Raw genomic sequence first — 111,969 nt, 5'->3', positions numbered from 1 at the left:
CCGCACGCCGGCCAGGGGTAGGCGGCGCAGCCCGCGCAGGACCGCCCGGCCGCCGGCGCGGCCGTGCCGATGGCACCACGAATCCGGTCATCCACGGAGAAATCGTGGTGGGCGCGGCAAGGATTGAACTTGCGACCCCACCCGTGTGAAGGGTGTGCTCTACCACTGAGCTACGCGCCCGCCCGACGGCCTTGCAAAAGGCTGCCTCTGCGGCAGGGGCGCGCCTTTGCCATGGGGACGGGCGAATGGCAAGCGGTCTCTGCCTGCAGGCGAACCGCTTGCCCGTCGGTCAGTCGAGCAGGGCCGCCAGCCGCGCCAGCCAGCCGCCCCGGCCGGCATCTTCCGCCCGGGCGGCCGCCGGCGGCGGGCATTCGAGGCAGTAGGCCTGCATCCCCCGCGCGCCGAGAAGCCGCTCGAACGTCCGGACAGCCTGGCCGATCCGGGCCTGTTCGCCGCGCGCGACAACGGCGAAGAGATCCCCGCCCCCGCCATCCAGCCCCCGGCCGGCCTCGCCGGTCACCATCTGGCGGACCAGCGATTCGTAGGGCTGCGCGTCGTCGCCGAGGTATTCGACGTGCCAGTCGTCTTCTTCCAGCTCGGCCTGGGCGGCGACCCATGCGATCGCATCCTGGAGGCCGCCGTACTGGTCGACCAGGCCCAGCTGGCGCGCGGTGCCGCCGTCCCACACGCGCCCCTGGCCGATCTCGTCCACCCGCTCGGGCGTGAGGTTGCGCGATTCGGCGACGCGGACGAGGAAATCGCGGTAACCGTCCTCGATCGAGCTTTGCAGGATCGCATCGACCTCGGGCGTGAAGCCGCCGATCAGGTCGGGCTGGCCGGAAAGCGGCGTCGTGCGGACGCCGTCGGCATGGATGCCCCATTGCGCCGCCGCATCCTCGAACGTCGGGATCACGGCAAAGATGCCGATCGACCCGGTGATCGATTCGGGCTCGGCAAAGATCCGGTCGGCCGGGGTCGAGACCCAGTATCCCCCGCTGGCCGCGACATTGGCCATCGACACGGCGACCGGGATGTCGTTCGCCTTGTGTCGCAGGATCGCGCGCCGGATTTCCTCCGATGCGGTGACGGATCCGCCCGGCGAATCGACCCGCACGACAAGCGCGGCGAGGTCTTCGTCGAGCGCGTCGAGAAGCAGGTCGCGGATGCGATCGCCGCCGGCGGTGCCGGGGCCGGCATCGCCGTCCACGATTTGTCCGGCGATCGTGACGACCCCGATCTTGCTGCCCGTTTCGTCGGGCTCGATCTCGGCCAGCCAGGGTTCCAGCTCGCTATGCGCGAAGGTGCCCGGCGTGTCGTCCCAGGTGTCGGCCCCGGCAATCTCGGCCACGCGTTCGCCGAACTCGGTCTTGCTGCCCAGCTCGTCCACCAGCCCGGCCGCCACCGCGGCGGTCGCCAGGTCGCCGTCGCTCTCGGCAATCCATTCGGCCGGCTGCGCGGTGATGCGGTCGAGCTGGATCTGCGGGCGGGCCTTCTTCACGTTGGCCTGCCACTCCTCCCACAGCGCGCCGTAGAGCGCCTGGTAGTTCTCGCGCGCCTCGGGCGACATGTCGTTGCGCGAATAGGGTTCGACCGCCGACTTGTACTCGCCCACCTTGTACACCCGGGCGCGGACGTTCAGGTTTTCCAGCAGTTCGCCGAAATAGAGGTTCGACCCGCCCGGCCCGGCGACGAGCGCGCCGCCCATCGGATCGACCCAGACCTCGCTCGCGTGGGAGGCCAGCATCATCGCGTCGTCGCCATAGACAACGGCATAGCTGAGCACCGGCTTTTCCGCCGCGCGCACGCGGTCGAGCGCGGCGCCGATTTCCTGCAGGTGGACTTGCCCGCCGCCGAGGAACGAGGTGAGGTCGAGCACGACAGCCTTCACCCGCTCGTCCGTCGCGGCCTCGTCGATCGCGCGCACCAGGTCGCGTGCCTGGAACTCGCCGATCGGCGGTTCGCCCGAAAGCAGGACGCCGATCGGGTCGATCGGGCTGCTTTCTTCCACCACCACGCCGTCAAGTTCGAGCAGGAGGGCCCCTTCGCGGACCTGGGCCGGGCTGGGGCGGGCCGTCAGTATGGCGTAGAGCGCCATGAAGAACAGGAGGAGGAAGACGAGGCTCAGCCCGTCCTTGATCCCCACCAGCAGCCGCCAGACCTTGCCTGCAAAACTCATCTTCGGAAAAACCCCTGAAATCGCGCGATTGCCGGCAACCTAGTGCGGTCGGGGCACGGGTTCCAGCCGAAAGGGTGCGAGCGACCGATGCCGCTCGACAAGGGGCTTTGCGCATAGCCCGGGCGGCGGGGGTGGATCGCCGTTCGGTCGTATCGCCGGGCGGGTAGGGGCTTGGGCGGCAGGGCATTGCCAGCGCCACCGGTGCCCCCTAAGGGGCTGGCTTCGATGGCATCGACGGGCACCCCCAATCCTCCCGGCCGCTTCCCAGCGGGGGCGCGGGCATTTCCACATCGCGACCTGACCGGTATCGCGCAGCTGGAACGGCACGAGATCCTGTTCCTCCTGGCCGAGGCCGAACAGTGGGTGGAATTCAACCGGCGCGCGGACAAGCATTGCGACGCGCTGTCGGGCCAGACGATCATCAACGCCTTTTTCGAGAACTCGACCCGCACGCTGCTCAGCTTCGAGATTGCCGGCAAGCGGCTGGGCGCGGACGTGGTGAACATGCACGCGGCGCAGTCGAGCGTGAAGAAGGGCGAGACGCTGATCGACACCGCGGTCACGCTCAACGCCATGCGGGCCGACGCGATCGTCATCCGGCACGGTTCCAGCGGCGCGGTGGACCTGATCGCGAGCAAGGTCGATTGCCCGGTCCTCAATGCCGGGGACGGTCAGCACGAACATCCGACGCAGGCCCTGCTCGATGCGCTGGCGCTGCGCCACGCACTGGAAGCCCGCGGCGAGGGGAGCGAGGATTTCACCGGCCTGACGGTCACGATCTGCGGCGACATCCTGCACAGCCGGGTCGCGCGCTCGAACATTCTCTGCCTCCAGGCGCTCGGCGCGTCGGTTCGGCTCTGCGCGCCCCCGGCGCTGATGCCGGTGGGCGTGGAGGCGATGGGGGCCGCGACTTTCGCCGATTTCGACGCCGCGCTGGACGGGGCGGACGTGGCGATGATGCTGCGGCTGCAGACCGAGCGGATGAGCGGGCAATTCATTCCCTCCGCGCGCGAATACCACCATCTCTACGGGCTGACGCGCGCGCGGCTGGATCGGTGCGCGCCCGACGCACTGGTCATGCATCCGGGGCCGATGAACCGCGGGGTGGAGATCGACAGCGACGTGGCCGACATGCTCGACCGGTCGATCATCACCCGCCAGGTCGAAATGGGGGTCGCCGTGCGCATGGCCTGCCTCGACGTGCTGACGCGCCGGGGCAGGGCCGTTCCCGGCTGGAACGACGGGCAATGGACATGAAGCAGGAACGCGCGATCACCGTCACGGGGGGGCGGCTGGTCCTGCCCGAAGGCGTGAAGGCGGGGAGCCTGCGGATCGTCGATGGCAGGATCGCCGCCCTCGGCGACGTCGCGCCGCAGGACGGCGACGAGACGATCGATGCCCGTGGCGGCCTGGTGGCGCCGGCGCTGGTGGACCTGGGGGTCTTCGCGGTCGACAAGCCCGCGTTCCATTTCGGCGGGATCGTGCGCGCGGCGCTGATGCCCGACCAGGCGCCGCCGCTCGACCTGCCCAGCCGCGTCTCGCACCTGGCCAAGAGCGGGAAGCCCGATGTCTGGGTCCACCCGCTGGCGGCGGCCACGCGCGCGCTCGAAGGGCGCGAGCTGGCAGAGATCGCGCTGATGAAGGCGGCCGGCGCGCGGGGCATCGCCACCGGCCGGCAATGGATCGGCGATTCGGGGGTCATGCTGCGCCTGCTGCAATACGCGGCGATGCTCGACCTCGTGGTCGTGACCCATGCCGAAGATGCCGCGCTCGCCGGTTCGGCCGCGGCGACGGCGGGGGAAATCGCCACGCGGCTGGGCCTGCCCGCCGCCCCGGCCGAGGCCGAGGCCCTGGCGGTCGCGCGCGATGTCGCGCTGGCGGAAATGAGCGGCGCGCGCGTCCATTTCCGGCAGCTGACGACCCGCGCGGCGATCGACATCGTGCGCGAGGCGAAGGCGCGCGGGGTGCGCGTTACCGCCGGCGTCACCCCGGCGCATTTCATGCTCTCGGACCTGGCGACGGCCGATTTCCGGACCTTTGCCCGCCTGTCCCCGCCGCTGCGCTGCGAATCCGACCGGCAAGCAGTGATCGAGGCGATCGGTGACGGGACGATCGACGTCGTCTGCTCGGGCCACGATCCGCGCGGGCCGGAGGACAAGCGCCTGCCGTTCGCCGACGCCGCGCCGGGCATGGCAGGGGCCGAAACCCTGCTGGCGATGACGCTGACGCTGGTGCGCGACGAGGTGATCGATTTCGCCCGCGCGTTCGACCTGCTGGCGGGCGCGCCGGCGCGCCTGCTCGGCGCTGAGGCGGGCGCCCTGCGCGAAGGGTTCGAAGGCGACGTGGCGCTGATCGATCCCGAGAGGCCGTGGGTCGTCGATCGGCGGAAAATGGAGGCGACGGCCGGCAACACGCCGTTCGACGGTCAGCCCGCGCAGGGGCGCGTACTCGCGCTGTTCAAGGGCGGGGTGCGGCTCTAGGCCGCGCAGCCCGGCCGGCGCACGCGATCAGCGGCGCGCCATGCGCACGCCGCTGTCCACCGCGCCGGGCAGCGGGCGTCCCTCGGCCCACTGGATGCAGCCTTCGCCGCGCGCCTTGACCGTCGAGCAGACGGAGCGCGCCTCGGCCGATTGCAGGCCGCCGGCCGACACGCGGTAATACGTCTTCCCGCGCACGCGCGCTTCGGTGATGACCATGCGATAACGGTCGAGATCGGGATATGTCCGGGCATAGATGCCCCAGGCGCGGCGAGCGCCCTCGCGGCTGGAGAACGATCCCAGCTGCACCAGGTGCTTGCCGTCGGCGCGTTCGAAACGCGGCGCGTCCGTGCCGGCCGCGGCCGCGCGGGTCCTGGCCGGCCTGGGCGCTTCCGCGCCGTAGCGGGCGGGCATCTTCTGCACGACCGGCTCGGAAATGAACGCGACGACGCTCTTGGTGATCTGGGCCGGTGTCGCGCCCGAAGGGGCCGGCGCCGCGAAGGCGCTTTCGACGTCGGTCGGCTTCTCCACTCGCGGGTTGGCGACCGCAAGCTGCGGCGCCGGTTCGACCGGCGGCAGTTCGGCGCCCCGGCGGGCATCGGCGAGCGCCGGAGCCGGGGTGGCGGCGGGCGCCGCGGCCGGCGGGCTCGCCGGCTGGGCCAGCGCCGCGGCCTCGGCCGCGAGTTGTTCCGAACCGGGATTGTTGGCGAGGGCGAGGGCCACCGGCTGGCCCGGATCGCGCACCACCGGCGCGCCGAGCAGGCGGGCGACGCGGGCCTGGTACATTTCCGGCCGCACGGCCTGGGCCCATTCGCCGATGCGTTCGTCGAGCTGGTCCGAAGGCACGTCCTCGGCCGCCATCAGGCGGGCGGCGCGCCAGTTGCCCTGCAGGGCATAGGCATAGGCGAGGTTCTGGCGGACCTTGGGCGTGTTCTGGCCGCCGCGCAGGGCATTGGCCAGGACCTGCGCCCCGCGATCGGGCTGGCCGGCCAGCGCCAGGGCCAGGCCGAGGTCGGCCGGATCGAGATCGTCGCGCCAGTCGTCGAGCACGGCCAGCGCCTTGGGGTAATTGCCCACGGCTGTCTGGGCCAGCGAATAGCTGAGCGCGGTGCGCGGCGAGTTGTCGCCCAGCGCCATCGCGTCCTGGAAACTGGTGGCGGCCGACTGGAACCGGCCTGCCTTCAGGTAGGCTGCGCCGAGCATCGCGCGATAGCCGGCATTGCGCGGTTCGGCGTGAACGGCGGCCTCGGCATGGGCGACGGCCGCGTCCTCGTTGCCTTTCGCCAGCGCCGTCTGGGCCTTGTTCGCCGAGAGATCGGCGCGCGGCGCGGCCTGGGTCGTGCAGCCGGTAAGGGCGGTCGTCGCAAGGGCGCTGGTCAGGGCCACTGCCACGAGGCGGTTGGTCGTGGTGGTCCGGGTCATCGGTTCTTCCCCATGTTCTCCGCCGGCCGTTCGATCTGGGCCGCGAGATTGTCGAGCTCGGGCATTGTCCCGAGCAGCGCGTCGAGCGCTTCGGTTACGATCTGTTGCGCGCTGCGATTGCGGACGGTGCAGGCGAGCCGCAGCTTCAGGTGGCGGTCGCCGTCGAGCCGCAGGGTGAAGGCCGCACGCTTGCCGCGTGCCAGGGCCGAGCGGCGGACGGGCGGGGCCGCGCGCTCGATCTCGGCGCCCATCCGCTGTGCGATTTCGGCCTGCTGGCGGCGGACGGCCGGTTCGGCCGGCGTTTCGTCAGCCGTGTCTTCACCCGGTTGCGATTCTTCGCTGCGCGACTGCGGGGCGGGCGCTTCGGCCTGCCGGACGGCCGCTTCGGGTTCGTCGGAGCCGACGCCGAGCTGGTCCTTCGCCTCGTGATCGATCTCGCGCGCCTCGGCCGCGGTGGCCGGGTTCGCGGGCGACGGGGTCAGTTGCAGGACATCGGCCTCGCGCGGGGGCTCGGGCTCCTCGCCCATGTCGTTCCAGCCAAGGTCCTCGATCCCCTCGGCCGGCATCTGCCCGCCGACCAGGGCCGACTGCGGGCGCATGGCCGGGCGCGCGCCGCCCTTGCGTGCGAGCAGCGAGGAATTGAGGGAGGCGAAGTTGGCGTCGCTCATGGCCGGTTCGCGGTCCTACTGCGCCACGCGGCGGCCGAAGCCGCCTGCCGGGCGATAGACCCCTGGGGCCGGAGAGACCGCGTTGGGCGCGGCAAAGACGGTGCGGCGGAAATTCTTCTCCAGCCGATCGGCGACATAGTTCCACAGCGCCGTGACCTCGGCCGCGCTGCGGCTGTCGGGATCGACCTCCATCACCGTCCGGCCGTCGATCATCGAGGCGGCATAATCGGTTCGCTGGTGCAGGGTGATCGGGGCCACGGTGCCGTGCTGGCTCAGCGCGACGGCGGCCTCCGACGTGATCTTGGCCTTGGGCGTCGCCGCGTTGACGACGAAGACGAGAGGCTTGCCCGCCCGTTCGCACAAGTCGACGGTCGCGCCCACGGCGCGCAGGTCGTGCGGGCTGGGGCGGGTGGGGACGACGATCAGTTCCGCCACGCCGATCACCGACTGGATCGCCATGGTGATGGCCGGCGGGGTGTCGATCACCGCCAGCTTGAAGCCTTGCTGGCGCAGGATCTGCAGGTCGCTGGCCAGGCGGGCCACTGTGGTCTGGGCGAAGGCGGGATATTCCGCCTCGCGCTCGTTCCACCAGTCGGCAAGCGAGCCTTGCGGGTCGATGTCGATAAGCACGACCGGCCCCGCGCCGGCGCGCTGGGCCTGCACGGCCAGGTGGCCCGAAAGCGTGGTCTTGCCCGAACCCCCTTTTTGTGACGCCAATGCCAATACTCGCACAGGCTGGTCCCCCTGCTGTTCCTGTCCTGTCCACCGCATGAAAGCGGGCCGGGTATGCAGATCGCAGGATACCCCTAATTTTGGGTTAACGAGCGGCCTGCAGAGGGCGGCGCGCCGGGGGCCGATCGTTAGAAACCCTTTGCTAACGGAGTGTTCACTATGTCAGGCTTCCGCCGAGGAAACCGAGGACGCGCCCGATCATGAGGTTCGCACGAAGATTGCCGCTGTTCACCGCGCTGGCCGCGCTTGTCGCCAGCCCCGCGCTCGCCGACGTCAAGGCGGGGGTCGATGCGTGGAGCCGCGGGGACTATGCCGCCGCCGTACGCGAATGGCGCGCCCCGGCCGAAGAGGGCGACCCCGACGCGCAGTTCAACATGGCCCAGGCCTATCGCCTCGGCCGCGGGGTCGAGCGCGATCCGGCCCGGGCGGAGGTGTTCTATGCCCGCGCCGCGGCGCAGGGGCACATCAAGGCGGCGGACAATTATGGCCTGATGCTGTTCCAGGCCGGGCGCCGCGAAGAGGCGCTGCCCTACGTCACCGCGGCCGCCGAACGCGGCGATCCGCGCGCGCAGTACCTGCTGGGCATTGCTCATTTCAACGGCGACCTGGTGGCGAAGGACTGGGTCCGCGCCTATGCGCTGCTGACGCTGGCCAATGTCGCCGGCCTGCCGCAGGCCGCGCCCGCGATCCGGCAGATGGACGATTACGTCCCGCTGGCCCAGAGGCAGGAGGCGCAAGTCATGGCGCAGTCGCTGAAGCGCGAGAGCGACGCGACGCGCGCGCAGCAACTCGCCGCGGCCGACCTCGCGCTGGGCGGGGGCACGGGGGCAGCCACCGCCCCGCCGCCCGCGGCCAGCGCGCCGCCGGCCGTTCCGGCGACTTCGGGCCGCGTGCCCGGCCCGATCGCCAGCGCCGGTATCTCACCCTCGGTCGCCGCGGCGCGTGCCGCGATCGCGGAGGCAAGCCGCGTGACGGGCACGGGCAGCCCGGCCGAGGCAGGGGCCGACTATGCCCGCCCCGCCACGGCGAGCGCGCCGGCCGAGCCGCCGGCAGCTTCCACGCCGGCCGCCGCACGGCCTGCAGGCGCCGGGCCGGCCGCTGCGCCCGAACCGCCGCGCGAGGCCGGGGGCCCGTGGCGGGTGCAGTTGGGCGCGTTCTCGGTCCGCGGCAATGCCGACCGTCTCTGGCGCCGCTTGGGCGGGCTGCCGGCCCTGGCCGGGGCGTCGAAGATGCTCGTCCCCGCCGGCCGCCTGACAAAGCTCCAGGCGGGCGGATTTGCCACCCGGGCGGCGGCGCAGGAAGCCTGCAACCGGCTGAAGGCGGCCGGCCATGCCTGTCTCGTGACCCGCTAGCCCGCGCCACCGCTGGCGTTGCCGCGCGGGCTAGTCGCGCACCTGCGGGCTTTCCACCGCCCGCCGCGGTGCTATGACCGGGGCGGACGAAGGGGAATGGACATGACGGCGGCGAACGACGGGGCAGGCGCAGGGCACACTCCGGACCAGCCGGCGAGCGCGCCGGTGGGCCGGCAGGAGCGGATCGGCAGCCTCGATTTCATTCGCGGGATCGCCGTCCTGGGCATCCTGGCCGCGAACATCGTCGCCTTCGGCCAGCCCCTTGCCGCCTACATGTATCCGGGCGCCTTCACCGTGCCCCACGGGCCGGTGTCGGACTGGTCGTGGGTGGCCCAGTTCATCCTGGTCGACGGCAAGATGCGCGGGCTGTTCACGCTGCTTTTCGGCGCCGGGCTGGTCCTTTTCATGGACAGGGCCTGGGCCCGGGGGGCGAGCCGGTGGCTCCAGGTGCGGCGGCTGCTGTGGCTGGGCCTGTTCGGCCTCGCCCACTTCTTCCTCGTCTGGCGGGGGGATATCCTCTTTTCCTACGCCGTGTGCGGCCTGGTCGCGGTGCTGTGCCTGCGCTGGTCGGCCAAGGCGCAGCTCGTGACCGGCCTGCTCGGCTATGTCGCCGGGGCCCTGCTCTATGCCGCGATGATCGGGCCCAGCTATTTCGTCGTCGATACGCCGATGGGCGAACAGGCTCCCTATACCGAGATGCGCGAGGCGCTGAACGGCGAGATGGCCCGCGAACTGGCCGACGCCGAGGCCGAAACCGCGATCATCGCAGAGGGTTCCTACGGCGACTTCGTGGCCCACAACGTCGCCAGCCATGCCGGGGACCTGGGATTCTACGTCATGCTCTGGCTGCTGGAGACGCTTCCGCTGATGCTGGTGGGCATGGGGCTGTTCCGCCTCGGCCTGTTCAGCGGCGGCTTCGACCCGGCGCGGCAACGCAGGTGGGGCTGGATCGGCCTTCTCGGCGGCGGGCTGCTGACGGCGCTGATCGCGCTCTGGGTGAAGGGGGCCGGGTTCACGTATTACGCCACGCTCACGGCTTTCCTCGGCCTTTCGCCCCTGCCGCGCCTCGCGATGACGCTCGGCCTCGCGGCGCTGCTCGCGCTCTGGGGCGCGCGGGCGAACGGATGGCTGGCGGCGCGCCTGTCCGCCGCCGGGCGGGCGGCCTTCACCAATTACCTCGGCACCTCGATCGTCATGCTGTTCGTGTTCCATGGCTGGGCGGGGGGATTGTTCGGCGAGCTGGGCCGTCCCGCGCTCTACGGGATCGTGCTTCTTGCCTGGATCGCCATGCTCGCCTGGTCGCAGCCCTGGCTCCGGCGGTATCGCTACGGCCCGCTCGAATGGCTGTGGCGCTGCCTGACCTACTGGCGGCTGTTTCCGATCGCCCGCTGACAGGACTTGCTATTGCGAAGACTTTGCATAAATTGGCGACTGCGAATCACTCGCAGGAGCTGAAATGTACGTCTGCATCTGCAATGCCATCAGGGAAAGCGACCTGCGCCGCACGGCGCGGCGGTGCCCCGGGGACGCGGAGGCGGTCTATGCCGCGCTGGGCAAGCGGCCCAACTGCGGCCAGTGCCTGGACGATGCCGAGGATATCCTGGCCGAAGAACGTGAAATGGCGTTCCTCCCGGCCTGTGCGGCCTGACTTTCGCGGCTAACGCTAATCGCTCGCAAATGGCGGAATTCCGCCATTTTTTAGCCCTCGCGCCCTTGCCAGCGCGGGTCTCGGGGCGCATATTCGCGCCCCTGTTCCCGACCCATGGAGGCGCCCGGTGAAAGGCGATGCGAAAGTCATAGAGTTCCTGAACAAGGCGCTCACCAACGAACTTACCGCCATCAACCAGTACTGGCTGCACTATCGCGTCCTCAAGGACTGGGGGGTCGAGCGGCTTGCCGAGTACGAGCGGCACGAATCGATCGACGAGATGAAGCACGCCGACATTCTGGCGGAGCGTATCCTGTTCCTGAACGGGCTTCCCAACTTCCAGGCGATCCACAAGCTCAAGGTCGGCGAGACGGTCGAGGAAATCCTCAAGGCCGACTTGGCGATGGAGCAGGAGGCGATTCCCCTGCTGCGCGACGCGATCGAACATTGCGAAAGCGTGCGCGACTATGTCAGCCGCGAGATCTTCGAACGCATCCTCGAAAGCGAGGAAGAGCACGTGGATTTCCTCGAAACCCAGTTCGACATGATCGAACGGATGGGCCTGCAGAACTACGTCCAATTGCAGAGCAAGCCCGCCGGCGAAGAGGACTGACTGCGGCCGGCTTCAAGTCGTTGGCCTCAGGTGCGTTGGTCGCGGGGGCCGCGCTTGGTGCCGCGCGCCGGGCGCACCCCCCTTGCCGCGAGGCGGGTTTCCAGCAGGAAGAAGCCCAGCCCGATAATCAGCAGCACCATCGTGAGGACCCAGGCGATCGCCGTGATCGTGCCGATCTGCGGTTCGATATAGGCGCTGATGAACAGCAGCGCGATGACCACGCTGATCACCGCCGCCGACGCGGTCGAGAACACGACCGCCTTCTGCGCGTGGCGGCGGCGCTGGCCGAGCCACGGCAGCTCGCGCACTTCGCCATCGCCGGCCTTGCCATCTTCGATTCGCCGTTCGATCCGCTCGATCCGTTCGGCGATCCAGATCATCCGCGCCATCATCACGTTCATGATCGCGCCGATGCCGCCCAGCAGGAAGGCGGGGGCGAGCGAAAGCTGCACCATCTGCTGCACGCGCGGGGTGCTGGCTGTGCGTTCCAGCATCTCGATGGCGAGGCTGCCGCCGGAAGAGAGCAAGTCGAACATCAGCCGGCCTTGTAAGGGTTCTTGGGGCTCTTGAGCACCACCCGCACGGGAACCGCCTCGAACCCCAGTTCGCGGCGGATGCCGTTGACGAGGTAGCGTTCATAGCTCTTGGGCAGCATGTCGAGCCGCGTCCCGAAGACGACGAACCGCGGCGGGCGGGTGCTCGACTGGGTGATGTAGCGCAGCTTGATCCGCTTGCCGCCGGGGGCGGGCGGCGGATTGGCCGCCAGGGCATCGTCGAACCAGCGGTTGAGCGCGGCGGTGGGGACTCGCTTCGACCAGGATTGGCGGATTTCAAAGGCGGCCCCCAGCATCGTGTCGAGGCCCTTGCCGGTGCGCGCGCTGACCGCGAACAGGGGCAGGCCCTTGACCTGCGAGAGCCCTTCGTCGAGCGCGGCGCGAATGCCGTTGAACAGCGAAGACGCGTTCTCGGCCACGTCCCACTTGTTGATTGCCACCATCAGCGCGCGGCCTTCCTGCAGCGCCATGTCGGCGATCTTCAGGTCCTGGTGTTCGAGCCCCTTCGTCGCATCGAGCAGCAGGACGACGACTTCGGCGAAATCGACCGCCCGGCGGGCGTCGGCGACGCTCAGCTTTTCCAGCTTCTCGGTCACGCGGGCCTTCTTGCGCATCCCGGCCGTGTCGATCAGGCGAATGTCGCGCACGGTGCCGCTGGACGGATCGGTCCACTGCCAGTCCACCGCGATCGAATCGCGCGTAATCCCGGCTTCGGGCCCGGTCAGCAGGCGGTCTTCGCCCAGGAGGCGGTTGATCAGGGTGGACTTGCCGGCGTTCGGCCGCCCGACGATCGCCAGCTTCAACGGGCCGAGGTCGCCGTCCCCGTCTTCCTCGCCGTCCTTGCTATCCTCGGCATCGGGCACGGCAACGCCATCGCCCTCGCCCTCGCCTACGCCCACGCCTTCGGCCTTCTCGCCGATGATCGGCCAGAGCGCGCCGAACAGGTCGGCGATACCTTCGCCGTGTTCGGCCGACAGGGGCACGGGCTCGCCGAAGCCCAGCGACCAGGCTTCCAGCACGCCGGCTTCGCCGGCCTTGCCTTCCGCCTTGTTGGCCACCGGCACGACCGGCACCGTCTGGCTCCGCAGCCAGCGGGCGATTTCCTCGTCCAGCGGGGTCAGGCCGGCGCGGGCATCGACGACGAACAGCGTCGCGTCGGCCCCTTCCAGGCTCACCTCGGTCTGGCGCCGCATGCGGCCGGGCAGGGTCTCGGGATCGTCGTCCTCCCACCCCGCGGTATCCACCACCGTGAATTCCAGCCCCGCGATCGTGGCATCGCCGAACCGCCGGTCGCGCGTGACGCCGGGCTGGTCGTCCACCAGCGCCAGCTTCTTGCCGACGAGGCGGTTAAACAGCGTCGACTTGCCGACGTTGGGCCGGCCGATGATGATGACGTTGGGCTTGCGGGTCATGGTCATGGCAGGTGGCCGCTATCGCCCCGCTTGGCAAGCGGCGCGCGCGATCCTTAACACGCGTTAACCATGACGGGCAGGGCCCCTTTAAGGACAAGGCGGCAAATCCTTGCCGCATGAGGACAATTGCCCTGATCGCCGCGGCTGCCGGCATTTGCGCGCTCCAGGCGCCGGCGCTCGCGGATGCAAGCGCCTCTTTCGATCCCGGTCGTGGGGCGCAGGCCGGCAACGAATTGCCGCCCTACCTGCAATGCGTTCCCTATGCGCGGCAGCTTTCGGGGGTGCAGATCTACGGCGATGCCCATACCTGGTGGGACCAGGCGGCCGGGCGGTACGAACGCGGGAACGAGCCGCGCGTGGGCGCGGTCATGGCCTTCATGCCCCACCGCTCCATGCGGCTGGGCCATGTGGCGACCGTGAGCCGCGTGATCGACAGCCGCACCGTCCTGCTCGATCATGCCAACTGGTCGCCGATCAACGGCCGGCGCGGCCAGATCGAACGCAACGTGAAGGCGGTGGACGTCTCCCCGGCCAACGACTGGAGCCAGGTGCGGGTCTGGTATCACCCGATCGGCGATCTCGGCACGACGCCGTGGCCGGTGCACGGTTTCATCTATTCCGAAAAGCCCAACCTGCCGCAGGTGCGCCTGGCCGATGCGCGCAGCGAGAGCCCGGCCAGCCGGCCGAGCGTGCCGCAGCGCCGTGCGAGCGGCCCCGATCGCCGCGTCGCCGACAGCGGCCCGTCGCGCGCCTTCCTCTCGGCATTCTCCGACATCGCGCCGGCACGGGGCGGCATGGCCGCCGGCCGGGGCGCGGTCCAGGCCGCGCCGCAGCGCAAGGCCCTGCCGCGCCGCAAACAGGCCGCGGTTCGCGCGGGGAGCCCGGGCGATCCGATCGCTGCCGCGCTCGCCCGTTACGGAAGCTGATCGCCCTCAGGCGCGGGCGACGGGGGGATCTTCGCCCAGGTCTTCGTACCAGGCTTCGACCGGGCCGCTCAGCTTCAGCGTCAGCGGCTGGCCCTTGCGGTCCACCGTCTTGCCGGCCTGGACCCGCACCCAGCCGCCGGAGATCGAGTACTCCTCGATGTCGGTGCGCACTCGCCCCTTGAAGCGGATACCGACGCCGCGCTGCAGCTTCTCGGCATCGAAGAACTCGCTGCGCGGGTTGACCGAGAGCCGGTCGGGCGGGGTGTCGGTGCTGGTCTCGTCGCTCATGCTGCGCGCCCTAGTGCGCGGCGCGGGGCCCTGCAATATCGAAATGCCGGCCCGGGGCGTCAGGCGGGCGGGTTTACGGTGACGGGCCGCGGGGCCGCCGGTGCAGCGGCAAACTCAGTCGGGCGGGGGCGGCGTTTCCAGCGGGCTGCGGTCGGGCACGTCGGTATCCGGGCCGGGCGGATCGATCTCCCCCGGTTCGCGGATCGGCTGTTCGGGCACCGGCGTCTCGGGCGGGGCCTCGGGGGGCGCACCGGGCTCGATCGTGTCGGGTGCCGGATCGGGTTGTGTCGCCATGGGGTCGTTCCTTTCTGCTCGCCATGGAAACGCGGGCCGCCCCGCCGCCGTTCCGTCGCGGGGCTTCGGATGATCGCGGCGCTTGCCCTTTTCGGCCCGCCCTTCTAAGGGCGCTCCCCTGTTCGTGTGGGTTTCCACGCGCGGCTTCGTTCGGGTTGCGGGCGTGGCGGAACTGGTAGACGCGCTGGTTTTAGGTACCAGTATCGAAAGATGTGGGGGTTCGAGTCCCTTCGCCCGCACCAGTTCTCCGGCCCGGTGTCCCTTCGACAAAACGCGATTTCGAAAAGGCTTAAGTTCGCATCATGCAGATCAAAGAGACCACCAGCAAAGGCCTCAAGCGCGGTTACCAGGTGACCATTCCGGCCAAGGATATCGAGGCGCGGGTCGATGCCGAGGTGAAGAAGATCGCCCCACAGGTGCGCATGCCCGGGTTCCGCCCCGGCAAGGTGCCGGCCAACCTGATCCGCAAGATGCACGGCGAAAGCGTCCATGCCCAGGTCGTCAACGACGCGATCCGCGAATCGGTCGACGGGCTGATTCGCGACAAGAACCTGCGCCCGGCGATGCAGCCGAAGGTTGAACTGGGCGAAGGGTACGAGGAAGGCAAGGACGCCGTGCTCGACGTCGAGCTGGAAGTCCTGCCCGAGATCGAGGCGCCCGAGACCGACAACCTCGCGCTCGAACGCCTGACCGTGCCGGTCAGCGACGAGGCGGTGGACGAGGCGATGGAACGGATCGCCGGCCAGCAGAAGAGCTACAAGGACGCGGCCAAGACGAAGAAGGCGGCCGAGGGCGACCAGTTGATCATCGACTTCACCGGCTCGATCGACGGGGTCGAGTTCGAGGGCGGCAAGGCCGAAGACGCGCCGCTGGTGATCGGTTCGGGCCAGTTCATCCCCGGCTTCGAGGAACAGCTGACCGGTGCCAAGGCGGGCGACGAGAAGACCGTCACCGTCACGTTCCCCGAAGACTATCCGGCCGAGCACCTGGCGGGCAAGGAAGCGCAGTTCGCCGTCACCGTGAAGCAGGTGAAGGTCGAGGACGAGACGAAGATCGACGACGAGTTCGCCAAGAACCTCGGCCTCGAGAGCCTCGACAAGCTGAAGGAACTTCTGCGCGGCCAGCTCGAGCAGGAAACCGCCGGCCTGACGCGCACCCAGATGAAGCGCCAGCTGCTCGACCAGCTGGCCGCGGGCCACGATTTCGAGGTGCCCGAGGGCATGGTCGATGCCGAGTTCGAACAGATCTGGGCCCAGCTCCAGCAGGAAGCCTCGCGCGACGAGGATCCGGCCAAGGCGCTGAAGGAAATCGAGGGCGAGAAGGACGATTACCGCCGCATTGCCGAGCGCCGCGTGCGCCTGGGCCTGCTGCTGAGCGAAATCGGCCAGAAAAACGGCGTCGAGGTGAGCCAGCAGGAAATGAGCATGCTGATCCAGCAGGCCGCCCAGCAGTACCGCACCGAGGACCGCGAGCGGTTCATGCAGTATATCCAGTCCGAGCCGATGGCCGCCGCCCAGCTGCGCGCGCCGCTCTACGAGGACAAGGTGGTCGATTTCCTGTTCGAGAAGGCGGAGATCACCGATCGCGAAGTGACTCGCGAGGAGCTGGAGGCCGCGATCGAGGCCGAGGAAGACGAAGCGGCGGCGAAGCCCGCGGCGAAGAAGAAGACCCCGGCCAAGAAGGGCGCGACGAAGAAGGCGCCTGCCAAGAAGGCCGACGATGCCGAGGGCGAGGCGAAGAAGCCCGCCGCCAGGAAGGCGCCTGCGAAGAAAGTCCCGGCCAAGAAAGCCCCCGCGAAGAAGGCTGCCGCGGACAAGGCCGCCGACGAGAAGCCGGCGGCGAAGAAGAAGGCTCCTGCCAAGAAGGCGCCGGCGAAGAAGGCACCGGCCAAGAAGGCGGCGACCAAGTCCTGACCGCGCCCCGGCGACGGTATCGAGAGGGCGGCGAACGACCGGGTTCGCCGCCCTTTTTCATGCCCGCTCGCCGGCCTGTGCGGTCAGGGGGCGCGGATCAGTCGTCCGGGTCCTTCGTCGGCTCCTCGTCGTCGCGCGGGGGCGGCGAGAGGGCGAGCATCTCCGCCGCGCTGCCGACATGGATGTGGTCGCCGCGCCGCTCTATCAGGGTGATGATCGGGCCCGACACGACGCCGTGGACGAGGATCGAGACCAGGATCACGAAGCTGGCCGTGGCCCACAGCGTGCTGAGGCCGGTGAACGACGCGTGCGACTGGCCATAGGCCATGTAGTAGATCGAACCGATCCCCCGCACGCCGAGGAAGGCCACCGCGAGCTTGCCCGCCAGCGGCAGGCTGGACAGGCTTTCCGCGCAGAGCCCGGCCAGCGGGCGGATGACGAAGATCAGGGCCAGCCCGACGAGCGCCGCCGGCCAGGTCAGCGCGTCGAGCACGCCGCTGGCCAGCATGGCGCCGAAACCGAACAGGACGACGACCAGCACGATCTGTTCGATCTGGTCGATGAAATGGTGGCTGATCTTGTGATAGCGGCTGGCGTTTTCCCGCTGGCGCGCGGTCACCGCGCCGACGAACACGGCCAGGAACCCGTATCCGCCCACCAGTTCCGCGGCGCCATAGGCGAGCAGCAGCGTGCCGAGCACGATCAGCCCTTCGCTGGTCGAATAATAGGGCCGGTCGCTGTCGATATCGGCGAGCGGCGCGTCGGCTTCGCGTTCGAACACGTACCAGGCGCCGCCGCGCCCGACCGCCCAGCCGACCGCGACCCCCGCCGCGATCCGCCAGACGAGATCGAGCGCGGCCCATTCCAGCGTCCAGCTGCCCAGCGCGGTCATCCCGACCGCGGCGATGGCGAGGTAGGTGAAGGGGAAGGCCAGCCCGTCGTTCAGCCCCGCCTCTGCCGTCAGGCTGAAGCGCAAGTCGTGCCGCTGGTTCTCGCCCGGCGGGCCGACCTGGACGCTGCGCGCCAGCACCGGGTCGGTCGGCGCCAGGGCCGCGCCGAGCAGGATCGCGCTGGCGGGGGCCAGGCCGAGGGCCCACCAGCCGAGGAAGGCGACCGCGGCGATCGTCAGCGGCATGGCTATGCCCAGCAGCGGCCAGATCTGGCGCCAGTTGATCCAGCTCACCGGCCTGTCGATCGCGATCCCCGCGGCCATCAGCGAGGCGATCACGATGAACTCGGTCACGTATTCCAGCGTCAGCGCGTCGAACCCGTCGCGCGCCGGATTGATCGCGGGCAGGCCGAGCGGGAGCGACCACAGGAGATAGCCGGCCGCGACGTAGACGATCGGCACCGAAAGCCAGTATCGGCCCAGCTTGCGTTCGAGCGGGACCGCCGCGATCAGCGCCAGGCCGAACACCGCGAACAGGAAGATCCGCGGATCGAGCTCGATCATGCCGGGCGCGCTCCCGCCGCCGGGCGGGGGACTCGGCCCGCGCGGTGGCGGTGCGTAGGGGGGGCGTGGCTCATCCGCCCACCCTGCCACTGCGCCCGGGCAAAGCAAGCGGTAGCATGCATCGGCGGACAAATCGCGCCGCGAAGGTTAATCCCCTTGAACATCGCGCCCGCTATCGCGACATAGCCCGTCGCACTTCTGACGAGAGGAACTTTTGCATGATCGACCTGTTCGGCACTGATGCCCACGCTTCGCAGGGACAGTTCACCCGCGATCCGGTGACGGGCGCGCTGGTGCCGGTGGTGGTCGAGCAGACCAGCCGCGGCGAACGCAGCTTCGACATTTTCAGCCGCCTCCTGCGCGAGCGGATCGTTTTCGTGACCGGCCAGGTGGAAGACAACATGGCCAGCCTGATCGTGGCCCAGCTGCTCTTCCTCGAAAGCGAGAACCCGTCCAAGCCGATCAGCATGTACATCAACTCGCCCGGCGGCGTGGTGACGGCGGGCATGGCGATCCACGACACCATGCAGTACATCAAGCCGCGCGTTTCGACCGTCTGCGTGGGGCAGGCGGCCTCGATGGGCAGCTTCCTCCTGGCCGCGGGCGAACCGGGCATGCGGATTGCGCTGCCGAACGCGCGGATCATGGTTCACCAGCCTTCGGGCGGCGCGCGCGGCATGGCGAGCGACATCGAGATCCAGGCGCGCGAGATCCTGCGCATCCGGCAGCGGATGAACGATCTCTACGTCAAGTATACCGGCCAGAGCCTTTCCGACATCGAGAAGGCAATGGACCGCGACACCTTCCTCGAGGCCGACGAGGCGATGAAGTTCGGCATCGTGGACAAGGTGTTCGAAACCCGGCCCGAGAACGAGGAGCCGGCCGAGGATTCGGGCTCCGGCGGCGCGCCGGAGTAACGCCCCGCGGGCAAGCCGCCCCGCCATGGGACGTTAACCGTAGCATTTGGGCAACCCTGCCGCTTCAGGCTGTGGCAACGTGCAAATGCTAGGACCCGATGTGTTGATTAATGACCAACCGGCTTTAGAGTCGGCCGAATCCGGCGCGGATTGCGCGCGGGGTTCGGGAACTACGGGAAATGACCAAGTTGAGCGGAACCGATAGCAAGTCCACGCTGTACTGCAGCTTCTGCGGCAAGTCGCAGCACGAGGTGAGGAAACTCATCGCCGGACCCACCGTGTTCATCTGCGACGAATGCGTCGAGCTGTGCAACGACATCATTCGCGAAGAGACGAAGGCCGGGCTGACCGGCCGCAAGGAAGGGGAAGTTCCGACCCCGAACGACATCTTCGAAACGCTGAACGATTACGTCATCGGACAGGACCGCGCCAAGCGCGTGCTCTCCGTCGCGGTGCACAACCACTACAAGCGGCTCAAGCATTCGGGCAAGGCCGGCGATGTCGAGCTGGCGAAATCGAACATCCTGCTGGTCGGCCCGACCGGTTCGGGCAAGACGCTGCTGGCCCAGACGCTGGCGCGCACGTTCGACGTGCCGTTCACGATGGCCGACGCGACCACCCTGACCGAGGCCGGCTATGTCGGCGAGGATGTCGAGAACATCATCCTCAAGCTGTTGCAGTCGAGCGATTACAACGTCGACAAGGCCCAGCACGGCATCGTCTACATCGACGAGATCGACAAGATCACGCGCAAGGCCGAAAACCCCTCGATCACCCGCGACGTTTCGGGCGAGGGGGTGCAGCAGGCGCTGCTGAAGCTGATGGAAGGCACGACCGCCAGCGTTCCCCCGCAGGGCGGGCGCAAGCATCCGCAGCAGGAATTCCTGCAGGTCGATACGACGAACATCCTGTTCATCTGCGGCGGGGCCTTCGCCGGGCTGGAAAAGGTCATCGCCGACCGCCTTCAGAAGCGCTCGATCGGCTTCGGCGCCCACGTCGCCGACCCGGACAAGCGCCGTGTCGGCGAACTGCTGGAAAAGTGCGAGCCGGAAGACCTGCTGAAATTCGGGCTGATCCCCGAATTCGTCGGCCGCCTGCCCGTGATCGCGACGCTGCGCGATCTCGACATCGACGCGCTGGTGCAGATCCTCAGCGAGCCGAAGAACGCGCTGGTCAAGCAGTATCGCAAGCTGTTCGAGCTGGAAGAGGTCGAACTGACCTTCACCGAGGACGCGCTGCGCACGATCGCCGAGAAGGCGATCCAGCGCAAGACCGGCGCCCGTGGGCTGCGCTCGATCGTGGAAGGCATCCTGCTCGACACGATGTTCGACCTGCCCGACATGGAAGGCGTCAGCGAGATCGTGATCGACCGCGAAGTGGTCGAAGGCCGCAAGGACCCGATCCGCGTCCTGGGCGGCGAGGAAAAGGAAGAAGCAGCCTGACGAACGGGCTGCCGGGCGCAGGCCAGGGGGCCTGGCGCCTGCATGGATCGGCCCACTGGCGGCCGACATAGCCTTTAGCAGAGGCGTTCGATGCGCGGCACACGGTCGCGCGACGGGCCGGGGGCATCATCCGCCGGCCCGCCTGTTGATGCGAATACGAGGAATTTCCACCCATGGCCACCAACGCACATCTCGCCGCGAAGCTTCTGCGCGACGCGAGCGGTTTCTTCCGCAACGTCGGCGAGCAGAATCCCCCGCTGCAGCAGCAGATGGAAGACAACGCCCAGGTCTATGACCAGGTCGCCGAACTGGTCGAGAGCGACCCGAACGGCGAACTGCCGACCCAGGACGAAGCAACCGCGGGCGACGCCCAGCCGCAGTAACCGGCGCACCTGCCGCCACCCGGCCAGCGGGCAGCAAGCGCTGCCCGCGCGCATGGGTGGCGGTAAGGGGCGGCGCGGGCCGTCCCCGAAGCCGACGGAAGCGGACTCAGGTGCAGGCGGCGCAATGCGCGTCGGCGGCCTGCTCGATCTGCACCGTCGCGTGATCGATGCCGAACCGTTCGCGCAGGTCGCGCCCGATCTGCCGCAGCAGGGCATCGCCCGCGTGGCCGCCGGGCATGACGAGGTGAGCCGTCAGCGCGGTCTCGGTCGTGCTCATCGGCCAGATGTGCAGGTCGTGGACGGCCTCCACACCCGGCAGTCCGGCCAGGTAGGCCCGCACTTCCCCCTCGTCGATCCCCTCGGGGACGGCCAGCAGGCTCATTTTCACGCTGTCCTTCAGCAGGCCCCAGGTCCCCCACGCGATGACGGCCACGATCACCAGGCTGGTCAGGGGATCGATCCAGGTTGCCCCGGTCAGCAGGATCGCCGCGCCGGCGATAACCACCCCCAGCGAAACCAGCGCATCCGCCGCCATGTGCAGGTAGGCGCCGCGGATGTTCAGATCGTGGTGGCGGCCGCGCATGAACATCAGCGCGGTCGCGCTGTTGATGACGATGCCGATGCCGGCGATGACGATCATCGTCGTGCCTTCCACCACGACCGGATCGGCCAGGCGGCGGATCGTTTCGAACAGGATGGCCCCGATCGCGACCAGCAGCAGCCCGGCATTGCCGAGCGCGGCGAGGATCGTCGAGCTCTTGAAACCGTAAGTGAACCGCTCGGTCGCCGGGCGCCGGGCGGCGGTGGCCGCGGCCCAGGCGAGCAGCAGACTCAGCACGTCTGACAGGTTGTGCCCGGCGTCGGCGACGAGCGCCATCGACCCCGACAGGAAACCATACGCGGCCTCCACCACGACGAAAGCGGTATTGAGCGCGACCCCGATGGCAAAGGCGCGGCCGAAATCCGCCGGCGCATGGTGGTGGCCCCCGTGATCGTGGCTCCCGTGATGGTGGACCCCGTGGTTACCGCTCACGATCCGCCTCCGCGCTCGCGGTGCCTCGCGGTGCCGGGCAGGGGCGTCGAGGCGCGGCCGCCCGTCATGGATAGACGCAGGCGTCGAGCCCTTCGCGCCGCACGACCGCCATGCGCGCGGCGATCGTGTTGCCGTAGCGGCGGGTGAAACCCGTCGGGTTCACCACCGCGCGCTGCTTGGGCTGGGGGAGGGCGGCGGCCATGCGCGCGGCCTCGACGCGGGTGAGGCGCGCGGCCGAATGCTGGAAATAGCGCTGGGCACCGGCCTCGGCGCCATAAGTGCCGATCCCCGTTTCCGCCACGTTCAGATAGACTTCCATGATCCGGCGCTTGCCCCAGACCTGCTCGATCAGGAAAGTGAACCAGGCCTCGAACCCCTTGCGAACATATCCGCCGCCCTGCCACAGGAACACGTTCTTGGCCGTCTGCTGGCTGATCGTCGAGCCGCCCCGAATGCGCCCCCCCTTGGCATTGTGGGCCAAGGCGTCCTCGATCGCTTCGCGGTCGAACCCGTCGTGGCTGCAGAACTTGCCGTCCTCCGCCGCGATCACCGCGGTTACCAGGTTGCGGTCGATACCCGCCAGCGGCTGCCAGTCCTTCGTATAGCCGTTCTCGTCCATCAGCATCGTCGCCGTGACCGGCGGCGGGACGAACTTGAACAGGAGGACGAGCGCGAGGCTGAGGGCCGCGAAACCCACGACGATCTTGGCCAGGAGCGTGAGAAGCCAGCGCATCGACCGTGCGGATAGGCGTCTGCGCGCCGCGGCGCAACGCCATGTCGCCAGGGCCGGCCCTGGCGCAGCGGGCAGGGGTGGCCAGGCGGAAACGACACGGGGCCGCCCGGTCCGTGACCGCGCGGCCCCGCATTCGGGTATCAGGCCTTCGCCGGGATCAGGCGACCCCGGGCAGCAGCCTTTCGCCGGCGATGCGCTGCATCGCCTTCTGCAGTTTCTCGAACGCGCGCACCTCGATCTGGCGGATACGCTCGCGGCTGACGTTGTAGACCTGGCTCAGCTCTTCCAGCGTCTGCGGGTTCTCGGTCAGCCGCCGTTCGGTGAGAATGTGCTTCTCACGCTCGTTCAGGCTGTCCATCGCCTCGACCAGCATTTCATGCCGGACGTCGGCTTCTTCCGCCTCGGCGACGGTTTCGTCCTGCAGCGGCCGCTCGTCGGTCAGCCAGTCCTGCCATTCGCCCGAACCTTCCTCGCCGCCGCGCATCGGGGAGTTGAGCGACCCGTCGCCGCCCATCATCATCCGGCGGTTCATGTTGATCACTTCCTGCTCGGGCACGCCGAGATCGGTCGCGATCTTCGCCACGTCGTCGGGATGAAGGTCCGAATCCTCGTAGGCGTCGAGGTTGCGCTTCATCCGCCGCAGGTTGAAGAACAGTTTCTTCTGGGCCGCGGTCGTGCCCATCTTCACCAGCGACCAAGAGCGCAGGATGAATTCCTGGATCGAGGCCTTGATCCACCACATGGCGTAAGTCGCCAGGCGGAACCCGCGATCGGCCTCGAACTTCTTGACGCCCTGCATCAGCCCGACGTTGCCTTCGGAGATGAGGTCGCTGACCGGCAGGCCGTAGCCGCGGTATCCCATGGCGATCTTGGCCACCAGGCGCAGGTGGCTGGTCACCAGTTGCGCGGCTGCCTCGGGATCGTCGTGTTCCTCGTAACGCTTGGCGAGCATGTATTCCTGCTCGGCCGTCAGCACGGGGAATTTCTTGATTTCGGAAAGATAGCGGTTGAGGCTCTGCTCACCGCCGAGCGTCGGAACGCTCAATGCCTTGTTGTTGCTCACTTTACCCTGACCTTTCTCATGTCGACCGCGCGTGCCGGGACCCCTGCTGGGCACCCCGTGGTGCGGGCCACACGTTCACATATAGGACGCAAGGTGCGCGGGTTGAACCGCATTTCATCGATTTCAACGAGTGGTTTGGTCGATGAGTTCCCGCATGTCGGCGGGCAGTTCGGCCCGGAATTCCACCCGCTCGCCGGTGACCGGATGGTCGAAACCGAGCGACGCGGCATGGAGCGCCTGCCGTGCAAAGCCGATCTGCCTGAGAAGCGGGCGCAGGGCCGCGGGTGTGCGTCCATAGACAGGATCACCCAATAGCGGATGGCCGATTGACGAACAATGAACGCGCACCTGGTGGGTCCGCCCCGTTTCGAGCCTGCATTCGATCAGCGCGCAGCCGTCCAGCAGCTTGACGGTGCGGTAATGGGTGACGGCGTGCTTGCCGCGCTGCGAATCGGGGGGGAGGACGGCCATCTTCTTGCGGTTCGCGTCCGACCGCCCGATGCGGCCCGACACGGTGCCGGCCGCCGGGTTCGGGTGCCCGGCGCAGACGGCGAGATAGCTGCGATCGATCGAATGGTCGGCGAACTGCCGGGCCAGCCCCTCGTGCGCGGTATCGGTCTTCGCCACGACCAGCAGGCCCGACGTGTCCTTGTCGATCCGGTGGACGATCCCGGGCCGCACGACCCCGTTGATGCCCGACAGGCGCCCGCGGCAATGATGCAGCAGGGCGTTGACGAGCGTGCCGTCGCGATTTCCCGCCGCCGGGTGCACGACCATGCCCGCCGGCTTGTCGACGATCGCGAGGTGTTCGTCCTCGAACACGATGTCGAGCGGGATCGCCTGGGGTTCGGCGGCGAGCGGCTCGGGCGGCGGGACCTCGATCGCGAATGCGGCCCCCGCACCAACCCGCGCGGAGGCGCTGCGTACGACCGCGCCCGCCACGGCCACCTTTCCCTGCGCGATCAGGGTCTTGATCCGCTCGCGCGAGAGGCCGGAGGCCTTTGCCAGCGCCCGATCGGCCCGGTCGCCCTCGTCGAGCGTGCCCGTGAGCGTCCCGGGAACGCTTGTGCCGGTGAATTCGCTGCCAGCCATGCTAAGGGCCATGCGTGATGACGATCGAAGTCACAAGGGGCGTGCTCGCCCGGATACTGGACGAAGCCGCGCGGGCGCATCCGCGCGAATGCTGCGGCATCCTTCTGGGCGGGGGCGACGCGATCCGCGCGCTCGCGCCCGCCGCCAATGTCCATCCCGCGCCCGAACGCCATTTCGAGATCGACCCGCAGGCGCTGATCGACGCGCACCGCGCGGCGCGGGCCGGCGGGCCGGGGGTGACCGGTTATTACCACTCGCACCCAGCCGGACCCGCTTCGCCATCCGCGGTCGATCGCGCCCTGGCGGCCCACGACGGCCGCATCTGGGCGATCGCTGCCGATGGCGAGGTGCGCTTCTGGCGCGACCGGGAAGCCGGCTTCGAACCGCTTTCCCTGCGAGTCATAGAACGGTAAGGCTGCCCGCGACGGGAATTAACCACGCGAAACCGGCAGGGCCATTCAACCGATGAACAATTCCGACGCCATCGATCTTGCCAGCATGCTCTGTTCGCGGCTGTGCCACGACATGCTCAGCCCCGTCGGGGCGCTGTCCAACGGGCTCGAGCTGCTGGCGGAAGAGAAGGACCCGGAAATGCGCCAGCGGTGCTTCGAACTGCTGGAACAGAGCGCCCGGATCAGTGCCGACAAGCTGAAGTTCTTCCGCCTCGCCTATGGCGCGGCCGGCGGCTTCGGCGACGCGGTGGACGTGTCGGAGGCGAAGGCGGTGGTCGATGCACTGGCCGGCGATGCCAAGCGGGTCGAGGTCAACTGGGCGCTTTCCGAAAGCCACCTGCCGAAGCCCGCGGTCAAGGTCCTGCTGAACTTCGCGCACATCGGCATCGATTCGCTGGTGCGCGGCGGGACGCTGGATATCGGGGCCGAGATCCGCGACGGGGCGAGCGAGATCGTGGTCCGCGCGGCGGGCGCGAAAGTCGCTTTCGACGAATCGATCGGCGCCGCGCTGGAAGGGAACCTGCCGCGGGAAAACCTGTCCAGCCGCACTGCGGCCGCGCACCTGCTCTATCTCCTGGCCGACCATGCCGGGGGCGGGCTGCAGTACAAGCTGACCGGTGACGCCCTCGTGCTCGGCGCCGTCCTGCCCAACGGCTGACATGGACGAACTCGTCCACCACGAGCGGCCTTCGCCCAACTGGAACGAGCGCACGCTGCCCGTGTCCATGGTGGTCATCCACTACACCGAGATGGAAAACGCGCAGGCCGCGCTCGATCGCCTGTGCGACCCCGAGGCGGGTGTCAGCGCGCATTACCTCGTTTCCGACGCGGGCGAGGTCACCCGCCTCGTGCCCGAAGAAAAGCGCGCCTGGCACGCCGGCGTTTCTTACTGGCGCGGGCACAAGGACGTGAATTCCGCCAGCATCGGGATAGAGCTCGATCACCCGGGCCACGCGCTCGGCTATCGCGCCTTTCCCGAGGCGCAGATCGCCGCTCTCGTGCCGCTGGTCGCGCGGATCGTGAAGCAGTACGACATTCCCCGCGCCAACGTCGTCGGCCATTCCGACGTGGCGCCTGCGCGCAAGATCGACCCCGGCGAACTGTTTCCGTGGGAACGGCTGGCCGGATACGGCCTGTGCCTGCCGCGCCCGGCCAGCCTGGAACGCGGCGACCCGTTCGACAACGATGCCGCCTTCTACCTCGCGCTCGAACGCTTCGGCTACGACGTCACCGACGGGCGCAAGGCGGTGGAGGCCTTCCAGCGCCGCTGGCGCCCGGAGCGGATCGACGGCCGGATCGACGGACAGGTCCGGGCGATCCTGTTCCAGTTGCTCTTGGATCGCGACCGCGGAATCGCTAGATAGGCGGGGCCAGGGGGCCGGGCAGCCGCGGACGCGCAAGCGTGCGAGGAAAGTCCGGGCTCCACGAAACGAGGGTGGCGGGTAACGCCCGCCGGGCCGGCTTCGCGCCGGTTCAGGGAAAGTGCCACAGAGAGAATACCGCCGACGGCCCGGCAACGGGCCGGGCAAGGGTGAAAGGGTGCGGTAAGAGCGCACCGGGGTTCCGGCAACGGCGCCCGCACGGCAAACCCCACCCGGAGCAAGGCCGAATAGGGGCGGCGCGCCCTCGCAAGAGGGCAGGGGTGTTTCGCCCCCGACCGCCCGGGTTGGCTGCTCGAGCGCACGGAGCAATCCGTCGCCAAGATGAATGGCTGCCCTCGCGGGGGCCGGTCTCTCCCGAGGAAACGAGGGCGGGATACCGCCCGCGAGACAGAACCCGGCTTACAGGCCCCCTGGCATTATCAGCAACGACCGACGCTGACGTACTCGAACCCCGCGGCCCGCATGTCGTCGGGCTTGTAGATGTTCCTCAGGTCCACCATCACCGGCGCATTGGCGAGCGACTTGACCCGTGCCAGGTCGAGCGCGCGGAAGGCGTCCCACTCGGTGACGATGGCCACCGCGTCGGCACCTTCGATCGCCTCGTAGGGGCTGTCGCACATCCGCACTTCGGGCATCAGCGGCGCGGCCTGTTCCATCCCTTCGGGATCGTAGCCGGAGACATCGACCCCTGCGTCCGCCAGCGCCTGGGCGATCGCGATGGCCGGGCTGTCGCGCATGTCGTCGGTGTTCGGCTTGAAGGTCAGGCCCAGCAGCGCGACTTTCCTGCCGCGCGCGGCCTCCAGCCCGCCGAGCGCCTCGATCACCTTGCGGCCCATGGCCCGCTTGCGGCTGTCGTTGGTCTTGACCACGGCCTCGACGATCCGCACCGGGCTGTCGTAATCCTCCGCCGTCTTCAGCAGGGCCAGCGTGTCCTTGGGGAAGCACGACCCGCCATAACCGGGGCCGGCGTGGAGGAACTTGGGCCCGATCCGGTTGTCCATCCCGATGCCGCGGCTGACGTCCTGGACATTGGCGCCGACCTTCTCGCACAGGTCCGCCATCTCGTTGATGAAGGTGATCTTGGTCGCGAGGAAAGCGTTCGCGGCATACTTGATCAGCTCGGCGCTGCGCCGGCTGACGAAGAGGATCGGCGATTCGTTGAGGAACAGCGGCCGATAGACCTCGCGCATGACCTCGCGGCCGAAATCGTCCTCCGCGCCGATGACGATCCGGTCGGGGCGCTTGAAATCGCCGATGGCGGCGCCTTCGCGCAGGAACTCGGGGTTGGAGACGACCGAGACCCGGTGGGTGCAGCCGGTTTCGGCGATGATCCGCTCGACCTCGTCTCCGGTCCCGACCGGGACGGTGGACTTGGTGACGACGACCGCCTCGCCGGCCAGGTTCTCGCCCACTTCGCGCGCCACGGCGTGGACGAAGGAAAGGTCGGCGTGGCCGTCGCCGCGGCGGCTGGGCGTGCCGACCGCGATGAAGATCGCCTGGGCCCCTGCAATGCCTTCGGCAAGGTCGGTGGTGAAGGAGAGACGGCCTGCCTTCACGTTGTTTTCCACCAGCGCGTCGAGCCCGGGTTCGTAGATCGGCATTTCGCCTTCGCGCAGCCGGTCGATCTTGGACTGGTCCTTGTCGATGCAGGCGACCTCGTGGCCGAAGTCCGCAAAACATGCGCCGGACACCAGGCCGACATAGCCCGAGCCGACCATCGCGATTTTCATTGTGCAGTCTCCAGATGGCTTACCGACAGGCTGCCGGCGTCTTCACTCGCCTGAATATAGCGGCGCGACTGGCCTTCAAGGACCAGCGCCGTCAAGCGCCCGGTGCGATAGGCACCGGTGTCGATGCCGATGCGGTTCCCGCGCTCTTCCACCGACGGGCAGATCGTATGCCCGTGGACGACGACATGCGGATGACGGCCGGGGTACTTGAGGAAACGGTCGCGGATCCACAGCATGTCGTGGCGCGACTGTTCCTCCAGCGGAACCTCGGGCTGGATCCCGGCGTGCACGAACAGGTAGTCGCCGATGACGACGAATTCCTCGGCAGCGCGCAGGAAGGCGCGGTCTTCCTCGGGCACGACTTCGTTCATCAGCGCCTGCAGTTCGTCGAGCGTGCTGTCGTTGTAGCGCTTGCGCGGGACGCCATAGCTCAACAGTGTTTCACGCCCGCCGTGTTTCAGGAAATGACGCAGGAGACGCCGGTCGCCGAACGAATCGAGGAACATTTCCTCGTGGTTGCCGGCCAGGACGCGGGTCGGGCGCCTCTGTTGCAGCTCGCGGGCGCGGCGGACGACGCCGGCACTGTCGGGGCCGCGATCGACCAGGTCGCCCAGCAGCACGATCGTGGTTTCCGCGGGGCCCGCCGCGCCATCGTCGCGCTCGATCGCCGCGATCAGCTCGTCGAACAGGTCGAGCCGGCCGTGGATGTCGCCGATCACGTAGACGCGCTGCCCCTCCGGCACCGCGGGGGCCGGGTGGTGCGCGCGTTTGCGGAAGATCTTGCGTAGTGGTTCGAGCATTGTCGTGTTCCGGCACCGGACGGCACGCCCGATAGGCCAGCGGCCGAAGCGCGGCAACCGGTGTCTGCATGCGCCCCGGCCACAGGGGTGGTGCATGAAATCAACAGTAAGATGACTGATTCATGATTGAGGAAATATTTCTTGTGCGCTGCAACACGATGCTGCACGATTGTTTCGTGCCTGCAAGAGCGTGCTCGACAAAACGAAGCACCCGGCGGGCCGGCAGGTGGGACGAAGCACAACTGCAAACGCAAGGAAGTTTGTCATGCTCACGTCCATCCGCGGCCTTGCGGCCGCAACTTTCCTATCATCCGCTGTCCTCCTGGCCGCGCCGGCACAGGCGCAGGACGAGACCGATCCGCCCGCCGCGGTGGAAGTTTCGGGCAATGTCGCGATCACCAGCGACTATCGCTTTCGCGGGGTATCGCTTTCGGGCGGCGACCTGGCGATCCAGGGGGGCATCGACCTTGCCCACGAAAGCGGCTTCTACGTCGGCACCTGGGGCAGCTCGATCGACGACGGCGGCACCGATCTGCTCGGCGACGTCGAACTCGATCTCTACGGCGGCTGGAGCGGCGAGGTGGCCGAGGGCGTAACGCTCGACGTCGGCCTGCTCTACTACATGTACCCGACCGAGGACCTGGGCGCCGACACCGATTATTTCGAGCCTTACGCCTCGCTCGGCTTCACGCTGGGGCCGGCAGAGGCGACCGTCGGTGCCGCCTATGCCTTCGACCAGAGCGCGCTGGGCGACAGCGACAATCTCTATCTCTACACCGATTTCGGGGTCGGCATTCCGAATTCGCCGATCAGCCTCAGCGCGCACCTCGGCTATACCGACGGCGTCCTGGCGCCGCCCGCGCTGGCGGGTTCGACCGACGACAGCGGGCTGGACTGGGCCCTGGGCGCCAGCGCGACCGTGCTGGGCGGGCTGGAGTTCAGCGTCGCCTATGTCGGGACCGAGGGGCCTTCGGTCGACGGGCTGACCGACGACGCCGTCGTTGCGACCCTGGGGATGAGCTTCTGACGGGGGGGACCGGGTCGTCCGCTGGGGGGTGGACGACCCGCTTTCGCAGCCGCGTCGCTCCCTGCCCGCGCGCGGGTTAAGCGCGCGCTGCCGGGTCAGTCGAGCGAGAAATCGATCGTCGTGACCACGCGGACTTTCTTGTAGGGGGTATCGGAAACGCCCCAGCCGCCCGCTTCGCCGTCGCGCGCCTCGATCGAGAAGTAGCCTTGCGTCGCGCGGCGGATCGCGCCGACATCGGCGCCGCTGTCCTTCGCGAACTGTTCTGCCGCCGCGCGCGCATCGCGCGTCGCATCGGCGACCATTTCCGGCTTGATCGCGTCGAGCCCGGTGAAGGTATAGGCCATGTCCGAGCCGTCCTCCAGCACGACGCCGCGGCGCACCAGTTCGACCTGGCGCCGGGCCGCCGCCTGCGCGCGCTCGACGTCATCGGTGCGCAGCGACAGGCGCTGGCGCACGGTATAGCGGCCGACACCTTCGCTATCGGTATAGTGGTTCACGTTGACGCCGGTGGGCTGGAGCGCCTCCGCCGCGAAGCCGAGATCGTCGAAGAAGGCCTCGATCGAGGCAGTGTCCCGGTCCACCGCGGCCTGGGCGCTGGCAAGGTCCGTCGCCGTGGCGGAGTAGGAAATCGTCCAGGTGGCGAGGTTGGCGACCACTTCGCGCTCGGCCAGCCCGCGAACGGTCACCGAGCGGTCGGCATGTTTGGCGCGCACCAGCCCGTCGCCGAGGAGAAATCCGCCGAGGACCAGGCCCGCCGCGACGATCGTCGACCCCGCGAGCCAGGATCGCGCGCGCCGGTCGGGCAGAACGGGGGTGGATGGGGAAACGGCAGGGGCGCTATTGTCGGCCATGGCAATCCTTCCCAAATGCGCGCGGGCCCAAATGCGCGCGGGCCCAAATGCGCGCGGGCCCAAATGCGCGCGGGCCCAAATGCGCGCGGGCCCAAATGCGCGCGGGCAATGGCGCCATCGATAATGTGCGCACGATGAACCGTGCTTTAATAGCGATAAATGGAGCTTCCCTTCCGATGACCAAGTATCTTCACACGATGATCCGCGTTTCCGACATCGATGAAACCGTCGCCTTCTTCCGCCTGATCGGGCTGGAGGAAGTGCGCCGGTTCGATCACGAGAAGGGGCGTTTCACGCTGGTCTTCCTCGCCGCCCCGGGAGAAGAAGGCGTGGCGGAGGTCGAGCTGACCTACAACTGGCCGGCGGAAGACGGCAGCGCGCCGGAAGAATACACCGGCGGGCGCAACTTCGGCCATCTCGCCTACCGGGTCGAGAACATCTACGAAACCTGCCAGCGGCTGATGGACGCGGGCGTGACGATCAACCGGCCCCCGCGCGACGGGCACATGGCCTTCGTCCGCTCGCCCGACGGGATCTCGGTCGAGCTGCTGCAGGACGGCCACCTGCCGCCGCAGGAACCGTGGGCGAGCATGGAGAACACCGGGACCTGGTGATCCCGGCGGCGCAACGGCGCCTCAGCCTTCGTTGGCCAGGCCCCTGGTATCGCCAGGGTGCCTGGTCGTCATCCGCAGGATCGTATAGCCGAGGATCGCCGAGCAGGCCGATCCCAGCAGGATGCCGATCTTGGCCTCGTCGATCAGCAGGCGATAGCCCGGGAACGCCAGTTCGCCGATGAACAGCGACATGGTGAAGCCGATGCCGCAGAGGATCGACACGCCCCAGATCTCCGCCCAGCTGGCGCCGTGGGGCCGCGGGGCGAACCCGACCTTGTCGGCGGCGAAGATCGCGGCGACGATGCCCACCTGCTTGCCCAGGAACAGGCCGGCGGCAATCGCCAGCGGCAGCGGCGCAAAGATGCCGGCCAGGCCCAGGTCCGACAGGTCCACCCCGGCATTGGCAAAGCCGAAGACCGGCACGATCAGGTAGGCGCTCCACGGCGCCAGGCCGTGTTCGAGCTTCTCCAGCATTGTGTTGTCGTCCTTGCCGACCATCGGGATCATCAGCGCGGCGACGACGCCCGCGATCGTCGCGTGGACGCCCGAATTGAGCACGAAGAACCACAGGGCCACGGCCAGCAGCAGGAAGGGCACGACGGTCTTCACCTTCATGCGGTTGAGCGCGAGCATGATCCCGGCGACGACGATCGCGCCGATCAGCCATCCCAGCTTGATCCCGGCGGTGTAGGCGATCGCGATGATCAGCACCGCGCCGATGTCGTCCACGATCGCGACCGTCAGCAGGAACAGGCGCAGCGAGCCCGGCACGCGGTTGCCCAGCAGCCCGAGCACGCCCATCGCAAAGGCGATGTCGGTCGCGGCCGGGATCGCCCAACCCTGGGCCAGCTGGGGCGCTTCGCCCTGCACGAAGAAGAGATAGACGACGGCCGGAATCACCATGCCGGCGACCGCGGCGAGCACGGGCAGGCGGCGCTGGTCGGCGGAGCTCAGCTGCCCCTCGATCCATTCGCGCTTCACCTCCAGCCCGACGACGAAGAAGAAGATCGCCATCAGCCCGTCGTTGACCCACAGGTGCAGCGTATCGAGCTTGGGCACCGGCGTGAACGGCAGCGTGCCGTGGAACAGCTCGTGATATTCGTGCGCCAGTGTCGAATTGGCGAGCAGCATGGCCGCCGCGGCGACGAGGATGAGCAGGATGCCTGCGGATGCGTCGCCGACGAACAGGGCACGAACGGGGGCGAACAGGGCTCGGATCGGTTGCGGTGCTTTTGCCATCGGAAGGCTCCATTTCGGATTTCGTCGCGCGTTGCAAGGGCGCCGGTGGTTAGTTAGGTAAGTTGACCAGGGGGAAAGGGGATGGGACCGGCGGATTTCGCGCTGTTCGACTGGCTCGTGCTGCTTGAGCGCGAACTGCTGCTGTTCGCCGGGGTGTTCTTCCTCATCGGCGCGCTCGACGAGTTCGCGGTCGATCTCGCGTGGATCTGGCTGCGGCTGAGCGGGCGTGCGCGGACGCGGGTGTTCGATCCGGGTGCCAACGGTGCCGGCGGCGGTGCCGTTGATGGCGACGGCATCGGCACGAGCATGGGCACTGGCACTGGCGATATCCGGGGCGGTGTCGGGGGTGGCGTAGCGGTAGCGCGGCAGGCTGGCGGTAACGCCGCGGGCCCGGGGACCGCCGCGGTCTTCGTGCCCGTCTGGCGCGAAGAGGCCGTGATCGGCGCCACGATCGGCCACATGCTGCGCGCCTGGCCCGACCGGGCGCTGCGGATCTACGTCGGCTGTTACGCCAACGATCCGGCGACGATCGCCGCCGCTGCCCGGGCGGCCGGCAACGACGGGCGCGTGCGAATCGTCGTGCACGAGGCGCTGGGCCCGACGACCAAGGCCGATTGCCTGAACCGCCTCTATCGCGCGCTCGAAGACGATGAGCGGCGCAGCGGCGCGCGCGCCGCCATGGTCGTCCTTCACGATGCGGAGGACATGGCCGATCCCGACGCGCTGCAGCTGATACGCCGGGCGATGGCCAGTGCCGACCTGGTGCAGTTGCCGGTCCTGCCGCTGCCGCAGCCGCGCTCGCGCTGGGTCGGCAGCCATTATTGCGAGGAATTCGCCGAAGCCCACGGCAAGGCGCTGGTCGTGCGCGACGCGTTGAAGGCGGCCATCCCGCTGGCGGGGGTCGGCTGCGCGATCGGGCGCGAGGCGCTGGCCAGCCTGGCCGCGCTGCGCGGCGGCAATGCGCCCTTCGCGGCCGAATCGCTGACCGAGGATTACGAGATCGGTCTCGGCATCGCGGCAATGGGCGGGCGAACGCGGTTCGTGCGGCGGCGCGCGCGCGACGGGCGCCTGATCGCCACGCGCGCCTATTTCCCTTCGCACCTCGGCCCCGCGGTCCGGCAGAAGACGCGCTGGGTCTTCGGAATCGCCTTCCAGGGCTGGGAACGGCTCGGCTGGAAAGGCTCCGCGGCCGAAGTCTGGATGCGCCTGCGCGACCGGCGCGGGCCGTTCAACGCGCTGATCCTCGCGATCGCCTATCTCGTGCTGCTGCTCTTCGCGGTCGGGCTGGCCGCCGAACTGGCCGGGCTGGCCCGGCGGCCCGCGCTTTCGCCGCCGCTCGTCGCGATCGTCTGGGCCAACTTCGCCTTCCTCTTCTGGCGCTGCGCCTTTCGCTTCGCCTTCACCGCGCGCGAATACGGGCTGCGCGAAGGGGGCCGCGCGGTCCTGCGGCTGCCGCTGGCGAACATCGTCGCGATCATGGCCGCGCGCCGCGCGCTCTTCGCCTATGTCCGCAGCCTTGGCGGGGAGACGCCCCGGTGGGACAAGACCGAACATCGCCTCCATCCCGCGATGACGCGGACGGAAACGGCGTGATCGCCGCGGGCGGACAGCGCCGGGGGCAGCCGCTCGTCGTCCTGGCCGTGCTGCTCGCCTGCTGGGTGGGCGGTCGCGCGGTGACCTGGCAATCGCCGTTCGCCGTGCCGGTGGCGGCGCTGGGCAGCCTCGGCCAGGCCGCGGCCGGGGTCGCGGCGGCCGGGTCCCTGCCGCTTGCCGCGGGCGGTGGAGCGTCCGAGGGCGCGCGCGCCGCACTCTCGCCGGCCCCCGCGGCCTGGCACCGGGCAATCCTGCCGAAAGCGCGTTCACGCCCGGGCATCGGCGCACGGCCGGCGCAGGGCGGGGGCGCCGAGGGGGCGGCACCCGGAGCGCCCGGAATGCCGGGTTCGGTCATGGCCAGCCACCAGCTCCTCTGGCTGGCGGCGATGGGCAGCCTGCCCGTTCCCGACGACGTGGCCGGCATGTTTGGCCAGAACGCCGCCGCCCGCCCGCCCTGGGCCGGGCTGGAGCGCGCGGAAGCGGGCGGGCCGTGGGTGCAGGAAGCGGGGCCCGACCGCCCGGATCGCTGGTCGTTCGATTCGTGGCTTCTCCTCCGGCCCGGGGCCGGGGGCGCGCAGGGAACGGGCGCCGCGCCGGGCAGCACTTACGGGGGGAGCCAGGCGGGGGCAGTGGTCCGCTACCGCCTCGATCCCGGCGCACCGCGCGGGCCCGCCGTCTACTTGCGCGCGAGCCGGGCGCTCGCCGCGGGCCGCGAAGGCGAACTGGCCGCCGGGCTGGCCGCCCGGCCGCTGCCGGCAGTGCCCCTGGCAATCCAGCCCGAACTGCGCCTGGCGCGTCAGGCCGATGGGCGGACCGAAGTGCGGCCCGCCGTCGTGGCGGTGACCGCGCTGCCGCCGGCCGATCTGCCGGCGGGGCTGCGCGGCGAAGCCTATGCCCAGGCCGGTTATGTCGGCGGCACGTTCGCGACCCCCTTCGTCGATGGCCAGGCGCGGATCGACCGCGAGCTTGCGCGGTTCGATCTCGGCACGGTCAGCGCCGGCGCCGCGGCCTGGGGCGGGGCGCAGGAAGGCGCGGCGCGGCTGGACCTGGGGCCGAGCGCGCGCTTCGATCTCGCGGTGGGGCCGGTGCCTGCGCGCCTCGCGGTCGATTACCGCCTGCGCGTGGCCGGCGACAGCGCGCCGGGTTCGGGCGTGGCGATCACGCTTTCGGCGGGGTTCTGAACCGCCCGCTCCGCCGCCGCGGCAGCGCCCCTGCGGGCCGGCGCGACGGCTATGGCATTGCAGGTTCCTTGCCCGGGGCTTAGTGCGTCAGCATGGACGTCTACCTCCCCATTGCGAACCTCTCGGTCAACGGGCTGGTCATCATCGCACTGGGGGCGCTGACGGGCGTGCTGTCGGGCCTGTTCGGGGTGGGCGGGGGCTTTCTCACCACGCCGCTGCTGATCTTCTACGGCGTTCCGCCGACCGTGGCGGCCGCCTCCGCCTCCACCCAGGTCACAGGCGCGAGCGTCTCGGGCGTGCTCGCCCACGGGCGGCGCGGCGGGGTGGACTACCGCATGGGCGCGGTCACCGTCGGCGGGGGCGTGATCGGGGCGGGCATCGGCGCGCTCCTGTTCCGCTTCTTCCAGGCGATCGGCCAGATCGATACGGTCATCAGCATCCTCTACGTCGTGATGCTGGGAACGATCGGCTCGCTGATGGCGCGCGAGGCGTGGGAAGCCGTCCGCCCGGGCGAGGCGAGCGAGAAGCCGCCAGCGCGCAAGCGGCGGCATCACCGGCTGATCGCCGTCCTGCCGCTGCGCTGGCGCTTCTACGGCTCGGGCCTCTACATTTCGCCGATCGCGCCCCTGCTGCTGGGCGTGGCGGTCGGCGCGCTGACGATGTTGATGGGCGTGGGCGGCGGGTTCATCCTCGTCCCCGCCATGCTCTATATCCTCGGCATGAGCGCGAACGTCGTCGTCGGCACTTCGCTGTTCAACATCCTGTTCGTGACGATGGCGACGACGATGATGCACGCGCTGACCACCCACGCGGTCGATATCGTGCTGGTCGCGCTGCTCCTGATCGGGTCGGTCACCGGGGCCCAGTTCGGCACGCAGATCGCGCAGAAGTTCAAGCCCGAGTACCTGCGCCTCGTGCTCGCCGCGATCGTGCTGCTGGTGGCGCTGCGCATGTTCTTCGGCCTCTTCGTCCGGCCGGACGAGATCTACACGGTGGTGCCGCTGTGAAGCGGGTGTTCCTCCTCTTCGCCCTGCTGATGCTGTCGGCCCAGCGCGACCCGATCCTCGTGCCCGAGGTCTCGCAGGACGATATCCAGGTCCAGCAGGGTTTCACCGGGACCGAGCTGCTGCTGTTCGGCGCGATCCTGGACCCGACCGGGGCGCGGGCGGGGCAGGACTACGATATCGTCGTGGTCCTGAAGGGCCCGACCGAGCCGATCACCGTGCGCGAGAAGGCGCGCGTCGGCGGGATCTGGGTCAATGCCGACAGCTCGGCGTTCCAGTCCGCGCCCTCGTTCTTCGCGATCGCCTCTTCGCGCCCGATCGACGACCTCGTCGACGAGCGCACGGCCGTGATCTACGAACTGGGCCTCGATCATCTCCAGCTCTCCCCCAGCGGCACGATCGATCCCGAAGAACAGGCGCGCTTCACCGCCGGGCTGGTCGACCTGCGCCGCCGCCAGGGGCTCTACAAGGAAGTGACCGACGGGGTGCAGATCAGCGAACAGGTGCTCTACCAGGCGCGGATCAGCCTGCCGTCCAACGTGCAGACGGGCACCTACACGGCGGAGACGTTTGCCATCACCCGCGGGCGCGTGATCGCCTCGGCCATTGCCGAGGTGGAAGTGCGCAAGGTCGGCTTCGAACGCTTCGTCGAAGTCTTCGCGGAGCGCCAGTCGCTGCTCTACGGCCTGCTCGCCGTGCTGATGTCGGTCGGCACGGGCTGGATCGCGGGCCGCCTCTTCGCGATGATCTGACGCGCCCTTTCGCCGCCCGTTCGCCACCCTCCTCACGCCCCGGCGTTGACCCGATCTTAACCCAGCGCGGGCTAGCCACGCGGGCGGGGAAGAGCGAAGGAAACGACCATTCCATGACCGATCTTGGCCACGGCAGTCCCGCCCGGCGCCGGCCGTCCACCCACGCGGACGCCGGCAGTCCCACCGCCGCGCCGCTGCGCGCGGTCGGCCAGGCGCAGCCGGCGGAACCGCAAAGGCCCGCTTCCCCTCCGCCCAACTCGCCCCGGCCCGCCCAGCGCGTCGACGACAACGCGGCGCTGCCCATCGGGGTGGTGACCGAGGTCGCCGGTGCAGGAGCGCAGGTCGCGCTCGATATCGGGCGCCTCAACCAGTGCATGTCGGACGAGGACCCCTCGGTCGCGCTGGCCGGCCAGGTCGGCAGCCAGATCAAGATCCGCATCGGCAACGCCTGGCTGCTCGCCAGCGTGCGCAACCAGCGGCAGGATCGCCGTTCGGGCGGGGGCATCCTGGCCGATGTCGATTTCCTGGGCGAAGGGACCGAGGAGAAGCTGACCGGCCGCGTCCGGGGCTTCCGCCGCGGCGTCACCCGCTTTCCCGTCCCGGGGGCGAAGATCTACCCGGCCAGCACCGCCGACTTGCGCCAGATCTACTCCAGCGACGGCCGCGCCAGCATCGAGATCGGCACCGTCTATCCCACGCGCGACATCCGCGCCGGGCTCTATGTCGATGCCCTGCTGGGCAAGCACTTCGCGCTGCTCGGCTCGACCGGGACCGGCAAGTCCACCGCCGCCGCGCTGATCCTCCACCGGATCTGCGAATCGGCGCCCGACGGGCATGTCGTGATGATCGATCCCCACGGCGAATATGCCGCGGCGTTCGGGCAGGGCGGCCTGATCCTCGACGTCTCGAACCTCCAGCTGCCCTACTGGCTGATGAACTTCGAGGAACACTGCGAGGCGTTGCTGACGTCGAGCGGGAACGAGCGCCAGGTGGACATGGACATCCTGGCCAAGTGCCTGCTGGCCGCGCGGTCGAAGAACCGCATGGCCGAAGCGATGGGCAAGATCACCGTCGATTCGCCGATCCCCTATCTCTTGTCCGACCTCGCCGCCGAGCTGCAGAACGAGATGGGCCGGCTCGACAAGGCGACGTCTTCCGCGCCCTACATGCGGATCAAGACCAAGCTGGAGGAACTGCGCGGCGATCCGCGGTACCAGTTCATGTTCTCCGGGATGCTGGTGGGCGACACGATGGCGGAATTCATCGGCAAGATCTTCCGCATGCCGGGGGAGGGGAAGCCGATCTCGATCATCGACGTGTCCGGCGTCCCGTCCGACATCACCGCGACGGTGGTGGCGGTGCTCAGCCGGCTGGTGTTCGATTTCGCGATCTGGGCCCGCGACGAGGAAACCCGGCCGATCCTGCTGGTGTGCGAGGAAGCGCACCGATACGTGCCGAGCGAGGCCAATGCCGAAGGGTCGTCGGTGGGCAACATCCTGGGGCGGATCGCGAAGGAAGGGCGCAAGTACGGCATCAGCCTGGGCCTGATCACGCAGCGCCCGTCGGACCTTGCCGAAGGGGTCCTGTCGCAATGCGGCACGATCCTGTCGATGCGCCTCAACAACGAGCGCGACCAGGCCTTCGTCAAGGCCGCCATGCCCGAGGGCGCGCGCGGGTTCCTCGATTCGATCCCGGCGCTGCGCAACCGCGAATGCATCATCTGCGGCGAAGGCGTGGCGATCCCGATGCGGGTCAACTTCGACGCGCTGGAAGACGCCAAGCGCCCCGCTTCCGAAGACCCGAGCTTCGTCGAGCTGTGGCGCAGGGGCGGCGGCGAGGACGAAGTGGTCGAGCGGGTCGTGCGCCGCTGGCGTTCGCAGGGGCGCTAGCCCGCTCACGTCCCCCGCGTATCGCCGTAGAGGTGGATATGCAGGCGGTCGCTCATCCGGAAACCGTGTTCGAGGCATAGCGGCGCGAGCCATTCGGCGCGCGCGCGCAAGGTCGCACTGTCGGTCCCCTCGGGCATCAGGAACACGCGGTCCGGGCGGAAGCGATAGCGCGCCTGGAGGGCGAGCACCTCGTCCACGTCGCCCGGCGCGGCGATCACGAACTTGAACCAGGCCCGCGGATCGGTGGCATAGGCATCCAGCCGTTCGGGCAGCAGGGCGAGGTCCGCCGGGTTGCCGCTATGCGCCAGCTTGGGGCTGACGTTGTACTGATCGATCCTGACGTCGAGCCGGGGCGGCGCGGTGACCGTGCCGTTGGTTTCCACTTCCACCGCGATATCGGGCAGGTGTTCGAGCATCCGCGCCAGCGCGCCGCCCTGGAGCAGCGGCTCGCCCCCGGTGATCACCAGGCGCCCCTGGCCCAGCGCGGCGATCCGGCTCGCGACGTCCGCTTCCCCCAGCACGAGCTGGTTCGCCTTGCGGTCGAACGTCTCGCCCGAGCGATGCGGGCGCTCGTCGCCGGCGAAGTGCCAGGTATAGGCGGTGTCGCACCACTGGCAGGCAAGGTTGCAGCGCGACAGCCGCAGGAACGCCACCGGCATCCCCGCGCTCGGCCCTTCGCCCTGCAGCGAGGCGAAGATCTCCGGCTCCCCCGGCGATTGCGTCGCCAGCGTCAGCGGCATCGCCCGCGCCGATGATATGTTGAGACATGGACCGCATGGACCACTGTCCTGGGGCAAAAAAATCCACCCTGCGCGCGCCCGGCAGAACCGGCGGCGGGGAAGGGGATGGGGCGAGTCATGCCCACCCCATCGCACAATCCGCCGATGTAGGAAAATCCTCGCTGTCCGGCAGGGAGGAAGCCGCTGGGGTGCGGTCGGCGCCACGAGCGCCGTCACCCTGAACTTGTTTGGCCTTGGGCCAGCTTCGCCCCAGGGTCCATCCTTCCTCCGGCACCGACGGTACACGGAGGCGCGATGGATGCTGAAACGAGTTCAGCATGACGGCAGGTTGGGCGGTGCGTTCTGACCGGTGCGCCGCCTAGCCCAGCCGTTCGAGTGCCGCCTTCAGCCGCGCGGCCTCGGCGGTGTGGTGGGCGTGGTCGGCGCGGGCCTTTTCGACCGCTTCGGGCTTGGCCCGTTCGACGAAATTGGCGTTGTTCAGCCGCCCTTCGAGCGACTTCGCCTCTTTCTCCGCCGCGGCGAGCGCCTTGGCGAGGCGCGCCTTTTCGGCCTCAAAATCGATCAAACCTTCTAGCGGAACAGAATACGTGACATCGGACGAAACGACTTGGATCGCTCGTTTGCCTTTGAAGCTGTAATCAGTGCGATCAATGTCTTCTCCTGTTTCGGTGTAGAACGCCGTGCCACTCATAGCGAAATGTACGGATCCAATCCTGCCAAGCCTATAAAGCGACTTTGCATTCCTTCGCATTTTCTTTTCGAGATCGATTCGCGGGTTAGCTGCAATCTTCAGCCCATCAGTCGCGGTATCGTTGTGAACCAGCAGCTCGGTGCGAGCTGATGGAGGCACGTTCATTTCCGTTCGGACCGATCGAAGATCTTTGATCAATGAAATAAGCCATTCGACTTCCGCCTTGGCCGCGGCATCGCACTGCGCTTCGGGCGCGGGCCACCTGGCGAGGATCAGTTCGTAGGGGCGCGGCTGGCCCGCGGGGGCCAGTTCGTGCCACAGCTCCTCGGTAATGAAGGGCATGAACGGGTGCAGCATGACGAGGATCTGGTCGAGCGCCCAGCCGGCCACGGCGCGCGTTTCCTCGTCCACCTGGCCCTTGATCAGTTCCAGGTACCAGTCGCAGAACGTGTCCCACACGAAGTGATAGATCGCATTGGCCGCCGCGTCGAAGCGCAGATCGGCCATCGCCTTGTCGAGCAGGGCCAGCGTTTCGACCACTTCGCCGACGATCCAGCGGTTGACCGCTAGCTTCGCTTCTGGCGCGGCGATCGTGGCGCTGCCGCCGATGCCGTTGGCCTGGCAGAAGCGGGCCGCGTTCCACAGCTTGGTGGCGAAGTTGCGATAGCCCTCCACCCGGCTTTCATCCATCTTGATGTCGCGGCCCTGGCTTTCCATCGCCGCCATGAAGAAGCGCAGGGCATCGGCGCCGTACTTGTCGATCAGGCCGAGGGGATCGACCGTGTTCCCCTTGGATTTCGACATCTTCGAACCGTCCGCCGCGCGCACGAGGCCGTGGAGATAGAGCCGCTTCCACGGCGCTTCGCCCAGGAAATGCATCCCCTGCATGGCCATCCGCGCATCCCAGAAGAACAGGATGTCGAAGCCGGAAATCAGCAGATCGTTCGGATAGTGCTTGGCGAGCAGGTCGGTCTCTTCCGGCCAGCCGAGCGTGGCGAAAGGCCACAGCGCGGAGGAGAACCAGGTGTCGAGCACGTCGGGGTCGCGCGTCAGGCCGACGCCCTCGCCGGCCTGGGCCTGGGCTTCCTCTTCGCTGGTGGCGACGTAGGCCCGGCCTTCGGCATCGTACCAAGCCGGGATCCGGTGGCCCCACCAGAGCTGGCGGCTGACGCACCAGGGCTGGATGTTCTCCATCCAGTTGAAAAATGTCTTTTCCCAGCTTTTCGGGACGATCTCGATCGCGCCCGAACGCACCGCCTCGATCGGGGCCTGGGCCAGCTTTTCCGCATCGACATACCACTGGTCGGTCAGCCAGGGTTCGATCACCACGCCGCCGCGGTCGCCGAAGGGGGTGGCGATCACGCGCGGTTCGGCATCGTGTTCGACCGCGTTGCCGTCCTTGTCCTTCGCGACGTGCGGGATCAGGCAGCCCAGTTCCTTCAGCCGGCGGACCACCAGTTCGCGCGCGCCGTCCTCGCCATCCTTGCGGAATCGGTGGAGGCCGAGGAATTCGTCGGGCACGCGGCCGTCTGCCGTCTGGCACACGTTGCCTTCGGCATCGAGCATGTTGAGCATGTCGGCAGGCGCGATCCCGGCGCGCTTGCCGACTTCGAAATCGTTGAAGTCGTGCCCCGGCGTGATCTTCACCGCGCCGCTGCCCAGTTCGGGGTCGGCGTGTTCGTCCGCCACCACCGGCACGCGGCGGCCGGTGATCGGCAGGATCACGTGCTTGCCGACCACGCCCTTGTAGCGTTCATCGTCGGGGTGGACGGCCACGGCCATGTCGGCCAGCATGGTTTCGGGGCGCGTGGTCGCGACCTCGATGAAATCCCGCCCGTCGTCGAGCGTGACCCCGTCGGCCAGCGGATACCTGAAATGCCAGAAATGGCCCTTCACGTCGCGCGTTTCGACTTCCAGGTCGCTGATCGCGGTCTTCAGCTTCGGGTCCCAGTTCACCAGCCGCTTGTCGCGGTAGATCAGGCCCTTCCGGTGCAGGTCCACGAAGACTTTCGTCACCGCGCGGCTGAACTCGGGGTTCATGGTGAACTGTTCACGGCTCCAGTCCATCGAACAGCCCAGGCGGCGCAGCTGGCGCGTGATCGTGCCGCCGCTTTCCTCCTTCCATTCCCAGACTTTCTTCACGAAGTCTTCGCGCGAATAGTTGCTCCGCTTGTCCTGCTGCGCCTCCAGCTGGCGTTCGACCACCATCTGGGTGGCGATGCCGGCATGGTCGGTGCCCACGACCCACAGCGCGTCCTTGCCGCGCAGCCGCTCGTACCGCACGACGATGTCCTGCAGCGTGTTGTCGAGCGCGTGGCCGATATGCAGGCTGCCGGTGACGTTCGGCGGCGGGTTGACGATCGTGAACGGCTCCGCATCCGGGCGCTCTGGCCGGAACAGGCCGCCCTTTTCCCAGTGCGCGTACCAGCGCGCCTCGATGTCGGCCGGGTCGAATGTCTTGGGAAGCTCGGTGCTCATAGGCCCGGGCCTTTGCCAGCGGGTGCGCGGCGGCGCAACATGTCACGAATGGCGGCTTGTAGTGGCCCGCGTTTGCCCGCATAGGTCGCTGACGATGCACGAAGGGGCGCTCTACGAGGTCGAAGACAGGGGCGGCGAGGGCGCGCGCCTCGTCCTTTCGGGGCCTTACCTGGTGTCCACGATCGGCGCGGTGGACCAGGACTTGCGCGGGATAGAGCGCGAGCTTGCCGTGATCGACCTTTCCGGGGTGAGCGAGATCGACACCGTCGGGGCCTGGATCGCCAGCAGCCTCGCCGCGCGCCACGGCGCGCAGATCGCCGGCGCCAGCGAACGCGCGCAGCGCCTGCTCAAGGCCGTCGGCCAACTGGGCGAAGGGGCCGAGATCCGGCCCGAGCGGGTGCCGGCGTACCTGCGCGTCCCGTCCGAAGTGGGCGCGATCGTGCGCGAACTGGGCAGCGGTTTTGTCGGCATCGTCGGCTTCCTGGGCCAGATCCTGGTCGCGGCGCTGGGCATCGTGCGGCACCCGTCGCGCTTTCGCGGGCGCGCGCTGGTGCGCCAGATGGAGCTGGTCGGCGTGTCGTCGCTGCCGATCATCGGGCTGATGAGCTTCCTGATCGGGATCGTCATCGCGCAGCAGGGCGCGGTCCAGCTGGCGCAGTTCGGGGCCGAGACGCTGACCATCAACCTCGTCGGCCGGATCACCTTGCGCGAACTGGGCGTGCTGATGACGGCGATCATGGTCGCCGGCCGTTCGGGCAGCGCCTTCGCCGCGCAGCTGGGCACGATGAAACTGACCGAGGAAGTCGATGCCATGCGCACGATCGGCATTTCGCCGATAGAGGCGCTGGTGATCCCGCGCATCCTCGCCGCCGTGCTGATGATGCCGCTGCTCGGCTTCTTCGCTTCGTGCATCGCGATCGTCGGCGGGGCGGTGATCGGCGACCTGATGCTGGGCATCCCGTTCTTCACCTTCCTCAGCCGGATCCAGGAAGTCGTGCCGCTCTACGATCTCTACGTCGGGCTGGCCAAGGCGCCGGTCTTCGGCCTGATCGTCGCGCTGACCGGCTGTTACCAGGGCCTGCAGGTCCAGGGGAATTCGGAACAGGTCGGGCTGAAGACGACCAAGGCCGTCGTCCAGGCGATCTTCATGGTCATCGTGCTCGATGCCTTCTTCGCGGTGTTCTTCACCGAGATCGGATGGGGATGAGCGAGGACGAAAGCGAACGGGAGGCCCGGGGCCTCGGCCGGTACGAGCGGTTTCGCGGCGATCACCCGATCGTGGTGGAAGGGCTGGTGAACCGGTTCGGCGAGCAGACGATCCACGAGGATCTCTCGCTCACCGTCAACCGGGGGGAAATCCTCGGCGTGGTCGGCGGATCGGGCACCGGCAAGTCGGTCCTCATGCGGTCGATCATCGGGCTGCAGACGCCCGATGCGGGCGATATCGAGGTCTTCGGACGATCGATCACCGATGCCGAGCCGGACGAGAACCTGGGCCTGCGCAACCGCTGGGGCGTCCTGTTCCAGGGCGGCGCGCTGTTCTCCACCCTCACCGTGGGGGAGAACGTCGAGGTCCCGCTCAAGCAGTTCTATCCCGAGATAGAGCCCGACCTGCTGCACGAGATCGCGCGGTACAAGGTCGTGCTCTCCGGCCTGCCGGAAGACGCGGTGAGCAAGTACCCGTCGGAGCTTTCGGGCGGGATGCGCAAGCGCGCCGGGCTCGCGCGCGCGCTGGCGCTGGACCCGGAGCTGCTGTTCCTCGACGAGCCGACCGCCGGGCTGGACCCGATCGGCGCGGCCAAGTTCGACCGCCTGACCCGCGAACTGCAGCAGACGCTGGGGCTGACGGTGTTCCTGATCACGCACGATCTCGATACGCTTTACGAGATCTGCGACCGGGTGGCGGTGCTCGCCGATCGCCGGGTGATCGCGGTCGGCACGATTCCCGAGCTGCTCGAAACCGACCACCCGTGGATCGACGAATACTTCAACGGCCCGCGCGGCCGCGCCGCGCGCGACAGCAAGCAGCGCCAGTCGGACGCCGAAACGATGGACAATCCCCCGCGAGGCGGGGCATAGGGGCGCGAGGTAGCTTGCTTACATGGAAACACGCGCAAATCATGTCTGGGTAGGGGCCGTGACGCTGGCGTTGCTGGCCGGTGCCGCGCTGTTCTTCGTCTGGCTCGCCCGCCTGGGGCAGGGCGCGCAGGACGAATACGACATCTTCTTCAAGCAATCGGTGGCCGGGCTGGCAAACGGCTCGCAAGTCTCCTTCGCCGGCGTCCCGGTGGGGCAGGTGAGCCAGATCGCGCTGTGGGAAACCGATCCCCAGTTCGTGCGCGTGCGCGTCAAGGTGAAGGACGAGGTGCCGATCCGCGTCGGCACGACCGCGACGATCCAGGGCTCGTTCACCGGGGTTTCGACGATCCTGCTCGACGGCGCGCGGCGCGATGCCCCGGCGCTGACCTGTGCCGACGGGGCGGGCCATACCGCCTGCCCCGAAGGCGTGCCGGTGATCCCGACCAAGCCGGGCGGCCTGGGCGAACTGCTCGCCAATGCGCCCCTGCTGCTCGAACGGCTCGCCACGCTGACCGAGCGGCTGACAATGCTCCTCTCGGACGAGAACCAGGGCGAGATCGCGGGCATCCTGCGCAACACCAACCGGATGACGGCCGACCTCGCGCAGACCGCGCCGCAGATCGAACGCACGATGGCCGAACTGCAGGTGACTTTGCGCGAATCGAGCGAGGCGCTGGACGCGTTCGAGAAAGTCATGGGATCGACCGACCGCCTGCTGAACCAGGAAGGGCAATCGCTGGCGACGCAGCTGCGCTCCACCCTCACTTCGGCGGAGACGGCGGCCAATGCCCTGACCCAGACGATGGAACAGGCGCAGCCCGCCACGCGCCAGCTGAGCGAAAGCACGCTGCCCGCGGCGGAGGCCGCGCTGCAGGACTTGCGGGCGACCAGCAAGGCGCTGCGCAAGGTGACCGAGAAGATCGAAACCCAGGGCGCCGGCTCGCTGATCGAGGGGCAGAAGCTGCCCGATTACGAACCATGACCGGCGCCGGACGACAGGGGAAGGCCATGCGCGCGACAACCAGGACCTTTCCGGCGCTCGCGGCGCTCGCCGCGCTGGCCGGGTGCGTCAGCTTCGGCAGCGAACCGCCCGAAAGCCTGCTGACGCTGACGCCGACGGCGCAGGCCCCGGCGGGATCGGGCGCGGCGGGCACGGCCGCGGGCTCGCTCGCGATCATCGTGCCCGATGCGCCCGCGCGGCTGGACGTCGTGCGCGTGCCGGTGCGGGTGGACGATGCCAGCCTCGCCTATCTGAAAGACGCGGTCTGGGTGGACAAGCCGGCCCGGCTGTTCCGCACGCTCCTGGCCGAAACGATCCGCACCCGCACCGCGCGCGTGGTGATCGATTCGGACGATCCGGCGCTGACGCCGAGCACCCAGCTGCGCGGCGTGCTGCGCGATTTCGGCTACGATGCGGCCACGTCCTCGGTCGTCGTGCGCTTCGACGCGATCCGCGACACCGCCGACCGGGGAATAGAGACGCGCCGGTTCGAAAGCGTGATCCCCGCCGTCGCGCCCGAGGCGGCCGAGGTCGGCCCCGCGCTCAACCGCGCGGCCAACGACGTCGCCGGCCAGGTCGCCGACTGGCTGGGCTGATGTCCTTCGGGCCGCCGCTGCCTCGGCCCCGTCGATATAGCGATTCCATAGGCCCCACCGCCTCGGGCTAGGCCGCTCCCTCCTGGCGCCGCGCCAGCGCGGCGAACTCGCTGGCGGCCAGGAAGCGGGTGCGGCGCTGGTCGCGGCGGGCGGCGGCTTCCTCGTCGCGGCCCCACAGCTCGGCCTGCCAGTCTTCTTCCAGATTGGCCGCGTTCCACAGCGCCTCGGCATCGGCATCGTCGTGCAGCGCGGCCAGCGCGACGCAGAGCGAGGCGGCGAGCGATGCCATCGCGTGGACGCCTGACAGGGCGAAGTCGTCCGCCCCCTCCAGCCGGGCGCGCAGGGCGGCCAGCGTCGGGGCCGGCTGCGGACGGTGGATCACCCCGCTGACCCGTTCGAGGCGCACCCCCTCGCGCGCCTCCAGCGCGGTCACCAGCGGTTCCCAGACCTCGTGCTGGCGGCGATAGAGCGCGTCCTCGGGATCGGCGCGGTAGCACAGCGTATCGGTTTGCGCGAAAGCGAGCAGGCCGTCGATCGCGGCCGCGCGATCGCCCCGGACGACGTCGATCGCGTAATCGGCCAGGTCGCGCAGGACGAAGCCGGCGGTATCGATCGTTTCCCCCTGCCGGCGCCATTCGTCCGCCATCGCCTCCGCCAGGGCCCGCGTGGGCACGACCTGCGGGGCGCCGAGCGGGGTCCTGATCGCCCGCCCGTCGAGCGCGACGCGCCAGCCGTCCGCCTGCGGCGCGACCGAGACTTCGCGGTAGAAACGCTTCATTGCCGCGGCGTCCTCCACCGGCGGACGAGGATCATCGGCACGAGGAAGACCTCGAGCAGGCCGACCGCGATCAGGACGTAGCCGACCCCGTCGGCAAGATCAATCGCCCCGCGCAGCGCGAGAATGCCGAGGAGGATGAAGGCAATGCCGGTGAAACGGACCGCGACGATCGCGAAATGGCGCCCCATGGCGGGATCGTTCATGGCAGCAGGTCCTCCAGTTCGGCGGGGTGGGAGGCGACGAGCGCGGCCCCCGCCTCGCGCAGTTCGTCTTCGCTGTGGTATCCCCAGGCGACCCCGACCGCGCGCACGCCCGCGGCGCGGGCCATTTCCATGTCGAAGGTCGTGTCGCCGATCATCACCGCGTCGTCTGCCAGCGCGCCGGCTTCGGCCAGGGCGGCTTCCAGCATGGCGGGGTGGGGCTTGGACGGGTGCCGGTCGGCGGTCTGGAGAGTCACGAAACGTTCGGCCAGGCCATGGGTGGCAAGGCAGCTCGTCAGCCCCCGGTCGGACTTGCCGGTCGCGACCCCCAGCGTCCACCCGCGCCCGGCCAGGCCGGCGATCGCTTCGGCAATGCCGTCGAACAGCGGCTCTTCCAGCGTGCCGTCGAGCCGGCAGGCGCGAAACGCCTCCTTGTAGGCCTCGACCGCGTGGCGACGGCGCTCCTCCTCCGCCTCGGGCGCGAGCAGGCGCACCGCCTGCGGCAGGCTGAGGCCGACGATCCGCCGGATCGCGTGCCGTTCGGGCGCGGGCAGGCCGGCGCTGGCGAAGGCGGTTTCCATCGAGTTGCAGATCGGTGCCTGCCCGTCGACCAGCGTGCCGTCGCAATCGAATACCGCGAGCCGCACCGTCACTTGCGCCGCCCCTTTCCGCCGCCGGGCCGCTTCGGCCTGCCGCCCGCGTCGCCGCGCTGGCGCCGCTCGCCGCGCCGGGCCTTGCGATATTGCTTGGCGTGCTGGCGGGCGGCCTGCTTCTTCTCGGCGCGCGAGCGTTCGGGCGGTGCCTCGCGCAGCGGCTCGGCCGGGCTCGCCGCGGGATCGAAGCCGAGCTGTTCCATCGAGGCGGCGAAGTGTTCGGGCAGTTCGGCGGTCACGTCCAGCTTGCCGCCGGGTTTCCCGCCGCTGGCGGGCTGATCGATGATCAGGCGGCGCGCATGCAGGTGCATCTTGCGGCTGACGCTGCCGGTCAGGAAGGCTTCCTGACCGCCGTACTTGCCGTCGCCGACGATCGGGTGGCCGATCGCGGCCATGTGCACGCGCAACTGGTGGGTGCGCCCGGTCAGCGGCTCCAACTCCACCCAGGCTGCCTTCTTGCCCGCCCGGTCCACCACGCGATAGCGGGTGACCGCGCGCTGGCCGCCTTCCTCGTCGACATGCATCTTCTCGCCCCCGGTGCCCGGCTGCTTGGCCAGGGGGGCGTCGATCGTTCCTTCGGCCACGTCGGGCACGCCGACGACGAGCGCCCAGTAGACTTTCTTCGCGCTGCGCCCCGCGAACCGCTTGGAGTAAGATGCCGCGCTGCCCGGGGTGCGCGCGACCAGCAGGACGCCGCTGGTATCCTTGTCCAGCCGGTGGACGAGGCGCGGGCGCGGATCGTCCTCCCCCGGGGCGAAGGCGTCGAGCAGGCCGTCGACGTGGCGGTGGGTCTTGCTGCCGCCCTGGGTGGCGAGGCCGGGCGGCTTGTTGAGCACGATCGCCGATTTCGTCTCGGCGATGAGCATGGCCTGCGCCTCGGCAATCTCGGCCTCGGTCAGCGGGCGCCGGGCGCGCGGCTTGCGATGTGGCGCCTCGCCTCCCGGGGGCACGCGCACCGTCTGCCCGGCGGCCAGGCGATCTTCGGGCCGGGCGCGGCCGCCATCGACCCGGACCTGCCCGGTGCGCGCCCACTTCGAAATCGTCGCGAAGCCGACTTGCGGCAGGTGCCGCTTGAACCACCGGTCCAGCCGGATGCCGTCGTCGTCGGGATCGACGGTGAACTGGCGGACCTTGTGCGATTCGGCGCGCGCGCCCGAACGCGGGGGAGAGCGCCGATCGGGGGCGTCGCGCTCGCTCATGCCGCGATCCGCATCGCGATCAGGCCGACGTAGAGCGCGGTCAGCCCGGCGAGGACCGAGACCAGCGCGTAAGTCGCCGCCAGCCAGGGCTGGCCCCGCTCGATCAGCAGCATCAGCTCCAGGCTGAAGGCGGAAAAGGTGGTGAAGCCGCCCAGCAGGCCGACCCCGGCGAGCAGGCGCCACTGTTCGCCCGCCGATCCGCCGCCGTGGCGCGCCAGCCATCCGGCGAGCAGGCCCATCGCGCAGCCGCCGATGACGTTGACCGCCAGCGTGGCCCAGGGGAAGGCGGTCACGGCCTGGGGGCCGAGCAGGTGGGTCAGCAAGCGGCCGGCCTGGTAACGCAGGATCGCCCCGGCGCCGCCGCCGACGAAGACGTAGAGGCTGGCCGCGATCGGTGAAACGCTTGTCATGCGCCGCCCTTAGGGTCAAAACGGGGCGAGGTCGAGGATCGAGATGGCCGCGGGCGCGCCTTTCGCCGCACCGGCCGGGGCCCTTCGCCGCCGCGTGCGCGCACCACATGCCATGGGGCCTGTCATGGGGCCTGCCATGGACGTTGCCGCGCCGATCACGCGGGCGGCTTGCCAATTCGCGCGGATTTGCCTATGTGCCCGCTGGTTCGAGCCGGTCCGGAACGGATTCGGCGCGTTTTTCGTTTGATTCGTAAAGGCGCATCCCCCGCGCTGTGCGGGCTCTGCGCCGTTGCTGTGAGGTGTTTGAATTCATGCAGATCATCGTTCGCGATAACAACGTCGACCAGGCCCTGCGCGCGCTCAAGAAGAAGCTGCAGCGCGAAGGCGTCTATCGCGAAATGAAGCTGCGCCGCCATTACGAGAAGCCCAGCGAAAAGCGCGCGCGCGAGAAGGCCGCCGCCGTGCGCCGCGCGCGCAAGCTGGAACGCAAGCGGGCGGAGCGTGACGGCGCCAAGTAAGGTGCGGCCCGCGCCCCCGGCGGGGCGCGCGGCGATGCTTCGCGCTTGAACCCACAGCAGCGTTAAGCCTACAGGGCGCGGGAAGCGATTCCCGCGCCCTTTCGCATTTCAGGAACCTTGCATGACCGAAGTAACCCGCGTTCCGATCCAGCCCATCGCCAGGGGCAGCCTGATCAAGCTGTGGCTGGGCGTCCTCGTCGCGATCCTGCTCGCCGGCGGGCTCGCCTGGGCGGCGGTGCCGCAAGGCGTCTCGGTCGAGGTGGTCGAGGCGGGCGAAGGCGCGAGCCCCGCGCCCGACGACGTCGTCCTGGTCAACTATACCGGCAAGCTGGCCGACGGCACGGTCTTCGACGAAGGCCAGGCGACCCCGCTGCCGCTGGAAGGGATGATCGAGGGGTTCCGCGAAGGCGCGGTGAAGATGCAGAAGGGCGGCAAGTACCTGGTCGAGATCCCGGCCGAGAAAGCCTATGGCGGGGAAGAGAAGGTCAACCCGATGACCGGCGAAGTCGCCATTCCGGCGAACAGCGACCTGGTGTTCGAGGTGGAGCTGCTCGACTTCATGCCCTTCGAGCAGTTCCAGCAGCGGATGCAGGCCATGCAGCAGATGATGCAGATGCAGCAGCAGGGCCAGGGCGCCGGCGCGCCGCAACCGGGCGAGTAACCGCCGCCCGGCGCTGCGCCGCGGTGCCGCCCCGGCATCGGCATGCCAGCTTGAATGCCGCCCGGCGCGCTGCTAGCGCCCCGGCTATCCGCAATCCTTTCCAGCACGAAGGGCAAATCCGCATGTCCGTCGACCAGACCACCGTGGCGAAGATCGCCTCGCTGGCCCGCATCAAGATGAGCGAGGACGAGCTGGCGCGCATGGCGCCCGAGCTGTCGCAGATCCTCGACTGGGTCGAACAGCTCGGCGAAGTCGATACGTCGCAGGTCGAGCCGATGACCGCCGTGATCCCCAACAGCCTGCGCCTGCGCGCGGACGAGGTCGACGCGGACCCGCTGACCGGGGGCAACCGGCGCGACGACGTGCTGGCCAATGCCCCGGCGGCGGAACACGGTTTCTTCGGCGTGCCGAAGGTGATCGAGTGACGATGCCGGCGCTTGCCCCCGATCGTCCCGCGCCGCGGTTCAACCGCGAGCGTTTCGGGAACCGCCAAGTCCAGGACCACGCATCATGACCGAACTGACCGAACTCGGCGTCAAGGCGATCCGCGACGGGGTCGCGGCCGGCGATTTCACCGCCCGCGAAGTGGCGGAAGCCTTCAACGCGGCGGTCGCGGGCGCGGGCGCGCTCAACGCCTTCATCGTCGCCACGCCGGACAAGGCGATCGAAGCGGCCGAGCGGGTCGATGCCGATCGCGCGGCGGGCCGCGAGCTGGGGCCGATGGCCGGCGTGCCGATCGGGATGAAGGACCTGTTCGCGACCGAGGGGGTGCAGACCACCGCCGCGAGCCACATCCTCGAAGGCTTCGTCCCCCGCTACGAAAGCACGGTGTCGCAGAACCTGTGGAATGCCGGCGCGGGGATGCTGGGCAAGCTCAACCTCGACCAGTTCGCCATGGGCTCTTCCAACGAAACGAGCCATTTCGGCAATGTCGTCAGCCCCTGGCGGCGCAAGGACGGCGGGAACAGCCCGCTCGCGCCGGGCGGCTCGTCGGGCGGCTCCTCGGCCGCGGTCGCAGCCCGCATCGCGGCCGCGGCGACCGGCACCGACACCGGCGGCTCGATCCGCCAGCCGGCGGCCTTTACCGGGATCTGCGGGATCAAGCCGACCTATGGCCGGTGCAGCCGCTGGGGCGTGGTCGCCTTCGCCTCCAGCCTCGACCAGGCCGGGCCGATGGCGCGCGACGTGGCCGATTGCGCGATCATGCTGGGCGCGATGGCAGGTTTCGACCCGAAGGATTCGACCAGCCTCGACCTGCCGGTGCCCGCGTGGGAAGCCGGCCTGTCGGACGATCTGCGCGGCAGGAAAGTCGGCATCCCGCGCGAATACCGGATGGACGGGACCGACCCGGAAATCCTCGACAGCTGGGAACGCGGCAAGCAGTGGCTGCGCGATGCCGGGGCGGAGATCGTCGATATCTCGCTGCCGCACACCAAGTACGCGCTGCCCGCCTACTACATCATTGCCCCGGCCGAAGCCTCCAGCAACCTCGCCCGCTATGACGGCGTGCGCTACGGACTGCGCGAGCTGCCGGTGGACGCGGCGGGCAAGGCCGCGGGCCTGCAGGACATGTATGCCGCGACCCGTGCCGAAGGGTTCGGCGACGAGGTGAAGCGGCGCATCCTGATCGGGACTTACGTGCTCTCGGCCGGGTTCTACGACGCCTATTACAACCAGGCGCAGAAGATCCGCACGCTGATCGCGCGCGATTTCGAACGGGCCTGGGCCGAATGCGACGTGATCCTGGCGCCGACGACGCCGACCGCCAGCTTCCCGCTGGGCGAAAAGGCCGACGATCCGCTGGCGATGTACCTGAACGACGTCTTCGCCGTGCCCGCCAGCCTCGCCGGCCTGCCGGCGATGAGCGTGCCCGCCATGCTCAATCGCGACGGTCTGCCGCTGGGCCTGCAGCTTGTCGGCAAGCCGTTCGATGAACAGGGCGTGCTCAACGCCGGCCTCGCGATCGAACGGCGCGCGGGCTTCGACGCGAAGCCGGAGAAGTGGTGGTGACGATGGACCTGGCGACCCCGGGCGAGTGGATCGCATGGGGCGGCGTGGTTGTGCCCCTGATCGCGCTGGCCTGGTCGGCCGTGACATATGCCCTCGCCAAGCGGCGCGAGGTGCGCCACCAGCAATATCAGCGGTTCTTCCAGATCATGGATCACCTTGGCCGGGCGGACAGTTCCATCGCGTCCAAGATGGCGGCAGCTTACGAGCTGCGGAAGTATCCCGAATATGCCGAAGTCATTATCAACGTGTGCGAGAAGGCGGAAGTCGAAGGCCCCGCCACGCAGATGCTGAAAGAGGAAATGGCGGCGACCGCCGCCCACATGCGCGGAATCACATGATGAGCACTTATCGCATCCAGGGCGCAACCGGCGAATGGGAGGTCGTGATCGGCCTCGAAGTCCACGCCCAGGTCACGACCAACGCCAAGCTCTTTTCCGGCTCCTCCACCGCCTTCGGGGCGGAGCCGAACACGCAGGTCAGCCTGATCGACGCGGCAATGCCGGGGATGCTGCCGGTGCCGAACCGCGAATGCATCCGCCAGGCGGTCCGCACCGGCATGGCGATCGAGGCGCAGATCAACGCCTGGAGCCGGTTCGACCGCAAGAACTACTTCTACGCCGACCTGCCGCAGGGATACCAGATCTCGCAGCTCTACCACCCGCTTGTCGGCGAAGGTTCGCTGACGATCGAGGCGGACGAGAAGGCCGGTATCGGCGAAGACAAGGTGATCGGGATCGAGCGTATCCATGTCGAGCAGGATGCGGGCAAGCTGATGCACGACCAGCATCCGACGATGAGCTACGTCGATCTCAACCGCTGCGGCGTGGCGCTGATGGAAATCGTCAGCCGCCCCGACATGCGCAGCCCGGCGGAAGCGGGCGCCTATCTTCGCAAGCTGCGCACGATCCTGCGCTATGTCGGGTCGTGCGACGGGAACATGGAAGAAGGATCGATGCGCGCCGACGTGAACGTCAGCGTGCGCAAGCCGGGCGAGGAGTTCGGCACCCGGACCGAGACGAAGAACGTCAACTCGGTCCGCTTCGTCATGCAGGCGATCGAGCACGAGGCGCGCCGACAGGTGGACCTGATCGAGGATGGCGGCAAGGTGGTGCAGGAAACGCGGCTGTTCGATCCGAACAGCGGCACGACCCGCTCCATGCGCAGCAAGGAAGACGCGCACGATTACCGCTATTTCCCCGATCCCGATCTCCTGCCGCTCGAGCTGGACGAGGATTTCCTGGCCGAGTGCCGGGCCTCGCTGCCCGAATTGCCCGATGCCAAGCGCCGCCGGTACGTCGAGGAACTCGGCCTCAGCGATTACAACGCGCGCGAACTGACGGCCGAGGTCGAAACCTTCGCCCGTTTCGAAACCCTGCTGGCCGCAACCGCGAAGGGTATTGGCAAGAGCGAGAGCGAGGTCGCGACCCAGGTGGCCAACTGGTCGCTTTCGGTCGCGCCGGGGGTGATGAACGCGCTGGGCGACGAAGCGAACCCCGCCCATGCCACGGCCGAGGCCCAGGCCGCGATCCTGGCCATGCAGGCCGGCGGCGAGATTTCGGGCGGACAGGCGAAGGAGATCTTCGAAATCGTCCTCAAGACCGGCCGCGAACCGGGCGAGATCGCCGAGAGCGAAGGCCTGAAGCAGGTCAGCGATACCGGCGCGATCGAGGCCGCGATCGACGAGATCCTGGCGAAGAACGCCGACAAGGTGGAGGAATACCGCGGCGGCAAGGACAAGCTCTTCGGCTTCTTCGTCGGCCAGACGATGAAGGCCATGCAGGGCAAGGCCAACCCGGCGGTCGTCAACCAGCTGCTGAAGGCGAAGCTGGGGTAAGGCGCGGTCGGTCCCGCAGGCCCCCGCCGGGCCCGACGGGCCGCCAGGACCGCTAAGACGCCGCTTTACGATGACGATGGCCGAAAGGCGCGAATTCGGGCGCTCATCTCGGCCGCGGCCCGGTGTATCTCCGCTTCGCGCAGACGCGGATTGCCGGTTTCCACCTCCCCTTCCTGGCCAAGATAGATGTCTCGCGCGCGCGACAGGGCGCGTGCTCCCCGCGCGGACAAGCGCGGTACCGCCCAGTCGGCTGCGACATTCTTGGACACAAACCGGCCGGTGGCGAGGGTCAGCCACATCCGGGCCAGCGTGAGGAGCACATTCCGCTCGTCTCTTTCGATCGTGTCGAGAAGCGTGGGCAGGAGATCGCCGATCGCCCGCCGGATGTCGTCCGAAGGCACGTCAGGCACGAGGTTGGCGATATCGGGGCCGAGCAGGGGCAGGGCTTCATGCCGCGCCTGGGCCAGGAGCAAGGTGATCTCGGGATCCGGCCCGGCTTGCGGAACTTCGCCGCGTTCGATGGCCGGGCGCAGCCATTCGCCGTAGAGGAACACGCATTGCGCCGGATAGGGCGGTCTCTCGAGATCGCGGCGCTGGACGATCGCAACCTCGAGTGGTCTTCGCCCTCTCGGATCGTCCGGATAATGTCCGGAGATTGCCATGAGTTCTTCCGCCAGCGCGACCCGCGCAGCAGGGCTCGGCGGTCGATCGACGATGGCGAGCAGGTCCACGTCGCTGTGTTCGCGTAACCCTTCGCCGACGGCAGAACCGTGGAGATAAACGGCCGTCAGCGCTGGTCCCATCCGGCGCTGAAGCGTTGCCAGCGCCTCTGTCGCCTCGAGGGGAATGGCCGGTTCGCCGGTGCCGGTGTTCATGCTGCGCGGGTCGTCATCGAAATCTGGCCGATGGCTGCTTGCCTAGGGGCAGCGAGCTGGCCGGGCAACCGTGCCGTGCTGGCAGTCTGGGCAGGTCGAGGCCTGCGATGCAAAGAAAATACAACGAAAAAAGGGCCGCCGGAAACGCTCCGGCGGCCCTTCGGTTTTCGGTGATCGTGCAGATCAGCCGGTGCGCTGGCCGGTCATCGGCATGGCGCCGAACGCGCCGGCGTTGACGGTGCCGGTCAGCTGGTCGCCTTCGACCGTCGCCTTGCCTTCCAGCGTCATCGGCATCGGCACCGTCATGTCCATCTTCCAGGTCAGCGTGTTGCCGTCGATCTTGCCGTCCTTCACGTCCATCGAGCCGAGCGTGCCGGCGTTCTGGCCGGTGAAGGTCGTGCCGTCGTCGCTCGGGACCACGGTGAACGTGCTCTTCTGTTCCCCCATCGGGGTCTTGGTTACGCAGTCGTAAGTGCCGCCAACAGACATTGTCATCTCCTCGGTTGAAATCGAACCTAGCAATCGCCCCTGCTTACATCAATGTCAACGAGGTCATTCGCCCTCGGCGGTCTCGGCCCGGCGCACCTCGACCGGCAGGCCGACCGCCTCGAGCTGGGGCTCGACCACCGAGGCGTCGCCGACGACCACGAAGACCAGGTCCTCGCCCAGGAAGGCCGCCCGGGCCTGCTCGTCGAGCTGGGGCGCGGTCAGGCCGGCGTATTTCTCGGCCAGCGTCTCGTAATAGTCGTCCGGCCGGCCGTAGGTCACGATGTTGACCATGCCGCCCAGCACCGCGCGCGAGGTTTCGAACCGGCCCGGCAGCTCGCGCACGTTGCCATTGACGAGGCGGGTCAGCTCGGCCGCGGTTACGCCCTGGTCGTCGGTATAGGCCGACAGGTCCTTGCGCAGCTCGGCGATCGAATCCGCCGTGCGGTCGGCCTGGACCGGGGCGTAGATCAGGAAGCTCGACCGGTCGAGCGGCTGCTGCAGCAGGCTGCGCACGCCGTAGGACCAGCCTTTCGTCTCGCGCAGGTTCATGTTGATCCGGCTGAGGAAGCTGCCGCCGAACACCTCGTTGGCGGCGCCCAGCACGACCAGGTCGTCGGTCCCCTTCTGCTCGAGCACGCGCCCGGCGAGGATCACCGACTGCGGCGAATTGGGCCGGTCGATCAGGATCACGCGCGATTCCTGCTGCGGGATCGGCGCGTCGAAGTTCTTCTCCGGCGCGGGTTCGGCCGGGGCCTGCCAGTCGCCGAAGCTCGCCTCCAGCAGGCGGGTGACTTCGCCCAGCGTGGTGTCGCCCACGACGAAGACGCGCGCCTTGTCGGGCCGCAGCCAGGTGCGGTGGAAATCGCGGATCTCGTCGACGGTGAGCGTCTCGATCACCTCGGCGTGGCCGGTGCCGGAGGGCGGGATGCCATAGGGATGGCGCTCGCCGAACAGGATCGGGGCGAGCGCGCGCTGGGCGATCGCGCCGGGATTGTTCAGCTCGTTCTGGATCCGCGTCAGCTGCCGGGCGCGAACCCGCTCCAGTTCCTGCGGGTCGAAGGCGGGGTGGCGGATATATTCGGCCATCAGCTCCAGCGAGGGCGCGAGGTTGGGGGCCAGCGCGTCGAGCCCGACCGAGGTCGTGTCGGCATCGGCCGAGGCATAGAGGCTGGCGCCGAGCCGTTCCCTGGCGATCGCCAGCGCGGTCGAATCGAGCCGCCGCGTCCCTTCGTCCAGCAGCGAGAGCATCAGCGACTGGGTGCCCAGCCGGTCCTTCGGATCGGCCGAATAGCCGGCGTCGAAGTTCACCCGCACGGAAACGGTCGGCACCGCGTCGCGGCGGGCGAAGAAGACTTCCATCCCGTTCGACAGGGTCGCGCGCTCGATATCGGGGAAGTCGAGCGGCTTCAGCTCGCCCACTTCGGGCAGGCTCGACCGGTCCGCCTCGGCCGCCGCGGCGGCGGCCTGCATGGCGAAGGGGCCGGAATAGAACGCCGGGCCGGCCAGGCCGCCGCTGCCCGCCTCGGCCCCGGTGAAGAAGCCGCCGCGATGCTCGCCGCCTTCCTGCCGGTCGCCCGGCTCCACCGTCAGCGCGAAGACCGGCCGCGAGAGCCAGCGCGCCGTCACCTCGCGCACGCGCTCGGGCGTCATCGCGGCGGCCGCCTGCAGCACTTCGCGGTATTCGGCCGGGTTGCCCGAATAGAGCAGGCCCTGGGCCAGCGTCGGCGCCTTGCCATTGAACCCACCGACCTGCTCCAGCCCGCGGATCTCGCCGGCGGCATAGGTCGTGGTCGCGCGCTGCAGCTCGTCGGCGGTCGGCCCTTCGGCGATGAAGCGGGCGATCTCCGCGTCCAGCGCGGCGGCCAATTCGTCCTGGTCCACCCCGGGGCGGGCATCGGCATAGACCATGAACTGGCCCGCCTGGGCGAAGATCTGCGCGCTCGCGACGACCCGCACGGCCAGCTGCTTTTCGCGCACCAGCACGTTGTCGAGCCGCGAACTGGCGAGGCCGCCCAGGACCGTCGCCCCCATGCTCAGCGGCAGGTAGTCGGGGTTGTCGAGGCCGGGCACGGCCCAGGTGCGGTAGAGGCGCGGGCTGGCGATGCGATCGTAGATCGTCTTCGCCTTGGGTTCGGCCAGCGTCGGCACCGGCGCCTCGACCGGCTCGATCGCCGGGCCGGCGGGGATCGCGCCGAACCACTTCGTCACTTTCTCGCGCGCGGTCGCGGTGTCGATGTCGCCCGCCAGCACCAGGATCGCGTTGTTCGGCCCGTAGTGGTCGCGGAACCACTTGCGCACGTCCTCCAGCGTCGCGCTCGACAGGTCTTCCATCGAGCCGATCGTGGAATGGTGGTAGGGATGGCCGGAGGGGTAGAGGTTCTCCAGCTGCTCGTACTGGACGAGGCCGTAGGGCTGGTTGTCGCCCTGCCGCTTCTCGTTCTGGACCACGCCGATCTGGTTATCGAGCTTCTCCTGCGTCACCGCGCCCAGGAGATGGCCCATGCGGTCGCTTTCCAGCATCAGCGCCAGGTCGAGCGCGCCAGTCGGCACCGTCTGGAAATAGTTGGTCCGGTCGAACCAGGTCGTGCCGTTGAAATCGGTCGCGCCGACTTGCTGCAGCGGCTCGAAGAAATCGCCCGGCGCGTTCTCGCTGCCGTTGAACATCAGGTGTTCGAACAAGTGGGCGAAGCCGGTCTTGCCCTCCGGCTCGTGCTTGGAGCCGACGCCGTACCACACCGAGACCCCGACCACGGGGGCCTTGCGATCCTCGTGAACGATGACCGTCAGCCCGTTGTCGAGCTGGAACTGCTCGTAAGGGATCGAAACGCTTTCGATCAGCTCGGCAACCGGTGCCGGCTCCCCGATCACGGCGGCGGCTGCGGCGGCGGGATCGGCGGCGGCCGGTTCGGCGACGGTGCGGGCCTGGGCCGCGGTGCCGGCGGCCAGCGCGAGCGCGGCGAGGCTGACTGTGGCGAGCTTGAATTTCATGGCTTTCCCCCGGAAGCGATTCGAAAAAGATCGCGCGATCCTAGGCCCGGGCCCGCGATTCGACACGTTTTTTCGGCCAACTGCATGACCGGGCGGACCGGTGCCTGCCGCCCGGGCGCGCGACCGGGGAAGGGCGGCAACTTGCCTCGGGATAACTCGGCCTGCCCCCTTCCGGCGCGGGGATTCGGCCCGCTACCCCCGGGGGCGTGAAAGCGACGATCACCATCGGCCATGATGCGGGCGGGGCGCCGGTCGACTTCGACGTCGAGGAGCTTCTCGCCACGCGCCTGCTCGTCCAGGGCAATTCGGGCAGCGGCAAGTCGCACCTGCTGCGCCGCGTTCTGGAAGAAAGCGCCCAGATGGTGCAGCAGGTGGTGATCGACCCGGAAGGGGACTTCGTCTCGCTGGCCGAACCGTTCGGCCACGTGGTGATCGACGGTGCGGCCTATTCCGCGGCGGAGATCGAGGCGCTCGCCCGCCGCATCCGCGCGCACCGCGCCTCGGTCGTCCTCGCGCTCGAGGGGCTGGAGGTCGAACAGCAGATCCGCTGCGCCGCCCAGTTCCTGACCGCGCTGTTCGATGCCCCGCGCGAACACTGGTACCCGGCGCTGGTGGTGGTGGACGAGGCGCAGATGTTCGCCCCCTCGGTCGCGGGCGAGATCGCCGAGGATACCCGGCGGATGACGCTGGGCGCGATGACCAACCTCATGTGCCGCGGGCGCAAGCGCGGGCTGGCCGGGATCGTCGCGACCCAGCGCCTGGCCAAGCTGGCCAAGAATGTCGCGGCCGAGGCGTCCAATTTCCTCATGGGCCGCACGTTCCTCGACATCGACATGGTCCGCGCGGCGGACCTGCTGGGGATGGAGCGGCGCCAGGCCGAACGTATCCGCGAGCTGGAACGCGGCCATTTCCTCGCCCTCGGCCCCGCGATCAGCCGCCGGCCGCTGGCGGTGAAGATCGGCCCGGTCAAGTCGGGCAGCGCGGCGCGCAAGGACGGGCTGATGCCGCTGCCCGATGCCGCGCCGGAGGAGATGGAATCGCTCCTCCTCGGCGATCTCGCGAGCGAGGCGGCAAAGCCCGTTCCCGCGCCGCCGCCGCCGCCTCCGGCCCCCGCGCCCGAACAGCTGGTGGAGGCGATGGCGGCGGCCGGGCAGCAGGGCGCGTCCTCTGCCGGCGAAGGCAGCGGCGAAGGTGCCGGCGCCCGGGGCGGGGCGGGCGACGGCGCGCCCGCGCCCGATGCGGGCGGCACGTCGGAAGACATCGAGGGCGTGATTGCCGCCATGGCACGCGAGGACGGGGCGACGTTCCAGTCCGCCTCCGCCCTCTACCAGGGCTTCCTGCTGCGGTGCCGCAAGCTGCGGCTGGTCGGCCCCCTGCCGGACATGACCGCCTTCCGCCGCCGTTTCGCCATTGCCAGCGCCGGGCTCGACCGGCTCGACGAGGAGATGCGCGCGCGCATCCTCGGGCTCGCGCAGAACGTGCCTGACGACGTGCTCGCCCCCTATCTCGCGATCGCCGCCGCCGCGGCGGAGGGGCTGGCTGCGCCCGAGGACGAGGAACTGGCGCGGGTCTACGGCTCGCGTTCGCCGGGCCGCATCCGCCGGCTGCTCGAACACATGGAGCGGTTGGGCCTCGTCGTCGTGCGGCAGGATTTCGGCGGTGGGCGCAGCCTCCTGGTCCCGGGGATCGAGAGCGTCGCCAGCGACTGAGCGCGCGCCGCCTCCGCCGGCCCGGCGCGCCATCGGCCCGCGGGCGGCAAGATTTTCGCCTTTTCCCTCGCCACGCGCCCCCGCGGTCCTATATCTTGGTAACACACCTTCCCGCGCTGGTGCGGAGAGGGCTTGTGTTGCAAACGGGCAACACCATATCGAGCCGGTACTCAGGACAAGGGATCCGTGATGAATCTCGAAAAATTCACCGATCGCGCCAAGGGCTTCCTCCAGTCGGCGCAGACTATCGCCATCCGCATGAACCATCAGCGGATCAGCCCCGAACACCTGCTCAAGGCCCTGCTGGAAGACAGCCAGGGTATGGCCTGGCAGCTGATCGAACGCGCCGGCGGCAATCCGCGGCTGGCGGTGGACGAGGTCGATGCAGCACTGGCGAAGGTGCCGGCCGTCTCCGGCTCGGGCGCGCAGCAGACGCCGGGGCTGGACAACGATGCGGTGCGCCTGCTCGACCAGGCGGAAAAGCTGGCCGACAAGGCGGGCGACAGCTTCGTGCCGGTGCAGCGTATCCTCCAGGCGCTGGCGCTTTCCGCCGACAGTGCGGCGGGCCGCGCGCTCAAGGCCGCCAATGTCGATGCGAAGGCGCTCGAGGCCGCGATCCAGGACGTTACCGGCGGCCGCACGGCAGACAGCGCCGGGGCGGAAGAAAGCTACGACGCGATGAAGAAATATGCCCGCGACCTGACCCAGGCCGCGCGCGACGGCAAGCTCGACCCCGTGATCGGGCGGGACGAGGAAATCCGCCGCACCGTGCAGATCCTTGCCCGGCGGACCAAGAACAACCCCGCGCTGATCGGCGAGCCCGGTACCGGCAAGACCGCGATCGCCGAAGGGCTGGCGCTGCGCATCGCCAACGGCGACGTGCCCGACAGCCTGAAGGGCCGCACGCTGATGGCGCTCGACATGGGCGCGCTGATCGCGGGGGCGAAGTATCGCGGCGAGTTCGAGGAACGGCTGAAGGCCGTGCTGGACGAAGTGAAGGGGGCCGAAGGGCAGATCATCCTGTTCATCGACGAGATGCACACGCTGATCGGGGCCGGCGCGTCGGAAGGCGCGATGGATGCCTCCAACCTGCTCAAGCCCGCGCTCAGCCGGGGCGAACTGCACTGCATCGGCGCGACCACGCTCGACGAGTACCAGAAGTACGTCGAGAAGGACCCGGCGCTTCAGCGGCGGTTCCAGTCGGTCTATATCGACGAGCCGACGGTGGAAGACACGATCTCGATCCTGCGCGGGATCAAGGACAAGTACGAGCTGCATCACGGCGTGCGCATCACCGACAGCGCGATCGTCGCCGCGGCGCAGCTTTCCAACCGCTATATCCAGAACCGCTTCCTGCCCGACAAGGCGATCGACCTGATGGACGAGGCCGCGAGCCGCATCCGCATGGAAGTGGAAAGCAAGCCGGAAGAGATCGAGGCGCTCGACCGCCGGATCATCCAGCTCAAGATCGAGGAACAGGCGCTGGGCAAGGAAAGCGACCAGGCCTCGCGCGATCGCCTCGCCGCGCTGCGCGAGGAGCTGGCCAACCTCGAACAGCAGTCGGGCGAACTGACCGCGCGCTGGCAGAACGAGCGTGACAAGATCCATGCCGAAAGCCGGCTGAAGGAAGAGCTGGACCAGGCGCGGATCGAGCTGGAACAGGCGCAGCGCGCGGGCGACCTCGCGAAGGCGGGCGAGCTGTCGTACGGCCGCATCCCCGAGCTGGAGAAGCAGCTGGCCGAAGCCCAGGGCCATACCGAGAACGCCCTCCTGCGGGAGGAAGTGACGGAGGAAGACATCGCCTCGGTCGTCAGCCGCTGGACCGGGGTGCCGATCGACAAGATGATGGAAGGCGAGCGGGAAAAGCTGCTCCAGATGGAATCGATCCTCGGCCAGCGGGTGATCGGGCAGGAACAGGCGGTGCAGGCCGTTTCCAAGGCCGTGCGCCGCGCGCGCGCCGGGTTGCAGGACCCGAACCGGCCGCTCGGCAGCTTCCTCTTCCTCGGCCCCACGGGCGTGGGCAAGACCGAGCTGACCAAGGCGCTCGCCGGCTTCCTGTTCGACGACGACGACGCCATGGTCCGCATCGACATGAGCGAGTTCATGGAGAAGCACGCGGTCGCCCGGCTGATCGGGGCGCCGCCAGGCTATGTCGGTTACGAGGAAGGCGGCGTGCTGACCGAGGCGGTGCGGCGCCGCCCTTACCAGGTCGTGCTGTTCGACGAGGTCGAGAAGGCCCACAACGACGTGTTCAACGTCCTGCTCCAGGTGCTCGACGACGGGCGGCTGACCGACGGGCAGGGCCGGGTGGTCGATTTTTCGAACACGCTGATCATCCTCACCAGCAACCTCGGCAGCCAGTTCCTGACCCAGATCGAGGATGGCGAAGGGGTGGAAAGCGTCGAAGGCCAGGTGATGGATGTCGTGCGCGGCCATTTCCGGCCCGAGTTCCTCAACCGGCTGGACGAGATCATCCTGTTCCACCGCCTGGCGGCCGAACACATGGCGCCGATCGTCGACATCCAGGTCGCGCGGGTGCAGAAGCTGCTGGCCGATCGCAAGATCACGCTCGACCTGACCGACGCAGCCCGCCGCTGGCTGGGCCGGGTCGGCTACGATCCCGTCTACGGCGCCCGCCCGCTCAAGCGCGCGGTCCAGCGCTACCTCCAGGACCCCCTGGCCGAGCGCCTCCTGGCCGGCGAAGTGCCCGACGGCAGCACGGTCGAGGTTGACGAAGGCGACGGCGAACTGGCGATATCGGTCGCCTGAGGACGGGGGGCGGGGCGCCGCGTGGCCGCCGCCGGCGCCGCCATTTCGCGGGCAAACGAAAAAGGGCCCCGGTTTCCCGGGGCCCTTTCTCTTGTCCGTTCGGGCCGAGGCCCGGTGCAACGGCCGATCAGAGATCGAGCGTGAAGCCCGCGTAGTAGTAGCGGCCGAACGTGTCGTACGGATCGCCACCGGCGGTGCCCAGCTGCCCGAAGGGCGGCTGCTTGTCGAACAGGTTATCGACGCCAATGAAGAAATTGAAGTCGTTGCCCGGCAGCTCGTAGTTCAGTCGGATGTTGTGATACGTCCGCCAGCTGAACGTGTGCTTCTCGAACTGATCCGGGTTGGCCGGATCGAGCGTCGTCAGCTCGCCCGGGGTGCAGGTGCCACCCGAGGAACCGGTCGAACCCGAGGACGGGCAGATGCCGGTGTAGGGGTTCGAGTTCTCGTACGCGCTCTTGTACATCGAGTCGAGGAACCGCATCGACCAGGTGATGTCGAACTCGCCGAAGTCGTAGTTGAAGTTCGCCGAAGCGGCCCAGTCCGGATCGCCGAGTTCGCTCTTGATGCGGTTCGGATTGACCGGGCTGGTCGGGTCCTCGAAGAAGTTCAGCGTGAGCAGGTGGGTCGCGATGGCCCGGAAGCTCAGCCGGTGGCCGTTGTCGAACGTGCGACGATAGGCAAGGTCGAAATCGATGCCTTCGGTCTTGCGCGAGGCGAAGTTGATGCCCCCCGCGATAACCGCCACGTCCGGATCGAACAGGCCCGTGGTCGGATCACGCTGCACGGTCGCGCAGTAGGGGTTATCGATACCCTGCGGCGCGTCGTAGCAGTTGTTGATGATCGTCTGGGCACCGAGAACCGCGATCTGGTCCTCGATTTCGATGTTGTAGTAATCGACCGTGAAGTTGAGGCCCGGGATGAACCGCGGCTCGACCACGACGCCGAGCGTCAGCGACTTGCCCTTCTCCTCGGTCAGGGTGGGGTTGCCGCCCTGCGTGAACGAGGTCGAGGAAGTCCGTGCCGTGCAGTTCAGGAACGGATCGCCCAGCGCCAGCGGGAACGACGTGCCGTCGCAGGCGGCAACGAGCGCCGCGTTTGCCGTCGTCGGAACGCCTGCTGCAGCACAGTTGTCGGCCCGGTTCGGGTTGTTCCCGATATTCTGCTGGTCGCAGGGATCGGAAATGAACGCGAAGTTCTGCGAAGCCGGCGAGTAGAGATCGCTCTGCGTCGGCGCACGGACCGAGGTCGCGTAAGCCGCGCGGAAGCGGATGTCCGGGACCGGGGCATAGATGCCCTGGATGTTGTAGGCCCAGACCGTGCCGGTCGCCGAGTTGTAATCGGAAACGCGGGCCGCACCGCTGATCGTCAGCTCTTCGGCGAAGGGCATGTTGGCCAGGATGGGCAGGCTGAGTTCGCCGAACGCTTCCTTGACCGTCAGCTTGGGCGGATCGAACGGCTGGATGGCGTTGAGGAACGTGCCCCCGCTCGCCGTCAGGTCGTCGAACGCGCTGTAGGCTTTCTCTTCACGATACTCGGCACCCAGGGCGAAAGCGACCGGGCCGCCCGGCAGTTCGAAGACCTGCGACAGGTCGCCGCTCACCGAGGCGAGCGCCACGAACTGCTCCGCCTGTTCCTGGCGGAGCGCGGTCGTGTTGACGTATTCCAGCGCTTCCTTGCTCGGTGCGCCATAGCCGAAGACGTTGATCGGAACACAGGCCGGGTCGTCATTGGTCGGATCGGCGTCGACGTTGATGCGGCAGACGATATTGCCCGTCCCGTCGTCAACGGCATCGATCGCGACGTTGAAACCGGTCGGGTTGCCGTCGATGTCGAACAGCAGCAGGTTGTTCAGCGAACGCATCTCGGTTTCGAGACGGCCGTAGTTCAGCGAGACTTCGTAGTTCCAGTCGTCGTTGAACGTGCCTTCGACACCGCCGACGATGCGATAGGTATCGCGATCGTGCAGTTCGCCCCGGCCGCCGAAGTCGACGTTGAAGCGCGAGAGCGGGAACGTGCCCGTGGCAGGATCGGTGCAGAGGCCGAAACCCTGCAGCACGCCCAGCGCCTGCGCGCTGAGGAACCCGTTGTCGCAGCGCATGTCGGGGCCGCCGACAAAGCCGGGACCGCCGACGAAGAAGCTCGGCTGCCCTTCCTGGATGGCGTCGATGTGAACGTACTTCGCCTCGACGAAGGGGCGGAATGCGTCGCTGACGTCGTAGCGCGCCAGCAGGTTGAGCGTGTAGCGCTCGAGGCCGGCAGCGAGCTGACCGGTGTTGCGCAGGGTCGAGCCGTTGCCGCCGATGACGTTGCCGGTGAACGGGCCGATATAGCCGCCGTTGTCGATCACGAGGTCGCCGTCGGGGGTGAAGATCAGCGCGTCGCCGTCACCCAGGCCGCCGATCGTGCCGCCGTCGGAAACCGAGCGGTTGCGGATGCCGCAAACCGGCTCGTTGTCGAACCCGTTGTAGAGCGGGCCGCCTTCGACGTTGTTGAACTGGCAGCGCCCGCTGTAGGCACCGGTCAGCTCGTCCCGTTCGTTGAAGTAAAGCGGATCGGTCTTGGCCCACTCGGCCGCGACCGAGACGTTGCCCCGGCCATCGGCGAAGTTCTTGCCGTAGACGCCGGACAGGAACCGCGTCGCACGATCGCCGCGCTCGGAAATGCCGGCCTGGCCCTTGATCGAGAGCCCGTCGAAATCGCGCTTGAGAATGAAGTTGACGACACCGGCGACGGCATCCGAGCCGTAGACCGCCGAATTGCCGCCCGTCACCACGTCGACGCGTTCGAGCAGGTCGACCGGGATCGTGTTGATGTCGACCAGGTAATCGCCCGGCGATGCGGTGATGTGGCGCTTGCCGTTGACGAGAACGAGCGTCCGGCTGGTGCCGAGACCGCGAAGGTCGAGCAGGTTCAGGCCGGCGGTGCCGATGAAGCGGGTCGAGTTGCCCTGGCTGAAGGTCGAGCGCAGCGACGGCAGGTCGTTCAGCGCGTCACCCAGCGAGATGTCGCCGGTATTGGTCAGCTCTTCGGGCGTGACCGAGGTGATCGGCGTGGGCGAGCTCAGCGTCGGGCGCGAGATGCGCGTGCCGGTGACGACGATGGCCGAGCTTTCGATGACGGCATTGTCGGCTTCGTCGGCGTCGCAGACGCCGTTGCCGTCTGCATCGACGCAGTCGGCTGCCGCCTGGTCCTGCGCGAATGCGGGCGTTGCGAACGCGGCGAGCGACAGGGCTGCCACGCCGGCGCCGGCGAACAGACGTGCCTTGCCGCCGGTGAGTCGTGAATGTTTCATGCTGTTCAGTCCCCCTGAAGCGCCGAAGGAACGGCGCGCAAGTTAGGTCGTCAAACACGCCGGGAACACGAAGCCCCGGCCTGTTCAGAGACAACCGATGCGACACCGCGGGATTGGTCGCAAATGAAAACAGATTGTCCCGAAACGTTCGCGTCGCGATGTAGCGGAAATGCAACAGTCGGGCGCCACTGGGCGCAGGTTTCGCCGGCGTTAACCGTCGCGATTCGCAGCGGGCGGGGCGGGGGCGATGTCGAAGGCGATCGTCAGCCGCTCGCCGCTCCCGATGGGGCGCGTGCCGTGCCAGGTCGTGGACGGGAACAGCACGAGCTTGCCGGGGGCGGGTTCCACCTCGCGCAAGGGATCGATCGCGACGTTCAGCTCTGCCGGCGGTTGCCCCAGGGCGAGCCAGCCGGCTCGCGGGTCCTCGGGCGGGCTTTCCGGCGCGGCGAAGTAGAGCGCCGCGCTGATCCACCCCTCCGGGTGGACGTGGTTCGCGTGGTGCCCCCCTCCGGTCAGGCGGACCGACCATGCCCCGGCGATGCGCGGACGATCGGGCCGACGGGCGGGGAGGGGGTGCCGCTCGTCGCTGGGCAGATCCGCCATGTATTGCGCGACCTGGCTGGTGATCGCGCGGCGCAGGGCGATCAGTTCCGGTTCGATCCGCGCGAAGAGCGGGCCGTCGGTCTGGGTTCCCTTGCGTACCGACTGGCCGAGGCACTCGGCGCGCGACCGGTGCAGGCCGCGTAGGAAGCGCGCCATGGCTGCCGCCTCCTCGCGGCCGAGCAGTTGGAATGTTCGTACGAATTCGGGGCGATGGAGCCATTGCGCCCGCTGGTCGCCGAGCAGGCGCCAGGCTGTTCCCAGCCAGGGCCAGACATGGTTGGCGCCGGGCGCCTCCGCCAGCGGCTCACCGATGGCGGCTGCACGATCCGGGCGCCCGGCGCGCACGTGATGGCGCATGACGTGGCTTGCAAGTTCGGGCGAACCGACCGGCAGGAGCGGTGCGAAGGCCGCGTCGGCCGCTGCGATCCGGCCCAGTTCCGACAGGGCGATCGCCTTGTAGATGGAAAGCCCCGCACTCGCGCCCAGGGCTTGCTCGCAGTCGTCGGCGAAGGCTGCCAGTTCGGCGAAGTCCTGGCCGCGGTAGAGGATATCGAGCTTGGTCGCGCGCAGTTGCGCGTCCTGCCGATGGCTGGCGATCGCGTGGTCGAGCGTGGCGAGCTTTTCGTCGGCGTGGCCCTGGGCGGCCAGCATTTCGGCCAGGTGCCGGTGTCCGTCCGCCCATTGGGGGCTCGTGCGCAGCAGGGCGCGCAACTCGTCGATCGCCCGGGTGGCGTGCCCCTCGGCCACGAGGGCGGAAGCGCGCCCGACGAGCAGCGCGCCGTCGCCCGGGGCAAGGGCGAGCGCCGCGTCGTAGCGATCGACCGCGGGCAGCCCGGCCTCCAGCGTCGCGCGGGCGAGCGCGTGCGCGGTAACGGCGCTCGCCGGATCGAGCGCGGCGGCCTGCACGAAGGCGGCGATCGCGCGCTCGGTCTCCAGCTCCGCGCGCCACAGCGTGCCGAGCGTGTGCCAGAGACGGGAATTATCGGGCGAAGCGCGGAGGCGCTCCTCCAGCCGGGGGATCCACGCATGGCCCTTGCCGGCCTTGCGCGCGGCGATCGCGCCGCGGATCAGGCTGTCGTCGTCCAGCGCCAACTCGTTATCGCGGCAGGGGCCTGGGCGCGGATCACATCCCGGTTTCGCCCGCCGCGTCGAGCGTGCCTGCATCCTGCATCCCGGTCGCCATGGCGCGCCCCGACCGGCCCTGCGCTTCCCACTGGGCGAGCGTCATGCAGATGCGCTTGCGCTTGACCCGCGAGCCGGTGACCTTGACGCGGCGGCATTCCACCGTGTCGGGGCCCGGCTTTTCCTTCTCGGCTTCCTCGGTCGCGGCAGGGGCCGCCTGGGTGAGGATGGCGGGCGCGGCCACCGAGGCCGATGCAGGGGTGGCCAGCACTGCGGCGGCGGCTGCGGCTGCGGCGAGACAAGTCGAAATTCGCACGAAGTCCTCCCTCGAAAAGAATGAAGCAAGACATATCGGCGCGCCTTGCGCTTGTCACCCCGCCAAAAAAAGAAACGGCGGGCACGAGGCCCGCCGTTTCCGTTCTTCGTCGATCTGTATTCGATCAGAAGCGCAGGCGCGCAGTGACCGAGTAACGACGACCGAGGACGTCGTAGGTCGACGGATAGGTGTTGCCCGAGTTCTGGGCGGTCGTGCCGATGTACGAGCTGACGTTCGGCGGGCTCTTGTCGAACAGATTGAACACACCGAAGGTGACGTCCATGTTGTCGTTCACGTCGGCCCGCACGTTCAGGTCGAAGTAGTGGGCGGACGGGATCTCGAGGTAATCCTCGAGGATGCCGTCGGTCGACAGGATTTCCTCGTAGACGACCTTGTCGATCCAGCGCCACCGCAGCGAGATCGCGCCGAAATCGTCCAGGTTGGCGGTAACGCGCGCGTTGGCCGCCCACTCGGGAACGATTTCGCCGTTGAAGAAGCTGCAGTTCGAGCTGTACTGGCCCACGCACTCGCGGTTGATCGACGCCGGGCTGGCCTTGAACTTGATCTCGTCGACCCAGTTGAGGCCGAGATCGAAGTCCAGACCGCCGAAGCCGGTCGGCATGCCGTAAGTGATACGGGCGTCGACACCGCTCGTCTCGATCGTGCCCTGGTTGGTAAGACCAAGGAACAGGCCGGTCGTTTCACCGCCACCGTTGAGCGAGCCGTTGAGCGGGTTACGCCCGACGAGCGCGCATTCCGGGGCCGACGGGTTCGGCGAATTGCCGTCGGGGCCGAAGCACGGATCGAGGATGTCGTTCGTGGTCGGCGTGGTGATCGCGTCGGTGATCTTGATGTTGTAGTAGTCGGCCGTGATCACCAGGCGCGGAACGAAGCTCGGCGTGAGGACGACGCCGAGCGTGTAGCTCTTGGCCGTTTCGACGTCGAGATCGGGGTTGCCGCCGCTGGTCGCGTTGACCTGGCCCGCGGACGGGGCCGGGATCGAACCGATCGAACCGGCCGGCGCGCCCTGGGCGAGACAGATGCTGCGCAGGGTGGCGTCGTTGGCCGGCGCCGCGCCCTGGCAGGGGTCGGTCGCCAGCGTCGCCAGACCGGTCGTGACCGGCAGGAACAGCTCGGCGATGTTCGGCGAGCGGACCGCCTTCTGGTAGATGCCGCGGAACTTGAACCCGTCGACGGGCTCGATCGAACCGCCGGCCTTCCAGGTCAGGCTGGTGCCCGTGTTCGAGTAGTCCGAGTAACGCAGACCGGCCTCGATCGTGGCGTTGCGGATGAAGGAATCCTCGATCAGCGGGATGATGATCTCGCCGAAGACTTCCTTCACGTCGTAGCCGCCCGAGTAGCTCGGCGACGGCGCGCCGGTGCCGAGGACTTCGTCCTGCGTGCCGAACGAGACGTCCGAGATCTGCGACGCGGAATAGTCGCGGTACTCGGCGCCGATGGCGATGCCGATCGGCGTCTGGGCGCCCAGGAAGCCTTCTTCCGTCAGGTCGCCGCTGATGCTGCCGCTGACCACGGCGAGCGAGGTCGACACGGTGTTGCCGGCCGGCTGGTTGATGAACGCCACGGTTTCGGGCGAGATCGACTGGCCGTCGCCGAACAGGTTGATCGGGACGCAGCCGTTCGACGGATCCGCGCAGGTATTGGCGTCGGTCGCGCGCAGCGCCTGCTGAACGCGGGACTTGAGGCCCCAGTTCATGTTGCGCTGGTTACGATCGGATTCGCCGTAGGTCCCGTAGACGTCGTACTCGAGCAGCGAGGTCAGGTTGCCGCGAACGCCGGCCCAGACCTGGAACTGGTTGGTCGTGTAGTCGGTCTGACGCGGACCCATCTCGACGAGACGGCGATTGATCGTCGTCGGCACTTCCATGTAGTCCGGATCGTTCGGATCCGCGGCCGCGCCGGCCGCCGCACAGGTCGCCGCGTCGATGTCGTTCTCGGCGCAGATGCTGTTGCGGATCGAGTCGGTCAGGAACGGGTTGTTCAGCGGGAACTGGTAGGCATCGCCGAACAGGCCCGACGGCGCGAGCTGCAGCTGGACCGTCGCCTTGGTGAACATGCCCTTGGTGTAGAGCTCGACACCGTCGGTCACTTCGTAGTTCGCCGTCGCGAAGACGTTGAAACGCTCCAGCGGGGTCTGGAAGTAGTTGAACGGCGCGAAGTTGAACGTGTTGTAGGTCGGAACCAGGTCGCCCGTGTCGGGATCGTACTGGTCTCCGTTGATCCGGGTCGGGACCGAGGTGCCCGAACCGATTTCCTGGCCGCCGACGAACAGGGTCTTGCGCGAAATCTCGCGGTCGCCCTGCAGGACGGGGTTCACGTTCTGGTAGCCGAGGCTGAGGGCAACGTTGCCGCGGCCGTCATCGAAGCCGGCGCCCAGCGTCACGTCGGTGCGGAAACGACGGCCGTCGCCGCGTTCCGTGATGCCCATGGTGCTGGAGACTTCGGCACCCTGGAAATCGTTCTTCAGGACGAAGTTGGCCACGCCCGCGATCGCGTCCGCGCCGTAGACCGACGAGGCACCGCCGGTGACGACTTCGACACGCTCGACCAGGGCAACGGGGATGATGTTGAGGTCGGTCGTGCTGGTCAGCGTGCTGGGCACGACGCGCGTGCCGTCGAGCAGGACGAGGTTGCGGTTGGTGCCGAGGCCGCGCAGGTTCAGCGCCGCGAAGCCGCCGCTGCCGTTGTTGACGTTGTTGCCGAAGCCGGGAACCACGCCGGGCAGGTCGACCAGCAGTTCTTCCGCGTTGGTCGCCTGGTCGATCGCGATGTCGTCGGCCGAAACGACCTGGACCGGGCTCGACTGTTCGAGGTTCGGGTTGGCAATGCGCGAACCGGTGACGACGATCGTCGGCCCGGTGACGGCCGCGGAGGCCGTGCCTTCGCCCTCGGCGTCCTGCGCGAACGCCGGGGCGCTCGCCAGGGCAAGACCGAGCGCCACGGGCGCTGCACTGGCCTTGAGAATGGTTGAATTCTTCATGAGATCTCTATCCCCTTTGGATCCGCCCTCTATCGAGGGCTTCATTTTGTGCCGGGGCGAGGATGCAGGCTGCACGCCCGCCCCGCTGCGGCTAGGGATGCGCCAGCTTGCCCTTCCCCGCAAATCCAAATGGCCGCGCCTGTCAAAGATTGGCCACGCATGTCGCCATTTTGCAACAATCGGAAAGTCGCGCTTTTCCGCGCGTGTCCGGGGCGGCGGCGGGGCGGGGCCGCTTGACCGTGTCCTTTTTGCTGCGTAACCGGTGGCAAAACGAAACCTGAGGGGAAGAGCCATGGCAGAAGCCTATATCGTCGATGCGGTGCGAACGGCCGGGGGGCGGCGCGGCGGGCGACTCGCCGGGGTCCATCCGGTGGACCTGGCGGCGAAATCGCTCGATGCGCTGGTTTCGCGCACCGGGATCGATCCGGCCAGCGTGGACGATGTCGTCATGGGATGCGTCAGCCAGGCGGGCGAACAGTCGATGCACGTCGGCCGCAACGCGGTGCTGGCATCGAAGACCCTGCCGCAATCGACCCCCGCGGTGACGATCGACCGGCAATGCGGGTCGAGCCAGCAGGCGATCCAGTTCGCCGCCCAGGCGGTGATGAGCGGGACGCAGGATATCGTGATCGCCAGCGGCGTTGAAAGCATGAGCCGGGTGCCGATGGGCTCCACCGCGACATTTCACATGAAGGAAGGGCTGGGCACCTACAAGTCGCCGGGGCTGGAAGAGAAGTATCCCGGTGTGATGTGGTCGCAGTTCATGGGCGCCGAGATGATCGTGAACAAGCACGGTTTGACCAAGGACGACCTCGACCGTTTCGCGCTCGAAAGCCATCGCAAGGCGATCGCCGCGACCGAGGGCGGCGCGTTCGAGGCGGAGATCGTCCCGGTCGAGATCGAGACGGCCGAGGGCACCGAGATGCACACGGTGGACGAGGGCATCCGGTTCGACGCGACGCTGGAAAGCATCGCCTCGGTCAAGCTGCTGAGCGAGAAGGGCACGATCACCGCCGCGACCTCCAGCCAGATCTGCGACGGGTCGAGCGCGGCCCTGATCGTTTCGGAAAAAGTGCTGAAGGAACAGGGCCTGACCCCGCTGGCGCGGATCGTGAACCTGACCGTCACCGCCGGCGACCCGGTGATCATGCTGGAAGAACCGCTGTTCGCGACCGACAGGGCGCTGCAGCGCGCGGGTATGACGATCGACCGGATCGACCTGTTCGAGGTGAACGAGGCCTTCGCCCCGGTGCCGCTCGCCTGGCTGAAGCATACCGGCGCCGACCCGGAAAGGCTCAACGTCAACGGCGGCGCGATCGCCCTCGGCCACCCGCTGGGCGCCAGCGGGACCAAGCTGATGGCGACGCTGGTCCACGCGCTGAAGGCGCGGGGCAAGCGTTATGGCCTGCAGACGATGTGCGAAGGCGGCGGCGTCGCCAACGTCACGATCGTCGAGGCGCTTTGACCCTGGCGCCGGCCGCGGCATAAGCGCGGCGGGTTTTCGGACACTATCGCACGATGCCCCTGCCTCCCGCGGGGGATCAGGAAGAGGATGAAGCAATGGAAGTCAGCAGCAATACCCCCGCAGTCGTGACCGGCGGCGCATCGGGCCTGGGCGAGGCGACCGCGCGCGCGCTCGCCGCGAAAGGCGCCAAGGTCGCGATCTTCGACTTGCAGGAGGAGAAGGGGAAGAAAGTGGCCGAGGAAATCGGCGGCGTCTTCTGCGAATGCAACGTCACCGACGAAGCCTCTGTCGATGCGGCGTTCGCCAAGGCGCGCGAGGCACACGGCCAGGAACGCATCCTGGTCAACTGCGCCGGGGTGGGCAACGCGATCAAGACCGCCAAGCGCGACAAGCAGACGGGCGAGATCAGCCACTTCCCGCTCGACGCCTTCAACTGGGTGATCCAGATCAACCTGGTCGGGACGTTCCGCTGCATCGCGAAGTCGGCGGCCGGGATGATGACGCTCGACCCGCTCGGCGAAGACGGCGATCGCGGCGCGATCGTCAACACCGCCAGCGTCGCGGGTGAAGACGGGCAGATCGGCCAGGCGGCCTATTCCGCGTCGAAGGGCGGGGTGATCGGCATGACCCTGCCGATCGCGCGCGACCTGATGGGCGAGGGCATTCGCGTCAACACGATCCTGCCGGGCATCTTCAACACCCCGTTGATGAACGCCGCGCCGCCGCAGGTGAAGGAAGCCCTGGCGGCCTCGGTCCCGTTCCCCAAGCGGCTCGGCTACCCGGAAGAATATGCCACGCTGGCGATGTGCATGATCGAGAACGGCTATTTCAACGGCGAGGACGTGCGCCTCGACGGGGCGATCCGCATGGCCCCGCGTTGACCGCTTTCCTACAGCGTCCCGGCTGCGTTATAGTGGCGGGATGACCACAATTGGCGCCCCCGACCCGGTTCGTATTTGCGCCGGTTCGGGGGCGCCCGTTTTTTGGGCCAGGACAGTGTAACATGTGGTCCATGTCTCACCGTTGCCGAGGGAGAAGGCGATGAGCGGCTATAGCCAGATCGCACTCGACATCGACGAGGGGATCGCGACGATCACGCTCGACCGGTCGGCGCGATTGAACGCCTTCACGCGCACGATGATGGGCGAGATCATCGACGCGATGGACGCGATCGACGCCGACGACGCGGTGCGGGCGGTGATCTTCACCGGCGCGGGCGATCGCGCGTTCTGCGCCGGGGCGGACCTCGCGCCCGAAGACGGGGCGAAGCCCTTCGCCGCCGAACAGGCGGTGGAAGACCTTTCGGACCCGGTCGTGCGCGACGGGGGCGGGCGCCTCGCGCTGCGCCTGTTCAACGCGACCAAGCCGCTGATCGCGGCCTGCAACGGCGCCGCGGTGGGCGTGGGGGCGACGATGCAGCTGCCGATGGACATCCGCCTCGCCGCCGAGACCGCGCGCTACGGCTTCGTCTTCGTGCGGCGCGGGATCGTGCCCGAAGCCTGTTCGAGCTGGTTCCTGCCCCGGCTGGTGGGGATGCAGCAGGCGCTCGAATGGACTTATACCGGGCGCATCTTCGACGCGCAGGAGGCGCTGGCCGCGGGCCTGGTGCGCTCGGTCCACCCGGCGGACAAGCTGCTGGGCGAGGCGCGTGCGCTGGCGCACGAGATCGCGCGCGGCACCTCGGCCGTCTCGGTCGCGCTGACCCGGGCGATGATGTGGCGCCTCTCGGCCGCGGAGCACCCGATGCACGCGCACCGGGTGGACAGCCGGGCGATCTACTCGATGGCCCGCACCGCCGACGCGGCCGAAGGCGTGGCGAGCTTCCTCGGGAAACGGCCGCCGGAGTTCCCGCTGAAGCCGTCGCGCGACATGCCGGCGTTCTACCCGTGGTGGGACGAGCCCGAATATCGCTAGCCGGCTTGCCAAGGCGACCGGTTGCCTTAGAAACCATCCGATGACTTCCACGGCCCGCCCGACCAAGCTCGACGAGTTCCTGCCCTACCAGCTTTCGATCGCCTCGAACGCGGCCAGCAACCGCATTGCGGAGGTCTACCGCAACCAGTTCGACCTGCGGATTCCCGAATGGCGGATCATGGCGGTTCTGGGCGATGCCGGTTCGGCGACGCAGCGCGACCTGGCGGAGCGCACGGTGATGGACAAGGTGGCCGTCAACCGCGCCTGCCGCAGCCTGGAAGAACGCGGGCTGCTGGAACGCGAGCCGAACGCGACCGACGGCCGCTCGCACCACCTCGCGCTGACCGGGGAAGGGCGGGCCACCTACGACCGGATCATGCCGCTGGCGCGGGAGATGGAACAGCGCCTCTTCGCCGCCTTCACGGCCGAAGAGCGCGCGACATTCAGCCGGATGCTCTCGCGCGTGCGCGACCGGGCGGGACAGCTCGATCCCGATACCGACTTCGGCGATCCGGGCGCCGGCTGACCGCCGCCCGCGCGCCGCAAGCCGGCCGCGCGCTCAGCGCCCGGGGTTGGAGGCGAAGGCGTCGCTGATCGAGCAGGCCGCCGGACCCAGGATCACGATGAACAGCACCGGCAGGATGAACATGATCAGCGGAACCGTCATGATCGCCGGCAGGCGCGCCGCCTTCTCTTCCGCCCGCATCATGCGCTCGTTGCGGAACTCCGCCGAAAGCACGCGCAGGGCGGAGGCGAGCGGGGTGCCGTACCGTTCGGTCTGCACCATCGTCGTCACCACGCCGCGCATCGATTCCAGGTCCACGCGATAGGCGAGGTTCTCGAACGCCATCTTGCGCTCGGTCAGGAACGACAGCTCGATCGCGGTCAGCGCGAACTCGTCGCCCAGCTCGGGATAGGCCCGGCCCAGTTCCTTGGCCACGCGGTTGAAGGCCGTGTCCACGGTCAGCCCGGCCTCGGCACAGATGACCAGCAGGTCGAGCGCGTCGGGCAGGCCCTTGCGAATCGCGTCGGTGCGCTTGGTGGCCTTGTTCTTCAGGAAGATTTCCGGCCCCTTGTACCCCAGGATCAGCAGGGCGGCCATCGCGCCGAAGCGCTGCATCGGGCCCCAGTCGGGGAAGTAGTTGACGAGGTAGATCGTCAGGAAACCGAGCCCGCCCAGCACGAGCGGCAGGATGATGCGCCCGGCGATGACGTAGACCGCCAGTTCCTTGTTGCGATAGCCGGCGTGGGCCAGCAGCTGCTGGATCCCCTCGATCTGGCTCTGCTGGAGGACCTTCATCCCCTCCAGCGTGTCCTTGACCCGCTCGGTCCCCTCGGACTTGCGGACCAGGCTCTGGCGCTTGCGCGCGTTGGCCTTGACGATGCCCGCTTTCAGCTCGTCGCGCCGCGCGTTGAGCGCGCGCACGCGGCGCACCATCGGGTCCTTCACGGTGACGGCGGCATAGATCGCGAACATCATCGCGACGGCGGCGATCCCGGCGAGGATCGAGCCGACGAGGATGACGTCGACGCCGAGGAGCGTGGGGCCGGGAGGCGTATCGGGCATGTCCTGTCGTCCTCGCTCAGATCTCGAAGCTGACCATCTTGGCCATGATGAACCCGCCGATCGACATCCACACCAGGCCGCCCAGGCCGGTGACGATCAGGCGCTCGTCTTCGAAGAAGCCGCCGACATAGCCGGGGTTGATCCACCAGATCATGGCGAAGACGAGAAACGGAAGCGCGCCGACGATATAGGCCGAAGCCTTCGATTCAGAGCTCATCGCGCGGATCTTGAGCTTCATCTGCGCCCGCTTGCGCAGCACGTCGGCGAGGTTGGAAAGCGTTTCGGCGAGATTGCCGCCGGTCTCGCGCTGGATCGCCAGCGCGATGCAGAAGAAGTTGAACTCTGGGATCGCCAGCCGGTCGGCGGTGTCCTGCAGCGCGTCTTCCATCGTCCGGCCGATCTTGATCCGCTCGACGACGCCCTTGAACTCGACGCCGACCGGGCCGGGGACCTCCTGCGCCACGACCTGCAGCGTCTCGGTGACCGGCAGGCCCGACCGCAACCCGCGAACGAGCAGTTCGATCGCGTCGGGGAAGCGGGCGTTGAAGGCATTTGTGCGCCGCTTGATGAAATGGCCGACGACGAGGTGCGGCAGGCCCGCGCCCACGAGCAGGCCGAGGCCGAGCGAGAGGAGCGGGGCGCCCGAGCGGAGATAGACGATCACCGCCACTGCCAGCGCCAGGCCGAACGAGGCGTAGAAGTACTGGGCGACCGACCATTTCTGGCCCGTGCGGTCGAGCCGCAGGGCCAGGGCCTCGATCCGCGACGTCGAGCCGGCGACCTTGTGGACGGTCGGCTTGCGCGCGGCGATGGCCTTCTTCAGCTGCGATTCGACCTTGGTGTCGGTGCTTTCCGAATGGCGGAACCGCAGCGCCTCCATGCGCCGCTGCGCCTCTTTCGCGGCCGAGGGACCGGACACCAGCATATAGCCGATGACCATCAAGGCCATGAGCCCGCATCCGACCAGCAGAAGCTGGATGATATTCATGCGCCTGTCCTGCCTTTCCCTGCCACTCGCGCCGGCCGCGGCCGGCGCACCGGGCAGCCCCGGATCATTCGGCCGGGGCCGCGACCTTCCTGTCCTTCTTCGCCAGCAGCGACTTGAGGTCGAAGCTGCCGAGGAGCGACTTCTTCGCCGGCTCGTCGTCCAGCGCGCTCTCGTCGCTCGCGCCGATCACCTGGTCGGCCACGCGGCGCAGGGTCGCGCCGGCCTTGCTCGAGCGGTTCGCGTCGACGAACGTCTGGCCCAGCTTGGCCGCGTTGGCCGCACCCTTCGCGTCGAAGGGGACGGTGAAGTCGATCGCGCGTTCGATCGAGGCCTCGAAATCGGCCTTGCTGATCTCCGTAACGCCCGGCTGGACCTTGTTCGCCACGACGATCGTCTGCGCGTGGGCGGCATTGGTCTTCAGCCACGAGAGGATGCGGATCGTGTCGCGGGCGGAGGCCAGCGTCATCTCGGTCGCCAGGACGACGACGTTCACTTCCGCCAGCAGGTGGGGGAAGTTGATCAACATGTTGCGCGGCAGGTCGATCACCGTCATCTCGAACGCCTGGCGGAACTCTTCCTCCAGCTGGACGAAGGCCGATCCGTCGGTCATCAGCGGCGCGTTGATCGGCGCCTCTGCCGAAAGGATCGCGAGGTTGTCGTTCGCGCGGATCATCGCGCGTTCGATGAACAGGCCGTCGATCCGGCTCGGGCTGTCGATCGCGTCGGTCAGGCCGCGACCGGGTTCCAGGTCGAGCGCGAGCGCGCCGGTCCCGAAATGCACGTCGAGGTCGAACAGCGCGGTCGGCAGGGCGTGGTCGGTGCTGAACAGCCAGGCGAGCGAGGTCGCGAGGGTCGATGCCCCGACGCCGCCGCGCGTGCCGACGACCGCGGTCGAGATATGGCGCTTGGCCGCCGCCGGGTCGCTCGTGCGCGGGGCGGCGAACACTGCCTGGGCATGGTTGAGCGCATCGCGCAGCTGCCCGGCGGAGAGCGGCTTGAGCAGGTAGTCGTGGATGCCGCTGGCCAGCAGGTCGCGGTAAAGCCGCACGTCGTTGACCTGGCCGATCGCGATCACGACCGTGCCCGGCTCGCATACTTCGGCCAGGGCGTTGATGTCGTTCAGCGGGTCGCCGCTTTCCGACAGGTCCACCATCAGGATGTTCGGGCTGGCCGTTACCGACAGCGACTGCACGGCGTTGCGAAGGCCGCCGCGCGCGCATTTTTCCGGCTGCCAGCCCATTTCGACCACGATCGGGCGCAGGACGTCGAGCGCGGCCTCGTCGCACAGGAATGCAGCGAAGGGGTCGCGGTTGCCGCTGGGTTTCCAGGGTGCATTCATCGTCAGTTTCCTCCGTTCCCGGCGCCGGTGCCCGCGGCCGGCAGCCCGCCTTCGCCGGTCGGGGCCTTCTCGCGGTAGCTGCTGATCGCCTTGCTCGAGCTCATGACCACCGTTTCCCCGGTGCCGGTCTGGCCGCTGATCAGGTCTTCGGGATTGGCGACCATGGCGGCCATGTTGCTGTTGACCGCGCAGCCGTAGTTCGGGTGCGTCGCGTTGGTGTAGTTCATGTCCGACTTGGCCGACCAGTCCGGGCATCCCGGGACTTCGGCGATCGAGCGGGTTACCACCACGCGCACGCTGCCGGGGGCGACGTGGCCCACCGTCACCGGCGCGCCTTCGCTCAGCAGGATGCCGTGGCGCGCGGCGAGGTTGGCAATCGCCTCGCGCGTGGCGCCGCCGGCCGAAGGACCGTCGATCGCGACCCGGTCGCCGTAGCGCAGGTCGACGGTCTCGAACCAGTCGGCCAGGCGCTGCTGCTCGGAAATCGGCAGGCCGCCGGGGCCGGCATGGACGTCGAGCGTGTAGTTCGTGCGCTCCACCACCGCCTGCTTGGTCGAATAGAGGCTCGCGTTGCGGGGCATTCCGCCGCAGGCCGCGAGCGACAGGCCCAGCGAGATGGCGAGCGCGCCCGCGAATGTACGATTGATGGCCTTGGGCATCGTGTTCACCTTTCTCACTTCAGGCTGAAGCCGGGCGCCGCGCCGCCGGCGCTGCGCTGGCGGTTGCCGGACGCGCCGGGCAGGACCGCCTGCGGATCGATCCGCGACACGTCGGGCTGCGGCGCATCGCGTTCGACCGTGGTCGGCGCGGGGCGGCGCTGGCCGCTGACGCCGGCGTTTTCCTGGTACCCGAACAGGCCGGCGGCCTCGTTCGGCGCGTGGAACCCGTCGGTCGGCAGGCGGATGTCGTTCGCGTCGACCGGGTTCACGAGGTAGGGGGTAACCACGATGACCAGCTCGGTCTCGCCCTTGCGGAACGAGCGCGAGCGGAACAGGTTGCCCAGGATCGGCACGTCGCCGAGGCCGGGGGCCTTGTCGATCGTGCTGTTCGCGCTGTTGCTCATCAGGCCGGCGATCATGAAGCTCTGGCCGGAGCCGAGTTCCACCGTCGTTTCGGCGCGGCGGATGGTCAGCGCGGGGATCTGGAACCCTTCCAGCGTCACCGCGCCCTGGCTCGACAGCTCGGACACCTCGGGCCGCACCCGGATCGATATCCGGCCATTGGCGAGCACCGTCGGCGTATAGGCCAGGCTGACGCCGAACTTGCGGAATTCGACCGCGGTCGTACCCAGCCCCTGGCTGATCGGGATCGGGAACTCGCCGCCGGCGAGGAACTCGGCCGTTTCGCCCGAGAGCGCGGTCAGGTTGGGCTGCGACAGGGTGGTCAGCAGGCCGTTGCGTTCGGCGAGGTCGAGCGCACCGGCGAGATCGAGGCCGAGGAACTGGCCCATCCCGGCGATCGTGGTCCCGCCGTCGATCCCGGTGACGACGCTGGTGCCCTCGGTCGCCTCGGTCACGCCGGTGAAGACCCCGCCGCCCGGCGCATATTGCGGGAAGGGCGAACGGCCGGTGGTCACGCCGAACTTGAACCCGCTCGAACCGTCGAACGAGGCCAGGTTGGCGCCGATCGCCCGGACGAGCGAACGGCTGACTTCGGCAAAGCGGACCTGCAGGTTGACCTGCAGCGGCGTTGCCATCTTCAGCCGGCTGATCACGTTCATTTCCTCGCCCACGAAAGCCTGGACGAGGCGCTCGGCCTCGGCCGCGTCTTCGGGCGCGGCGACGGTGCCGGTCAGCAGCACGGTATTGGTGCCCATCGTGGCGACCGAGATCTGCGCCTCGGGCATCGCCAGGGTCAGCATCTGCGGAATCGAGTCGATGTTCGATCCCACGCGCACGTTGGCCGACCAGATGATGTCGCCGGCCGCGTTGCTGGCGTAGATCGTGGTCTCGCCGCCGGCCTTGCCGAAGACGTAGAGCTGGCGGCGCGACTTGACCTGGACGTCGGCGATCGATTCGTCGGCGACGAAGACGTCGGCCATCGCGCCGGGCACGCTGATCAGCTCGCCCCGGCCGATCGACAGCACGACCGTCTGGGTCGGGCGGGCGACGACCTGGGCCTGGGCCGCGGGGATGGACAGGGCGCCCACCGGGGCCAGTGCGGCCCCGGCGAACAGGGCAGTTGCGAAAAGGCGGCGTTTCATGGTCTTGCCTTTCGATTGCGTGCCGCGGACACGGCAGGCGGAACGGGTGCTGGGCCGGCGCATGGTCACTTCGTCCCCACCGGGACTTCGACCGTGTCCTTGCCGCGGGTCACGCGGACCACGGGGCCGCTCGGCGCCGGGGCGCGATCGGCGCGGTTGTCGCCGATGGCGCGCGGGACCGCGGCGACCGTCGGGGCGGAGGGGCGCGTGCTGGGCATCGAGGACCGCTGGAAGCGCGATACGTCGCCGCCGGTCACGTAAGTGCTGCCCTGGTCGATCGGCCGGGCCATCGCCTCGGCCAGCAGCTTTTCCTCTTCCTCCGGCGTCGCGTCGTCGGGCACCTTGATGTCGCCCGCGGCGATCGCGCGTTCGAGTTCGGACTGGCTGTCGGCGATCGAGCGCAGCGAGAGGCTGAGCGTGCCGATCGTCTGCGCGACGGCGACTTTCTCGGCGATCTTGGGCGTCACCTCGAGGGTGACGGTGCGGAAGGCGCGCACGACCGTCTTGCCGTCGACCGTTTCCTGGGTCGTGGACTGGTCGGTCGCGAGGACGCGCAGGTTGCGCAGGATGGTTTCGGATGCCTTGAGCGACTGGCCGTCGTCGCCCTTGACCGCCTGGGTCAGGACGAGGTCCACCCGGTCGCCCGGGAAGACGAAGCCGGCTACGCCGGTCTTGGCCGAGACGGGGACGGTCACCGCCCGCATCCCCGGGCCGAGCGCGGCGGCGAGGAAGCCGCTGTCGCCCGGGCTGACCAGCGAGCCCTGGGTCACCGGCTCGCCGGCCGTGATCGGGTGCCGCACGACCGTGCCGAGCAGCTTGGTAATGTCCGATTCGCCATCGAGGAAATAGGCGTCCTGCACCAGCTCTTCGGGCCACATCTGGAAGCCGAGAGCATCGGCGGTGATGATCGTGCCGGTCGGCAGCGCGCGCTGGGCGACCAGGACCTTGGGCCCCTGCGGCACGGGCTGTGCCGCCTCGGCACGGGGCGCGGAGGCCCCGGCAAACATGCTGCGCGCCGCAAGCGCAGTGGCGATCGCGATGACCAGCGCGCCGAGCAGCAGAACCAGCTTCTTCCTATCCATGGCTTACCAAGCCCCCTCGTATTGCCCGCGGAAAGTGCGGGCGGATGTGCCGGTCGGCTCTAGCGGCCGACTGGTTAAGATCGGGTTCACCCCAAAATTCCCGTGAAATCAGTCCGCGGCAGGTAATGGGTGCACAGGACCCAGAGGCCGCCGAACGAGATCGCGACGCCATAGGGCACGGCCAGGCGGTCGCGCTGGCGCCGCATGACGTGCCATGCGCCCATGGCCACGGTGAGCACCCCGCCGGCCAGGGCCATGACGATCAACAGCTGGACGAAGATGCCCGGCTCTATCCACAGCGCCAGCGCGGTCAGCAGCTTCACGTCGCCGCCGCCCATCCATCCCAGCGCGAACAGGCCGGCGAGAACGGCGAAAACGGCCAGCGCGACGCCCAGCTGGATCGCGACGCCGGGCCACAGCGAGACGCCGCCGGCCCACCAGAACAGGGGCGCGGCCAGCGCGATTCCCAGGGTCAGCCAGTTGTCGATCTGGCGCCGGCGAATATCGGTGAACGCGGCGATAACCAGCGCGATTGCCAAGCCGGCAAGCAGTACGTAGTGGAAATGGCCTTCCGGCATCGAACCCCCCGATGGTGCCCCTTCGGCCTCGATGCTAGGGCCTAGCGCTTACCAAATAGTAACCACCCCCAGGAGGACGGCATTAGCCACGCTGACGAGGCCTCTTCCCACAGTGCCGGGATCGATCGCCGCGCCATTCCGGCCCACGCGGCCGAGGGGCGCTGGATGGCGCCCGACGAACATGCCATTCGCCGGATCGACTGGCCCGGTGCGGCCGGCGGGAAGCGCGGATCGATCCTGTTCCTTCCCGGGCGCGGCGACTGTTACGAGAAATATCTCGAGGCGCTGGAACAGTGGCACCGTGCCGGCTGGCGTGTGACGGCATCCGACTGGCGCGGCCAGGCAGGTTCGGGCCGCCTGGGCAACGACGCGGTGACGGGCCACGTCGACGACTTTTCCCGCTGGGTGGACGATCTCGCGCACTTGTGGCGGCTCTGGCGGGCGGAGACTCGCGGCCCCCATGTCCTGATCGGCCATTCGATGGGCGGCCACCTGGTCCTGCGCGCGCTGGCCGAAGGGCGGGTCGGGCCGGACGCGGTGGTGCTTTCGGCCCCGATGCTGGGCTTCTACGGCAGCGTGCTGCCGGTCAGCTGGATGCACCGCATTGCCGGCGCGATGAAGCGCTTCGGCGATCCGGCGCGGCCGGCCTGGAAATGGAGCGAGAAGCCGGGCGAAGTGCCCGTCACCCGGATCAACCTGCTGACCCACGACGCGGATCGTTACGCCGACGAGCTGTGGTGGCGCGAACGGCGGCCGGAGCTTGTCATGGGGCCGGGCAGCTGGGGCTGGGTCGAGCGCGCTTACGAATCGATGCGCGGGCTGGACGCGCCCGACGTGCTGGAAGCTATCGGCCAGCCGGTCCTCCTGCTCGGCACGACCAACGACAAGCTGGTGGACATGATCGCGATCGAGGCTGCCGCGCGGCGCCTGCCGGCAGGCGAACTGGTGCGGTTCGGCAACGAGGCGCGGCACGAGATCCTGCGCGAGGTCGATCCCGTTCGCGACCGCGCGATGGAAGCGATCGCCGCGTTCCTCGACCGCGCCGCACCGGCCGCGCGCGAAGGGTAGGGCAATGGCCGAACGGTTCGACATCGCCATTGTCGGCGGGGGAATGGCCGGGGCCAGCCTGGGGGCCGAACTCGCCCCCCACGCGCGGGTCGTGGTGCTGGAGGCGGAAGACCGGCCCGGGTACCACGCCACCGGCCGCTCCGCCGCGTTCTGGGAAGAATGCTATGGCGGCCGCGGTATCGTCCCGCTGACGCTCGCATCCGGCGCGTACTTGCGCGAACGGGGCTTTCTCGCGCGGCGCGGCGCGCTCTACATCGGGCGCGAGGGGCAGCATGGCGAACTCGACGCCTTCATGGCGCGCTTCACCGACAGCGGGGCCACGCTGGAGCGGCTCGGGCGCGAAGGGGTCGCGGCGCAGGTGCCCGGCCTGCGCGACGGCTGGACCGGCGGCGTGTGGGAAGAAGCCTGCGCCGATATCGACGTGGCCGGGCTCCACGCCCATTACCTCGCCGAACTGCGGCGGGCAGGCGGCACGGTGGAACTGCGCGCGCGGGTGTCGCACGCCGTTCGCCGGGCGGGCGGCTGGACCGTCGCGACCGAGCGCGGCGCCCGGTTCGAAGCGGACCTGCTGATCGATGCGGCCGGGGCCTGGGCCGACGAAGTGGCGGAAATGGCGGGCGTCGCCGCGCTGGGCATCGCGCCGCTGCAACGCACCGTGGCGCAAGTGCGGGTCGATCCGCAGCCTTCGCCGGACCTGCCGTTGGTGCTCGACATCGGCGGCGCGTTCTACTTCAAGCCGGAGAACGGCCGCCTGTGGCTGAGCCCGCAGGACGAAACGCCATCGGCGCCGTGCGACACGGCGCCCGGAGAACTGGCCGTGGCCCAGGCCGTGGCCGCCTTGCAGGAGGTGGTCGACTGGCGGGTCGAGGCGGTCGAGCGCAAGTGGGCCGGGCTGCGCAGCTTCGCCCCCGACCGGCGGCCGGTCTACGGGTTCGACCCGGGCGACGGCGCGTTCTTCTGGTTCGCCGGGCAGGGCGGCTTCGGCATCCAGACCGCGCCGGCGGCGGCGCGCCTGGGCGCGCAACTCGTGCTGGGGCGCCCGCGCGACGCGATGACCGAGCGGCTGGACGCCGATCTCTATGCCCCCGCGCGTTTCGCGGCCGGCAGCGGGTAGCAATCGGGCTGACATTTGTTAGGGTGCCGGCCGGTTTTCACGGTTCGGGAGAATTTTCTGCGATGGCCCACCACTTCAAGATCAAGAAGAACAAGGCCGGCGAATTCGTCGCCTACTTCATGTACAATTCCGAAGCGATCTTCTGGACCGAGGGCTATTCCAGCAAGGCCAACGCCAAGAACGCGATCGAATCGATCAAGAAGAACGGGCCCGGCGCGGAAACCGTCGACGAAAGCTGACCGGCCGCCAGGCTATTCGCCTTCGCGGGCGATCCGGTCCGCCTCGTCGCTGGCGAGGCGGTCCACCCGCTCGTTTTCCGGATGGCCGTCGTGGCCCTTGACCCAGCGCCATTGCATGTCGTGGCGGGCCGCGGCCTCGATCAGCTCGTGCCACAGGTCGGCATTGCGGACGGGCTTCTTGCTGGCCGTCTTCCACCCGCGCCGCTGCCATCCCTCCACCCAGCGCGTGATCCCGTCGAGCACGTACTTGCTGTCGGAATAGAGCGTGACCCGGCACGGCTCGGTCAGGGCCTGAAGGCCGCGTATCGCCGCGGTCAGTTCCATCCGGTTGTTGGTCGTGTCGCTTTCGGCGCCGGCCAGCTCCTTTTCGTGCCGTCCCATGCGCAGCAAGGCAGCCCAGCCCCCGGGGCCGGGATTGCCCTTGCACGCGCCGTCGGTGAAGATCTCGACCTGTTTCATCGCCGCCGTCAATTGCCCGATCGGCCCTGCAGGTCAAAGGGGGCCATGCCCGCTTCGGCGTAAAACTGCACGCGCCGGGCGAAATCCATCGGGTCCTTGCGCGTCACCAGGGCATCGTCGGGCGTGTCCAGCCAGTCGAAGGCGCGCGTCGCGACGAAGCGCATGGCAGCTCCCCTGGCCAGCAGCGGCAGGGCGGCCCGTTCCTCTTCCGACAGCGGGCGCACCCGTTCGTATCCGGCGATCAGCGCCTGCCCGATCTCCTCCCGGTAATGCGCGCCGGTGGGATCGAACGCCCACGCCGCGTGGGTCACCGCCACGTCGTAGGCGGCGAAGTCGCGGCAGGCGAAATAGAAATCGATCAACCCGCCGACCCGATCGCCCAGCATCAGGACATTGTCGGGAAACAGGTCGGCGTGGATCACCGTTTCCGGCAGCCCCTGCGGCCAGCGGTCGAGCAGGTCGGGCATGTGCCGGGCGGTCAGCCCTGCCAGTTCCGGGTCGATCCGCGCGAGGTCCGCGCCGCACCTGTCGAACAGGGCCTGCCAGTCGCGCGGCCGCAAGTTGTTGGCGCGCGATCCGCGATAGCTTGCCGAGGCGATGTGCAACTGCCCCAGCGCCATGCCGACGGCGTGGGCCTGCTGCGCGGTCGGGCGATCGACCGAGACGCCGGGCAGGAACTCGATCAGGGCGATCGCCTTGCCGTCGAGCATGCGCCAGCCGCGCCCCTCGCGGTCGTGGATCGTGCGCGGCACCGGGCAGCCCGCGGCCGACAGGTGATCGAGCAGGCCGAGGAAGAACGGCAGGTCGTCCAGCTCGATCCGCCGTTCGTACATCGTCAGGATATAGCGCGCGCGATCGGTTTCGATCAGCCAGTTGCTGTTGGAAACGCCCTCGGCGATCCCCTTGGCCGAAACCAGCGTGCCGACGTCGTAATGGGCGATCAGCGCGGCCAGGTCTTCCGCGCCGAGGTGCGTGTAAACCGCCACGCGGGGCCTCAGTCCGCCAGCTGGCGCGGGAGCTTGAACACCATTTTCTCTTCCGCCGTCACGAGCGTGTGTTCTTCCACCGTGCGCCACTGCGACAGGCGGTCCACCACTTCGCGAACCAGGGTTTCGGGGGCGGAGGCACCGGCGGTCAGGCCGACGGTGCCGATGCCTTCCAGCCATTCGGGCTCGATATCGTCGGCGCGCTGGATCAGGCGGGCAGCGGTCCCGCATCGTTCGGCGACTTCGACCAGGCGGAGCGAATTGGACGAATTGGGCGCCCCGATCACCAGCACGAGATCGCTGTCGGGCGCGATCGCCTTGACCGCGGCCTGGCGGTTCGAGGTGGCGTAGCAGATATCTTCCGCGCGCGGGCCAACGATCTGGGGAAAGCGTTCCTGCAGCGCCGCGACGATGTTGCGCGTGTCCTCCACCGAAAGGGTGGTCTGCGTCAGGTAGGCAAGCGGTTCCTCGGTCGAGAAGGCCAGCCCGGCGACGTCGTCGATCGTTTCGACCAGCGTCATCGTGCCTTCGGGTACCTGGCCCATCGTTCCCACGACTTCGGGATGCCCCTTGTGGCCGATGAAGAGGATATGGCGCCCGGCCTCGATCTGGCGTTCCGCCTGCCGGTGCACCTTGCTGACCAGCGGACAGGTGGCGTCGAGATAGTCGAGCCCGCGCCGTTCGGCCTCCGCCGGGACGGCCTTGGGCACGCCGTGCGCGCTGAACACCACCGGTGCGCCGTCGGGCACGGCGTCCAGCTCTTCCACGAACACGGCGCCCTTGGCCTTCAGGCCATCGACGACATAGCGGTTGTGGACGATCTCGTGCCGCACGTAGACCGGCGGGCCGTACCGCTCCAGCGCGCGTTCGACGATCTCGATCGCGCGGTCCACCCCGGCGCAGAACCCGCGCGGCGCGGCGATCAGCAGGGTCAGCGCCGGCCGTTCGTCGGGGCGCGCAGCGGTCTGCAATGGGGCATTCATGTCCGCGCCTCTAGCGCTTTGCCGCTCGCGCCGCTAGGGCGGCGTCACTGGAATTCGAAGGAAGCCTTGCATGATCCCGAGCCGCCGCGCCTTAGCCCCCGTAGCTCTCGCCGCAGCCCTGGCGGCCTGTGCGGGGGAGGGTGACCTCGTCATCGACCAGGGCGTGGGCATTACCGCCGTGCGCACCCCGTGCCCCGCCGTCGGCGTGCCCGACTATACCGGCGACATCACGACCTTCCGCACGCCGGGCAGCCGCAACGCGGCCGACATCGACGTCACCGCCTCGATCACCAACTTGCGTTCCACCTGCAACGAGCAGGGGGGCGAGCGCATCTATAGCGAGGCGACGTTCGACGTTCTCGCCCGCCGTAGCGACACGCGCGAGGCGCGCCGGGTGGAACTGCCCTATTTCGCCACCGTCCTGCGCGGCGGTTCGGCGGTCCAGTCGAAGCGGCTGGGCACGGTGGTGATCGATTTCGCGCCGGGGCAGGAACGGGCACAGGCCCGCGCCGTCGCGGGCGCCTTCGTCGATCGCGCGGCGGCCACGCTGCCCGACGACATTCGCGAACGCATCACGCGCCGCCGTCGCGCGGGCGATCCCGACGCTGCGCTCGACCCGCTGGCCAACCCCGAAGTGCGCGCCGCGCTGAACCGTGCGACGTTCGAACTGCTCGTCGGCTTCCAGCTGACCGAGGAACAACTGGCCTACAACGCCACGCGCTAGCGGCGCCGTCATGGCGGCCGGGCAGGCGGCGCATGCTTGCGCTTTGCCCCATTTCGTCTAACCGCGCGGGCCATGTCGGATAGAAAGACCCTCCACGCCGCCTTCGCGGCGAAAGTCGATGCCGTTCTCGCCGCGCTGGAAGCCGAGGGGGTGCTGCCCGCCGGCGTTTCGCGCGCCAATGTCACCGTCGAGCCGCCGCGCGATGCGAGCCACGGCGACCTGGCGACCAATGCCGCGATGGTCCTGGCCAAACAGGCCGCGACGAACCCGCGCGCCCTTGCCGAAAGGATCGTCGAGCACCTGGGCCGGGACGCCCAGATCGAAAGCGCCGGCATCGCCGGCCCCGGTTTCATCAACATGCGGCTGGCCGATTCCGCCTGGCGGCGCGAGATCGGCGCGATCGCAGGGCTTGGCAGCGATTATGGCCGGTCCGCGATCGGCGCGGGCCAGCGGGTCAATATCGAATATGTCTCGGCCAACCCGACCGGCCCCATGCACATGGGGCATTGCCGCGGGGCCGTGGTCGGCGATGCCCTGGCGGCCCTGCTGGAATTCGCCGGGCACGAGGTCGTCCGCGAATACTACGTCAACGATGCTGGCGGGCAGGTGGACGTGCTCGCCCGTTCCGCCCACTTGCGCTATCGCGAGGCGCTGGGCGAGGACATCGGCGCGATCCCCGAAGGCCTCTATCCCGGCGACTACCTGAAGCCGGTGGGCGAGGCGCTGGCCGCCGAGTTCGGCGATGCCTACCGCGACCGGCCCGAAAGCGACTGGCTGCCGCTGTTCCGCGAGCGCGCGGTTGCCGAGATGATGGCGCTGATTCGCGCGGACCTCGCGCTGCTGGGCATTCATCACGACGTCTTCGCCTCGGAAGCCGAGCTGCAGCGTGCGGGGAAGCCCGAGGCGGCCGAGGCCTGGCTGCGCGAGCACGATCTCGTCTATGACGGCCTGCTCGAAGCGCCCAAGGGCAAGACGCCGGAAGACTGGGAGCCGGTCGAGCTGCCGCTGTTCCGTTCCACCCGGTTCGGCGACGACCAGGACCGCCCGATCCGCAAGAGCGACGGCAGCTGGACCTATTTCGGGGCGGACCTCGCCTATCACATGCAGAAGGCCGAAGGGGCCGACGCCCTGATCGACATCTGGGGCGCGGACCACGCGGGCACGGTCAAGCGGATCAAGGCGGCCGTCGCCGCGCTGAGCGAAGGCGCGGGCGGCAGGACGATCCCGTTCGACGTGAAGCTGGTCCAGATGGTCCAGCTCCTGCGCGGCGGCGAACCGGTGAAGATGTCGAAGCGCGCCGGCACTTTCGTCACGCTGGCCGACGTCGTGCGCGAAGTGGGCAAGGACGTCGTGCGTTTCACGATGCTGACGCGCAAGCCCGAGGCGCAGATGGACTTCGACTTCGCCAAGGTGGTCGAGGCGTCGAAGGACAACCCCGTCTTCTACGTGCAATATGCCCATGCCCGGATCAGCTCGACCTTGCGCAAGGGGGCGGCGGAGGGCGTGGTGCCCGCCCCGGACGCGCTCGACCGGCTGGGCGGCGAGGAGCTTGCCCTGGTCAAGCAGGCGGCCCAGTTCCCGCGCGTGGTCGAGGCCGCGGCCCAGGCGCGCGAGCCGCACCGGATCGCGTTCTTCCTTTACGACCTCGCGGCGGCGTTCCATGCCTACTGGAACCTCGGCAACGACGACCCGGCGAAGCGCTTCATCGTGGCACATGACAGCGAGCTGACCGCGGCGAGGCTTTTCCTCGCCGCGCAGATCGGGCAGGTAATACGCAATGGCCTGGCCCTGCTGGGGGTGGAGGCCGTGGAGGAGATGTGAGCATGGCGGGGCGCGACGGGGAATACGAGGGCGAAGAGCCGGCGGAAGATACCTGGGAAGAGGGCGAGGCCACCGACGACGGGCGGCTCGAACTCGACGAGGACGAACGCCTGCCCTGGCTCGAATCGGCCGATTACGAGGACGAGGAGCCGGGCGTCGATACCGGCCGTATCGTCGGTTTCGTCCTGGTGGCCCTGGTGGTGCTCGCCGCGCTCCTGGGGGGCGGGTGGTACCTGCTCAACCGCGACTCCGCGGGCGAAGCGGTCGCCGACGGCAGCACGATCGAGGCGCCCGAAGGCCCGTACAAGGAACGGCCCGAGAATCCCGGCGGCCGGATCGCGGAAGGCACCGGCGACATCGCGCCCGCGATCGGCGAAGGCGAAACCCGCGAAGGCCGCCTGGCCGAGAGCGAGCCTGCGCCCGCGGCGGCCGACGGCGAAGACGGCGATGGCGATAGCGGCGAAACGAACCAGGCCCCCGCCGGCGTCGGCGTGCAGGTCGGCGCGTTTTCCACCCGCGAGCTGGCGCAGCGGGGCTGGACCACGCTGACGCGCCAGACCGACGCGCTGAGCGGCGTGCGCCACCGGGTGGTGGAAGGGCAGGCCGATATCGGCAAGGTCTATCGCCTCCAGGCCGTCGCCGACGATGTCGCGGCCGCGAAGCGGCTGTGCGACGCCTTGCAGTCCGACGGGGTCGCCTGCCAGGTCAAGCGCTGACCGGGCGGGTCCGCCTCGGGACAGCGGGCGCTGACAGCCGGCTTCGGCGACAAGGCCGCGCGGGGGACGCGCGTTTTGCACATCGCAAGCGCAGGGCGCGCTTGCGGTCGGCGGCGATAGCTGCGAACCCCGGGCCATGACGCCCGCCATTTTCGGATTGTCCGGGACTGCGCTGACAACGGAAGAGCGTGCCTTTTTCCGCGAGGCCGATCCGGCCGGCTACATCCTTTTCGGCCGCAATTGCGAAACGCCGCAACAGTTGCGCGCGCTGACCGACAGCCTGCGCGATCTCCACGGGCGCGAGCGGCTGTTCATCTGCATCGACCAGGAAGGGGGGCGCGTCGCCCGGCTGCGCCCGCCGCACTGGGGCGACTATCCCACAGGCGAGGCGTTCGACCGCCTCTATCGCCTGGCGCCGGCGAGCGCGATCGAGGCGGCCCGCGTCAATGCGGAGGCGATGGCGCTGGAGCTTTCGGCAATGGGCATTACCGTGGACTGCCATCCGCCGCTCGACGTCCGGCAGGAAGGCGCGCACGACGTGATCGGCGACCGCGCGCTGGGCGATAGGCCGATGCAGGTCGCCGCGCTGGGGCGGGCGATCCTCGACGGGCTGGCTCGGGGCGGGGTGGCCGGCTGCATCAAGCACATGCCGGGCCACGGCCGTTCGAGCACCGACACGCACAAGGAGCTGCCCACCGTCACCGCCAGCGCGGAAGAGCTGGAAACCGATCTCGCGCCCTTCGCGGCGCTGTCGCACGCCCCGGTCGGGATGACCGGGCACTTGCTGTTCACCGCCTGGGACGGGGAGAACCCGGCCACGCTCTCGCCCAAGGTGATCGGCGACGTGATCCGGGGCCGGATCGGGTTCGACGGCCTCCTGCTCACCGACGACATCGACATGGAGGCCCTGTCCGGATCGGTCTTCGAACGCGCCGAACGGGCGATTGCGGCCGGTTGCGACCTGGTGCTGAACTGCTGGGCGAGGATGGACGACATGGCGGCCATGGCAAACGGCCTCCCGCCGGCCGGCCCGCGCACGCGCGAGCGGCTGGCCCGCGCTCTCGAAGGGACGGCGCTCGAAAGTACAGCGCCGGGGGACGACGCGGAGAGGCGGCGCGCGCTTATTACCAAGCGCGACGCGCTGCTTTCGCAAGCCGGGAAGGCCGCGTGAACGAGGCCGGCTCCGTCGTCGGCGAAACGCCGTCGCAAGGGCCGGAAAGCGGCTGGGACGGCCCCGGCACGCGCGAGGGCGAGGAAACCGCGCTCTACCTCGAGCTCGACGGGTGGGAAGGGCCCCTCGATCTCCTGCTCGATCTCGCGCGGCGGCAGAAGGTGGACTTGCGCTCGATCTCGATCCTCGCGCTGGTCGACCAGTACCTTGACTATATCGAGCGGGCCGAGGCGCTGCGCCTGGAACTGGCGGCCGATTACCTGGTGATGGCGGCCTGGCTCGCCTATCTCAAGTCCGCCTTGCTGCTGCCCAGGGAGGAGCAGGAGGACCCGAGCCCGGAAGAGCTGGCCCTGCGCCTGCAACTGCGCCTCCAGCGGCTGGGCGCCATGCGCGAGGCGGCGGCGCGGCTGATGGCGCGCGACCGCATCGGGCGCGACGTCTTCCTGCGGCCGGCGCCCGAAGGCCTGCGGATCGATCGGACGACGCGCTGGACGTGCGACTGGTACGCGCTCGTCCAGGCCTATGGCCGCGTCAAGGCGCGCACGGCACCGGCGATCCACATGGTGCGCGAACGGCCGGTGATGACGCTCGAATCGGCGCTGGACCGGGTTTCGGCCATGCTCGGCGTGACTCTGGACTGGATGGAACTGCGCGACTTCCTGCCGCCGCACGCCGAACCGCGCCTGCGCCGTTCCGCCCTGGCATCGAGCTTCGTCGCCGCGCTCGAGCTCGCCCGGCTCGGCAAGGCGGAGCTGGACCAGCAGGAAACCTTCGGCCCCCTGCGTTTGCGGCGGGCGCCGGGATGAGCGGGGCGGTGGACGATCTCCAGCGCGCGGTGGAAGCCACGCTGTTCGCGGCCGAAGAACCGATGACGGTGGAAGCGCTCGCGGGCCACCTCGGCGATGCGGAACCGGCCGCGGTCCGCCGGGCGTTGCGCGAACTGGCGGGGCACTATGCAGGCCGGGGGATCGAACTGGTGGAGCGCGGCAAGCGGTGGCATTTCCAGACCGCGCCCGATCTTGCCCACCTGCTGCGGCGGGAGCGCGAACAGGTCCGCCGCCTCAGCCGTGCGGCGACCGAGGTCCTGGCGATCGTGGCCTATCACGAGCCGGTCAGCCGGGCGGAAATCGAATCGATTCGCGGCGTCCAGACCTCCTCGGGCACGCTCGACGTGCTGATGGAGGCGGGCTGGGTGCGCGCGGCCGGCCGGCGCGAGGTGCCGGGAAGGCCGGTGATCTATGCGACGACGCCCGAGTTCCTCCAGCACTTCGGCCTCGAATCGCGCCGCGACCTGCCCGGCATCGACGAGTTACGCGCCGCCGGCCTGCTCGACCCGGTCGATGACGCCTACGATGCCATCGTCTCGCAGGAAGGGGCCGCGGGGGACGGGGAGCCCGAAGGCGGGGTGCCTGACGATCAGGCGCCGGACGATCAGGTGCCGGACGACCTGGGCCCGGACGATTGCGGCGCGGACGAGAGCCGGGCCGGCAGCGGGGCCGCCGCGCCGCAGCGTTCGCCGGAAGACTGATCGCTGCCTTCGCCGCTGGCAACGGGCGGGGCGAGCGCCTATAATGGGCCAAAGCAATCGGAAAGGTTACCCATGTCGCTCGGCCCCTGGCAGCTTATCATCATCGCGCTCGTCATCCTCGTGCTTTTCGGGCGCGGCCGCATTTCCGAGATGATGGGGGATTTCGGCAAGGGAATCAAAAGCTTCAAGCAGGGCATGAACGAAGAGGACGGGCAGGAAAACAAGCCCGCACCGCGGATCGAAGGCCCCGCGCACGAGGCCAAGCCCGCGTCCGACGCCGCGGCGGATACCAAGGCGGCGGAATCGCGCGACAAGGGCCGCTGATGCGGCTGCGCCGCGCCGCCTGATCCCATGTTCGATATCGGCGCAACCGAGCTCCTGGTGATTGCGATCGTGGCGATCCTCGTGATCGGCCCGAAGGACATGCCGCTCGCCCTGCGCACGGCCGGGCGCTGGATCGGCAAGGTGCGCCGGGTGTCGGCCCATTTCCGCACCGGCATCGACGCGATGGTCCGCGAGGCGGAGATGGAGGACATGGAGAAGAAATGGCGCGAGCAGAACGCCCGGATCATGGCCCAGCATCCCCCGCAGGACATGGAAGCGCCGGATATCGACGGCTCGCACGCGGCCCCCTCGGGCGGCGCGCCGCCCGCCTCGGCGGAGGCGCGCGGCGAACCGCCCGCGGCCGGAATTGGCGAAGCGGATCGCGAAAGCGGCGGCGAGGACCAGCCCGGCCTGCCGCTCGGCAAGCCGCCGGCGGGGTAGGGCGGACATGGCACTGAAATTGCGCGATCTCGACGAGACGCAGGCGCCGCTCCTCGACCACCTGATCGAGCTGCGCACGCGCCTGCTGCGCTGCGTCCTCGCGCTCGCGGTCGCTTTCGCGGTCTGCCTCTATTTCGCCGACGACATCTTCGGATTCCTGGTCCGCCCGCTGACCGCCGCTTTCCCCCAGGGGCAGGGGCGGCTCATCTACACCCAGCTCTACGAGGCGTTCTTCGTCGAACTGAAGGTGGCGCTCTTCGCGGCCTTCTTCATCAGTTTCCCGATCATTGCCAACCAGCTCTGGGCCTTCGTCGCGCCCGGCCTCTACGCGCGGGAGAAACGCGCCTTCCTGCCGTTCCTGGTCGCGACCCCGATCCTGTTCGTGTGCGGGGCCGCGCTTGCCTACTACGTCGTCATGCCGACGGCGTTTCGCTGGTTCCTCGGCTTCGAAGGGACCGTCGGCGGCCTCGATATCGAGGCGCTGCCCGGCACCGGCAATTACCTGTCGCTGGTGATGCAGTTCATCCTGGCCTTCGGCATCAGCTTCCTGCTGCCGGTCCTGCTGCTCCTGCTCAACCGCGCGGGCATCGTCTCGCGCGCCCAGCTGGCTTCGGCACGGCGCTATGTCGTCGTGCTGGTCGTCGCCGTCTCAGCCATCGTCACGCCGCCCGATCCCGGCTCGCAGCTCATCCTCGCCCTGCCGCTGCTGCTGCTGTTCGAAGGATCGCTGGCGCTGATGCGGATTACCGAGCGGCAGCGGGAGACGGAAGGCGAGGAAACCGGCGCGGAGGCCGGAGCAGCCCCGCCGAAAGCGCCGGGCGAGGAAATCTGATTCCGCCTGCCGTCCAGCCTGCGCGGACATGACGGAACGAGGGCGGGCCGCCGTGAAGTGGGCCGCAAGGTCGCCCGGGCATAGATGGGTCCGTGGCCGGGCACCTGCCGCGCATAGGGCATCGCACCTCGGCGCCATCCCGGTTTTGCCGGGTCGTTGTGCCTGCGAAGCCCTGATCGTCCGCAATGGCCGGTGCGCTACCGGCGGTTGGTCCCGCGCGGCCGCGCGCGCGGAGGGGAGATCGCGTCAGCCGTGGAACGCGGGCACAAAAAACGGGGCCCGAAAGCCCCGTTTTCCTGAACCGTGTTCTGATTCGGTCGAATCAGACGCTGACGGGATCGTCGTCGCCGTCGACGGCGATCACGATGCCGGCCACGATGGCGGCCGCCGCCAGGATGGCGAGAATGATGCTGGAGCTGCCGCCAGCGATCTCGCTCTCACCTTCGACGGGAGCGGTCGCACGATCGGCAACCGGGGCCGACTGAGCGAGGGCCGGCGACGCGGCGAGGGACAGAGCTGCCGTCGCGGCAAGAACGTTGCGGAATTTCATCGATACGTCTCCTGAGCACTCAAACACTTCGAAACTCGTCGCCCCCACTAAGGCAGGCGCATTGGGCTGACAACCCAAAATTCCCGACGAAAAACAATAAAGGCACCACTGTGGCTCAAAAGTCTCGCCGTATCGGCGCAATCGCCGAATAAGGTTGCAAAAGCACTAAGAGTATCGCGGCCGAAGCATCTTGCGACCAATCGTGCAGCCGGGGCGGCGGCAGGATCAGTCGTCGGCCGCTTCCCCGGCGAGGAAAAGCCGTTCCCCCCCGACCCAGGTCTGCAGGACCCGGGTGGCGCGCAGTTCCTCGGGCGTGGCGAGCAGCGGATCGGTGTCGATCAGGACGAAATCCGCCCACTCCCCTTCGGCGATCCGGCCAAATCGCCCTTCGGCGAAGCCGGCATAGGCGCCGAGGCTGGTGAACGAGGCGAGCGCCTGTTCGCGGCCGACCGCCTCGGCCGGGTACCAGCCGCCGAAGGGCTGCCCGTCGGCCCCGCGCCGCGTGATCGCGGCGGCCAGGCCGGCGAAGGGATCGGCCGATTCGACCGGCGCGTCCGATCCGAAGACCAGCGGAGTGCCGCCCCCGGTCATCGATTTCCATGCATAGGCACCCGCGAGACGCGGCGGATCGAGCCGCAGCTCCGCCATCTGCCGGTCGGAGGTCTGGTGCACCGGTTGCATCGAGGCGATCGTGCCGTGCCGCGCGAAGCGGGGGATATCGGCCGGATCGACGACCTGGGCATGTTCGATTCGCCAGCGGCGGTCGCCCTCATAGGTTTCCGAAAGCTCGTCGATCGCGGTCAGCACCTCGGCATTGGCGGCATCGCCGATGGCATGGACGGCGACCTGGAACCGGTCGAGCGCGGCGCGGCTCATCAGGTTGCGAAGCTGCGACCCGGTCAGCAGCGGCAGCCCGGTATTGCCCGGGTCGTCGGCATAGGGCCGCTTGAGCCAGGCCCCGCGCGAGCCGAGGGCCCCGTCGAGGTAGATCTTGACCCCGTTCAGCCGCAGCCTGTCGTCATAGAGCCACGGGGTCGGGCCGGGGCCGCCGATCAGTTCCATCGCCCCGGTGCCCGCGGCATAGGCCATGATCCGGATCTTCAGCCAGCCGCCGTCGCCCGCGCGGCGATAGGATTGCCAGTCCTCGATCGTCGTGCCCATGTCTGCAACGGCCGTGACGCCCTGGCGCAGGAGCGCGTCCTGCGCCTTCTGCAGCGCGAGGTCGCGGTCCTCGGGGCGCAGGGCGGGCAGCCTGGCCGCGACCAGTTCGCTCGCCGCATCGACGAACACGCCCGCCGGGCGGCGCGTGCCGGCAACGCGCTCGATACGCCCGCCCGCGGGGTCGGGCGTGTCCGCGTCCACCCCCGCGATGCGCATGGCCGCGGTGTTGGCCCAGCCGGCGTGGCCGTCCACCCGCTCCAGCCAGACGGGGCGGTCGGCCACCGCGGCATCGAGCTCCTCGGCGGTCGGGAACCGGCCCAGTCCCCATTTCTCCTGGTTCCAGCCGCGCCCGATGATCCAGCGGCGGCCGGGATTGGCCGCGGCATAGGCGGCGATCTTCTGCTGCGCTTCGGCCAGCGAGGTCGTGTCCGACAGGTCGAGCGTGAGCGCCGCGAGCCCGATACCCATGACGTGAAGATGCGAATCGACGATCCCCGGGATCACGAAGCGCCCTTCGCCATCGACGTGGAAATCGGTATCGCGCGGCCGCTTGTCGCGCCGGCTCAGGACTTTCGCGATCCGCCCGTCGTCGCCGATGACCAGCCCAGTAAAGGTTTCCACCTCGCCATCGGTGTCGATCGTGATGCCCTGGATATTGTCCACCAGGGTATCGGCCGCGGCGGGGGCGGCCCAGGCACAGGCGAGGGCGGCAGCGGAAAGAGCGATCGCGGAGCGGGCGGGGGCGGAAAGGGCGGGGCGGATCATCGTCTCTCCTTAGGCTTCGCAGGCACGGCTTCGGCCGTCGGCCCGGCAGTTACGGCAAGTGGCGGGGGATGCAATAGGGGCCGGGATCGGCGCCGGCGGAGCGAGCGGGCGCTCGCCGGGGCCGTCACGTCGCATATTTCCTGCTTGGCCGTTTTGCCCTAGGGCGCTCGGCCATGACCGAGCCAGCCACCGTTTCCGCAGCGGAATCCTCCGCCGACAGCCTCACCGTCGATCACGTCCGCGCCGCGGCCGAGAGGATCGCCGGCGCCGTCGTGCGCACGCCGACGATGCACAGCAAGACGCTGTCGGAAATCGCGGGGGCGGACATCTGGCTCAAGTTCGAGAACCTGCAGTTCACCGCCGCCTACAAGGAACGCGGCGCGCTCAACGCGCTGCTCCTCCTCTCGCCCGAACAGCGCGAGCGGGGCGTTATCGCCGCCTCGGCCGGCAACCACTCGCAGGGGCTCAGCTATCACGGCACCCGACTCGGCGTGCCGGTCACGATCGTCATGCCGCGCCCGACCCCGACGGTGAAGGTCATGCAGACCGAGAGCGTGGGCGGACAGGTCGTGCTGGAAGGCGAGACTTTCGACGAAGCCTATGCCCACGCGCGCAAGCTGGAGGAGGAGCTGGGCCTCACGTTCGTGCACCCGTTCGACGATCCCAACGTCGCGGCGGGCGCGGGCACCGTGGCGCTCGAGATGCTGGAGGACGCGCCCGAGATTGATTGCCTGGTGACGCCGATCGGCGGCGGGGGCCTGATTTCCGGCATGTCCACCGTGGCGCGGGCCCTGCGGCCCGAGATCGAGGTCGTCGGCGTGCAGGCGGCCCTGTTCCCGTCGATGTATGCGAAAGTGAAGGGCGAAGACCGCGATTGCGGCGGCGACACGCTGGCCGAAGGGATCGCGGTCAAGGCGCCCGGCGCCTTCACCTCCAGGGTCATCGCCGACCGGGTGGACGACATCATGCTGGTCAGCGAGGAATCGCTGGAAAAGGCGGTGTCGCTGCTGCTCCAGATCGAGAAGACCGTCGTCGAAGGGGCCGGCTCGGCCGGGCTCGCCGCGGTGCTGGAGCATTCTCAGCGCTTCGCCGGGCGCAAGATCGGCCTCGTCCTGTGCGGCGGCAATATCGATACCCGCCTGCTGGCGAACGTCCTCCTGCGCGATCTCGCGCGGTCGGGCCGCCTGGCGCGCCTGCGGGTCACGCTGCAGGACCGGCCCGGCGCGCTCTACCGCGTAATGCGCGAGTTCGAGGCGCACAACGTCAACATCATCGAGATCTATCACCAGCGGATCTTCACCAGCCTCCCGGCGAAGGGGCTGATCACGGATATCGAGTGCGAGGCGCGCGACCGCGAGCAGATCGACGCCCTCGTCGCGGCGCTGCGCGAACAGGGATACTCGGTCAGCCAGGTGGAACTGGCCTGACGGTCCGGCCCCCGGCCCGGCCGCGAGGCTGCGAGCGGCCGAGGTCCGTTCGAGGGCGGGGCGTTCGAGGGGGCCTGTTCAAAAATGCGCCATTCGGCGCGGATCTATGGTTAAGGGACTTTTACCCGGCCGCACATGTCGGCATAGTCGGTTCGTGCTCGCAAAGCGTCCGTTCCAGCCGAGAGAGGTAAAGCCCCAGTCGTGACGGCCCCCGTTCGTTTCCCCCGCTTCTTCGTGACCAGCCCGGCGCCGTGCCCCTACCTCCCGGGGCGCAGCGAGCGGAAGGTCTTCACGGAGCTGAAGGGCCCGAACGCGGACGAGCTGAACGAGGCGCTCGGCCGGATCGGGTTCCGCCGCAGCCAGACGGTGGCCTATCGCCCCAGCTGCCTCGACTGCCAGGCCTGCGTCTCGGTGCGCGTGGTGGCCGACGCGTTCGCCCCCTCGTCCTCGCAGAAGCGGATCGCGCGGCGCAACCGCGACCTCGAAGTGACAGAGTGCCGTCCCTGGGCGACCGACGAACAGTTCGAACTGCTCCAGCGCTACCTCGGCGTGCGCCACCCGGGCGGCGGGATGGCGTCGATGGACGAACTCGATTTTGCAGACATGGTGGAACACACCCCGGTTAGCAGTTATGTTGCTGAATATCGGGAACCATCCGACGGTTCGGGGCCGGGTCGCCTTGTCGGAGCGTGCCTGACCGATCGCCAGGGCGACGGATTGTCGATGATCTACAGTTTCTACGACCCGGAGCATGAGGCGCGGTCTGGACTTGGTACGTACATCATTCTCGATCACATTCGCCGCGCTGCCGAGGAAGGCCTGCCCTATGTCTACCTCGGGTACTGGGTCGAGGGATCGCAAAGCATGCAGTACAAGGTCCGCTTCCGCCCGCTGGAGCGCCTCGGCACCGACGGCTGGCGCCGCCTCGGCCGGGAAGAGCAGGACGCTCTCATCGCCGCCGCCGTCGGCGGGCGCCGCGATTCGCCCGCCGCGGCCCGGCCGGCCAAGGATGGCACCGCCAGCCAGTATCGCATGGTCGAATAGGGTCGCCGCCGCGATCGCGGCGCTCGGCCTCGCCACCGCTCCCCACGCGCTGCTCGCGCAGGATCGCCAGGCCCCGCCGGGGCTGGAGGACCTGATCCCCGATTCGGCGGTGGACGACCCGGAAGCCTGGGCGCGCGAGGGGGTGGAGCCCGAAGCGCGCGCCAGCGCGGAGCAGGCGCCCGCGATCGATCCCGCCTCCCCGCTGGTGGACGATCCAGCGATCGAGGTCGCCTGGCCCGACCAGACGCCGATCCCTCGGCCCGAACCGCTCGCCGGGGACGAGGAGATCGAGTTCGCGCAGATCGACCGCGAGTTCTTCCGCGGCGGGCCGGAAATGGAGGTCGTCTCGCTCGGGCCGGAGCTCGCGCTCGGCTTCCCGACCGACGAGGACGCCTTCCCGATGCGCGACGCCTTCGCCGACCGGTTCGAGGCGTTGTCCACCGTCGAGGAGCTGCAGGACGACGACGAGGACGACAACATCGCCCAGCTCGCGGCCCGCGCGCGGGAAGACGAGGAACTGCTGGGCCAGTTGCTGCAGGTCTACGGCTATTACGATGCCGAGGTGATCCGCATCGTCGGCGCGCCCGGCCGGCGCGGCGCGGCGGACGATGCAGGCGCGCAGGTCCGCTTCGATATCGTGCCGGGCGAGCGCTATAGCTTCGGCGCGATCGACCTGGGCGAACTGGCCCGGGCGCCCGATGCCGCCGCGCTGCGCGACGCTTTCGACATTGCCACCGGCGACCCGCTGTCGAGCGACGCGATCGTGGAGGAGCAGTTCGACCTCGATCGGGCCCTGGGCGAAACCGGCTATCCCTTCGCCGAGATCGACGCGCCCGAGCTGCTGATCGACCATGCCCGCGCGCAGGGAGACCTGACGATGCCGGTGCGGCCGAACGGCAAGTACGCGTTCGGCGAGGTGGTCAGCGGTTCGCCCGATTTCCTCTCCAGCCGGCACCTGGAAACGATCGCCCGCTTCGACCGCGGCGATGTCTACCAGCGCAGCCTGGAGCAGGACCTGCGCCGCGCGATCGTGGCCACGGGCCTCGTTTCGTCGGTCACGATCACCAGGCGCGAAATCGCCCCGCCGGGGCCGGGAACGCCGGGCGAAGTCGCCCTCGACGTCGAGATGACCAAGGCCAAGCTGCGCACGATCGCCGGCGCGATCGGCTACGGTTCGGAAGAGGGCTTCCGGCTGGAGGGGAGCTGGGAACACCGCAACTTCTTCCCGCCCGAAGGGGCGGTGCGGGTGCGCGGGATCGCCGGTACGCAGGAACAGCTGGCCGGGATCACCTTTCGGCGCAACAACTTCGGCGGGCGCGACCGCATCCTCAACGTCGATGCCTATGCCAGCACGATCGACAGCCCGGCCTTCGACGCGCGGACCGTCGCCTTCGTCGCCAGCTACGAGCGGTCCTCCACCCTCCTGTTCCAGAAGCCGATCAGCTGGAGCGTCGGGTTCGAGGCAGTGGCCACCGGGGAACGCCCGGCGACCGCGGGCAATGCGCCGCAGCAGGCGCGCCAGACCTATTTCGTCGGCGCGATCCCGCTGTTCCTCCAGCTCGACACGACCGACGACCTGCTCGATCCGAAAGAGGGGTTCCGCGTCGCCGGGCGCCTCTCGCCCGAGGTTTCGCGCAGCAACGGGGTCGAAAGCTTCTACCTGCGCAGCCAGTTCGACGCGAGCTATTACCAGCAGGTGAGCGATAGCGTGGTGGTCGCCGGCCGGGCGCGCTTCGGCACGATCCAGGGGACCGCGATCGCCAATATCGCGCCGTCGCGCAGACTCTATGCCGGCGGGGGCGGATCGGTGCGCGGCTACGGCTATCGCGAGATCGGCCCGCATGACGACCTGGGCGATCCGACCGGCGGGCGCTCGCTGGCCGAAGTCGCGCTGGAGGCGCGGATCAGGACCGGCATGTTCGACGGCGCGCTGTCGGTCGTGCCGTTCATCGACGCGGGGACGGTCAGCACCAGCACGTTCCCCGATTTCGAGACGTTCCGCGTCGGCGCGGGCCTGGGCGTGCGCTATCACACCGGCTTCGGGCCGATCCGGTTGGACGTGGGCGTGCCGCTGAACCCGGGGCCGGACCATAGCGCCGTGGCCGTCTACGTTTCGCTGGGGCAGGCCTTCTGATGGCGGAGGAGGATCTGCCGGACACCGCCGCCGACGATGCACCCGCGCGCGAAGAGGGCGCGGCAGGCCCTTCGCGGCTGGGCCGGGCCGGGCGCTGGGCCGCCGGCATCCTGGTGGGCATGGTCGCGCTCGTCGTCCTCGCGCTGGCGGCGCTCAACAGCCCGATCGGCAAGCGCTTCATCGTCGATCGGATCGCCGAAGTGGCGCCCGCGTCCGGCCTGCGAATCGCGATCGGCCGGATCGAAGGGGACATATACGGCCAGGCGACGCTGCACGACCTCGTCCTCTCCGACCCCGAAGGCCGCTTCCTCACCGTGCCGGTGGCGGAGCTGGACTGGCGGCCGCTGAACTGGCTGTGGAGCGGGCTCGACGTGCGCCACCTCGTCGCGCGCCGCGGGACCCTGCTGCGTGCGCCCGAGCTGCTGCCGGGCGATCCCGACGCGCCGATCCTGCCCGATTTCGACATTCGCGTGGACCGGCTGGAGCTGGACAACTTCCGCGTCGCGCGCGGGGTGGTGGACGATGCCGAGCACCGGGTGGACCTGTCTGCCCGGGCGGACATTCGCGATGGCCGCGTGTTCCTCGATGCCGCGGGGCGGCTGGGCCAGCGCGACACGCTGCGCCTGCTGGTCGATGCCGAGCCGGACGGCGACCGGTTCGACCTCGAGCTCGACTATCGCGCGCCGCGCGACGGGGTCATCGCCGGGCTGGCGGGGGCCGACGCCGGCTATCGCGCGCGCATTACCGGCGACGGCACGTGGAGCCAGTGGCGCGGCGCGCTGCTGGTGGAGCGGGACGACGACCGCCTCGCCGCATTCCGCCTGACCAACCGCGCCGGCCGCTATGGCGCGGTCGGGCAGGCAAGCCCCGCGCCATTGCTGGACGGGCCGCTGGCCGATCTCCTTCCAGGCCCGGTCTCGCTGGCCGCGTTCGGCACGCTGGAGGACAGCGTGCTCGACGGCGACCTCGCGCTGCGCGCCCGCGGGCTGGTGGGCGACGCGCAGGGGGCGGTGGACCTGGCCGGCAATGCCTTCGACGATTTCGCGCTCGACCTGCGCCTGGCACAGGCCGCGCCGGTGGCGGACATGCGGGTGGAAGGCGCGCGGATCGTCGCCACGCTCGATGGCGCCTTCCGCGACCTGACGATCGCGCACCGCCTGGTCGTCGACCGGTTCGTTTCCGGCACGACCCAGGTGCGCGGGCTGGTGCAGGACGGCACGGCGACTTACGACGGGGTCCGCTGGACCCTGCCCCTGGACCTGCGCGTCCAGCAGGTCGTCGCCGGCAACGACCTGCTCGATCCGCGGCTGGTGCGCGGGCGCCTGTCGGGCGAAGTGGCCTATAGCGGCACCCGCATCGCGGCCGACCACCTGCGGCTGGTCTTCCCCGATGCCAGCGCCCGGTTCTCGCTGCGTGGAGAGACGCGCACCGGCGCCTATGCGCTGGCCGGCCCGGTGGCCCTGCGCGGGCTGCCGCTCGACAACGTCGGTTCCGCCAGCGGCACGGCCAAGGTCCTGTTCCGCGTCGCCGACGGCGTGCCCTGGCGGCTGCGCGCCAACTTCGCGGGGCGGATCGGCAGCGTGACCAACGCCACGCTGGCCAACCTCGCCGGCCCGACGATCGCCGTGCGCGGCGGCGTGGGGCTGAGTGCCGACGGCCCGGTCGTCTTCCGCGACCTCACGGTCGATTCGCAGAAGCTGCAACTGGCGCTCGACGGGCGCGTCCAGGGCGGGACGACGACGATCGCCGGGCGCGGCACGCACACCGACTATGGCCCGTTCACGGTCGAGGCCGGGCTGGACGGCGCCGGGCCGCGCGCCGCGCTGGTCTTCGCCGATCCGCTGCCGGCGGCCGGGCTGGAGGACGTGCGGGTCGCGATCGCGCCGAGCGAAGACGGGTTCCTGATCGATACCGAGGGCGGATCGATGCTCGGCCCGTTCGACGGCCGGCTGGAACTGCTGATGCCGGCCGGCGGACCGACGCGGATCGCGGTCGAGCGGCTCGACGTCTGGGAAACGAGCGTGCGGGGCGACCTCGTGCTCGGCGACGCGGGCGTTTCGGGCGACCTCGCGCTGGCGGGCGGCGGGCTCGACGGCACGATCGCGTTTGCCCCGCGGGGCGGGGGGCAGGCGTTCGACGTCGATATCGATGCGCGCAATGCCAGCTTCGGCGGCGCGACCCCGATCGCGATCGGCCGGGCGGACATCGTCGCCAGCGGTCTCCTGGCCGAAGGCAGCACGACGATCGAGGGCGAGATGACCGCGCAGGGCCTGCAATACGGCACCCTGTTCCTCGGCCGCCTGATGGCCGATGCCCAGCTGCGCGACGGGCAGGGGGACGTCAACGTCGCCTTCACCGGCCGTCGCGGCAGCCGGCTGGGGATGCAGATCGACGCCGAGATCGCATCGCAGCGCATCGCCGTGGCCGCGCGCGGGTTCTTCGCCGGGCGCCGCATCGCGATGCCGCGGCGCGCGGTCCTCCTCGCCAGCGAGGGCGGCGGGTGGACGTTGCAACCGACGCAGGTGAGCTATGGCGACGGGATCGCGATCGCCTCCGGCCGGTTCGGCGGCACCGGCCCGACCGCGCTGGAGCTGAAGATGGCGGAAATGCCGCTTTCGCTGGTGGACGCGGTGACCGACGATCTCGGCCTCGGCGGGACGATCTCCGGGGTGGTCGATTTCAGCGCCGGGGCAGGCGGCGTGCCGACCGGCACGGCGCGCGTCCAGGTCGAAGGGCTCACGCGTTCCGGGCTCGTCCTCACCTCGCGCCCGGTGGACCTGTCGCTGGTCGCGCGGCTGGGCGCGAGCCAGCTGGAAACGCGCGCCGTGATCGACGAGGGCGGCGAGCGGCGCGGCCGCCTGCAGGGGCGGATCTCCGGCATGCCGGCAGCGGGGGCGCTGTTCGATCGCCTGCGCGCGGGCAGCCTGGCCGCGCAACTGCGCTTCGCCGGCCCGGCCGACGCGCTCTGGCGCCTGGCCGCGATCGACACCTTCGACCTGACCGGGCCGCTTTCGGTCGCCGCCAACGTCAGCGGCACGCTGGCCGACCCGCAAGTGCGCGGATCGCTGGCGAGCGACAACCTGCGGCTGCGCAGCGGCCTGTCGGGCACCGATATCACCGGGGTCAGCGCGCGGGGCGACTTTGACGGCGCGCGCCTGCGCCTGACCCGCTTTTCCGGCACGGCGCCGGGCGGAGGCGCGGTTTCGGGCAGCGGCACGGTGACCTTGCGCGACCTGGGCCAGCGCGGCCCGCAGATGGACATCCGCATTGCCGCGCGCAACGCGCGCCTCCTCGACGCCAACGGCCTGTCCGCCACGGTCACCGGCCCCTTGCGGATCGTGTCCGACGGGATCGGCGGGACGATCGCCGGCCGCCTGCTGGTCAACCGCGCGAGCTGGTCGCTCGGCACGATGGACGAGGCGCAGGACCTGCCGCAGATCCGCACGCGCGAGGTCAATGCCCCGGCCGACATCGCGCCGCGCACCGCCCCCAGCGCCCCCTGGCGATACCTGATCGATGCCCGGGCCCCGTCGCGCGTCGATGTCGACGGCATGGGGCTGGACAGCGAATGGCGCGCCGACGTGCGCGTGCGCGGGACGACCGACGATCCGCGGATCGGCGGCGAGGCCGAGGTCGTGCGCGGCGAGTACACGTTCGCCGGGGCCAGTTTCGAGCTGACCCGCGGCCAGATCGAGTTCGACGAGACCGGCCCGATCGATCCGCGGCTGGACATCCGCGCCGAGACCGAGCGCGACGGCCTCGACGTCACCGTCCAGGTCCAGGGCAATGCCATGCAGCCCGAGATCAGCTTCAGTTCCACGCCCGCGCTGCCGGAGGAGGAGATCCTCGCCCGCCTGCTGTTCGGCGGGTCGATCGCCGACCTCTCGGCCACCGATGCGCTCCAGCTCGGCGCGGCGGTCGCCTCGCTGCGCGGGGGCGGGGGGCTGGACCCGATCAACCAGCTGCGCTCCGCCATCGGGCTTGACCGGCTGCGGATCGTCGGGCCCGACCCGGCGCTGGACCGCGGGACGGCAGTGGCCGTGGGCAAGAACTTCGGCCGCCGCTTCTATGCCGAGATCATCACCGACGGGCAGGGTTACAGCGCGACCGAGGTCGAGTTCCGCGTCACCTCCTGGCTCTCGCTGCTCGCCAGCGTCTCGACCATCGGGCGCGAGAGCGTGCGGGCCGAGGTCAGCCGCGATTACTGACCGCGGCCGGGCGGCCCGGTCCGGTCACGGCCGCTCGCCGGCATAGAGGCGCGCCTCGGCCCGGCGCCGGCGCACGAGGCCGCGCAGCACCCGCCCGCCGGCGCGGTTCCAGCGCGCGAACTCGCGGGCGGCCGCGGCATGATCGCCGGCGACGTGGCGGCGTGTCAGGGTGGCGCGGGCGATGGCCCCGGTGTTGTAGTGGAAGGAGACGAGGGCATCGAACTGCCCCTGCGTGGTCGGCGCATCGCCGATCGCGGCGGCGACGTCGGCGGCATGGCGCTCGAGGTCGCGCAGCAGGCGCGCATCGCACTGCTCCTGCGTCCAGACGGTCCCGGGGCCGATCCCGGGCCCGGTCGCGCCCCATCCGATCGTCCACGGCGCCCCGCCGGTGCCGGGATCGGGGTAGGCTTCCACCAGCCCGTCGAGCCGTTTGCGGGCGCACCCCTCGAACCGCCTGACCAGTGCGATTCCCTCGGCGCCGATCGTCCGCGGCGGGCGGTCCGGGGGGAGACATGGACCGGGTGTTACACTGTCCTGGGGAAAAAATTCCGCGCCGCTTTCGCGCCCTCCGCCGGCCCGGCGGGGCGCGGCCTCGGGCACGGTACCGGCCGCGGCGTCGATCGCGGCGTCGAGCGCCTCGACCTCGCGCTGGCGGAAGCCGCGGCCGAGCATCTGCCGGACCGCGTGGAATATCGTCTTGCGTTGCATCGGGGCACCTCGTCGATTGCGATTCGAGGCGGAACAAGTAGGCAACAAATGGCCATGTAGGAAAATGGTTTGTGGCCCGGCTCCGGCGCCCCCGTTCGCAATCGGGCGTTCGCAATCGGCCGTTCGCAACCGGCCGTTCGCCGCCCGCCGGTTGCCGTCCCGCCGTTCGCGACCCGGCGAAAGGGCGCGCAATGCAAAAGGGCGCCCGGACTCGCGTCCGGACGCCCCCCTCGGTGATCGGGTCCCGTGGTGATCGGGTCCAGCGCCTCAGGCGCTGTAGTACATGTCGAATTCGACCGGGCAGGGCGTGGTCTCGAGGCGCATGACCTCTTCCCACTTCAGCTCGATATAGGCTTCGATCTGGTCCTTGGTGAACACGTCCCCCTTCAGCAGGAAGTCGTGGTCGGCCGAAAGCGCCTCCAGCGCCTCGCGCAGCGAACCGCACACGGTCGGCACGTCGGCCAGCTCGGCCGGCGGCAGGTCGTAGAGGTTCTTGTCCATCGCCTCGCCCGGGTGGATCTTGTTCTGGATCCCGTCCAGCCCGGCCATCAGCAGGGCGGAATAGGTGAGGTAGGGGTTGGCCATCGCATCGGGGAAGCGGAATTCCACCCGCTTCGCCTTGTCGCCCGCGCCATAGGGGATGCGGCACGATGCCGAGCGGTTGCGCGCCGAATAGGCGAGCAGGACCGGCGCCTCGAACCCGGGGACCAGCCGCTTGTAGCTGTTGGTGGTCGGGTTGGTGAAGGCGTTCAGCGCCTTGGCATGCTTGATCACGCCGCCGATGTAATAGAGGCAGTTGTCCGACAGGCCGGCATAGCCGTTGCCCGCAAACGTCGGCTTGCCTTCGTTCCAGATCGACATGTGGGTGTGCATGCCGCTGCCGTTATCGTCCTTGATCGGCTTGGGCATGAAAGTCGCCGTCTTGCCGTAGGCATGGGCGACCTGGTGCACGACGTACTTGTAGATCTGCATGTTGTCGGCGGTTTCGACCAGGGTCGAGAACAACAGGCCCAGTTCGTGCTGCGCGGCGGCCACCTCGTGGTGGTGCTTGTCGCACTTGAGGCCCATCTCGGTCATCGTGGCGACCATCTCGCCGCGGATGTCCACCGCGCTGTCCACCGGGGCGACGGGGAAATAGCCGCCCTTGGCGCGCGGGCGATGGGCGAGGTTGCCCGCCTCGTATTCCTTGCCGCTGTTGGTCGGCAGCTCGACGTCGTCGATCGCGTAGCCCGAACCGGCATAGCCGTCTTCGAAGCGCACGTCGTCGAACATGAAGAACTCCGCCTCCGGCCCGACGTAGACGGTGTCGCCGATGCCGGTGCTCTTGAGGTAATTCTCCGCCCGCTTGGCGGTCGAGCGCGGATCGCGCGCGTACCAGTCGCCGGTCGAAGGCTCGACGATGTCGCAGAACAGGATCAGCATCGGCGTGGCGCTGAACGGATCGATGTAAGTCCGCTCGAGATCCGGCTTCAGGATCATGTCGCTTTCGTTGATGACCTTCCACCCGGCGATGGAGGAGCCGTCGAACATCAGCCCGTCTTCCAGCTCGTCCTCGCCCAGCATGGCGGCGGTCATGGTCAGGTGCTGCCACTTGCCCTTGGGGTCGGTGAAGCGCAGGTCGACCCACTCGATCTCGTGCTCCTCGATCTGCTTGAGGACATCTTTGGCCTTGGACATGTGGTTCCCTCTTGGTTGCCCGGGTTCGGGCGGTGAACGGGTGCGCGCGGGGCGCGGTTCAGATGGCGTCGTCGTCCTTCTCGCCGGTGCGGATCCGCAGCGCCGACTCGATGGTGGAAACGAAGATCTTGCCGTCGCCGATGCGACCGGTCTGCGCGGCGGCTGCGATCGCCTCCACCACGCGTTCGGCGATCTCGTCGCCCACGACCACTTCCAGCTTAACCTTGGGCAGGAAATCGACGACGTATTCGGCCCCGCGATAGAGCTCGGTATGGCCCTTCTGGCGGCCGAAGCCCTTCGCCTCGGTCACGGTGATGCCGGACACGCCGATTTCGTGCAGCGCCTCCTTCACCTCGTCGAGCTTGAAGGGTTTGATGATCGCTTCGATCTTTTTCATGTGGCCTTCGATCCCTGCGCAATGTGCCGATCCGTGCGGAGTTCCTTGCCCGCCCGGTCCGGCTCATCGCTTACCCGGGCACGCAAATCAAGAAGCGTGCCAGATGGCAAAAAGTGCCCGCCGCGCAGGGAAAGGGTGCGATCGCGCCGGCCCCGGAGCAGGCCGGTTTGCCCAATCGGAATCCAGTCGCTGCCTAAAAATCAGGCACCGAGGCGCAGGCCGGCGGTCTCGGGAAGGCCGCACATCAGGTTGAGGTTCTCGATCGCCGCGCCGCTGGCGCCCTTGCCGAGGTTGTCGAGAACGGCGACGAGCCGCGCGTTCCACCCGCCCGCATTGCCGAAAACGTGCAGCGTCATGCCGTCGCCCGGCTCGGCCTCGCGCTCGAGCAGCAGCTCGCCCGTGGCCTGCCCGTCGGCGTCCCGCGCCGGGGCGACCGCGACCACCTCGGAGCCGGCGTAGAACCGCGCCAGGGCATCGCGCAGCCGGTCGGCCGTCGGCTCGCCCTCCATCGCGCCCAGGTGCAACGGGACCTCGACGATCATGCCGCGATAGGCGGGCACGACCGAAGGGGCGAAGATCACGTCGCGCGCCAGCCCGGCGTGGGCCTTCATCTCGGGCAGGTGCTTGTGCGCCAGGTCGTAGCCATAGGCGCGGAAGGCGGGCGCCCCGTCGGCGCGAAAACGTTCGATCAGGGCCTTGCCACCGCCCGAATATCCGCTCACCGCGTAGACCGTGTAAGGCCAGTCGGCGGGCAGCAGCCCCTCGCGCACGAGCGGCGCGACGAGCGCGAGGAAGCCGGTCGGATAGCAGCCGGGGTTGCTGACCCGGGCGGCGGCGGCGATGGTGTCGCGGCCGACCAGTTCGGGGAAGCCGTAAGCCCACCCCGCGGCGGTGCGGTGGGCGCTGGAAGCATCGATCACGCGGGTGCCCGAAGCCGGATCGATCAGGGCCACCGCCTCGCGCGCGGCATCGTCGGGCAGGCACAGGATCGCGATGTCGGCATCGTTCAGCGCCTCGCGCCGGGCCGCCGGGTCCTTGCGCCGGCCGCCCTCCAGCACATGGAGCGCGAACTCGTCGCGGCCGCGCAGCCGCTCGACGATCTCCAGCCCGGTGGTCCCGGCCGCGCCATCGACGAAGACCGCGGTGGTCATTGCGCCAGCCGCCCGATCGGCAGGTAGCCGCTCGGCCCGTCCGGCCCGCAGGTGGCCCAGCACCAGTCGCCGGCATAGTCGAGCGCCTCGATCGCGGCCCCGGCCTCGAGCTCGGCCAGGATCTCGCTGTCGTCGCGCGGGGCCAGGTGCAGGGCCGCCCCCTGCGGGCCGACGGTCCGCGGCTGGGGCACGACGTAATGGGCGGCGAGGAAGCGTCCCGCCAGGGCGACATGGGCCAGGTCGCCGCGCAGCGGCAGGGTGCCGGGCGCGGGGCGCGCGACCGGGCCCTTCAGGCCGATCGGGCCTTCGGGCAACGGGTATTGTTCTTGCGGCGTCACGGGAGTTTCTTTTGCGGACCTCGAAAGTCTGGGTGCGGCGCGCTTACCCCCTGCGGGGCCGCTGGGCAAGCGCGGCGCCCGCGGGTCATCCGCCGGCGTAGCGCGCGCGCAGCATGTGCCACGCGGCCCTGAGGCCATAGGCCTCGCCGCCCTTGGGCCGGCCGGGCTTGGGCGTCGGGCGCCAGGCGAACGTGTCGAAATGGGCCCAGTCGATCGGCGTGCCGTCGTCCAGCGTGCCGACGAACTTGTCGAGGAACAGGCCCGCGACGCTGGCCCCGGCGAAGGCATTGCCATGGGCATTGTTGGTATCGGCGATGTCCGATTTCAGCCACTCGGCATAGGCTTCGGGCAGCGGCAGGCGCCAGGGTTCGTCGTCGTGCGCCTTGCCCGCTTCGATCAGCGCGGCGGCCGTTTCGTCGCGCCGCGCCATCAGCGCCGGGTATTCGGGCCCGAGGGCGACCCGCGCCGCGCCGGTCAGGGTGGCGAAATCGATCACCAGGTCGGGGCCGTGCTCGCTCGCCAGCGTCAGCGCGTCGCCCAGGATCAGGCGCCCTTCGGCATCGGTATTGCCGATTTCCACCGTCAGCCCCTTGCGGCTGGAAAGCACGTCCCCCGGGCGGAAGGAATGGGCCGAGATCGCGTTCTCGACCGCGGGAACGATCAGGTGGAGCCGCACCGGCAGGTTCGCCCCCATGACCAGCCCGGCCAGCGCGATCGCGTGGGCCGCGCCGCCCATGTCCTTCTTCATCAG

General features: G+C 69.1%; 103 protein-coding genes, 2 tRNA genes and 1 other RNA gene (2 of these 106 only partly in view). 56 read left to right on the top strand and 50 right to left on the bottom strand.

What is annotated here, in order from left to right; translation table 11 throughout:
* Positions 1 to 21: the end of an MFS transporter gene (locus tag T8T98_RS11265; protein ID WP_251105125.1), read on the top strand. 1,509 nt of this gene lie to the left of the window's left edge; only the last 21 of its 1,530 coding nucleotides appear in the window; its start codon lies beyond the left edge, outside the window; it ends in the stop codon at positions 19 to 21.
* Between the two features lie 84 nt (positions 22 to 105).
* On the opposite strand, the gene T8T98_RS11260 is transcribed toward T8T98_RS11265, so the two are convergent.
* Together T8T98_RS11260 and sppA are read right to left on the bottom strand one after the other, a co-directional pair.
* Positions 106 to 180, bottom strand: a tRNA-Val gene (locus T8T98_RS11260).
* 109 nt (positions 181 to 289) lie between these two features.
* Positions 290 to 2,176, bottom strand: coding sequence for a signal peptide peptidase SppA (gene sppA / locus T8T98_RS11255; RefSeq protein ID WP_322295673.1), 1,887 nt, complete (start codon positions 2,174 to 2,176; stop codon positions 290 to 292).
* A gap of 225 nt (positions 2,177 to 2,401) precedes the next feature.
* Here sppA and T8T98_RS11250 point away from each other — a divergent pair, with 225 nt between their 5' ends.
* Together T8T98_RS11250 and T8T98_RS11245 are read left to right on the top strand one after the other, a co-directional pair.
* Positions 2,402 to 3,433 carry an aspartate carbamoyltransferase catalytic subunit gene (locus T8T98_RS11250; RefSeq protein ID WP_251105139.1) on the top strand — a complete coding sequence of 344 codons (1,032 nt, stop codon included), beginning with the start codon at positions 2,402 to 2,404 and terminating at the stop codon, positions 3,431 to 3,433.
* Positions 3,430 to 4,656, top strand: a complete 1,227-nt coding sequence (locus tag T8T98_RS11245; protein ID WP_251105952.1) for a dihydroorotase — start codon at positions 3,430 to 3,432, stop codon at positions 4,654 to 4,656. The genes T8T98_RS11250 and T8T98_RS11245 overlap by 4 nt, the downstream gene beginning before the upstream one ends.
* Positions 4,657 to 4,683: 27 nt before the next feature.
* Here T8T98_RS11245 and T8T98_RS11240 read toward each other — a convergent pair whose 3' ends face one another.
* Genes T8T98_RS11240 through T8T98_RS11230 form a run of 3 tightly spaced genes read right to left on the bottom strand, consistent with a single transcriptional unit; the run spans position 4,684 to position 7,475 of the window.
* A complete protein-coding gene (locus T8T98_RS11240) occupies positions 4,684 to 6,075 on the bottom strand; it encodes an SPOR domain-containing protein (RefSeq protein WP_251105140.1) in 1,392 nt (463 codons plus the stop codon).
* Entirely contained in the window at positions 6,072 to 6,743 is a 672-nt protein-coding gene (locus T8T98_RS11235; RefSeq protein ID WP_251105141.1) for a hypothetical protein, read from the bottom strand. The genes T8T98_RS11240 and T8T98_RS11235 overlap by 4 nt, the downstream gene beginning before the upstream one ends.
* Positions 6,744 to 6,758: 15 nt before the next feature.
* A complete protein-coding gene (locus tag T8T98_RS11230) occupies positions 6,759 to 7,475 on the bottom strand; it encodes a ParA family protein (protein ID WP_160733978.1) in 717 nt (238 codons plus the stop codon).
* A gap of 200 nt (positions 7,476 to 7,675) precedes the next feature.
* On the opposite strand from T8T98_RS11230, the gene T8T98_RS11225 reads away from it, so the two are divergent.
* The 4 genes from T8T98_RS11225 to bfr all read left to right on the top strand — a co-directional run bounded on the left by T8T98_RS11225 (position 7,676) and on the right by bfr (position 11,088).
* Positions 7,676 to 8,827 (top strand): SPOR domain-containing protein, encoded by a 1,152-nt coding sequence (locus tag T8T98_RS11225; RefSeq protein ID WP_251105142.1) that lies wholly within the window; start codon positions 7,676 to 7,678, stop codon positions 8,825 to 8,827.
* Between the two features lie 102 nt (positions 8,828 to 8,929).
* Positions 8,930 to 10,219 carry a DUF418 domain-containing protein gene (locus T8T98_RS11220; protein ID WP_251105143.1) on the top strand — a complete coding sequence of 430 codons (1,290 nt, stop codon included), beginning with the start codon at positions 8,930 to 8,932 and terminating at the stop codon, positions 10,217 to 10,219.
* Positions 10,220 to 10,283: 64 nt separating this feature from the next.
* Positions 10,284 to 10,475 (top strand): (2Fe-2S)-binding protein, encoded by a 192-nt coding sequence (locus tag T8T98_RS11215; RefSeq protein ID WP_160733883.1) that lies wholly within the window; start codon positions 10,284 to 10,286, stop codon positions 10,473 to 10,475.
* 127 nt (positions 10,476 to 10,602) lie between these two features.
* Positions 10,603 to 11,088, top strand: coding sequence for a bacterioferritin (bfr, locus tag T8T98_RS11210; protein ID WP_160733882.1), 486 nt, complete (start codon positions 10,603 to 10,605; stop codon positions 11,086 to 11,088).
* Positions 11,089 to 11,114: 26 nt separating this feature from the next.
* Here the strand turns inward: bfr and T8T98_RS11205 are convergent, their stop codons facing one another.
* A complete protein-coding gene (locus T8T98_RS11205) occupies positions 11,115 to 11,624 on the bottom strand; it encodes a DUF2721 domain-containing protein (RefSeq protein WP_251105144.1) in 510 nt (169 codons plus the stop codon).
* On the bottom strand, positions 11,624 to 13,060 hold the full coding sequence (der, locus tag T8T98_RS11200) for a ribosome biogenesis GTPase Der (protein WP_251105145.1): 1,437 nt from the start codon (positions 13,058 to 13,060) through the stop codon (positions 11,624 to 11,626). Before der ends, T8T98_RS11205 begins: the two co-directional genes overlap by 1 nt.
* 110 nt (positions 13,061 to 13,170) lie before the next feature.
* Between der and T8T98_RS11195 the strand changes: the two genes are divergently transcribed.
* A complete protein-coding gene (locus T8T98_RS11195) occupies positions 13,171 to 13,980 on the top strand; it encodes a CHAP domain-containing protein (RefSeq protein ID WP_407675031.1) in 810 nt (269 codons plus the stop codon).
* 6 nt (positions 13,981 to 13,986) lie between these two features.
* On the opposite strand, the gene T8T98_RS11190 is transcribed toward T8T98_RS11195, so the two are convergent.
* Positions 13,987 to 14,268: a DUF3297 family protein gene (locus tag T8T98_RS11190; RefSeq protein ID WP_160733878.1), complete on the bottom strand. Its 282-nt coding sequence runs from the start codon at positions 14,266 to 14,268 to the stop codon at positions 13,987 to 13,989.
* 114 nt (positions 14,269 to 14,382) lie between these two features.
* The gene (locus T8T98_RS11185) at positions 14,383 to 14,562 is read right to left on the bottom strand and encodes a hypothetical protein (RefSeq protein WP_160733877.1); all 180 of its coding nucleotides are present in this window, start codon (positions 14,560 to 14,562) and stop codon (positions 14,383 to 14,385) included.
* Positions 14,563 to 14,719: 157 nt separating this feature from the next.
* On the opposite strand from T8T98_RS11185, the gene T8T98_RS11180 reads away from it, so the two are divergent.
* Positions 14,720 to 14,804, top strand: a tRNA-Leu gene (locus tag T8T98_RS11180).
* A gap of 60 nt (positions 14,805 to 14,864) precedes the next feature.
* Positions 14,865 to 16,475, top strand: coding sequence for a trigger factor (tig, locus tag T8T98_RS11175; RefSeq protein ID WP_251105146.1), 1,611 nt, complete (start codon positions 14,865 to 14,867; stop codon positions 16,473 to 16,475).
* 97 nt (positions 16,476 to 16,572) lie between these two features.
* On the opposite strand, the gene T8T98_RS11170 is transcribed toward tig, so the two are convergent.
* On the bottom strand, positions 16,573 to 17,928 hold the full coding sequence (locus T8T98_RS11170; RefSeq protein WP_160733875.1) for a cation:proton antiporter: 1,356 nt from the start codon (positions 17,926 to 17,928) through the stop codon (positions 16,573 to 16,575).
* Between the two features lie 218 nt (positions 17,929 to 18,146).
* On the opposite strand from T8T98_RS11170, the gene T8T98_RS11165 reads away from it, so the two are divergent.
* The 3 genes from T8T98_RS11165 (at position 18,147) to T8T98_RS11155 (ending at position 20,670) form a co-directional block, all read left to right on the top strand.
* A complete protein-coding gene (locus T8T98_RS11165) occupies positions 18,147 to 18,845 on the top strand; it encodes an ATP-dependent Clp protease proteolytic subunit (protein WP_160733874.1) in 699 nt (232 codons plus the stop codon).
* 179 nt (positions 18,846 to 19,024) lie between these two features.
* Entirely contained in the window at positions 19,025 to 20,287 is a 1,263-nt protein-coding gene (gene clpX, locus T8T98_RS11160) for an ATP-dependent Clp protease ATP-binding subunit ClpX (RefSeq protein WP_160733873.1), read from the top strand.
* A gap of 173 nt (positions 20,288 to 20,460) precedes the next feature.
* On the top strand, positions 20,461 to 20,670 hold the full coding sequence (locus T8T98_RS11155; RefSeq protein ID WP_251105147.1) for a hypothetical protein: 210 nt from the start codon (positions 20,461 to 20,463) through the stop codon (positions 20,668 to 20,670).
* 106 nt (positions 20,671 to 20,776) lie between these two features.
* Here the strand turns inward: T8T98_RS11155 and T8T98_RS11150 are convergent, their stop codons facing one another.
* The 4 genes from T8T98_RS11150 to T8T98_RS11135 all read right to left on the bottom strand — a co-directional run bounded on the left by T8T98_RS11150 (position 20,777) and on the right by T8T98_RS11135 (position 24,591).
* Entirely contained in the window at positions 20,777 to 21,703 is a 927-nt protein-coding gene (locus T8T98_RS11150) for a cation diffusion facilitator family transporter (RefSeq protein ID WP_251105148.1), read from the bottom strand.
* A gap of 64 nt (positions 21,704 to 21,767) precedes the next feature.
* Entirely contained in the window at positions 21,768 to 22,436 is a 669-nt protein-coding gene (mtgA, locus tag T8T98_RS11145; protein WP_251105149.1) for a monofunctional biosynthetic peptidoglycan transglycosylase, read from the bottom strand.
* Positions 22,437 to 22,593: 157 nt separating this feature from the next.
* Entirely contained in the window at positions 22,594 to 23,499 is a 906-nt protein-coding gene (gene rpoH, locus T8T98_RS11140; RefSeq protein ID WP_251105150.1) for an RNA polymerase sigma factor RpoH, read from the bottom strand.
* A 123-nt stretch (positions 23,500 to 23,622) separates the two neighbouring features.
* The gene (locus tag T8T98_RS11135; protein ID WP_251105151.1) at positions 23,623 to 24,591 is read right to left on the bottom strand and encodes an RluA family pseudouridine synthase; all 969 of its coding nucleotides are present in this window, start codon (positions 24,589 to 24,591) and stop codon (positions 23,623 to 23,625) included.
* A 17-nt stretch (positions 24,592 to 24,608) separates the two neighbouring features.
* Between T8T98_RS11135 and T8T98_RS11130 the strand changes: the two genes are divergently transcribed.
* The 4 genes from T8T98_RS11130 (at position 24,609) to rnpB (ending at position 26,843) form a co-directional block, all read left to right on the top strand.
* On the top strand, positions 24,609 to 25,004 hold the full coding sequence (locus T8T98_RS11130; protein WP_160733868.1) for a Mov34/MPN/PAD-1 family protein: 396 nt from the start codon (positions 24,609 to 24,611) through the stop codon (positions 25,002 to 25,004).
* A 52-nt stretch (positions 25,005 to 25,056) separates the two neighbouring features.
* Positions 25,057 to 25,701 (top strand): histidine phosphotransferase family protein, encoded by a 645-nt coding sequence (locus tag T8T98_RS11125; RefSeq protein WP_251105152.1) that lies wholly within the window; start codon positions 25,057 to 25,059, stop codon positions 25,699 to 25,701.
* Position 25,702: 1 nt separating this feature from the next.
* Positions 25,703 to 26,407, top strand: a complete 705-nt coding sequence (locus tag T8T98_RS11120) for an N-acetylmuramoyl-L-alanine amidase (RefSeq protein WP_251105153.1) — start codon at positions 25,703 to 25,705, stop codon at positions 26,405 to 26,407.
* A gap of 6 nt (positions 26,408 to 26,413) precedes the next feature.
* Positions 26,414 to 26,843, top strand: an RNA gene (gene rnpB, locus T8T98_RS11115) — RNase P RNA component class A.
* A 1-nt stretch (position 26,844) separates the two neighbouring features.
* Here rnpB and T8T98_RS11110 read toward each other — a convergent pair.
* A complete protein-coding gene (locus tag T8T98_RS11110; RefSeq protein ID WP_251105154.1) occupies positions 26,845 to 28,155 on the bottom strand; it encodes a UDP-glucose dehydrogenase family protein in 1,311 nt (436 codons plus the stop codon).
* Positions 28,152 to 28,955 carry a metallophosphoesterase family protein gene (locus tag T8T98_RS11105; protein ID WP_160733864.1) on the bottom strand — a complete coding sequence of 268 codons (804 nt, stop codon included), beginning with the start codon at positions 28,953 to 28,955 and terminating at the stop codon, positions 28,152 to 28,154. The genes T8T98_RS11110 and T8T98_RS11105 overlap by 4 nt, the downstream gene beginning before the upstream one ends.
* Positions 28,956 to 29,220: 265 nt before the next feature.
* Here T8T98_RS11105 and T8T98_RS11100 point away from each other — a divergent pair, with 265 nt between their 5' ends.
* Positions 29,221 to 29,982: a TorF family putative porin gene (locus T8T98_RS11100; RefSeq protein ID WP_160733863.1), complete on the top strand. Its 762-nt coding sequence runs from the start codon at positions 29,221 to 29,223 to the stop codon at positions 29,980 to 29,982.
* Positions 29,983 to 30,077: 95 nt separating this feature from the next.
* On the opposite strand, the gene T8T98_RS11095 is transcribed toward T8T98_RS11100, so the two are convergent.
* Entirely contained in the window at positions 30,078 to 30,833 is a 756-nt protein-coding gene (locus tag T8T98_RS11095; RefSeq protein WP_251105155.1) for an SIMPL domain-containing protein, read from the bottom strand.
* A gap of 176 nt (positions 30,834 to 31,009) precedes the next feature.
* On the opposite strand from T8T98_RS11095, the gene T8T98_RS11090 reads away from it, so the two are divergent.
* A complete protein-coding gene (locus T8T98_RS11090) occupies positions 31,010 to 31,447 on the top strand; it encodes a VOC family protein (protein ID WP_160733861.1) in 438 nt (145 codons plus the stop codon).
* Positions 31,448 to 31,468: 21 nt separating this feature from the next.
* On the opposite strand, the gene nhaA is transcribed toward T8T98_RS11090, so the two are convergent.
* On the bottom strand, positions 31,469 to 32,686 hold the full coding sequence (nhaA, locus tag T8T98_RS11085; protein WP_160733860.1) for a Na+/H+ antiporter NhaA: 1,218 nt from the start codon (positions 32,684 to 32,686) through the stop codon (positions 31,469 to 31,471).
* Positions 32,687 to 32,767: 81 nt separating this feature from the next.
* Here nhaA and T8T98_RS11080 point away from each other — a divergent pair, with 81 nt between their 5' ends.
* From T8T98_RS11080 to T8T98_RS11060, 5 genes are all read left to right on the top strand, one after another.
* Positions 32,768 to 34,279 (top strand): glycosyl transferase family protein, encoded by a 1,512-nt coding sequence (locus T8T98_RS11080; protein WP_251105156.1) that lies wholly within the window; start codon positions 32,768 to 32,770, stop codon positions 34,277 to 34,279.
* Positions 34,276 to 35,460, top strand: coding sequence for a hypothetical protein (locus T8T98_RS11075; RefSeq protein ID WP_251105157.1), 1,185 nt, complete (start codon positions 34,276 to 34,278; stop codon positions 35,458 to 35,460). Before T8T98_RS11080 ends, T8T98_RS11075 begins: the two co-directional genes overlap by 4 nt.
* A gap of 92 nt (positions 35,461 to 35,552) precedes the next feature.
* Complete coding sequence (locus T8T98_RS11070) at positions 35,553 to 36,467, top strand: sulfite exporter TauE/SafE family protein (RefSeq protein ID WP_160733857.1); 915 nt, start codon at positions 35,553 to 35,555, stop codon at positions 36,465 to 36,467.
* Complete coding sequence (locus tag T8T98_RS11065; RefSeq protein WP_407675029.1) at positions 36,464 to 37,216, top strand: TIGR02186 family protein; 753 nt, start codon at positions 36,464 to 36,466, stop codon at positions 37,214 to 37,216. The genes T8T98_RS11070 and T8T98_RS11065 overlap by 4 nt, the downstream gene beginning before the upstream one ends.
* Positions 37,217 to 37,329: 113 nt before the next feature.
* Positions 37,330 to 39,105, top strand: coding sequence for an ATP-binding protein (locus T8T98_RS11060; protein WP_251105158.1), 1,776 nt, complete (start codon positions 37,330 to 37,332; stop codon positions 39,103 to 39,105).
* Positions 39,106 to 39,110: 5 nt separating this feature from the next.
* On the opposite strand, the gene T8T98_RS11055 is transcribed toward T8T98_RS11060, so the two are convergent.
* Both T8T98_RS11055 and T8T98_RS11050 read right to left on the bottom strand, forming a co-directional pair.
* Positions 39,111 to 39,845, bottom strand: coding sequence for a 7-carboxy-7-deazaguanine synthase QueE (locus T8T98_RS11055; protein ID WP_251105159.1), 735 nt, complete (start codon positions 39,843 to 39,845; stop codon positions 39,111 to 39,113).
* A gap of 358 nt (positions 39,846 to 40,203) precedes the next feature.
* Positions 40,204 to 43,014 (bottom strand): valine--tRNA ligase, encoded by a 2,811-nt coding sequence (locus T8T98_RS11050; protein ID WP_251105160.1) that lies wholly within the window; start codon positions 43,012 to 43,014, stop codon positions 40,204 to 40,206.
* A 94-nt stretch (positions 43,015 to 43,108) separates the two neighbouring features.
* On the opposite strand from T8T98_RS11050, the gene T8T98_RS11045 reads away from it, so the two are divergent.
* From T8T98_RS11045 to T8T98_RS11030, 4 genes are read left to right on the top strand one after another with little or no spacing between them, the layout of a single operon-like run.
* Positions 43,109 to 44,221, top strand: a complete 1,113-nt coding sequence (locus tag T8T98_RS11045) for an ABC transporter permease (RefSeq protein ID WP_251105161.1) — start codon at positions 43,109 to 43,111, stop codon at positions 44,219 to 44,221.
* The gene (locus T8T98_RS11040; RefSeq protein WP_251105162.1) at positions 44,218 to 45,093 is read left to right on the top strand and encodes an ABC transporter ATP-binding protein; all 876 of its coding nucleotides are present in this window, start codon (positions 44,218 to 44,220) and stop codon (positions 45,091 to 45,093) included. Before T8T98_RS11045 ends, T8T98_RS11040 begins: the two co-directional genes overlap by 4 nt.
* Before the next feature lie 22 nt (positions 45,094 to 45,115).
* Positions 45,116 to 46,075, top strand: a complete 960-nt coding sequence (locus T8T98_RS11035) for an MlaD family protein (RefSeq protein WP_251105163.1) — start codon at positions 45,116 to 45,118, stop codon at positions 46,073 to 46,075.
* Positions 46,076 to 46,101: 26 nt separating this feature from the next.
* Positions 46,102 to 46,689 carry an ABC-type transport auxiliary lipoprotein family protein gene (locus T8T98_RS11030; protein ID WP_160733850.1) on the top strand — a complete coding sequence of 196 codons (588 nt, stop codon included), beginning with the start codon at positions 46,102 to 46,104 and terminating at the stop codon, positions 46,687 to 46,689.
* A gap of 67 nt (positions 46,690 to 46,756) precedes the next feature.
* Here the strand turns inward: T8T98_RS11030 and T8T98_RS11025 are convergent, their stop codons facing one another.
* Genes T8T98_RS11025 through crcB form a run of 5 tightly spaced genes read right to left on the bottom strand, consistent with a single transcriptional unit; the run spans position 46,757 to position 49,929 of the window.
* On the bottom strand, positions 46,757 to 47,467 hold the full coding sequence (locus tag T8T98_RS11025) for an ATP12 family chaperone protein (protein ID WP_251105164.1): 711 nt from the start codon (positions 47,465 to 47,467) through the stop codon (positions 46,757 to 46,759).
* Positions 47,464 to 47,670, bottom strand: coding sequence for a hypothetical protein (locus tag T8T98_RS11020; protein ID WP_251105165.1), 207 nt, complete (start codon positions 47,668 to 47,670; stop codon positions 47,464 to 47,466). The genes T8T98_RS11025 and T8T98_RS11020 overlap by 4 nt, the downstream gene beginning before the upstream one ends.
* The gene (locus T8T98_RS11015; protein WP_251105954.1) at positions 47,667 to 48,314 is read right to left on the bottom strand and encodes an HAD-IA family hydrolase; all 648 of its coding nucleotides are present in this window, start codon (positions 48,312 to 48,314) and stop codon (positions 47,667 to 47,669) included. Before T8T98_RS11015 ends, T8T98_RS11020 begins: the two co-directional genes overlap by 4 nt.
* A 2-nt stretch (positions 48,315 to 48,316) precedes the next feature.
* On the bottom strand, positions 48,317 to 49,519 hold the full coding sequence (locus tag T8T98_RS11010; protein WP_251105166.1) for an RluA family pseudouridine synthase: 1,203 nt from the start codon (positions 49,517 to 49,519) through the stop codon (positions 48,317 to 48,319).
* Positions 49,516 to 49,929 (bottom strand): fluoride efflux transporter CrcB, encoded by a 414-nt coding sequence (gene crcB, locus T8T98_RS11005; protein ID WP_251105167.1) that lies wholly within the window; start codon positions 49,927 to 49,929, stop codon positions 49,516 to 49,518. The genes T8T98_RS11010 and crcB overlap by 4 nt, the downstream gene beginning before the upstream one ends.
* A gap of 311 nt (positions 49,930 to 50,240) precedes the next feature.
* Between crcB and rpsU the strand changes: the two genes are divergently transcribed.
* The 6 genes from rpsU (at position 50,241) to gatB (ending at position 54,952) form a co-directional block, all read left to right on the top strand.
* Entirely contained in the window at positions 50,241 to 50,447 is a 207-nt protein-coding gene (gene rpsU, locus T8T98_RS11000) for a 30S ribosomal protein S21 (protein ID WP_047807610.1), read from the top strand.
* A gap of 121 nt (positions 50,448 to 50,568) precedes the next feature.
* The gene (locus T8T98_RS10995; protein ID WP_251105168.1) at positions 50,569 to 51,108 is read left to right on the top strand and encodes an FKBP-type peptidyl-prolyl cis-trans isomerase; all 540 of its coding nucleotides are present in this window, start codon (positions 50,569 to 50,571) and stop codon (positions 51,106 to 51,108) included.
* A 122-nt stretch (positions 51,109 to 51,230) separates the two neighbouring features.
* Positions 51,231 to 51,533: an Asp-tRNA(Asn)/Glu-tRNA(Gln) amidotransferase subunit GatC gene (gene gatC, locus T8T98_RS10990; RefSeq protein WP_251105169.1), complete on the top strand. Its 303-nt coding sequence runs from the start codon at positions 51,231 to 51,233 to the stop codon at positions 51,531 to 51,533.
* 85 nt (positions 51,534 to 51,618) lie between these two features.
* Complete coding sequence (gatA, locus tag T8T98_RS10985) at positions 51,619 to 53,118, top strand: Asp-tRNA(Asn)/Glu-tRNA(Gln) amidotransferase subunit GatA (protein ID WP_251105170.1); 1,500 nt, start codon at positions 51,619 to 51,621, stop codon at positions 53,116 to 53,118.
* Complete coding sequence (locus tag T8T98_RS10980; RefSeq protein ID WP_160733841.1) at positions 53,115 to 53,456, top strand: hypothetical protein; 342 nt, start codon at positions 53,115 to 53,117, stop codon at positions 53,454 to 53,456. Before gatA ends, T8T98_RS10980 begins: the two co-directional genes overlap by 4 nt.
* Positions 53,456 to 54,952: an Asp-tRNA(Asn)/Glu-tRNA(Gln) amidotransferase subunit GatB gene (gene gatB / locus T8T98_RS10975; RefSeq protein WP_251105955.1), complete on the top strand. Its 1,497-nt coding sequence runs from the start codon at positions 53,456 to 53,458 to the stop codon at positions 54,950 to 54,952. Before T8T98_RS10980 ends, gatB begins: the two co-directional genes overlap by 1 nt.
* A 65-nt stretch (positions 54,953 to 55,017) precedes the next feature.
* Here gatB and T8T98_RS10970 read toward each other — a convergent pair whose 3' ends face one another.
* The 3 genes from T8T98_RS10970 to T8T98_RS10960 form a co-directional block, all read right to left on the bottom strand.
* Complete coding sequence (locus tag T8T98_RS10970) at positions 55,018 to 55,827, bottom strand: aminoglycoside adenylyltransferase domain-containing protein (RefSeq protein WP_251105171.1); 810 nt, start codon at positions 55,825 to 55,827, stop codon at positions 55,018 to 55,020.
* A gap of 183 nt (positions 55,828 to 56,010) precedes the next feature.
* A complete protein-coding gene (locus T8T98_RS10965; protein WP_160733839.1) occupies positions 56,011 to 56,316 on the bottom strand; it encodes a hypothetical protein in 306 nt (101 codons plus the stop codon).
* 63 nt (positions 56,317 to 56,379) lie between these two features.
* On the bottom strand, positions 56,380 to 59,304 hold the full coding sequence (locus T8T98_RS10960) for a M16 family metallopeptidase (protein WP_251105172.1): 2,925 nt from the start codon (positions 59,302 to 59,304) through the stop codon (positions 56,380 to 56,382).
* Positions 59,305 to 59,510: 206 nt separating this feature from the next.
* On the opposite strand from T8T98_RS10960, the gene T8T98_RS10955 reads away from it, so the two are divergent.
* Together T8T98_RS10955 and clpB are read left to right on the top strand one after the other, a co-directional pair.
* Complete coding sequence (locus tag T8T98_RS10955) at positions 59,511 to 61,013, top strand: ATP-binding protein (protein ID WP_251105173.1); 1,503 nt, start codon at positions 59,511 to 59,513, stop codon at positions 61,011 to 61,013.
* A 189-nt stretch (positions 61,014 to 61,202) separates the two neighbouring features.
* On the top strand, positions 61,203 to 63,782 hold the full coding sequence (gene clpB / locus T8T98_RS10950) for an ATP-dependent chaperone ClpB (protein WP_251105174.1): 2,580 nt from the start codon (positions 61,203 to 61,205) through the stop codon (positions 63,780 to 63,782).
* A 127-nt stretch (positions 63,783 to 63,909) separates the two neighbouring features.
* On the opposite strand, the gene T8T98_RS10945 is transcribed toward clpB, so the two are convergent.
* From T8T98_RS10945 to T8T98_RS10930, 4 genes are all read right to left on the bottom strand, one after another.
* The gene (locus T8T98_RS10945; protein ID WP_251105175.1) at positions 63,910 to 67,074 is read right to left on the bottom strand and encodes a TonB-dependent receptor domain-containing protein; all 3,165 of its coding nucleotides are present in this window, start codon (positions 67,072 to 67,074) and stop codon (positions 63,910 to 63,912) included.
* A gap of 210 nt (positions 67,075 to 67,284) precedes the next feature.
* On the bottom strand, positions 67,285 to 68,769 hold the full coding sequence (locus T8T98_RS10940) for a 2OG-Fe(II) oxygenase family protein (protein WP_251105176.1): 1,485 nt from the start codon (positions 68,767 to 68,769) through the stop codon (positions 67,285 to 67,287).
* Between the two features lie 31 nt (positions 68,770 to 68,800).
* Complete coding sequence (locus T8T98_RS10935) at positions 68,801 to 69,070, bottom strand: hypothetical protein (RefSeq protein WP_322295672.1); 270 nt, start codon at positions 69,068 to 69,070, stop codon at positions 68,801 to 68,803.
* 169 nt (positions 69,071 to 69,239) lie between these two features.
* Positions 69,240 to 72,116, bottom strand: a complete 2,877-nt coding sequence (locus T8T98_RS10930) for a TonB-dependent receptor plug domain-containing protein (RefSeq protein WP_251105178.1) — start codon at positions 72,114 to 72,116, stop codon at positions 69,240 to 69,242.
* 292 nt (positions 72,117 to 72,408) lie between these two features.
* Between T8T98_RS10930 and T8T98_RS10925 the strand changes: the two genes are divergently transcribed.
* From T8T98_RS10925 to T8T98_RS10910, 4 genes are all read left to right on the top strand, one after another.
* Positions 72,409 to 73,581 (top strand): acetyl-CoA C-acetyltransferase, encoded by a 1,173-nt coding sequence (locus T8T98_RS10925; protein ID WP_251105179.1) that lies wholly within the window; start codon positions 72,409 to 72,411, stop codon positions 73,579 to 73,581.
* 95 nt (positions 73,582 to 73,676) lie between these two features.
* Positions 73,677 to 74,462 (top strand): SDR family NAD(P)-dependent oxidoreductase, encoded by a 786-nt coding sequence (locus T8T98_RS10920; RefSeq protein ID WP_160733830.1) that lies wholly within the window; start codon positions 73,677 to 73,679, stop codon positions 74,460 to 74,462.
* Between the two features lie 160 nt (positions 74,463 to 74,622).
* On the top strand, positions 74,623 to 75,495 hold the full coding sequence (locus T8T98_RS10915) for a crotonase/enoyl-CoA hydratase family protein (RefSeq protein ID WP_251105180.1): 873 nt from the start codon (positions 74,623 to 74,625) through the stop codon (positions 75,493 to 75,495).
* A 40-nt stretch (positions 75,496 to 75,535) separates the two neighbouring features.
* Complete coding sequence (locus T8T98_RS10910) at positions 75,536 to 76,021, top strand: MarR family winged helix-turn-helix transcriptional regulator (RefSeq protein ID WP_160733828.1); 486 nt, start codon at positions 75,536 to 75,538, stop codon at positions 76,019 to 76,021.
* A 33-nt stretch (positions 76,022 to 76,054) separates the two neighbouring features.
* Here T8T98_RS10910 and T8T98_RS10905 read toward each other — a convergent pair whose 3' ends face one another.
* The 7 genes from T8T98_RS10905 to T8T98_RS10875 all read right to left on the bottom strand — a co-directional run bounded on the left by T8T98_RS10905 (position 76,055) and on the right by T8T98_RS10875 (position 83,252).
* The gene (locus T8T98_RS10905; protein ID WP_160733827.1) at positions 76,055 to 77,062 is read right to left on the bottom strand and encodes a type II secretion system F family protein; all 1,008 of its coding nucleotides are present in this window, start codon (positions 77,060 to 77,062) and stop codon (positions 76,055 to 76,057) included.
* Positions 77,063 to 77,078: 16 nt separating this feature from the next.
* Positions 77,079 to 78,050 (bottom strand): type II secretion system F family protein, encoded by a 972-nt coding sequence (locus T8T98_RS10900; protein ID WP_160733826.1) that lies wholly within the window; start codon positions 78,048 to 78,050, stop codon positions 77,079 to 77,081.
* Positions 78,051 to 78,114: 64 nt separating this feature from the next.
* A complete protein-coding gene (locus tag T8T98_RS10895) occupies positions 78,115 to 79,389 on the bottom strand; it encodes a pilus assembly protein CpaE (protein ID WP_160733825.1) in 1,275 nt (424 codons plus the stop codon).
* Between the two features lie 2 nt (positions 79,390 to 79,391).
* Positions 79,392 to 80,048 carry a CpaD family pilus assembly protein gene (locus T8T98_RS10890; protein ID WP_160733824.1) on the bottom strand — a complete coding sequence of 219 codons (657 nt, stop codon included), beginning with the start codon at positions 80,046 to 80,048 and terminating at the stop codon, positions 79,392 to 79,394.
* Positions 80,049 to 80,062: 14 nt separating this feature from the next.
* Entirely contained in the window at positions 80,063 to 81,592 is a 1,530-nt protein-coding gene (locus tag T8T98_RS10885; protein WP_160733823.1) for a type II and III secretion system protein family protein, read from the bottom strand.
* Positions 81,593 to 81,657: 65 nt separating this feature from the next.
* Positions 81,658 to 82,674 carry a Flp pilus assembly protein CpaB gene (gene cpaB / locus T8T98_RS10880; protein WP_160733822.1) on the bottom strand — a complete coding sequence of 339 codons (1,017 nt, stop codon included), beginning with the start codon at positions 82,672 to 82,674 and terminating at the stop codon, positions 81,658 to 81,660.
* A gap of 86 nt (positions 82,675 to 82,760) precedes the next feature.
* Positions 82,761 to 83,252, bottom strand: a complete 492-nt coding sequence (locus T8T98_RS10875) for an A24 family peptidase (RefSeq protein ID WP_160733821.1) — start codon at positions 83,250 to 83,252, stop codon at positions 82,761 to 82,763.
* Positions 83,253 to 83,417: 165 nt separating this feature from the next.
* Here T8T98_RS10875 and T8T98_RS10870 point away from each other — a divergent pair, with 165 nt between their 5' ends.
* The 3 genes from T8T98_RS10870 to T8T98_RS10860 all read left to right on the top strand — a co-directional run bounded on the left by T8T98_RS10870 (position 83,418) and on the right by T8T98_RS10860 (position 85,673).
* The gene (locus T8T98_RS10870) at positions 83,418 to 84,320 is read left to right on the top strand and encodes an alpha/beta fold hydrolase (protein ID WP_251105181.1); all 903 of its coding nucleotides are present in this window, start codon (positions 83,418 to 83,420) and stop codon (positions 84,318 to 84,320) included.
* Positions 84,321 to 84,324: 4 nt separating this feature from the next.
* Positions 84,325 to 85,434 (top strand): NAD(P)/FAD-dependent oxidoreductase, encoded by a 1,110-nt coding sequence (locus tag T8T98_RS10865; RefSeq protein ID WP_251105182.1) that lies wholly within the window; start codon positions 84,325 to 84,327, stop codon positions 85,432 to 85,434.
* Positions 85,435 to 85,496: 62 nt separating this feature from the next.
* Positions 85,497 to 85,673: a YegP family protein gene (locus T8T98_RS10860; protein ID WP_160733818.1), complete on the top strand. Its 177-nt coding sequence runs from the start codon at positions 85,497 to 85,499 to the stop codon at positions 85,671 to 85,673.
* A gap of 12 nt (positions 85,674 to 85,685) precedes the next feature.
* Here T8T98_RS10860 and rnhA read toward each other — a convergent pair whose 3' ends face one another.
* Genes rnhA through ispH form a run of 3 tightly spaced genes read right to left on the bottom strand, consistent with a single transcriptional unit; the run spans position 85,686 to position 88,101 of the window.
* The gene (gene rnhA, locus T8T98_RS10855) at positions 85,686 to 86,132 is read right to left on the bottom strand and encodes a ribonuclease HI (RefSeq protein WP_160733817.1); all 447 of its coding nucleotides are present in this window, start codon (positions 86,130 to 86,132) and stop codon (positions 85,686 to 85,688) included.
* Positions 86,133 to 86,140: 8 nt separating this feature from the next.
* Positions 86,141 to 87,118 carry a homoserine kinase gene (gene thrB / locus T8T98_RS10850; protein WP_251105183.1) on the bottom strand — a complete coding sequence of 326 codons (978 nt, stop codon included), beginning with the start codon at positions 87,116 to 87,118 and terminating at the stop codon, positions 86,141 to 86,143.
* An 8-nt stretch (positions 87,119 to 87,126) separates the two neighbouring features.
* Positions 87,127 to 88,101, bottom strand: coding sequence for a 4-hydroxy-3-methylbut-2-enyl diphosphate reductase (gene ispH, locus T8T98_RS10845; protein ID WP_251105184.1), 975 nt, complete (start codon positions 88,099 to 88,101; stop codon positions 87,127 to 87,129).
* Positions 88,102 to 88,171: 70 nt separating this feature from the next.
* Between ispH and T8T98_RS10840 the strand changes: the two genes are divergently transcribed.
* The 9 genes from T8T98_RS10840 to tatC all read left to right on the top strand — a co-directional run bounded on the left by T8T98_RS10840 (position 88,172) and on the right by tatC (position 95,658).
* On the top strand, positions 88,172 to 88,825 hold the full coding sequence (locus tag T8T98_RS10840; RefSeq protein ID WP_160733814.1) for a hypothetical protein: 654 nt from the start codon (positions 88,172 to 88,174) through the stop codon (positions 88,823 to 88,825).
* Positions 88,826 to 88,897: 72 nt separating this feature from the next.
* On the top strand, positions 88,898 to 90,646 hold the full coding sequence (argS, locus tag T8T98_RS10835; protein ID WP_251105185.1) for an arginine--tRNA ligase: 1,749 nt from the start codon (positions 88,898 to 88,900) through the stop codon (positions 90,644 to 90,646).
* A gap of 2 nt (positions 90,647 to 90,648) precedes the next feature.
* A complete protein-coding gene (locus T8T98_RS10830; protein WP_251105186.1) occupies positions 90,649 to 91,362 on the top strand; it encodes an SPOR domain-containing protein in 714 nt (237 codons plus the stop codon).
* Positions 91,363 to 91,498: 136 nt separating this feature from the next.
* Positions 91,499 to 92,533, top strand: coding sequence for a beta-N-acetylhexosaminidase (gene nagZ / locus T8T98_RS10825; RefSeq protein ID WP_251105187.1), 1,035 nt, complete (start codon positions 91,499 to 91,501; stop codon positions 92,531 to 92,533).
* Entirely contained in the window at positions 92,530 to 93,339 is an 810-nt protein-coding gene (locus T8T98_RS10820; RefSeq protein ID WP_251105188.1) for a segregation and condensation protein A, read from the top strand. Before nagZ ends, T8T98_RS10820 begins: the two co-directional genes overlap by 4 nt.
* Positions 93,336 to 94,061, top strand: a complete 726-nt coding sequence (scpB, locus tag T8T98_RS10815; protein ID WP_251105189.1) for an SMC-Scp complex subunit ScpB — start codon at positions 93,336 to 93,338, stop codon at positions 94,059 to 94,061. The genes T8T98_RS10820 and scpB overlap by 4 nt, the downstream gene beginning before the upstream one ends.
* Positions 94,062 to 94,133: 72 nt before the next feature.
* Positions 94,134 to 94,385, top strand: a complete 252-nt coding sequence (gene tatA / locus T8T98_RS10810; protein ID WP_160733808.1) for a twin-arginine translocase TatA/TatE family subunit — start codon at positions 94,134 to 94,136, stop codon at positions 94,383 to 94,385.
* Between the two features lie 27 nt (positions 94,386 to 94,412).
* On the top strand, positions 94,413 to 94,826 hold the full coding sequence (gene tatB, locus T8T98_RS10805; RefSeq protein ID WP_251105190.1) for a Sec-independent protein translocase protein TatB: 414 nt from the start codon (positions 94,413 to 94,415) through the stop codon (positions 94,824 to 94,826).
* A 7-nt stretch (positions 94,827 to 94,833) separates the two neighbouring features.
* Positions 94,834 to 95,658, top strand: coding sequence for a twin-arginine translocase subunit TatC (gene tatC / locus T8T98_RS10800; RefSeq protein WP_251105191.1), 825 nt, complete (start codon positions 94,834 to 94,836; stop codon positions 95,656 to 95,658).
* 322 nt (positions 95,659 to 95,980) lie between these two features.
* On the opposite strand, the gene T8T98_RS10795 is transcribed toward tatC, so the two are convergent.
* Positions 95,981 to 96,208 carry a hypothetical protein gene (locus tag T8T98_RS10795; RefSeq protein ID WP_160733805.1) on the bottom strand — a complete coding sequence of 76 codons (228 nt, stop codon included), beginning with the start codon at positions 96,206 to 96,208 and terminating at the stop codon, positions 95,981 to 95,983.
* A gap of 225 nt (positions 96,209 to 96,433) precedes the next feature.
* A complete protein-coding gene (locus tag T8T98_RS10790; protein WP_251105192.1) occupies positions 96,434 to 98,134 on the bottom strand; it encodes an amidohydrolase in 1,701 nt (566 codons plus the stop codon).
* Positions 98,135 to 98,307: 173 nt separating this feature from the next.
* Between T8T98_RS10790 and T8T98_RS10785 the strand changes: the two genes are divergently transcribed.
* The 4 genes from T8T98_RS10785 (at position 98,308) to T8T98_RS10770 (ending at position 106,947) form a co-directional block, all read left to right on the top strand.
* Positions 98,308 to 99,561, top strand: a complete 1,254-nt coding sequence (locus T8T98_RS10785; protein WP_160733803.1) for a threonine ammonia-lyase — start codon at positions 98,308 to 98,310, stop codon at positions 99,559 to 99,561.
* Between the two features lie 201 nt (positions 99,562 to 99,762).
* Entirely contained in the window at positions 99,763 to 100,605 is an 843-nt protein-coding gene (locus tag T8T98_RS10780) for an arginyltransferase (RefSeq protein WP_251105193.1), read from the top strand.
* The gene (locus T8T98_RS10775) at positions 100,571 to 102,739 is read left to right on the top strand and encodes an autotransporter assembly complex protein TamA (protein WP_251105194.1); all 2,169 of its coding nucleotides are present in this window, start codon (positions 100,571 to 100,573) and stop codon (positions 102,737 to 102,739) included. The genes T8T98_RS10780 and T8T98_RS10775 overlap by 35 nt, the downstream gene beginning before the upstream one ends.
* Positions 102,739 to 106,947, top strand: a complete 4,209-nt coding sequence (locus T8T98_RS10770; protein WP_251105195.1) for a translocation/assembly module TamB domain-containing protein — start codon at positions 102,739 to 102,741, stop codon at positions 106,945 to 106,947. Before T8T98_RS10775 ends, T8T98_RS10770 begins: the two co-directional genes overlap by 1 nt.
* 24 nt (positions 106,948 to 106,971) lie before the next feature.
* On the opposite strand, the gene T8T98_RS10765 is transcribed toward T8T98_RS10770, so the two are convergent.
* The 6 genes from T8T98_RS10765 to T8T98_RS10740 form a co-directional block, all read right to left on the bottom strand.
* Positions 106,972 to 107,655 (bottom strand): lysozyme, encoded by a 684-nt coding sequence (locus T8T98_RS10765; protein ID WP_251105196.1) that lies wholly within the window; start codon positions 107,653 to 107,655, stop codon positions 106,972 to 106,974.
* Positions 107,656 to 107,922: 267 nt separating this feature from the next.
* Entirely contained in the window at positions 107,923 to 109,332 is a 1,410-nt protein-coding gene (glnA, locus tag T8T98_RS10760; protein ID WP_160733798.1) for a type I glutamate--ammonia ligase, read from the bottom strand.
* Between the two features lie 58 nt (positions 109,333 to 109,390).
* A complete protein-coding gene (locus tag T8T98_RS10755) occupies positions 109,391 to 109,729 on the bottom strand; it encodes a P-II family nitrogen regulator (protein ID WP_160733797.1) in 339 nt (112 codons plus the stop codon).
* A gap of 200 nt (positions 109,730 to 109,929) precedes the next feature.
* Entirely contained in the window at positions 109,930 to 110,880 is a 951-nt protein-coding gene (argC, locus tag T8T98_RS10750) for an N-acetyl-gamma-glutamyl-phosphate reductase (RefSeq protein WP_251105197.1), read from the bottom strand.
* Positions 110,877 to 111,218 (bottom strand): hypothetical protein, encoded by a 342-nt coding sequence (locus tag T8T98_RS10745; protein WP_160733795.1) that lies wholly within the window; start codon positions 111,216 to 111,218, stop codon positions 110,877 to 110,879. The genes argC and T8T98_RS10745 overlap by 4 nt, the downstream gene beginning before the upstream one ends.
* An 85-nt stretch (positions 111,219 to 111,303) precedes the next feature.
* Positions 111,304 to 111,969, bottom strand: partial view of a leucyl aminopeptidase family protein gene (locus T8T98_RS10740; protein ID WP_160733794.1) — the final stretch only. Its footprint extends 738 nt past the window's final position; only the last 666 of its 1,404 coding nucleotides appear in the window; its start codon lies beyond the right edge, outside the window; its stop codon occupies positions 111,304 to 111,306.

This window comes from Pelagerythrobacter marinus, assembly GCF_034375205.1.
GTDB lineage: Bacteria > Pseudomonadota > Alphaproteobacteria > Sphingomonadales > Sphingomonadaceae > Pelagerythrobacter > Pelagerythrobacter marinus.
The sequence above is the reverse complement of the archived record's forward strand: the minus strand, read 5'-3'. Positions and strand labels throughout refer to the sequence as shown.

Coding starts and splice junctions, on each gene's coding strand:
- T8T98_RS11245 (WP_251105952.1), top strand. CDS start 3,430: ATGAAGCAGGAACGCGCGATCACCGTCACGGGGGGGCGGCTGGTCCTG.
- T8T98_RS11035 (WP_251105163.1), top strand. CDS start 45,116: ATGGAAACACGCGCAAATCATGTCTGGGTAGGGGCCGTGACGCTGGCG.
- argC (WP_251105197.1), bottom strand. CDS start 110,880: ATGACCACCGCGGTCTTCGTCGATGGCGCGGCCGGGACCACCGGGCTG.
- T8T98_RS11010 (WP_251105166.1), bottom strand. CDS start 49,519: ATGAGCGAGCGCGACGCCCCCGATCGGCGCTCTCCCCCGCGTTCGGGC.
- T8T98_RS11125 (WP_251105152.1), top strand. CDS start 25,057: ATGAACAATTCCGACGCCATCGATCTTGCCAGCATGCTCTGTTCGCGG.
- T8T98_RS11205 (WP_251105144.1), bottom strand. CDS start 11,624: ATGTTCGACTTGCTCTCTTCCGGCGGCAGCCTCGCCATCGAGATGCTG.
- T8T98_RS11240 (WP_251105140.1), bottom strand. CDS start 6,075: ATGACCCGGACCACCACGACCAACCGCCTCGTGGCAGTGGCCCTGACC.
- T8T98_RS10995 (WP_251105168.1), top strand. CDS start 50,569: ATGACCGAAGTAACCCGCGTTCCGATCCAGCCCATCGCCAGGGGCAGC.
- ispH (WP_251105184.1), bottom strand. CDS start 88,101: ATGAATGCCCCATTGCAGACCGCTGCGCGCCCCGACGAACGGCCGGCG.
- T8T98_RS10910 (WP_160733828.1), top strand. CDS start 75,536: ATGACTTCCACGGCCCGCCCGACCAAGCTCGACGAGTTCCTGCCCTAC.
- T8T98_RS10775 (WP_251105194.1), top strand. CDS start 100,571: ATGGCACCGCCAGCCAGTATCGCATGGTCGAATAGGGTCGCCGCCGCG.
- T8T98_RS11170 (WP_160733875.1), bottom strand. CDS start 17,928: ATGATCGAGCTCGATCCGCGGATCTTCCTGTTCGCGGTGTTCGGCCTG.
- T8T98_RS11040 (WP_251105162.1), top strand. CDS start 44,218: ATGAGCGAGGACGAAAGCGAACGGGAGGCCCGGGGCCTCGGCCGGTAC.
- tatB (WP_251105190.1), top strand. CDS start 94,413: ATGTTCGATATCGGCGCAACCGAGCTCCTGGTGATTGCGATCGTGGCG.
- T8T98_RS10920 (WP_160733830.1), top strand. CDS start 73,677: ATGGAAGTCAGCAGCAATACCCCCGCAGTCGTGACCGGCGGCGCATCG.
- gatC (WP_251105169.1), top strand. CDS start 51,231: ATGTCCGTCGACCAGACCACCGTGGCGAAGATCGCCTCGCTGGCCCGC.
- T8T98_RS11215 (WP_160733883.1), top strand. CDS start 10,284: ATGTACGTCTGCATCTGCAATGCCATCAGGGAAAGCGACCTGCGCCGC.
- argS (WP_251105185.1), top strand. CDS start 88,898: ATGTCGGATAGAAAGACCCTCCACGCCGCCTTCGCGGCGAAAGTCGAT.
- T8T98_RS11190 (WP_160733878.1), bottom strand. CDS start 14,268: ATGAGCGACGAGACCAGCACCGACACCCCGCCCGACCGGCTCTCGGTC.
- T8T98_RS11250 (WP_251105139.1), top strand. CDS start 2,402: ATGGCATCGACGGGCACCCCCAATCCTCCCGGCCGCTTCCCAGCGGGG.
- T8T98_RS11020 (WP_251105165.1), bottom strand. CDS start 47,670: ATGAACGATCCCGCCATGGGGCGCCATTTCGCGATCGTCGCGGTCCGT.
- sppA (WP_322295673.1), bottom strand. CDS start 2,176: ATGAGTTTTGCAGGCAAGGTCTGGCGGCTGCTGGTGGGGATCAAGGAC.
- T8T98_RS10830 (WP_251105186.1), top strand. CDS start 90,649: ATGGCGGGGCGCGACGGGGAATACGAGGGCGAAGAGCCGGCGGAAGAT.
- T8T98_RS10890 (WP_160733824.1), bottom strand. CDS start 80,048: ATGCCCAAGGCCATCAATCGTACATTCGCGGGCGCGCTCGCCATCTCG.
- der (WP_251105145.1), bottom strand. CDS start 13,060: ATGACCATGACCCGCAAGCCCAACGTCATCATCATCGGCCGGCCCAAC.
- T8T98_RS10965 (WP_160733839.1), bottom strand. CDS start 56,316: ATGTCTGTTGGCGGCACTTACGACTGCGTAACCAAGACCCCGATGGGG.
- T8T98_RS10925 (WP_251105179.1), top strand. CDS start 72,409: ATGGCAGAAGCCTATATCGTCGATGCGGTGCGAACGGCCGGGGGGCGG.
- tatC (WP_251105191.1), top strand. CDS start 94,834: ATGGCACTGAAATTGCGCGATCTCGACGAGACGCAGGCGCCGCTCCTC.
- T8T98_RS10755 (WP_160733797.1), bottom strand. CDS start 109,729: ATGAAAAAGATCGAAGCGATCATCAAACCCTTCAAGCTCGACGAGGTG.
- T8T98_RS11095 (WP_251105155.1), bottom strand. CDS start 30,833: ATGGCCGACAATAGCGCCCCTGCCGTTTCCCCATCCACCCCCGTTCTG.
- T8T98_RS11105 (WP_160733864.1), bottom strand. CDS start 28,955: ATGCTCGAACCACTACGCAAGATCTTCCGCAAACGCGCGCACCACCCG.
- mtgA (WP_251105149.1), bottom strand. CDS start 22,436: ATGCGCTGGCTTCTCACGCTCCTGGCCAAGATCGTCGTGGGTTTCGCG.
- glnA (WP_160733798.1), bottom strand. CDS start 109,332: ATGTCCAAGGCCAAAGATGTCCTCAAGCAGATCGAGGAGCACGAGATC.
- T8T98_RS11070 (WP_160733857.1), top strand. CDS start 35,553: ATGGACGTCTACCTCCCCATTGCGAACCTCTCGGTCAACGGGCTGGTC.
- T8T98_RS11195 (WP_407675031.1), top strand. CDS start 13,171: ATGAGGACAATTGCCCTGATCGCCGCGGCTGCCGGCATTTGCGCGCTC.
- nhaA (WP_160733860.1), bottom strand. CDS start 32,686: ATGGCAAAAGCACCGCAACCGATCCGAGCCCTGTTCGCCCCCGTTCGT.
- T8T98_RS10905 (WP_160733827.1), bottom strand. CDS start 77,062: ATGCCCGATACGCCTCCCGGCCCCACGCTCCTCGGCGTCGACGTCATC.
- T8T98_RS10945 (WP_251105175.1), bottom strand. CDS start 67,074: ATGAAACATTCACGACTCACCGGCGGCAAGGCACGTCTGTTCGCCGGC.
- T8T98_RS10875 (WP_160733821.1), bottom strand. CDS start 83,252: ATGCCGGAAGGCCATTTCCACTACGTACTGCTTGCCGGCTTGGCAATC.
- T8T98_RS11055 (WP_251105159.1), bottom strand. CDS start 39,845: ATGCCGCTGACGCTGGCGACGCAATCGCCGGGGGAGCCGGAGATCTTC.
- T8T98_RS10885 (WP_160733823.1), bottom strand. CDS start 81,592: ATGAAACGCCGCCTTTTCGCAACTGCCCTGTTCGCCGGGGCCGCACTG.
- T8T98_RS10860 (WP_160733818.1), top strand. CDS start 85,497: ATGGCCCACCACTTCAAGATCAAGAAGAACAAGGCCGGCGAATTCGTC.
- T8T98_RS10970 (WP_251105171.1), bottom strand. CDS start 55,827: ATGAACACCGGCACCGGCGAACCGGCCATTCCCCTCGAGGCGACAGAG.
- T8T98_RS10790 (WP_251105192.1), bottom strand. CDS start 98,134: ATGATCCGCCCCGCCCTTTCCGCCCCCGCCCGCTCCGCGATCGCTCTT.
- T8T98_RS11235 (WP_251105141.1), bottom strand. CDS start 6,743: ATGAGCGACGCCAACTTCGCCTCCCTCAATTCCTCGCTGCTCGCACGC.
- scpB (WP_251105189.1), top strand. CDS start 93,336: ATGAGCGGGGCGGTGGACGATCTCCAGCGCGCGGTGGAAGCCACGCTG.
- T8T98_RS10915 (WP_251105180.1), top strand. CDS start 74,623: ATGAGCGGCTATAGCCAGATCGCACTCGACATCGACGAGGGGATCGCG.
- T8T98_RS11050 (WP_251105160.1), bottom strand. CDS start 43,014: ATGAGCACCGAGCTTCCCAAGACATTCGACCCGGCCGACATCGAGGCG.
- rpsU (WP_047807610.1), top strand. CDS start 50,241: ATGCAGATCATCGTTCGCGATAACAACGTCGACCAGGCCCTGCGCGCG.
- T8T98_RS10765 (WP_251105196.1), bottom strand. CDS start 107,655: ATGCAACGCAAGACGATATTCCACGCGGTCCGGCAGATGCTCGGCCGC.
- gatA (WP_251105170.1), top strand. CDS start 51,619: ATGACCGAACTGACCGAACTCGGCGTCAAGGCGATCCGCGACGGGGTC.
- T8T98_RS10770 (WP_251105195.1), top strand. CDS start 102,739: ATGGCGGAGGAGGATCTGCCGGACACCGCCGCCGACGATGCACCCGCG.
- T8T98_RS11045 (WP_251105161.1), top strand. CDS start 43,109: ATGCACGAAGGGGCGCTCTACGAGGTCGAAGACAGGGGCGGCGAGGGC.
- T8T98_RS10960 (WP_251105172.1), bottom strand. CDS start 59,304: ATGAAATTCAAGCTCGCCACAGTCAGCCTCGCCGCGCTCGCGCTGGCC.
- T8T98_RS10895 (WP_160733825.1), bottom strand. CDS start 79,389: ATGAATGCACCCTGGAAACCCAGCGGCAACCGCGACCCCTTCGCTGCA.
- clpB (WP_251105174.1), top strand. CDS start 61,203: ATGAATCTCGAAAAATTCACCGATCGCGCCAAGGGCTTCCTCCAGTCG.
- T8T98_RS11185 (WP_160733877.1), bottom strand. CDS start 14,562: ATGGCGACACAACCCGATCCGGCACCCGACACGATCGAGCCCGGTGCG.
- T8T98_RS11225 (WP_251105142.1), top strand. CDS start 7,676: ATGAGGTTCGCACGAAGATTGCCGCTGTTCACCGCGCTGGCCGCGCTT.
- gatB (WP_251105955.1), top strand. CDS start 53,456: ATGAGCACTTATCGCATCCAGGGCGCAACCGGCGAATGGGAGGTCGTG.
- T8T98_RS10795 (WP_160733805.1), bottom strand. CDS start 96,208: ATGAAATTCCGCAACGTTCTTGCCGCGACGGCAGCTCTGTCCCTCGCC.
- T8T98_RS10870 (WP_251105181.1), top strand. CDS start 83,418: ATGGCGCCCGACGAACATGCCATTCGCCGGATCGACTGGCCCGGTGCG.
- T8T98_RS11120 (WP_251105153.1), top strand. CDS start 25,703: ATGGACGAACTCGTCCACCACGAGCGGCCTTCGCCCAACTGGAACGAG.
- T8T98_RS11100 (WP_160733863.1), top strand. CDS start 29,221: ATGCTCACGTCCATCCGCGGCCTTGCGGCCGCAACTTTCCTATCATCC.
- nagZ (WP_251105187.1), top strand. CDS start 91,499: ATGACGCCCGCCATTTTCGGATTGTCCGGGACTGCGCTGACAACGGAA.
- T8T98_RS11060 (WP_251105158.1), top strand. CDS start 37,330: ATGACCGATCTTGGCCACGGCAGTCCCGCCCGGCGCCGGCCGTCCACC.
- T8T98_RS11130 (WP_160733868.1), top strand. CDS start 24,609: ATGACGATCGAAGTCACAAGGGGCGTGCTCGCCCGGATACTGGACGAA.
- crcB (WP_251105167.1), bottom strand. CDS start 49,929: ATGACAAGCGTTTCACCGATCGCGGCCAGCCTCTACGTCTTCGTCGGC.
- cpaB (WP_160733822.1), bottom strand. CDS start 82,674: ATGGATAGGAAGAAGCTGGTTCTGCTGCTCGGCGCGCTGGTCATCGCG.
- T8T98_RS10930 (WP_251105178.1), bottom strand. CDS start 72,116: ATGAAGAATTCAACCATTCTCAAGGCCAGTGCAGCGCCCGTGGCGCTC.
- rnhA (WP_160733817.1), bottom strand. CDS start 86,132: ATGAAACAGGTCGAGATCTTCACCGACGGCGCGTGCAAGGGCAATCCC.
- T8T98_RS11220 (WP_251105143.1), top strand. CDS start 8,930: ATGACGGCGGCGAACGACGGGGCAGGCGCAGGGCACACTCCGGACCAG.
- T8T98_RS10900 (WP_160733826.1), bottom strand. CDS start 78,050: ATGAATATCATCCAGCTTCTGCTGGTCGGATGCGGGCTCATGGCCTTG.
- tatA (WP_160733808.1), top strand. CDS start 94,134: ATGTCGCTCGGCCCCTGGCAGCTTATCATCATCGCGCTCGTCATCCTC.
- T8T98_RS11135 (WP_251105151.1), bottom strand. CDS start 24,591: ATGGCTGGCAGCGAATTCACCGGCACAAGCGTTCCCGGGACGCTCACG.
- T8T98_RS11110 (WP_251105154.1), bottom strand. CDS start 28,155: ATGAAAATCGCGATGGTCGGCTCGGGCTATGTCGGCCTGGTGTCCGGC.
- T8T98_RS10865 (WP_251105182.1), top strand. CDS start 84,325: ATGGCCGAACGGTTCGACATCGCCATTGTCGGCGGGGGAATGGCCGGG.
- T8T98_RS11080 (WP_251105156.1), top strand. CDS start 32,768: ATGGGACCGGCGGATTTCGCGCTGTTCGACTGGCTCGTGCTGCTTGAG.
- T8T98_RS10785 (WP_160733803.1), top strand. CDS start 98,308: ATGACCGAGCCAGCCACCGTTTCCGCAGCGGAATCCTCCGCCGACAGC.
- T8T98_RS11090 (WP_160733861.1), top strand. CDS start 31,010: ATGACCAAGTATCTTCACACGATGATCCGCGTTTCCGACATCGATGAA.
- clpX (WP_160733873.1), top strand. CDS start 19,025: ATGACCAAGTTGAGCGGAACCGATAGCAAGTCCACGCTGTACTGCAGC.
- T8T98_RS11165 (WP_160733874.1), top strand. CDS start 18,147: ATGATCGACCTGTTCGGCACTGATGCCCACGCTTCGCAGGGACAGTTC.
- T8T98_RS11030 (WP_160733850.1), top strand. CDS start 46,102: ATGCGCGCGACAACCAGGACCTTTCCGGCGCTCGCGGCGCTCGCCGCG.
- T8T98_RS11155 (WP_251105147.1), top strand. CDS start 20,461: ATGGCCACCAACGCACATCTCGCCGCGAAGCTTCTGCGCGACGCGAGC.
- T8T98_RS11025 (WP_251105164.1), bottom strand. CDS start 47,467: ATGAAGCGTTTCTACCGCGAAGTCTCGGTCGCGCCGCAGGCGGACGGC.
- tig (WP_251105146.1), top strand. CDS start 14,865: ATGCAGATCAAAGAGACCACCAGCAAAGGCCTCAAGCGCGGTTACCAG.
- T8T98_RS10840 (WP_160733814.1), top strand. CDS start 88,172: ATGATCCCGAGCCGCCGCGCCTTAGCCCCCGTAGCTCTCGCCGCAGCC.